This is a genomic window from Streptomyces sp. PSU-S4-23, assembly GCF_055632315.1.
Genome location: NZ_JBVMUU010000002.1, coordinates 7119140 through 7231503 on the forward strand (window position 1 = coordinate 7119140; position 112364 = coordinate 7231503).

Genomic DNA, 112364 nt, shown 5'->3' on the forward strand with positions numbered 1-112364 from the left:
TCCGACAGACGGTTCAGCGGCGGGGCGACCGGGGCGCCGCACGCACAGGGGTAGGACGGCGCGGTGTAGAGGTGCTCCCGGCGGCAGGCCGGACAGCGCACGGGCACGCTCTCGGGCATGGCCCACTCCAAGGTGTCACATCGGGACGGGGGTCCCATGGTGCCCCCGCCGGCCCCCTCATGTCCGTCGCTTGGCCCACCGCGGACCCCGCGGTGGTGCTGTCTTGACGACGTGCGCGCCCCCACCTACATTGCTTCCAGATAGCAGAAAGAGAATTCCATTATACGGAATTCCGTCATACGAAAACTTCAGATTCCTCTGGTGAAACTCCGTGCTCACCGCGGGGCGCGACGGGAGCGCGAATCCGACAGCCGAAGCAGGAGTACCCCATGGCTCGTATGACCGCTGCCCGTGCGGCAGTGGAGATCCTCAAACGCGAGGGCGTCAGCAATGCGTTCGGTGTCCCGGGGGCGGCGATCAACCCCTTCTACGCGGCCCTGAAGGCGTCCGGCGGGATTCACCACACGCTCGCCCGCCATGTCGAGGGCGCCTCCCACATGGCCGAGGGCTACACCCGTACGCGCCACGGCAACATCGGCGTGTGCATCGGCACATCCGGCCCGGCCGGCACCGACATGATCACCGGCCTCTACTCCGCGACCGGTGACTCGATCCCCATCCTCTGCATCACCGGGCAGGCCCCGACCGCGGCGATCCACAAGGAGGACTTCCAGGCGGTCGACATCGCGTCGATCGCGGGGCCGGTCACGAAGATGGCCGTCACCGTCCTTGAGGCCGCGCAGGTCCCGGGCACCTTCCAGCAGGCGTTCCACCTGATGCGCTCCGGGCGCCCCGGCCCCGTCCTCATCGACCTGCCGATCGACGTCCAGCTCACCGAGATCGAGTTCGACCCGGAGACGTACGAGCCCCTCCCCGTCTACAAGCCGGCCGCGACCCGCGCCCAGATCGAGAAGGCGTTCGCGCTCCTCACCTCCAGCACGCGCCCGCTGATCGTCGCCGGCGGCGGCGTCATCAACGCCGACGCCTGCGACCTCCTGGTCGAGTTCGCCGAGCTGACGGGCACTCCGGTGGTGCCCACCCTGATGGGCTGGGGCGCCGTCCCCGACGACCACGAGCTGAACGCCGGCATGGTCGGGCTGCAGACCTCGCACCGCTACGGCAACGCGACCTTCCTGGAGTCCGACTTCGTCCTCGGCATCGGCAACCGCTGGGCCAACCGGCACACCGGCAGGCTGGACGTCTACACGAACGGCCGGACCTTCGTCCACGTCGACATCGAACCCACCCAGATCGGCAGGATCTTCGCCCCCGACTACGGCATCACCTCCGACGCGAAGGCGGCCCTGGAACTGTTCGTCGCGGTGGCACGGGAGGCGAAGACCGCGGGCGTGCTGCCCGACCGCTCCGACTGGGCCGCCGCCGCGCGGGAGAGAAAGGCCCTCCTGCGGCGCCGTACGCACTTCGACGACATCCCGATCAAACCCCAGCGCGTCTACGAGGAGATGAACAAGGCGTTCGGCCCCGACACCCGGTACGTCTCCGCGATCGGCCTCTCCCAGATCGCCGGCGCCCAGCTGCTGCACGTCTTCAGGCCGCGCCACTGGATCAACTGCGGCCAGGCGGGGCCCCTCGGCTGGACCGTCCCGGCCGCCCTCGGCGTGGCCACGGCCGACCCGCAGACACCCGTCGTCGCCCTGTCCGGTGACTACGACTTCCAGTTCATGATCGAGGAACTCGCCGTCGGCGCCCAGCACCGGATCCCGTACGTCCACGTCCTGGTGAACAACTCCTATCTGGGCCTGATCCGCCAGGCGCAACGGGCGTTCGACATGGACTTCCAGGTCAGCCTGGAGTTCGAGAACATCAACTCCCCGGAGCTGGGCGTGTACGGGGTCGACCATGTGAAGGTCGCCGAGGGCCTCGGCTGCAAGGCCGTCAGGGTGACCGACCCCGGCGAACTGGGCGCCGCCTTCGAGCAGGCCGGAAAGCTCGCCGCCGAGTTCCGGGTGCCGGTCGTCGTCGAGGCGATCCTGGAGCGCGTCACCGACATCCCCATGTCGACCACCAACGACATCGGCAATGTCGCCGAGTTCGAGGAGAGCGCCTGACAACGGCCACGGCGGCGGCCGCGGCAGCACACCGCCGGGCGCGGCCGCGTTCCACGACAACGCTCCGGGCGCGCGGCACGGACCGGGCGGTGTGACGGTCAGCCGCCGGGCGGGGGAGCCGCGGCGGCGGCCGGCGGGAGGCTCTGGGCGCGCTTGGCGGCGTACTCGTCCGCGGTGACGGCCAGGGACTCGGCGATCTGGCGCAGATAGGAGATGAGCCGTTCGGTCTCCTCCGGGCCGCCGTCGGCCGCCTGGGTGCTCTTCTCCCAGGTCTGCTGCAGGATCGCCTCCGCCTGCGCCCGTGCCGCCCGCACCATGTTCCGGGCCTGGTCGCGGGCGACGCTGACGGTCTGCTCGGCCGCCTGCTGGGCGCGGGCCTGCTGCAGCACGGCGTCCACGGTGGGCACCCCCGTCGGGCCGGTGCCGTCGCCGATGTTGTTGGCGCGGATCCAGTCCCGGTGGCGCTGCATGTCCGCCCGCAGCCGGTCGTTCTCCTCCGTCATCTCCACCAGGGCCGCGGCGCAGCGGCGCAGGGCGTCGTGCACCGCCTCCTCGCTGTAGCCGCGCCGGGTCAGGGGGGCGCGGGGGAAGGTCATCGACCGCAGTGCCTCGGGGGTCACCCGTTGTTCCCCCGGATGGTGTACTCCTGTCCTGTTCACGTATCTCCGATCACCGAGCGTCTTCGTAGTGCAGCAAGTCGTGGGGGACACCCGCGCCCGCCAGATCGCGTACCGTCGCGGAGACCATGGCCGGCGAGCCGCAGACGTAGAAGGAGCGCCCGTGCCAGGCCGCGGCGCGCAGGACAGGGCCGGCCAGGCTGCGGTTCTCGAAGGTGCCGGCGTCCGCGCCGACCAGCGGCGTGAGCCGGCACCACGGGTGAGCCTCCGTCAACTGCCGTAGCACCGGCATGTCGTACAGGCCCCGCGCGTCGCGTGCTCCGAAGAAGAGGTCCACCCGCCGCTGGGGACCGTGCCGGGCGATCTCCTCGACCAGGGCGCGCAGCGGGGCCAGGCCGGTACCCCCGGCGATCAGCACCAGGTCCCGGCCGCCGGACGCCCGGAGCGTGAGCCGGTCGCCGACCGGCGCTCCCAGCCGCAGCACATCACCTCGTCGCAGTCCGTAGACCAGGGCCGGGCTGACCAGACCGCCGTCGACGGCGCGCACATGCAACTCCACGGTCCCGTCTGCGCGCGTCGCGTTGGCCGGGGTGAACGACCGCCAGGTGCTCGGCAGCGTCGGGGTTTCCACCATGACCGACTGGCCGGCCAGGTACGTCAGCGGATGGTCCGGACGCAGCGTGATGACCGCCAGGTCGAAGCCGCGCTGCTCGTGGTGCACCACCTCGGCGTTCCACCACGGCGGATTCATCCTGCCGTCGGCCTCCGCGGCTTCCACCATGGTGCGGGCCACCAGGGTGTACGCCTCGGTCCAGCCGTGCTGCAGCTCCGGGGTCCACGCCTCGCCCAGGAAGTAGGCCAGCGTGGCCAGCAGCGCCTGCCCCACCGCCTGGTAGTGCTGCGCCACCACCTGGAACTTCCGGTGGTCGCGGCCCAGTTGCTGCAGGTACGGAACGAGCTGGTCCGGGTTGTCCGCGTCCGCGACGATCCGGCCCAGGGCGGCGACGAGACGATCGCGCTGCGCCCCCATGGCGACCGGGAACATCGGCCGGACCTCCGGCGCGATGAGGAACAGATAGGAGTAGAAGTACCGCGGTACCTCGTCCCCGGACTTGCCCACCAGGGCGAAGGAGTCTCTCAGTGCCTGGGAATCGCTCATGTCCGCCCTCCGGTGGCCGATATCAGGGGTGACCTCCAAAACTGATGGGGAGCCGGTCGACGGCTCGTCAGAAGCAGCCTCTGGGGGCCGAGTCAGCGCGGGGCGGCCTCGCCCGCCGCGACCATGGTGTTGCTGATCACGCCGTAGACCGCCGTCCAGGACTCCTCGACGGCCGGCGTCCAGGCATCGCCCGCGTAGTGGCGCAAGGCGGCGATCAGGCTCTCTCCCACGGCCGGGTAGTGCTCCGCCAGCGCGCCGTAGCCGGCGTGGCGGCGCCCCAGGTTCTGCAGCATGCCTACAAGCGTGTCGGTGTTCTCCAGGTTGGCGACCAGCGCACCCAGTGCGGCCCACAGGCGGTCGCGCTGCTCATCGAGGTGAGCCGCGAACAGCGGGCGCACGCTGGGGTGGTGGGCGAAGAGGTGGTCATAGAAGTACGCGGTCAGCTGCGGCCCGTGGGGCTGGACGGCAGCGAAGCTACTCCGGATGAGTGAGGGGTCTGCGGTCATGCGTGCCGACTGTAGCCAGACGCACACGGGTCGAACAAGCTGGGTCCGGAACGCTCGCCGAGCGGCGGCGGAGGGGCCGGGCTGCGGTGGTCCCATGGTTGCGGGCACGTGGAGGGCGGTCCCAACGGCTTTCGGCTGCACGCGTGTTGAGAAAACGAACGCGCTGTGACCTTCGCCATATAGGAGTCGGGTCCGCCTCCTCGGCTACACTGCCGTGCCGGCCGCGTCAGCCGTTCCTGCGCGCCACGCCCCCGTAGAAGCCGATCTCCTCGGAACCCGCAGGCGGCGGGCTGTCCGGGCGCCAGAACGGGACCTGGGCGAGGCCGGGCTCGACCAGCTCGAAGCCGGTGAAGAACCGCTCGATCTCGGCGCGGGACCGCAGGTTCAGGGTGGCGGTGGCCTTGTTGTAGACGGCCTGGGCATCGCTGCGGTCGGCGAAGTCGTCCGTGGCGTGCGACAGCACCAGGAAGCTGCCGGCCGGCAGCGCGTCGCGCAGGGTGGCGACGATCCGCTCGGGGTCCTCCGCGTCGGTGAGGAAGTGGACGACGGCGACGAGGAGCAGGGCGACCGGCTCGTCGAAGTCGATGACCTGGCGGACATCGGGGTGCTCCACGATGGCCCGCGGGTCGCGCAGGTCGGCGAGGACGATGCTGGTCGAGCCGGAGCGGCTGAGCAGCGCGTCGGCGTGCACCTTCACGATCGGGTCGTTGTCGATGTACGCGACACGCACGTCCGGCGCCACCTCGTGGGCGATCTCGTGCACGTTCGGCGAGGTGGGCAGCCCGGTGCCGATGTCGAGGATCTGGCGGACGCCGCCGCCGACGACGTAGCGGACGGCACGCCGCAGGAAATCGCGGTTGGCCCGCAGGCCCATCCGCACCTCGGGCGCCGCGGCGGCGAGTTCGTCGCCGGCCTGCTGGTCCACCTCGTAGTTGTCCTTGCCGCCCAGCAGGTAGTCGTAGATCCGCGCGGGATGCGGTCTGCTGGTGTCGATCTCCTCGGCGCGGAAGCCGCCCTGTCTCACACTGTGCTCCTCTCGACGCCCGCCACGGCTCACCTGCACGTGCACGGCCGGCGTCAGCTTCCCACATCAACTTCTGCACACGTGCCACCAGTTCGCTCAGGGGCGGCTGCCGTCCGCCGCGTCCAGCGGTATGAGGTTGTTGGCGCTCAGCAGGTCGCCGCCGATCGGCGACAGGACGGCCTCCCGCAGTTCTCCCACGCCGGGGTCGCTGACCGACACGGTCAGGGTGTAGGCCGGCTGGCCCGTGATGGTGTTCGAGGAGTCGATCGGGGCCAGAAGGCCGTCCATGACATGCGCCCCACGGTAGCCGGGGCACAGGGCCCGCACCGGCAGGGTGACCTCGGCGGCACCGCCGCCGCTCGCGTCGATGTGCATCGCGCCGTCGCGGCCGGCGCGCGTGGGACTGGTCCAGGTGACGGGCAGCCCGTGCGCGCCGCCGATCAGGCCGTTCGGTCCCTCGATCTCCACGGCGACTCCGTCCGTGCCCAGGGTCCGGGACAGTTTCAGCGGCTGTTTCCCGCCGGGCGCGAAGAGCAGCTGGATGGTGAGGCGGCCGGGGGCGTTCGCCCGCTGCTCGTATCCGTAGGAGCCGAGAACGAGCTGCGGGCCGGCGGGCTGCGGCGGTTCGTCGCTGGGCGCGGGGGAGGAGGCGTCCGCGGGCAGCGGAAAGTGGTGGAAGCCCTTGACCCCGCACTCACCGCCGTCGGTGACCCCGCCTCCGTCCAGGGCCACGGCCCGTGCGGGGCCCGGCGGGGCGGGCTCCCTCCACTCGAAGGGGCTTTGCCGGTAGACGACGGCGATCGCGACGGCGATCACGGCGGCGGCCGCGGCCGCCCACGGAACCGCCGCCCGTGCCTTGTCGTCCATGGGACCTCCTCCGAACGGCAGGATGCCAGCCGGTCCCGCGGAGCCGGGGACCGACCCCGATGACCGGGACCTCCGTGGCCGCGGGACGGCCCATGACATCCTGTGGCGTCACAGGACGTCACAGGATGCCGGACGGCAAGGGCGGGAGTCCGGAGGTTACGGGGAAGATGGATGAAGCTCTGCTTTCTGGTGGAGGAGCAGTACCGCCACGACGGCATGCCGGTCGAGGTGATCCGCCAACTGACCTCCTGGGGACACCAGGTGGACGTGCTGCGGCCCGGCGGTTCGCTGCTGCGCATGACGGAGGCGGTACAGGCGAGCACCCATGACGCATGGGTGCTCAAGACGGTCTCCGGAGGCCCGGGGCTGACCTTGCTCGAAGCCGCGGCCTCGGCCGGGATGACCACGGTCAACGACGCCCGGTCCATACGGGGCGTACGGGACAAGGCGCTGGCCGCCGCCATCGGCCGCAGCCGCGGGCTTCCCCTGCCGCCGACCTACGCGGCGGCGCGGCCCGAACTCCTCGCCGAGATACCGGCGTCGGAGTACCCGCTGGTGGTCAAGCCCGCCGACGGCAGCTCCGGACGGGCCGTGCACCTGGTGTCGTCGCCGGACCGGCTCGCCGCGATGGTCCCCGAACTGGCCGGAGAGGGCATGCTCATCGCCCAGCCGTATGTGGCCAACTCGGGTGTCGACGTGAAGGTGTACTGCGTGGGCGGCGAACTGTACGCGACCGAGCGCCGCTCCCCGCTCCACCCGCACCGCGCGGTGCGGGAGCGCCGCATCCCGCTGTCGGCCGAGGTGGCCGCGATGGCCGCCCAGGTCGGAGCGGTCTACGGCCTCGATCTGTACGGGGTCGACGTGGTGCTGGGTCCCGACGGCCCCGTGGTGGTCGACGTGAACGACTTCCCCAGCTTCCGGCAGGTCCCCGACGCGGCGGCGCGAGTGGCACGAGCCGTGCTCGGGCTGGCCCGTACCGGCCGGCCGTCCGCCGCGGCCGAGGTGGCGGACGTGGTTGCCGCGGCCGAGGTGGCGGACGCGGCCGCCGCGGCCGACGCGGCCTCCGCCCGCCCGCAGCAGCACCCCGCTGCCGCGGGGACGCCGTTGACGCTCCGCGCGCATCCCGCGCAGCTCCCCGTGGCGATGGGCGAGAACGTATGAGGATCGCCCTGATCACGCCGGATCCCGGTCATCCGCTGCTGGCCGCCACCGCCGCCCTGCTCACCCCCCGGCATCACGTGGAGACACTGGACCCGGGAACGGCGGCGGAAGCCGCCGGGCCGCTCGCCGACGTCTACCTGCTGAAGTCCCGTACGCCACGCGCCCTGGCCCTCGCCCACGCCCTGGAGCGGCGCGGCGCCCGCGTGGTGAACTCCGCGGCCGCCACCGCGCTGTGCCAGGACCGCGTGGCGATGGCCGAACACGCCCGCCGGGCCGGCCTCCCGTTCGCGGCCACCCGCACGGTCACCACACCCGCTCGACTGGCGTCCGGCCCGCGGCTGTCCGGCCCCGTGGTGGTCAAGAGCCGCCACAGCCGGCGGCACGACCTGGTGGCCCGCCTCGACGACGGCGCCCGCCTGCGGGAACTGGCCGCCGCCTGGCCGCAGGAGCCGGTCGTGGTCCAGGAGTTCGCGCCGAACAGCGGCTGGGACCACAAACTGTGGGCGATCGGGGACCGGTTGTTCGCAGCCCTGCGCCGTTCCGAACTCTCTCCCGGGGGACGGGGCCCCACCCTGCCGCTCGCCCCCGACGGCCTGCCGCCCGGCTGGCCCGCCCTGGTGCGCCGGGTCGGCGAGGTCTTCGCGCTGGACGTCTACGGCGTGGACGTGATCGACACGGGCGACGGCGCCCCGCTGATCGTGGACATCAACGCCTTCCCCGGAGTCCGGGGCCAGACCGGCGCTCCGGAGGCCCTCGCGGCACTGGCCCTGCGCGAAGCCGGCCGGCCGGCACATGAGGGCCAGGCGGGGTGAGGCGGCGGGGGCGCCGACCTCCGCTCCTGGCCGGCGCCGGACCCGGCACGGCACCAGGCCCGGCACGGCGTCGGGGCCCGTGCGTCCCACCCGTGTTGTCAAGGTTTTCGCCCGCAACGCGGCGGTCTTTCGGCCGGGGCCGAACCATGCTGCGGACGCGGGGCGCCCGGGGCAGGCTGGTCGCGACCACCACGACACCGGCGGCCGTTCACCGCGGCGGCACACCGACACAGGGGGATCCACACGTGAGGACATCTGCCCGCAGGTTCTCGGCTCTCGTCACGGCCGGCATGTCGCTGGCCGCGCTCGGCACCTTCTTCACCGGCACCGCGGAGGCGGCCAACCCGTGCTGGTGGAGCAGCGACGGCATGCACATGTACTGCAACAACGTCGTGGGGGCGAGGGTCTACGCCACCCCCGACACCAGCCACCCGGTCGGCATCATGTACTCGAACCCGAGCTGGTTCGAGTGCCGCACCGACCACGGCGCGTACGTCGGCGGCCCGCACCCGTACCGGTGGGAGTACACGGAGGCCGACAACGGCCAGTGGGGTTACATGAAGGACACCGACATCTACAGCGAGACCGACCCCCTGCCCGACAGCATCGGCAACGGCATCCCCCTGCCCTGCTGACCCGGTACCGCACGTCCGGGGCCGCGGGCCGGAGGGGTCCGCGGCCCCGGATCACACGCCGGCGCAGTTGACGCCGGCCCCGGCCCCGCCCTCGCCGCCTCCGCCCCAGGACTGCCGCAGGTTCCGCTCCGTGGTCCCGCCCCGCCCGACGAGTCCAGCCTCCCGTGTGAAGCGCGGCACGAGCGAGATCAGGGCCCGGTCGCCGTACAGGGCGACGGCGAGCAGGAGTTCGTCCTCCGGCAGGCCCCTCCCGGACGCGGGGAGCGGGTGCCGGTCGCGCAGCGACCTCAGCGAGCGCCGGCCGGCCGTGGTGCGGCCCGGCGGGAAGCCGCGCAGCAGCCCGGCGGCCACCAGGTCCCCGCGCAGCCCGGCCAGGGCGCCGCGTACGCCCCGCCGGTCCACCAACTGCCGCATGCCCGCGGGACGGTAGAGCGCCGAGTGCACCGCCTTCGGCAGGGCGGGCAGGGCCCGTCCCGCCCCGCTGAGTGCCCGCGTCGTCCGCATCGTGCCCGCCCGGCCGGCCTCGACGGCTCCCCGCAGATGCAGTGCGAGCACGGCGACCGTGACGGCGGCGCGGGGACCACCCCGCAAAAACGCGATCCTGTGCGGCTCCAGCCGGTCCGTCGCCGTGTCGTCCATGAGGGCCCCCGAACGAGACGGGGGCCCGCCGCCCCCGTGCCGGCGGGCCCCGTGTGCCGAGGATGTGCCCGCGACGGGGGTGAGTTGAAGCCCCCCGACAGGTGTTCAGAGGTTCATTTGAGGGTTGCGTAGACGGCGTACGCCCGTCGGTGTAGCCGGCTCACCCGCTCTCGTGCCCGGCCTCGTGCTCCGACAGCCCCGGCCAGTCGTCGGGACCGCCGCCCTGCCATTCGATCAGGTCGCTCTCCTCCACCTCGATCCGGTCGAGATCGACCAGGCGCAGGATCTCGACGACGTCGTCCAGGTGGCTGGCGATCCCGAGGGTCACCTCACCCTCGGTGACCCGCCGCGATCCGTCCAGCGCCGGGGCGTGCACCACGATGTGCGCATGTTCCGTTGGCTGCTCCATCTCTTCAGGCTGCTGCCGGGGGGCCGGATTCGCACCCGGGAACACCGAGAGCGCCGGACGCGGGACGGTCCGTGTCCGGTGTCCGGTGTCCGGTGTCCGCGGGTTCCGGGCGGGGCCGCCGCCTGGGCGCGACAGGACAGGTGTCGGCGACGGCGCCGCCCGGAGTTCTGGGGCCCGGGCGGGGTCAGACCCGCGCGCCGGACAGGCGCTCCACGCCCCGCAGCAGCGCCGAGTGGTCCAGGCCGCCGTCGCCCTGCGCGCGCAGTGCGGCGACCAGTTGGGCGACCACGGCGCCGACCGGCAGGGCCGCGCCGACCTCGCGGGCCGCGTCGGTCACGATGCCCATGTCCTTGTGGTGGAGGTCGATGCGGAAGCCCGGAGCGAAGTCACGGCGGAGGAAGTTGTCCCTCTTGCGGGCCAGGACGGTGGAGCCCGCAAGGCCGCCGCCCAGCACGTCGAGGGCGGCCTCCAGGTCCACGCCCGACTTCTCGAGGAACACCACGGCCTCGGCGCACGCCTGGATGTTCACGGCGACGATCAGCTGGTTGGCCGCCTTCACGGTCTGGCCCGAGCCGTGCGGTCCGCATCGCACGATGGTCCTGCCGAGTGCCTCGAAGAGGGGCCTCGCCGCGTCGAAGTCGGCCTGCTCGCCGCCGACCATGATGGACAGCACGGCCTCGACGGCCCCGGCCTCACCGCCGGACACCGGGGCGTCCAGCACCCGGATCCCCTTCTCCCGGGCGTTGTCCGCCAGGTCGACGGAGGTCTGCGGGGTGATGGAGGACATGTCGATGAGCAGGGCGCCGGACCTGGCGTTCTCCAGGATGCCGTCCGGGCCGTAGGCGACCGCCTCGACCTGCGGGGAGGCGGGCACCATGGTGATGATCACGTCGGCGTCCCGTACGGCCTCGGCGATCGAGCCCGCGGGGGTGCCGCCGGCGGCGGCCAGCCGGTCCAGCTTCTCCCGCTCCAGGGTGTGGCCGGTGACGTGGTACCCCGCCTTGATCAGGTTCTCCGACATGGGGGAGCCCATGATGCCGAGGCCGATCCAGGCGATCGCCGGGCGGTCCGGGCGGTCCGGTCGGTCCGGGCGGGAAGCAGCTGCAGGGACGGTCATGAGGGTGCCTCTCTCACTGCGGTGCTACGTCTGGTGGTCGGCGTTCGACGCTCAGCGGGCCGCCCGGGCCTCGGCCGGCAGCCAGTCGAACGCCTGCGCGCCGGGACCGTCGCCCGGCTTGTACTCCAGGCCGACCCAGCCCTCGTAACCGGCCTTCCGGAGACGGTCGAGGAGGTCCTCCAGGGGCAGCGAGCCCGTACCGGGGGCGCCGCGGCCCGGGTTGTCGGCGATCTGGACATGACCGGTCCTGCCGGCGTACCGCTCGATGGCCCGCGGCAGGTCCTCGCCGTTCATGGACAGGTGGTAGAGGTCCATCAGGAAGCGCGCGTTGCCGAGCCCCGTGGCCCGGTCGACCCGGTCGACGACGTCGATCGCGGCCGGGGCCGACACCAGGGGGTACCGCGGCGACTCCGGCTCGTTCAGCTCCTCGATCAGCAGGATCGCGCCGATCCGGTCGGCCGCCCGCGCCGCGAGCACCAGGTTCTCCAGGGCCAGCGCGTCCTGCTCGGCGGGGTCGACGCCCTCGACGCGGTTGCCGTACAGGGCGTTGAGGGCCCCGCATCCGAGTGCTTCCGCGAAGCCCGCCGCCACGTCGATGTTCGCGCGGAACCGCGCCGACTCCTCGCCCGGGACCGACAGGGCGCCGCGGTCCGGGCCCGGTAGCCGTCCGGCGTAGAAGTTCAGGCCCGTGAGCCGAACCCCCGCGTCCTCGATCGCCTGCCTCAGGGCGTCCAGCTCGGACTGCTCGGGGCTCGGGGAGTCGACCCAGGGCCACCACAGCTCGACCGCGGTGAAGCCCGCGGCGGCGGCCGCCGCGGGGCGCTCCAGGAGCGGGAGCTCCGTGAAGAGGATCGACAGGTTGACGGTGAAGCGCTGGTCCGCGAATCCCATCCGGGTCCGCTCCTCTCCCTCTCGACGTCCACCGTTCCGATGCTTTGATCCCACGCTTGGAATTCCGCATCTCGAAATATAGTTTCTGTCTAACGGAAGCCTGCCGGGAGGTGCGGACGACTGTCAAGAGCGCACGCGAAAAGGGACCCCGCAGCGCACACCAAAAGGGCCCCGCGCCGATCGGGCGATCGGCGCGGGGCCCTGTGGACGCGACGTCAGCGGTCGCGCCGGCGTGCCGAACGGCGGGAGCGGGCGTCGACGGCCAGGAGCCCCACCACGAGCGCGACGAGCGCGCCCCCCGCCGCCCACCAGACCCAGTCGGCCAAGCCGCCGGAGCCGCCGGACGCCACCGGTCGCGCGGGCGGGGACGACGTCCGCGCCGCGGGTGCGGACGGCGCCGTCGTCGGCGGGGGCGAGGGCCGGGCGGCGGCGGCCGCCGCCTTGTCCGTGCTGGTGAAGGTGAACCGGCCCTGGAGCGGGGCCCCGTCCGCCGCCACGGTCCGCCAGGTCACCTGGATCGTGCCGGTCGGCAGGGCCCGGACCCTTTGCCGTACGTCGGCGTTCAGCACGCTCGGTGTGCCCTCGCTGTAGTACGACCCGTCCGGTCCGGTGACCGCGACCGTCGTGTACTGCTGGTTCACCGGGCCGTCGAAGCGCAGCGTGACGGTCGTCGGTGCCTTGGCCACCACGGAGTCCGCGGCCGGGCTGGAGCCGAGCAGCTGGGCGTGCGCCGACGCCGGTGACGCCGGCAGGAGGACCGACAGGACGGCCAGCAGCAGGGCCGGTATCACCGGCAGCCGGGCCGGACGGAGCGGGCGGGAGGAGAATCTGCGCTTCACATACCAGTATGTCGGGCCCGGCCCCCGGAAAGTTCCCGCGGATCCACCGCCTTCCCGTGGGAACTTTCCGCCCGTGCGGCCCGACCCCTTGTGCAAGTGCGGGGGTGACGCCGCAACCGAGCCGGAGGACATCAAGTCATGAGCACCACCACCAAGACCACACCGAGACGTTCCACCCGCCGCGGTGTCCTCGCCGCCACCGCGGCGGTCGCCATAGGGATCGCCGCCCTGGCCGGCTGCGGCTCGGGCGGGTCGTCCTCCTCCGGGAAGGCCGACGCCACCGCGACGCCCGCCGGGGCCAAGGCCACCCCTGCCGTGGCGCCGGTGACCGTGAAGGACCCGTGGGTGAAGGCCGCCGACGGCAAGATGACGGGCGTGTTCGGCACCCTGGTCAACAACACCGACGCCGAGATCACGGTTGTGTCCGGCGTCTCCACCGCCTCCAAGATGCTGGAGCTGCACGAAGTCGCCGACGTGAACGGCAAGCCGATGATGCGCCCGAAGAAGGGCGGCTTCGTCATCCCGGCCAAGGGCAGCCACGTACTCCAGCCGGGCTCCGACCACGTGATGCTGATGGGCCTGGCCAAGGCCGTGAAGCCCGGTGACGAGGTCACCGTGACCCTGACGTTCAAGGACGGCCGGACCGTGAAGTTCACCGCCGTCGCGAAGGCGTTCGCGGGGGGCAAGGAGAACTACATGCCCGGCATGAAGAAGAGCTGATGCCCGCCATGGACAAGAGCCCCACACCCCCCGCCGCGTCCACCGACACGGCCGGGGGCGGCGCGGCGCTCGGCCGCCGCCGGCTGCTGTCCGGCGGGGCGCTCACCCTCGGTGGGGCCCTGGCCGGGGCCGGAATCGTCGCCGCGGCCGGCGATGGTTCCGGCACTGCCTCCGGCACCGGTGCGGCGCGGCCGCAGAACGTCGCCTACGGTGTGCAGAAGGTCCCCTTCCACGGCCGGAACCAGGCGGGGATCGCCACCCCGGCGCAGGCCCACGGCGTGTTCCTCGGCTTCGACCTGGCTCCCGGAACGGACCGCGCGGCGCTCGGCCGGATGATGCGGCTGCTCACCGACGACGCCGCGCGCCTCACCCAGGGCGAGCCGGCTCTCGCCGACACCGAGGCGGACCTCGCGGAGCTGCCGGCCCGGCTGACCGTCACCTTCGGGTTTGGCCCGGGTCTCTTCAAGGCCGCCGGTCTGGAGGACCAGCGGCCCGCGTCGCTCACGCCCCTGCCCCGTTTCTCCATCGACCGGCTCCAGGACCGCTGGAGCGGGGGCGACCTGCTGGTGCAGATCTGCGCCGACGACCCGGTCACCGTCGCGCACGCGCAGCGGATGATCGTCAAGGACGCACGCTCGTTCGCCCGGCTGCGGTGGACGCAGCGCGGGTTCCGTCGCGGGCGCGGCATCCAGGACGACGGTCTGACGCAGCGCAACCTCATGGGCCAGCTCGACGGCACCGCCAACCCGGTACCCGGCCAGGACGCCTTCGCCAAGGCGGTGTGGACCGACTCCGGCCCCGACTGGCTGCGCAACGGTGGCACGACCTGCGTGGTGCGGCGGGTCCGCATCGAGCTGGAGACCTGGGACGCCGCCGACACCAAGGCCAAGGAGTTCACCATCGGCCGGCGTCTGCGCACCGGGGCCCCGCTCACCGGCACGCACGAGAAGGACGTTCCCGACTTCGAGGCGAGGGACGCGCTCGGCTTCCCGGTCATCTCGGAGTTCTCGCACGTGCGGCGGGCCCGTGTGAACGAGGACCGGCTGAAGATCTTCCGCCGCCCGTACAACTACGACGACGCGCCGGACTCGGGCGGACGCCCGGACACCGGACTGCTCTTCGTGGCCTACCAGCGCGACATCGGCGAACAGTTCCTGCCCATCCAGCGCAGGCTCGCCGACTCCGACCTCCTCAACACGTGGACCACCCCGATCGGCTCCGCCGTCTTCGCCGTCCCGCCCGGCTGCTCCCCCGGCGGCTGGATCGGCGAGACCCTGCTGGGGTAGACGGCGAGTCGACAGCGCCCCGGCACGAGCGTGGGAACACGCGGCCGGGGCGCTGGTCGTTCTCCCCGCCGGCCGCGGGATCGTCTCCCCGCCGGCCGCTGGGGCGCGGACGGCGAGTCCGTTAAGGTCGTCTCGGAGCGAGCCCTGGATGTGTCCTCTCGGCCGGAGGGCTGAGACACCGCGCAGGCCGAAGCCGATGCCATGGGGGCACAGTGCGACTGAGAGTGGAATTCACGACCGAGCCCTTCGATCTCGACGAGGCGCCCGCGCACGCGCTGGTCGCCCGTGAGGTCATCGAGGCGGCGGACCTCGACGCCGTCGACGTCGGTCCGTTCGGCAACACCGCCGTGGGCGGCGCCGACACGGTGCTGACCGCGGTCGACGCGCTGCTGCGCAAGACCCTTCAGGCCGGTGCCACCCGGATCTCGCTGCAGGTCAACGTGGTGGGGGAGGGCGGCAGATGACCGCAACCGGGGACGAACTTTTCATCACGGCCGTGAAACCGCTGGTCGACGCCATGGGCGGCGAGATGCTGCCCCCGGACCAGGCCGGCCCCGACGACGTGGTGCTCGCCTGGCAGGGCGCCGACGTCGTCGCCGTACGGCTGCCCCAGTTCGCCGACTCTCTCGATCACATCCTGGCCGCCATGGAGCGCAAGCGCGGCAAGCCGCTGGCGGAGCTGGACCGCAAGGCCAAGCAGGAGGTCGTACGGATGCTGGAGGCGCGCGGCGCCTTCTCCGTGCGGCACGGGGTGGAGACCGTGGCGAGCGCCCTCGGCGTCAGCCGCTTCACCGTCTACAACTACCTCAACCGTGAGAAGCAGGTCTGACCGCGGGCCGCCGAGCAGAATTTTCAACAAAGTGTTGACGTCGTCACGCGCAGGGCGTTAGCTGGTCGCAGCCCGTTCCGGACCAAGGCCACGGAGGCCCTCGTGACCTCGACTTCCGCGCCGCCGGGTCTCGCCCGGTTCAACGCCCTGGAGCAGCACGCGGCCCTGGCCGTCCTCCGCGAGGCATGCGCCTCCACGGCGTGGGCCGGCCGACTGGCCGCCGCGCGCCCCTACCCCACCGCCGACGACCTCTACGCCGCGAGCGACGCCGCCCTGGCCGAGCTGACCGCGGCGGACCTCCGGGAGGCGATGGCCGGGCACCCGCCGATCGGCCGCCCCACGCCCGGGGACCCCGCCTCGGCCCGGGAGCAGCGGGGCATGGCGGGCGCCTCCGAAGAGCTCAAGGCGGAGATGCTCGAACTCAACCTGGCCTACCAGCAGAAGTTCGGCCATGTCTTCCTGATCTGCGCCACCGGCAGGACCGGTGGGCAGATGCGCGACGCGCTCAGGGAACGGATCGGCAACCCGCCGGAGCAGGAGCGGGAGATCGTCCGCACCGAACTGGGCGGGATCAACCGCATCCGGCTCGCCCGGCTCCTCGACGAGGACGGCGCATGAGCGGCACCCGGACCACCGCCTCCGTGTCCACACACGTCCTGGACACCAGCGCCGGCCGCCCCGCCCCGGGCATCGCCGTCCGCATCTCCGCCCGCCCGGGGCGGGACGCGGACTGGCGGGCGCTCGGCGGCGCCGTGACCGACGCGGACGGGCGGTGCGCGAGCCTCCCGGCCCCGCCGGAGGGAACCACCCATGTGCGGCTCGACTTCGCGGTCGGGGCGTACGCCGAGAAGAAGCAAGCCGATGCGCAGCAGGACGCCCCCGCGAACCGGGACAGCGGTGCCGTAGGAGCCTTCTTCCCGGAGGTGGCGATCACGTTCGCCGTCGAGCCGGGTGAGCACTACCACGTGCCGCTGCTGCTCAGCCCGTTCGGCTACTCCGTATACCGAGGGAGCTAGCAGACACCATGGCAGTCCACTCCCACCCGGCCCGCCCCGTGATGCTGGGACAGAACCAGTACGGCAAGGCCGAGAACCGGGTCGTCCGGGTCACGCGGGACGGCGCCACCCACCACATCAAGGACCTGAACGTGTCGGTGTCGCTCTCCGGCGACATGGACGAGGTCCACTACTCCGGCTCGAACGCCACCGTCCTGCCCACCGACACCACCAAGAACACGGTGTTCGCGTTCGCCAAGGAGTACGGCATCGACTCCGCCGAGCAGTTCGCCATCCACCTCGCCCGCCACTTCGTGACCTCCCAGGAGTCCATCCACCGCGCCCGCATCCGCGTCGAGGAGTACGCCTGGGACCGGATCGCCGCATCGGAGGCCGCGGCCGCGGCCGCGCCGGCCGGCCCCGACGAGCCCCGGCACTCCTTCGTCCGCAGCGGCCGGGAGACCCGCCTGACGCAGATCACGTACGACGGCTCGTCGTGGGAGGCCGTCTCCGGCCTCAAGGACCTCGTCGTGATGAACACGACCGACTCCGAGTTCTGGGGCTACGTCAAGGACGGGTACACGACCCTGCCGGAGGCCCGCGACCGCATCCTGGCCACCCGGGTCTCCGGCCGCTGGCGGTTCAACTGGACCGGCGGCGAACAGAAGGCGCCCGACTGGGAGGAGTCCTACGAGCAGACCAGGACGCACCTGCTGCGGGCCTTCGCCGAGACCTACTCCCTGTCGCTGCAGCAGACGCTGTACCAGATGGGCGCGCGCATCATCGACCACCGCGCCGAGATCGACGAGGTCCGCTTCTCGCTCCCGAACCAGCACCACTTCCTGGTCGACCTGGCGCCGTTCGGGCTGACGAACGACAACGAGGTCTACTTCGCCGCCGACCGGCCGTACGGCCTGATCGAGGCCACGGTCCTGAGAGACGGCTGCGAGGCGAGGATCCCCGCGGACCTCACCAACCTCTGACCTCCGGCCTCCGACGGACAAGGACGAACGAACCATGGCAGCAGCCCGGCGCATCGTCATCGAGAACGGCGCGATCGCGACCGTGGACGCCGACGACACCGAGTACGCCTCCGGGCACGTCGTCGTGGCGGGCGACCGCATCGAGGCGGTCGGCGCGGGCAAGGCCCCCGAAGGACTGGAGAACGTCGTACGCCGCATCGACGCGTCCGGCCACCTCGTGACCCCCGGCCTGGTCAACACCCACCACCACTTCTACCAGTGGCTCACCCGGGGCCTGGCCACGGACCACAACCTCTTCGACTGGCTCGTCGCGCTCTACCCGACCTGGGCGCGCATCGACGAGACGATGGTCCACGCGGCCGCGCAGGGCTCGCTCGCCATGATGGCCCGCGGCGGGGTGACCTGCGCCATGGACCACCACTACATCTACCCGAAGGGCGCCGGCGACCTGTCCGGCGCCATCGTCCGCGCCGCCCGCGAGACGGGCGTCCGCCTCACCCTGGCCCGCGGCTCCATGGACCGCGGTGAGAAGGACGGCGGCCTGCCGCCGGACTTCGCCGTCGAGACACTTGAGGGCGCGCTCGCCGCGACCGAGGCGACCATCGACGAGCACCACGACGCCTCCTTCGGCGCCATGACCCAGGTGGCGGTCGCCCCCTGCTCGCCGTTCTCCGTCTCCACCGAACTCCTCGCGCAGGGTGCCGAACTGGCCCGTCGCAAGGGCGTGCGCCTGCACACCCACGGCTCGGAGACGGTGGAGGAGGAGAAGTTCTGCCACGAACTGTTCGGCATGGGCCCGACCGACTACCTCGCGTCGACGGGCTGGCTGGGCGAGGACGTGTGGATGGCGCACTGCGTCCACATGAACGACTCCGACATCGCCGCCTTCGCCCGGACGGGGACAGGCGTCGCCCACTGCCCGTCGTCCAACGCCCGTCTCGCGGCGGGCATCGCGCGTGTCCCGGACATGCTCGCCGCCGGCGTCCCCGTCGGCCTCGGTGTCGACGGCACCGCCTCCAACGAGTCCGGCGAACTGCACACCGAACTGCGCAACGCGCTCCTCATCAACCGCCTGGGCCCCCATCGCGAATCGGCCCTCAACGCCCGTCAGGCGCTGCGCCTGGGCACCTACGGAGGCGCCCAAGTCCTGGGCCGGTCCCACGAACTGGGCTCCCTGGAACCGGGCAAGCTCGCCGACCTGGTCCTGTGGAGGCTCGACACGCTGGCCCACTCCTCGATCGCCGACCCGGTGACCGCCCTGCTCCTCGGCGCGGCGGCGCCGGTGACCGCCTCGTTCGTCCACGGCCGGCAGATCGTGGAGAACGGCCGGCTGCTGCACGTCGACGAGGACGCCGTCGCCCGCTCCACCCGGGAGCAGGCCCGCCGCCTGGCCCGGATCGCCGCGGGAGGCTGACAGGTCCGCGGCTCCGGCCGGGAGTGACGGCTCCCGGCCGGCGGCCGTGGACCCGAGCGGGGTCCACGGCGGCCGTCGCCGGGGCGCGCAGGGACGGGGGTGCGCCCCGGAGCGGTCCCGGATGCCGACGCGACGGCCGCCCGCGCGATGCCCGGCTATGCGCCCCGGGCCGGCGCGGGGCCCGGCCACGCCATGAGGTTCGCGAGCAGCTCCGCCTGCTCCACGGCGTCGTCCAGCGCATGGTGGGTGTGGCGGCGGCGGGACAGCAGGTGGCGGGGCATGGTGCCCTTGGCCACCGCCCGCAGCGGCAGGGCCGCCTTCGTCGCGTACAGCGTCTTCATGTCGAGGCAGCCGGAGTGGCCGAACGGGCTCGCGCCGGTGAAGCGGATCAGGTACCAGTACAGGAACGTCCAGTCGTACGAGGCCGGGTAGCCGCACATCACCGGCTGCGCGCCCACGCTGACCTGCCGGACCCAGTCCGCGAACTCGGCGAGGGCGACTGCCGGTTCGGCGCCCTCGGTCTTCAGCCGCTCCCGGTCGAGGCCGCTCACCGCCAGCGCCTCCGGCACGAAGTCTTCGCTGATCGGGCGCAGTTCGCGGTAGAACGTGCGCTCCTCGGGGTCGGCCGGGGTGAACCCGTCGGCGTCCTGCACCCCCGCGACGGCGGCGCCGAGGCTCAGCATGGAGTAGGGCCCCGGGATCGGGCCGTCCGCCTCGACGTCGATGGAGACGTACAGGCTGGGCTTGATCTTTCGTGCTGCCATGGACGTGCAGCATGGCAGCCCGGTACGGCGGCCCGCACCCGGATATCGGGCGCGTCGGAGTGACACCGCGGCGGCGCGACGGCGCAGCGGCCGCCGCCCCCCGCTCACCGCGGGCCGGGCCGCAGCACGGCCGCCGTCAGCGCCAGGGCGGCCGCCGAGAGTGCCGCCGCCACCCCGAAGGCCAGCCGGTAGCCCGCCGCCGTGGCGGGGACCAGTTCCGCACCCCGGGCGAGCAGCCCGTCGGTCCGGCCCGCCGCCAGCGTCGAGAGCATCGCGAGACCCAGCGAACCGCCCACCACCTGCGTGGTGTTGAAGAGCCCGGACGCCAGTCCCGCGTCCTCCTCCCGCACCCCGGACATCGCGAGCCCGGTCAGCGCGGGCATCGCGGCCGCGAACCCGGCGGCCTCCAGCAGCAGCGTCGGCAGCACGTCGGTGACGTAGGAGCCCTCGACCGGGGCCCGGGCGAGCAGCACCATCCCGGCGACGATCAGCACCAGGCCGGCCGACAGCACCCGGTGGGCGCCGAACCGGCCGATGGTGCGTGCGGACAGCCCCAGCATCAGCACGCCGATCGTGACCGGCGTGGGCAGGAACGCCGTACCCGTGAGCAACTCGCCGTAGCCGAGGACGCGTTGCAGGTAGAGCGCGCCGATGAACTGGAAGCCGTACATGGTCCCGATCAGCAGGATCTGGACGGCGTTGGCGCCGGTCAGCAGCCGGGAGCGCAGCAGTCGCAGGCGCAGCAGCGGTCGCGGGGCCCGCGCCTGCCGGACCGTGAACGCCGCGAAGAGGGCGAGCGCGAGGGCGGCCAGGAGCAGGGTGGCGGCAAGTCCGCGGCCGCCGGAGCCGACGATCGCGTACACCGTGAGCGTCAGCGCGCCGGTGACCAGGACAGCCCCAGGCCAGTCGGCCCCCTTTCCGAGCCCGGCGCCGTTCTCCGGCGCCAGGACACGGACGGCGGCGAGCCAGGACGCCACCCCGATCGGCAGGTTGATGAGGAAGATCCAGTGCCAGCCCAGGGCCTGCGTCAGCGCCCCGCCGAGAAAGGTGCCGAGCGCCCCGCCCGCCGCCCCGACCGCGCTGAACACCGCGATGGCGCGGGCCTGTTCACGCGGCTCGGGAAAGAGGGTGATCAGCATGCCGAGCACCACAGCCGACGCCATCGCCCCGCCGGCCCCCTGCACGGCCCGCGCCGCGATCAGCACGCCCCGCCCGGTGGCGACCCCGCACAGCACCGAGGCGGCGGTGAAGACGGCGAGTCCCGCCGCGAACATCCGCTTGCGGCCCACCAGGTCCCCGAGCCGTCCGGCCAGCAGGAGCAGCCCGCCGAACGGGATCAGGTACGCGTTGACGACCCAGGCGAGCCCCGGACCGCTGAAGCCCAGATCGCCCTGGATCGCGGGCATCGCCACGGTGACGATGTTGCCGTCCAGGATCGTCATCAGCGTTCCCGCGCACAGGACGGCCAGGGAGGCCCAGCGGGAGTACGTCCGATGCGGCGACACCGGTGCCGGGGGCGATGACGTGGTCCTGATCGACATGGCCTCGGGGCCTCCGCCTTCTCCATGGGCACCATAGGTGCACGACTTGTAACGGGGGACATCGTCGGTGACCATGGGGACCGGGCGTAAGGAGGCAGTTCGATGTCCCAGAGGAACACCGGTGTTACCGCGCAGGTCGTGAACGCGCACGCGTGCCCGGTGCGCGAAGTTCTTGACAGGGTCGCGGGCAAGTGGAGCGTGCAGATCCTTGTGGCCGCCGCCCATGGGCCGATCCGCTTCACCGAACTGGAGCGCGGCATCGAGGGCATCAGCCGCCGCATGCTCACCCTGACGCTGCGCAACCTGGAGCGCGACGGGCTCGTCACCCGCACCGTCCATCCGACGGTGCCGCCGAGGGTCGAGTACGCGCTGACTCCGGTCGCCCGCGACCTGCACGAGACCCTGCAGCGGCTGACGGACTGGGCCGAGCGCAACCGCGTCCACATCGCCGAGTCGCGTGCGGCCTACGACGCCGAGCACCGGCCGGAGCCGCTCGACGCGTAGGCCGCGGCCGCCCGCCGGGGCGGGGCCCCGGCTCCTACAACCCGAACAGGCTCGGATCCGTCGCCAGCTCCTTGAAGTGGTCCTGCGGATTCGCCACCAGCCTGCGTTCCTTGAGGTCCATCAGCCCGCCCACCCCGGTGAGCTCGGCGGCCACGGTGCCGTCCGTCTTCCGGACGGTCTGCTCGATCCGGAACGTCTTGCCCCCGCCCCAGGCGAAGGCGCACGTCACATCGACCTCGTCACCGGCGAGGAGCTCCCGTTTGTAGCGGATGGTCGTCTCCAGGGCGACGGGACCCACGCCTGTGGCGACGAGCCGCGCCTGGCTGATGCCCGCCGCCTTCAAGAGCGACCAGCGTGCGTGTTCGGCGTAGTTGAGGTACACGCTCTGGTTGAGGTGGCCCTGCACATCGGTCTCGTATCCGCGGACGGTGACCCGGACGGAAAACGGCTCGCTCACTGCTTCCCCTTCTCACGTTCGTTGCCCTGCCCACCGATCTTGGCATGCGCCCCTCAGACTCGGCGCGGGGATGCCAGCACGTAGCGCTGTCTCGTCCGCGGCTCGGTGTGCTCGCTCACCTGCCAGCCGGCCTCCTCCAGCGTCGCCGCGCAGGCGCGCAGCGCCGCGAGGTCGGGCTCCCGCACGGCGACCGCCTCCGGCTGCGGGGTCGCGCGCACCCGGTAGCCCGCGCCGTCGCCGGTCGCGGGCCGGTGCCCCGCCGCCTCCAGCGCCAGCGCCGCGGCCCGCACCAGATGCGCGCGCTCCCAGCCGCACGGGCGGTCCGTGGCGCCGTCCGGGTTGGTCATCCGGCGCAGCTCCAGCAGCCCCTGCCAGGCGCCGCGCACCTCCCGCAGGCGTGCGGGCGAGACGTCCGCGGACTCCTGGCCCTCCTCGCCGCCGACCCGCGCGGCGAACACGCCGGAGTCCGCCGCGGCCGGGGCGGTCGCCACCGCCTCCTCGGCGGGCGTCTCCCGCACACGCTGCCCTGCGGGGGTCAGGAAGTGGTCGTGCGGCGGCCGCGGATGCCGGAAGGCCAGCCCTCGCTTCACCAGCGCCGCGAGCTGGGCCGGCGTCCCCTTGAGCCGCCCGGTCACGGGGTCGGCGGCGTCGATGACCCGCCGCTGCGCGGCGGTCGGCGGCCGGGTCACGACGTGCTCCTCCAGTCGTTCGCGGGTCAGCGGTCCGCGGCGTACGAGACGAAGGCGGCCCACTCCGTGGGGCCGAAGGCGAGCCGGGGGCCTTGCCTGTTCTTCGAGTCCCGGACGTGGACGGTGCCCGGGGCGTTGGCGACCTCGACGCATGAAGGGCCGTCGTTGGTGCTGAAGCTGCTCTTGAACCACTGCAGCTCGGAGCCGCTCCCGGCCGAGGGTTTTATGGACATGTCTCTCCCAGCGCTTTCTCGATGAAGGCCAGTGACTCGTTGGGGGTGAGAGCCTGGGCCCGGATGATCCCATAGCGCATCTCAAGGATCCGGACCTCCCTGGGGTCAGAGATCACTTGGCTGATGAGCTGGACCTCGTTGAGTCCCACCGTGGTGCCTTCCTCGAGCCGCAGTAGTCGGAACGAACCCGCGAGACCAGCATGGTCCTCACAGTCCAGTGGCAGCACCTGGATATCGACGTTCCGCAGACCACCCGCCTCAAACAAGTGTTCGAGTTGTCGACGCATCACCATTTTGCCCCCGACGGGCCGACACAGCGCCGCCTCGTCCAGAACGAAGCTGAAGACGGGCATGGCCTTGGAACCGTCGATGATCTCCTGCCGGGCCAGCCGTGCAGCGATCTGCTGCTCCAGCTCGTCCTCCGGCAACGGCGGACGGCGTACGCCGAACAGCGCTAGGCGCACGTCTCGCCCGCCGGCCGGCCTGCGAGCGACTCGACGCCTGGGGCTGGTCCTACGCCTGCGGGGCGAACCGTACGCTACTGGGACGCGCCACCGTGGGGCGAACGCGTGCGCGCCGAGAAGTCCATCGCGGCTTGCCGGCAGATGGCACAGGAGGGCACCGGGGCGCGGCTGGCCGTGGATCGTGTCTCCGACGGGGCGTTCATCGGCTGGTGCAGCCTGAACGGGTGGAATCCGGACTACCGCAGCGCGTCGCTTGGCTACTGCTTCGACGATGCAGCCTGGGGCCACGGCTACGCGACCGAGGCCGCGCGCGCTCTGCTGCGGTGGGCATTCGACACGCTGGACCTGAACCGCGTCCAAGCTGAGACCGATACGCGCAACGTGGCTTCTGCCCGCGTGCTGGAGAAGCTCGGCTTCGTGCGTGAAGGGACGTTGCGGGAAGACTGCGTCGTCAACGGCGAGGTCTCCGACTCGTGGGTCTACGGGCTGATCAGGCGGGAGTGGCAGCCGCCGTCCGAACCGGTTCCCGTCCACTGAGTTCCGTCGCACGGCACTCGGCATCGGCGCCGGCAGACCGAACTGGTCCGCATGCACGCCACCGGCGAGTACACGATCGCCGGACTGATGGAGCTCTCCGTGGGCGCGCGCACGCCGGCACACGGCAGAGGCGGGCGCCCGCCCGGCCCGTTGACTCCTCGTGCCGTGGCAGCCGAGCATCGGGCGGACCAGCCGCCTCCCCGGTGTCACCACCGAATTACGGCCGCCCGCCGAACTGCCAGTTGTGCACCTCGACGTCGGCGTACCGGTCCGGGGTCAGGATGGCGCGTGCCGTCTCCGGGTCCGGCGCCCGGAGCAGCACCGCTGTGCCCAGCCAGGTGGTGCCGTCGTCGGACAGCAGCGGCCCGTAGACGATCAGCTCGTCCCGGTCGGGCGGCACCGCGAGGTCGGCGGCCTGCCCTGTGCCGAGGCCCAGCACCAGATACCGGTTGCCGCCGGTCCGGCCGCCGGGGAAGTCCCACATGGTGCGCCCCAGCGTGTTGCGCCACCGCCGCAGCAGCACGTCCCGGTAGGCGCCGGCCTGGTAGTTCGGCTCGTCGAAGGCGAAAGCGCGGGCAGCGGCGGGATCGGGCAGGTCGACGATGTGCACGCTTCCGGTGGGTGTGTCGTCGGCGGCGAGGGTCGGGCCCCGGGCGATCATCTCCTTCGCGTACCGGTCCATGTAGGACCAGTGATCTTCCAGCAGCTCGTCGCGCAGCGGCAGGGAGCCGGGCCGGTCGCGGTGGTAGCAGAGGAACTCCATGCCCATAGCCTCTCTTCAAGGAGGCAACCGGAGCGAGTGAGTTGTTCAAGGGAACTCACGGGATGCCGCACGGCTGGGGCGTTCCCAGGAATGCCGGGCCGGTGTCGGCCGGCGAGAATGAGCCGCCCGGCGGCTGACATCCGGTGCGTGGGCGGCCCGGTCTCCGGCGGCTCGCTGCCATGTGACGGCGACGGTGTGAGACCGCCTCGCTCCCGGACGCACCGAGGAGCGCGGCCCGGCGCCCTGGAGGAGCCGCTACCGCACACTTGCCCAGTGCTCCACCCTTCAGGGTGGAGATGTAGGGCATCCTCGCCTCAGCGGCCCGTAAGGCCGCAGCACCACTGCTAAAGTCGCCTTGTCTGACAACGTAGTTGGCGGACCTACCGCCGGACGGGCGGGAAGTCAGGCCTGTGGAGGCCCGGTAAGACCACCTTCGGGTGGCAGAGGCCCGTGAAGCAGGAACCCGAGGGAGCACCGCGTAGCGGTGCTGACCGGAATCACCTGCGTTTACGCAGGTGAGGGCGTCAATGGCGGTACCCGTTCAGGAACCGCCCGATCCGGCCGATCGCCGTCTCCAGGACGTCCGCGTGCGGCAGGGTGAGGATGCGGAAGTGGTCGGGGCGGGGCCAGTTGAAGCCCGTGCCCTGGACCACCTGGATCTTCTCGCGCAGCAGCAGGTCCAGGACGAACTTCTCGTCGTCGTGGATCCTGTGCACGGCCGGGTCGAGGCGGGGGAACGCGTACAGCGCGCCCTTCGGTTTCACGCACGTCACGCCGGGGATCTCGTTGAGCTTCTCCCAGGCGCGGTCGCGCTGTTCGTGCAGCCGGCCGCCCGGCGCGGTCAGTTCGGCGATGGACTGGCGGCCGCCGAGCGCGGCCTGGATGGCGTACTGGGCGGGGGCGTTGGCGCACAGCCGCATGGAGGCCAGCATCGTCAGGCCCTCCAGGTAGTCGCGCGCGTGCTGCCTGGGGCCCGTCACGACCAGCCAGCCGGAGCGGAAGCCCGCCACACGGTACGTCTTCGACAGGCCGCAGAAGGTGAGGACCACCAGGTCGGGGGCGAGGGCGGCGGCCGAGTGGTGCACCGCGCCGTCGTACAGGATCTGGTCGTAGATCTCGTCCGCGAACACCATCAGGCCGTGCCGGCGGGCGAGGTCGAGGATGCCCTCGACGATCTCCTTCGGATAGACGGCGCCCGTGGGGTTGTTGGGGTTGATGATCACGACGGCCCTGGTGCGGTCCGTGATCTTCGACGCCATGTCGTCCAGGTCGGGGTACCAGTCGGACTGCTCGTCGCACAGGTAGTGGACCGCCTTGCCGCCGGCGAGGGTCGTCACGGCCGTCCAGAGGGGGAAGTCCGGTGCGGGGATGAGGATCTCGTCGCCGTCCTCGACGAGCGCCTGGACGGCCATCGACACCAGCTCCGAGACCCCGTTGCCGAGGAAGACGTCGTCGACGCCGACGTCCAGGCCCCGGGCCTGGTAGCGCTGGGCCACGGCGCGGCGGGCGGAGAGTATGCCGCGCGAGTCCGTGTACCCGTGCGCCTGCGGCAGCATCCGGATCATGTCCTGGAGGATCTCCTCCGGCGCCTCGAAGCCGAAGAGCGCGGGGTTGCCGGTGTTCAGGCGCAGCACGCTGTGGCCGGCCTCCTCCAGCGCGTTGGCGTGCTCGATGACCGGGCCGCGGATCTCGTAACAGACCTCGCTGAGCTTGCTCGACTGCCGGAACTCCATGCGCCGCTTCCCCTCCGCTATCCGCTGTTGCTTGGTTTTACCAAGTGGCAGCTTGGAAAGTCCAATGACATGTCTAGACTGCGTCGCATGTCACCTCGTCGAAGCTACGACCAGTACTGCTCCACGGCCCGGGCCCTCGACGCCGTCGGCGACCGCTGGACCCTCCTGATCGTCCGCGAGCTGCTCGCCGGGCCGCGCCGCTACACCGACCTGCACGCGGACCTGCCGGGCGTGAGCACGGACGTCCTGGCCTCCCGGCTGAAGGACATGGAGCGCGACGGGCTGACCACGCGGCGCCGGCTGCCGCCGCCGGGGGCCGCGTACGTATACGAACTGACGGGCCGCGGAAGGGAGTTGCTGCCCGTGCTGCAGGCGCTCGACGCGTGGGGCGCGCCCGAGCTGGCGGAGCGCCGGCCGACGGACGCGGTGCGCGCGCACTGGTTCGCGCTGCCGCTGCTGCGCTCGCTGGAGGGGGAGGGCCTGGTCGACGTCCGGCTCGACGAGGGGGCGTTCCACCTGTGGCTCGGCACCGAGGACGGCCCCGTGTACGGCGACGGACCCGCGCCCGGGGAGCCCGACGCCCGGTTGACCCTCGACGCGGAGACCTGTACCGCCCTGGGCCGGGGCTCCTTGACGTTCCCTCAGGCCGTACGGGACGGACGCGTCGAGGTGACGGGGGACGGCACGCTCGCCAAGGTGCTGCGCGGGGACTGACCGCCGCGCGGGACGTTTCCATCAGGTTCGAAATGATTGCGGTGGACCGCCCGGCGCCGCGAACCTGTGCGCCGGATCCCATGCGCTGTCCTTGTGCCAACCGGCGGTCCGGGGGGAGGGGCCCGCCGCGCCGGAGGGGGCGCGGCGGGCCTTGGCCTTGCCGTCTTCCGGGTCAGACGCCCGGCGGCACCCGCGACGGCCGGCCCGTGCCGCGGGTCAGCGCGTACCCGCCGATGCCCGCCAGCGCGGCGAGGACGCCGCCGATCGCGGTCCACACCCATCGGTCGGACCACCAGCCGGAGGCCCAGCCGTCGCCCGGTGCGAGCGACGACAGCGTGGCCGCCTCCGAGTCGGCGGACTCCTGCGAGACGGCGATCCCCGGCACCAGCGGCTGCGCCAGCGAACCGTCCACCGCCGCCGAGCCGCCGATGTCCTTGGAGTCCACCACGACCTCGGCGTTCACCGGCGTTCCGAGGTCGGCCGCGCCCAGGCCCACGGCGGTCAGCCGGATGTAGTAGGTGCCCGGCAGCGGATCGTTCGCCCATGGCTCCGACCAGGCGCGGACCGTCCGCAGCGTGCAGGACAGGTCCACGGCGGCGGCGTCCTGGGCGGCCGTCCGTGTCTGCGCCCCGTACTGGCACGCCTGGCGGCGGCGCAGCCCGTCGTAGACGTCGAGCTGCCATGTCTGCGTCCCGCTCCGGGACGACGACGGCAGCTTCACGGTCGCCTTGACGGTGGGCCGCTGCCCCGCGTCCGCGGGGAACGACCAGTACAGGTAGTCACCCGTCGAGGCGCTCGCCGTGGCCTGCTGGCCCTGCTGGATCTCCACCGCCGTGCGGAACGACGTACCCGCCGAGGTGGGCGCGGCGCTGTCGCCGGACGGGCTCGCGGAGGGCGAGGAGTCGGCGGCGGCCGGGGACACGGCGGCGGCCGGGGACACGGCGGCGCCCAGCAGCGCGGCCGCGGCGATCAGTACTCGTGCGATACGCATCAGTTGGTCCTCCAGACCGCGACCCGCCAGCGTGACACCCAGCCCCACAGCAGACCCGCGAGGAACCCGGCCACCACGAGGGCGCCGAGCAGCCACCAGCCGCGCCCGAGGCCGAAGGACGCCACGTCGCCCGCCGGGTCGGGGCCGTCGACGACGTCGACCGTCAGCTCCAGGGGCAGCCCCGGCGTGGCCTTCACACCGGCCGCCGGGGAGAAGGAGTTGGCGACCTGCAGGCACACCGTCTCGGCGGGCGCGTTCTCGTCGTCGCTCTGCGCCTTCGGATAGCGCAGGCCCGTCGACAGGACGTCCGTGCGGCCCGAGCCGGTCGCCTCGCCGCGCACGATCTCACGCCCGTGCACGGTGACCGCCCGCAGCGTCACCCCGTAGTCCCGGGCCACCTGCCGGTCGTCGGAGACGCTCACCGAGGCCCGCAGTTCCTGGCCCGGTCGCACGTCGACGCGATAGAAGCGGTGCTGTCCGAACTCCTCGCGGTCCGTGTAGAGACCCGACTTCAGCGCCGGCGCCGTCGCACACCGGTCGGTGCCGTCCACGGCGACCGGCGTGACCGTCTTGTCCGCTGTGCGGTCCACCAACTGGTTGACCTTGTCGGACAGTTGCTCCTTGTGCTGCACCGATGTGTAGGTCCCGCCGGTCGCCTCGGCGATGCAGCTCAGCTGCCTGCTCAGCTTGGCGTTCGGTACGAGGCCCAGCGTGTCGATGGTCAGCCCGATCCCCTTGGCCGCGATCTCCCGGGCCACCTCGCAGGGGTCCAGCGGCGCGCAGGTGTCCTCGCCGTCGCTGATGAGGACGATGCGGCGCGATCCGTTGCCGCCGTCGAGGTCGTCCGCCGCCTTCAGCAGGGCGGGGCCGATCGGCGTCCAGCCGGTGGGCTGGAGCGTCGCCACGGCCGTCTTGGCCTCGGTCCGGTTCAGCGGTCCCACCGGGTAGAGCTGCGCGGTGTCCTTGCAGCCCGTCTTGCGGTCGTTGCCCGGGTAGTTGGCGCCCAGCGTCCGGATGCCGAGCTGGACCTCCTCCGGCGTCGCGTCCAGTACCTCGTTGAACGCCTGCTTCGCCGCGGCCATCCGGGAGCCGCCGTCTATGTCCCGCGCCCGCATCGAACCGCTGACGTCGAGGACGAGATCCACCTTGGGGGCGTCCTGGGCTGTCGTCTCGTCGGCGACGGCGCCGGCCGGGACCGCGATCCCCGCCGTCAGGGCGGCGATCAGGGCGCAGACGCCCGCCGCCAGCCGTTTTCTTGTGATCATCGGCGGATCTTATTGACCGGAGCGGGTGTGCTTCAAAACGATCTCATGGCTCACAGCGGGCGAACGCGCGATCGAGCGGGTTGGGCAGCCCCGCCCACAGATCGCCGGGCCGCCCGGGGGACAGCCGCATCAGCGTCAACGCCTTGGCGGGCAGGGGCTCTTCACACAGCGCCAGGACATCCGGGGTGCGGGGCAGATCCCGTACGGCGGTCTCCAGGGCCGCCCGCAGCGCCGGTCCCGAACCCGCCGCCGAGGCCAGCGCACCCGCCACCAGCGAGCCGAACAGCTTGCGGCGCAGGGTCCTCTCGTCGTCCGTGACCATCCGGCCCGCCACGTCCGGGGCCTTGATGCCGTGCCGGGCCAGCCGGGCCGGGCTCACCCGGATGTCCGCGAGGTCGCGGTAGACCAGCCGCAGCGGCTCCCCCGACGACGAGAGCACCACCAGGAGGTTCTGACCGTGCGCCTCCAGCGCCACACCCAGATCCAGCAGCCGCAGGCCGGTGGCGAGGGCGAGACGCGCGAGGGAGCCGAGCCAGGAGGCGGACGCGGGCAGACCGGTGAGCGGCAGGGCGGCCACCGGGACGACCCGCTCGCCGGCCGCGGCGGACGCGTACACGTCGGGCGGCTCCCGCAGCACCGCGGCGAGATCGGGGGTGCGGGCGCTGACCGCCCCCAGGGTGCGGGTGATGTGCAGCAGACCGCCGGTGCGCGCGGCGATCGAGGTGAGGAAGCCGGACAGCACGGCCGACGTCTGGACCGAGCCGACCGAGATGTCCCGCACGGAGGACGTCAGCCGGGCGCTGACCGCGGTCTTCACATGCGGCCCGCCCTCGGGCAGGGCCAGCGTCCGCAGGGACATCAGCGGACGGGCCACAGGGCCGTCCTGGGACGGCACGGCGAGCACGTGCGCCGTCTGCCAGGGGTGGACCGGGATCAGCGGGCGCGCGCCGTCCCACAGCCACGCCGGCCACTCGCCCCGCACCAGACAGTCGTCCACGGCGACCAGACCGAGACGCACCAGCGGCCGGTGCTCCGGTCCGTACGCGAGCTGCTCGGCCACCGAGAAACCGGGCCGGGAGCGGCAGTTGGGGTGGAACGGGTGCCCGTCCACGACCCGCTGCTCCCACTCCCAGCTCGCCGCCGGTTGCGGCGCGGCCACCGGCCGGCCCGCCCGGGACAGCGCCAACGAGGCGGTGCCGTGGTCGAGTTCCGCGGCGAACGCGTCACCGTGCGGGACCCCGAGGGCGGCCATCAGCGCGGCAGGACGGTGGTGGGCCCGGCCGTCGAGCAGCACCTCGGTGACGTGCGCGGCGGTCGTGTACGGGTCCGCGGGCGGGCCGTGCAGCAGGCGCCCGTCGGCCAGGCGGACGGTGAGCGCGCCGCGCGCCGGCTCCCGGCGCGCGACCCACGGCAGCGGTTCATGGGCCAGCCCCCGCCACAGGCGCGACAGGACGGCGGCCCGGGCGCCGGGCAGCGCGGCCTCGTAGGCCCCCGCCAGATCGGGCCGCACGACGGCCAGTTCACCGGCGACGGCCGCCTCCGCGGAAGGGGGAAGGTGCACGGTCGGACTCCTTGCGACGGGGTGGCGCGGCGTGGTGGGGGAACCACAGTGGACATACTGATCGCGAGTGCACCGTACGGAACGAATGGATCCCATGGAGCCCATGTCCCCGGACGGCGTCTGCGAGCGCGCCGACGCCCATGCGGCGGCACCGCTGCTCAACTGCCTGCTGCGGGAGGCCGCGGAACCGGCCGGCGAGCAGGGCGTGCACCGCCTGCGGGCCGGCGGCCGGCTGCTGCGCGTGCGCGGCGGCCGCCGGCCCCGCGACCCCGAGGTGTTCGCCGGCGGCGCCTGGCACCCGCTCAGCCACGCCGAACTGGTCAAGCTCACCGCCGAGGAACTGCGCCGCGCCACCGGGGTGTCCAACCTCGAACTGCCCGGCGAGATGCTCGACAGCCGGGACGCGGTGGCCGCGATCCTGGCCGCACGCGCCCGCGCGACGGCGCCCGACGACCCCTATCTGCGCTCGGAGCAGTCCCTCGTCACCGGGCACCCCTGCCACCCCGCGCCCAAGGCGCGCGGCGGCGGCCCGGCCGCCGGCTGGCTGCCGTACGCGCCCGAGGCGTACGCCCGCTTCCCGCTGGCCCTGCTGGGAGTGCGCGCGGACGCGGTCCTGGAGGAGGGCGACACCGCGGCGCTGGACGCGCTCGGCACGGCTCCGCCCGGTTACCGGCTGCTGCCCGTACACCCCTGGCAGCTCGCCCTGGTCGGCTCCCGGCCCCCCATCCGCGAGGCGTTCCAGGACGGGCGCCTGGTGCGGCTCGGCGACACCCCGTGGCCCGTCCGGCCCACGGCGGCGATCCGCACGGTGTACGCCCCCGACGGCGACCTGTTCCTCAAGTTCAGCCTCGATGTGCGGATCACCAACGACATCCGCCGGCTGTGGCGTCACGACCTGCTGGCGCTGCGCCGCACGGACACGGCCGCGGTGTCCGCGTTCGCGGCGCTGCCGGGCCCGGCGGCCTGGCTGAGCGACCGCGGCTACCGCACGGCCGGCTTCGCCTTCGAGGAACTGGCCGTCCTGGTACGCGACGGAGTGCGCGGGCACCTTTTGCCCGGCACCACCCCGCTGCTGGCCGCCGCCCTGGTGGAGGGCTTCGAGGGCAGCCCCCTCGACACGCTCACCGACCCGGACCCCTGGTGGACGGCGTATCTGCGCCAGCTCGTCCCGCCGGCCCTTGAGGCGTTCGAGCGGCACGGCGTCGTCCTGGAGGCCCACCTGCAGAACACGCTGGTCGCGGTGGACGCCGCCGGGCTGCCCGTCCAGGCGCTGTTCAGGGACGCGGAGGGCGTGAAGCTGCTGACGGACGTGTCCCGCCCGGCGGGCTGGGAGCGGCTGGTGTACTGCCTGGTCGTCAACAACCTCACGGAAGTGGCCGCCCTGCTGGCGGAGCGCCACCCCGGCTGGAACCCCTGGCCGGCCGCCCGCGCGGAACTGGCCCGCCACCCCGTCCCCGAGATCCCCGCCCTGCTGGCCTCGCCCACCCTGCCCGGCAAGACGAACCTCCTGCTGCGCTGGACGGGCGCGGACGGTGCCGACGCGCGCTATCTGCCGCTGCCCAATCCGCTGGCCCGCCGGTGACTGTTCGCCACCGGGCCGGTGCATCCCGCGATCAGCGCACTCCGGCGGGCGTTCCGGTGCCGTGACCACCGGGACGCGCTCGCGCACGGCGGCTTTGCCAGTGGCCCGAATCACGTCCTCACAGTGCACCGAGCGGCTGGGGTCATATACCCCGGGGGGTATACATTGGCGTCACCCCTCAATACCCCCGGGGGTATGCGTCGCGGACCCGGTGATCCGTCCGCGTCCCGTAACCGAACGAAGGAAATGCCATGCTTCAGGCGATGACACCCATGCTCAAGAGGGTCCTCCTGCCGATCGTTCTGCTCACGAGCCTTCTCGCCGTGACCATCGGCGCCAACGCTCCGCAGGCCGCCGCGGCGACGAGTACGTCCGACGTCGTGGTCTACGTGGGCGACCAGGCCGCTTCCGCCTACGAGCAGTCCCTCAACGGAGTCCTCTACACCGAGGACGCGATCGGCACCATGGCCAACAGGATCCTGTGGACCGAGAGCGAGATCGGGACCATGGCCGACCGCATCGTCTACGTCACCGAGATCTCGCAGGACAACACCATCAAGGTCATCTACTACGCGTACAACATCGTGCTGACCGGCATGGAGAACGGCGGCTATCTCTACCAGCTCTCGGTCGTACCGGTCTTCGCGCTGCCCACCGGCTGGTGACACCCCGGGAGCGGCCCTGCCCCGGCTCCTGGCCGGCCGGCGGCGACCGCCCCTGCGCCGACGGCACCGGGAGTGTTCCCGGTGCCGTCGCACCCGCCCGGCCCGGCAGGGGACGGGCGGTGCGCCGGCGTCGTCTCCGGCCCCGTCTCCGGCCCCGTCTCCCGAGGTGACGCGGCAGCCGGCGAAGGGACCGCCGCGGCGTTCAGGACGACGTGACGCGCGCCTGGAGCCGGACCAGTCCGGCCACACCGAACTGCAGGGCCACCGGCAGCGTGTGCCCGGCGCTGACGCCCCGCACGTGGCGCAGCAGGACGCGCGGACCGCTGCCGCCGAAGGTGACGGTGGTGCCGCTCAGCAGCAGGATGCCGGCGGTGGACAGCGAGCCGTTGCCCTCGGCGGACCTTCCCCCGGCCAGCACCCCCCGTCCGCCGTCGGGGGTCGCGACCATGCCGAGGTGTTCGGGGACGCCGTCCTCGTTGCGCACGCTCATGCTGAGTGAGCCGTCACCCGCACGATCGAGGTGGGCGACGGCATCCGTGATCGTCAGGTCGACGTCGGCGACTTCGACATGGGCCCGCCCCGGAGTGCCCGGACCGCCGGTGGACGCGGGAGCAGCGGCTCGGTGGGAGGCGGGACTGTTCGCGCAGCCCGAGGCCAGGACGGCGAGTGCCACGGACAGCGATGCCGCCAGGAGTGTGCGCAGATGCCGGGTTGTGCCTGCCATCCCAGCAGTATGCCGATGCCGCCCCGGGGAGTTGCCGCCGCCCCCCTCCCGTGCGCGCCTCATCACCGTGCAGACGCCCCGGACCCCGCCACGAGACGTCGGCCGGCCGGGCCCGGCCGCGGAGGAGACAGCCACCGTGCCCCGCGCCGGGCCCATCGGTACGGCAGGGATGCGTCTCGACGAGTCAGCCTGCAAGCCCGCCGGTCCGCACCCCTACCGATCTGCTCACTGCCGGGGAGACGGGGCGGGCGTGGAGGGGAGGCACTCGGCCGTCAGCACGCGGAGCTCCTCGAGGTCGTACTCGGCGCGGTGGGGCGTGCCATGACGTGTCAGCTTCCCGCGGCTGGCCCACTTCCTGATGGTTGCCGGAGAGACGCCCATGGCGAGGGCTGCCAGCTCGGTGGGGACGGTGCGCGGCTTGGACGGTCTACCGGGGGAGACGCCGGCGTTCACGGGCGGGCTCCTTCGGCGGCGAGCGGGAGAGAGCCGTTCTGGGACATCGCGGCGGGGAGGCGATGCATGAAGCGCAGCCACTCACGGGGTGGAAGCGCGTGACCGGACTCGCAGACGATCTGCCGGGGAGGCTGGCCGGAGTCGGTGCGGGTGACGACCTCCAGCGTGCTGGAGCAGCCGGGCTCGGGGCAGCTGCCGATGGGCGTGCGCTGGACGGCTCCGGGCCCGAGCACGGCGTTGCACGATTCGAGCAGCCGACTGATCTCGTCGTTGAAGTCGGCGGCTGCCGGGTGTGCTGCGAGCCAGTCGATGTGACGGCTGAGGAAGTGCACAAGACAGGCCACTTCGCACTGGTCGGGCTTTGGAGACCGCGCTTCGTCGACGACCAGTCGCGCCCAGGAGGCCAGTGTCTCCGCTATCTGCGCGCGCAGGGCCACGATCCTCTCATCGAGGACGATGCCCTTTGCCGGTCTGTTGCCGCTGACGCGCACGCGCGGGCGGGGTGCCGTGGACGCGAGCGCGTGGTCGCTCTCGCGGTAGGCGGCGAGCAGCTTGTGCAGGTCGGCTCGGAGTGTTTCCACACAGCTCGGGCACAGCGGGGTCGTGACGGATCCGGGCCGTGGGTCGGTATGCGGGTGCCGACAGCGCGAGGAGACGCAGGTGCGCGGTGCTGAGCCATACGCGGGCCGACGGAGCCGATCGGCCGGTGGTCCGCCGTATGGCCTGGACTTCTCTAGCGACATGGAGCCCCCGGTCATGATGTGTGGAGAGGTATCCGATGTGCGTCGGTCACGGCGGGCGTCGTGCTGTGGCAAGAGCCGTGGCCGCGCTGACGGTTGATATTGTTGACATTTGGCGTCGCAACCTTCAACAGGGCCAAGAGCAGAGTTGTGTCAGAACTTTGTGCAAACCGTGCACCCGGGTAAGGGTTTCTTCATGGTTTCGCAAAGTGGGTCGCCCGGGTGCCGCTTGGTCCAAGCGCGGAGTGGCCGGTCGGGACGGGCTTGAGAACCGGTCAACCGGCTTGTATCGTCGAAAAACAGTTCAGGGAACGGGTTGGTCGGTATCGAGTGGGAGCCATACACCGTTGACATGCTCTGCGGGGGAAGAGGCGTCTAGACCATGAACGTTCTGATCGTCGACGACGATGACGAGGCGGCTCAGCAGCTCGATCGGGCTCTGACAAGCCATGGATACAAGACGGAGCGGGTCAGCACCGGGGCGGCGGCCCTGCAGCAGCTGCCGGGCATGACTCTGGTGTTGTTGGATCTCAGCCTGCCGGACCTCGCAGGACACGAGGTCTGCCGACGCATCCGAGAGAACTCCTGTGTCCCCGTCATCGCGTTGAGCGATCAGGGTGACGAACTGGACCGGGTCATCACCCTGCATATGGGGGCTGACGACATTGTATACAAGTCGCACGGCCGGTACGAGTTGATGGCCCGCATCCAAGCCGTGCTGCGGCGCAGCGCGCAATGCAGGCTCCACTTCGCCGCGCATTGCGCTTCGAAGCGGTCCACGACCGACCTGGCGTCGGCGTGGGCGTTGTTGCCGGCGCGGGGAGCCGTGGCGGGATCGCTCCGGGTCGGAGAGTTGCGCCTGGATCCGGCCGCGCGCCTGGTCCTCCTGCGGGAAAAGGAGGTACGCGTCACTCCAAGGGAGTTCGAGCTGCTGGCCGTGCTGATGGAAAACCCCGGTGTGGTGATGGAACGCCGGGACATCATGTCACGGGTGTGGGGTGAGAACTGGTTCGGCTCCACCCGCACCCTCGATGTCCATGTGGGGTCCCTGCGCAGCAAGCTGGGCAGTTCGGAGTGGATCCAGACGGTGCGCGGCATCGGTTACAAGCTGATCGCCCCCGCGTTCAGGACCGCGTGAGTTCTGGACCGTGCTCCGGTCCGGTGGGCGCCCCACCTGCTTTCCGGTGCCGGGACGGCGGTTCGGGAAACGGACAGACCGACTCAGGCTTCCAGGAGGCCGGCGAGATGCCGTCTGTACCATCCCGAGCACTCCGCGAACCGGGCTTCGAAACCCGCTCCGCAAGCCACTTCGGTATGGAGCCAGATCCGATGCGTGTCGTACCAGTGGTCCTGGGTGAGCATGTCGTACTGGTGCGCGGAGAGCGTGGGCAGAGCCTGTGCGGTGAGCATGCGATGCTCCGCCGCCGAGAGGGACTCCTCCGGCTGGGGCAGTCCCAGCCACCGGCACATGGTGGATGCCAGCTCCCGCATGGATTCGGGCCGGGGGTGGGCCACATGGTAGACGTGCCCCGCCGCGGGAGGCCGGTTCCCGTCGACCAGCGCCGCGACCACTCGTCCGAGGTCGTTGGCGTGCAGGACTGAGCTGTGCGCGGACAACCCCCGCGGCCACCCGGGCACCCGGTGGAGAAGCCTGGCCACAGTGGGAATGAACCATCGGTCGCCGGGGCCGTAGATCAGGTGTGGACGCAGGACGACCCCCCCGGCCCGGCGAACCGCGTGTTCCGCCTCGAGTCGTGACGCGCTGGCGGCCGACTGCGGCGCCGGCACCGCTTCCGCCTCGGTCAGGCCGCGGTGAGGGCCGAAACCGTAGACCGCGGCCGTACTGATGTAGATGAAGCGGCGGACGTCCGCCCGGCCGGACTCCTTGAGCAGGGCCAGTGTGCCGAGGTGGTTGACCTCGCGGCAGTGGCGCGGTTCACCGCCCACGTAGGAGGCGGCGTGCACCACCGTGGTCAGGCCGGAGCACACTCCTTGCAGCGTACGGGGATCGGAGAGGTCGCCGATCACGTACTGGACTCGGCCGTTCCGCCGTGCGGGTGGCGGCGGGTGACGGCACAGGACCTTGACGACCGGAGGCGCGACGCCGTCGGAGGGACCGTCGAGAAGCGCCTCCACGACGGCGCGGCCGATGAATCCCGTACCGCCCACCACCATCACGCCCGCCCTGGTGGGGTGCCGTGCATGTCTCGAAGGCGCGGTGCCTTTCACTGTGCCCGGCCGTCGAACACGGTCACCCGGCAGGAGCCGACGAGGGACCCGGCCTGGTGGAAGGTGACGGTCAGGACGTGGAGACCGGGCGTGACCTCTTCCGCAACGGCCGGCGACACGACGCACGGGGCGTCGAACTCGATGTATCGCAGGAAGTCGGCCGAGCAGGCCAGGAGCAGGCCGTTGGGGATGCCGATGGTGAGTAACGCGGCCTGGCGCGCGGCCTCCATGACCACCATCCCGGGGACGTGGTCCACGGGATGGTCGAAGAGTATGGGATGCGAGGCGTCGAAGCGCAGGATGCAGGTCCCGTCATCGAGAGGCCGGCTGAGTACGACGTCGGAGGCGCTGTTCCTGCCCACCAGCTCGGGCCGTACCGGTGCAGGCATGTCGAGGGAGGGGACGGCGCCGAGGCGGTGGGCGCGCAGCCGCTTGTAGACCGCCGGGGTCACGCAGTTCGCGACGGAGTCCCCGATGCCGATGCGCTCTCCGTCGCGGTAGGCGTCGATCGAGCAGGCGAAGGAGGAGACGTTCCCTCTGCGCCGTACGACGTTGTGCAAGGACACTTCGAGAATCACATGGGCGGGCTGGTCGGCGATGCGCGCGCCGTCCGCGAGGATCGCGAACGAGTGGGCGAGGGTCAGGAAGCTGTGCCCGATGGGAACGTCCAGCGTCTGGTGGGCGAGAAGCACGCAGGCTTGACGGATCGTCTCCGCGAAGATCATGGGATCGTGCCAGCGGCCCGCGACAGGACCGTAATAGCTGTGCCCGCGCGGCCACTGGGCACCGACCCGGTGGCCCCCGCACTCACCGTATCTGACCCCCGTCACCAGCACCTCGGACACAGCGGCCCGGTGGACGAGAGCGCGGGGAACGGTCTGCTGGAAGAGCTCCGGGCTGCCGCATCTCTCAGTGACGGCCCGCTGATCCGCAGGCTGAAGTGCATTCATTCCCAGTCCCCCTCTAGGAGGCGCACTAACCAATGAAGGCGGAGGAGCAGGGCGCCACATGGCCCGTTTCCGCATGCCTGTGATGCCCGAGGGCCGAGCGTACCAGCTGACTGGTTTTTTTCTGCCGGGGCATCTGCTACGTAGAGTCGCCCGGGAGGGTGTATGACCGATACCGAACGGGTACAGTGCGGCGCTGCCCGGAGCGGGGAGGGAGACCGGTGATGGCGAGGGTGAGACAGGAGCGGGCCGTAGCGACGCGGCAGGCCATTCTCGACGGCGCCGCGGTCGTGTTCGACAGCATGGGATTCGGCAGTACCAGTTTGACCGACATCGTGCGTCAGGCCGGGGTGACCAAGGGGGCGCTGTACTTCCACTTCCCGTCCAAGGAATCCCTCGCGCAGGCCCTTGTCCAGGAGCAGTTCGTGGCCGTGACCGCCCCGTCGGGGTCCGAGGGGTTCGGCGTGCAGAGCGTCATCGACCGCTCTCACTGGCTGGCTGAACAACTGTGCGTGAACGTTCGGGTCAGGGCCGGTATACGGCTGGTTCTCGAGCACGGTCTTGCGGGAGACGGTGACGCCGCTCCTTACGACCAGTGGATCGAGCAGGTGCGGGAGGCCCTGGCGTTCGCCCAGGGGCGGGGGGATGTGAAGCCGGAGGTCGACATCGCCGATCTCGCGGTCCACCTGATCGGGGCGTTCACGGGAATCCAGATCACCTCGCAGGTCCGAACCGGTCGCGCTGACATCCACGACCGGATTGCCGACCTCTGGAGGTTCCTGCTGCCGTCGATCATCCCGGCGCGCCGACTCGGCCGGTTCGAACCGAGGGGTTCGGGTGAGCTGTGGGCGGAATCGGCGGTCGGCGTCGACTGATCCGGCCGAGTGGGCGCCCGGTGATCCGGCCGAGGGGCGGCCCGTACGTCCGTGAGCCGGCGTGATGGCCGCGGCCGGATGCGCAAGCCCTCCACAGCACGGGGATGTGCGTGGGGCTGCCCTCGGACAGGAGGCGCTGCCGGGCGTCTTCCGCGGCCCGGCGGCGGTGCCGCTTACAGACGGTCCGTCCGAGGCCGTACGCCTCATGCAGGTCAGACCACCGGGGGCGCCGGCACGGCACGGCACTCTATGAGTGGGCAGTCGTCCTGATCTGCCCCATGGCGCCCGCGTCGGTCAGCTGCCACAGGTGGCTGAGCCACGTCTCGACCTCCGACTGGGCGGTTCCCGTCCACACGAGCGCCTCGACCCCGGACACCGCAGCCGTGACCACGGTCCGTGTCGGCACCGTCCGTGCGGCGGGGAGTTCGCCGTTCTTGCCTGCCTCGTCCACGAGATGCCACAGGCGGCCGAGCCAGAGCAGGTAGAAGTTCCGGTGGTCAGGGGCCGTGCGCCTGTCGGCGCGCTCCCGGGTGATCCGGACGCTCGCGCGCATGAACAGGTCCTCGCGCAGTAGCCGGTTGAGTGTGTGCGTCACGTCGACGATCACCTGGAGGCAGGACGTCTCGACCGCGCGCCGTTGCGACACGGCCTCTTCCAGCAGTTCGAGGCTCCGCAGCTGGACGGCATCGGCCAACTCGTCCTTTGTCGGGAAGTGGAAGAACAATGCGCCCTTGGTCACGCCTGCCGCCTGACTGACATTGGCCAGGGTCGCCTTGGTGAAGCCATGAGTCGCGAACTGTGCGGCAGCAGATGCCAGTAGGCGCTCCAGCGTGTGACCGGAGCGCTCGTGCTTGCCCATAGTCCCCCTTCGCCTGGTAGGGGTGCTTTGTCTAGGGGTGTCCGTTCAGGTTGATCCGACTTGTTGCCCAAACTAAAAACCGGTCGATCGGTTTGTCAACACTCGAAACGCGAAGTGGCGAAAAGGCGCCCGGCTCCGGATGGTGATCGCCGTCGGTCCGGTCGGGTGGATGTCGCCGACGAGGCCGCCGCAAGGTGTGTGCGGACATCGCGATGCCGGTATGCCGATTCGCTCAGGGGGGATGCCACTGCCGGGCGGCGGGCCGAGAGGGCCTTGACCTGCGAGGTGCGGGGCGTCGGCGCGCCTGCCTGCTGTCGGATGGTGCCCGGATGCTGTTCCCCAGCCGGTGCGGGGCCGCGCTGCCGGGAGAACGCCCCGGCCGGACCGTACGTCGGGTGCCGGACGGGGCGGCACCGGGATCAGCGCACACGTGCGGGCGGCATGTGTTCGCCCAAGGGGCATCCGGGCTGCACCGCATCACCCGGCCCGGCGTGTCTCACTCCTCCGCGGACAGCAACTTGCAGAGCAAGGCGCGGAGTTCCTCCTCTCCGCCTGCGCCGAGGGCCGCGCGGGTGTCCGCCTGCATGCGCTCCCCCATGTCGTACACGGCGGGCAGCAACTCGCGTCCGGAGCCGGTGAGTTCCAGGGCGTAACGGCGGCGGTCGCGTGGGTCCTTCCCGCGGGCCACCAGATCGGCCTGGACCAGATCGTCGACCACCTCGGCCGCGGCCGGCTCCGTGATCGCCAGGTGCCGTGCCAGCCGTTGCTGTGGGCACGGCCCCAGCATGTGGATCGCGATCAGAGGACCGAAGTGCCGTGCCCGCAGGCCGAGTTCGCCGAGCAGGGCGTCGAAGCTGCGGCGCTGGTGGAGGTGGGCCTGCGCGAGGAGATACTCAATGCTCTGGGTGGCGGGTTGCTCCGTCTCCGGCAGCAGCCTGGCGAGCAGCGTGTACAGCCGCCGCCGTTCGTGTGCCGACAGCGTGGCGGCCATCCGCGCGTTCCGCTCGGACATCGCTTCGCGCATGTCGTCGAGTGCGGCCCGCCCGGTGTCGGTCAGCCTCAGGACGTACGACCGGCGGTTGGCCGGGTTGCGGGTCCGGGACACATATCCGAGGTCCTCAAGCCGGTCGATGAGCCGGACCATGACCGTGCGGTTGATGCCGAGGCGCTCCGCGAGGTTCTTCTGCGACCGCGCGTCCTGATCCGCCAGGGCATCCAGCAGGACGTAATCGCGGGACTGCGGGGCCCCCTCGACCGCGTCCGCGGTGAACTGCGCGAACACGCGGCGCAGCAGATCACCGAAGTATCCGCCTGCCGGAGCGGGCGTGGGTGCGGCCCGGCCCTGGACCTCCGTCGGTCTTATGGCGCTCACCCTGCTGCCTCGTCTCTCCTGCGGTGCGACTCAACATAGAGCATATCAAGGGTGATTATTGGCCCAATGATTAGTTGGGACGTTGATCAGTGAGGAGTGGCTCCCGCCGATCGACGGCCTCACCGCGAGCGGGCCCGCGCCGAGGGGGCGGGCGCCTGCGGGTCGTTGTGCGGAGATCGCCACCTGCTCCCGCTCCCCGCGCTGTCCCAGCAGTCGGCGCCCGGCGTCCCGGCCGGGCCCGCCATGGCGGGCCGTCGCGTCGAACCGGCATAGAACTGGCATCGAACTTGCTTACGCCGAACTGGTGTTGACGCGAGAAACGCGTGTGTGTCACGCTGCTCGCGGCGCCCCCATGCCCTGAAAGTGCCCGAGTGCAACACGCATCGGCGCTTTCTGCGGCCCCTTTGCCGCGCATCGGCGGACGCACCGGTCGCGATCGGACAGCGGCGGCATCACTGAAACAGCTGTCATCAAAGGGCCCCGCTCTTCTTTTGGTTCGAGACGCTCGACCGTAATGACCCCAGAGTGCAGCCGAGTTCCCCTCGGCTGCACTCAGTGCTGTGCGGACCCGGCAGCAGTCCGCCCCGTGATCGAAGGAAGTGGTGCCCAGTGCTTCATTCTGTCGACGCGACCATCAGGACAGGGAGGCGGATTGCCCTCTGACAGCCCACTCGACCCGATCGCCGAGCAGGTGCGCACGCTGTCCGATCGCGCCAGTCTGAGCGAGCTCGTCGACCGTTACATGGTCACCCTCGACGAGGGTCCGTTCGACGATGGCTGGGCCAAGTCCCTGTTCACCGAGGACATCTCGCTGGTCTTCCCTGTGGGAAGTCATCGGGGAATCGCAGGCGCAGCCGATTTCACGCAGAAGATCATGGACCGCTGGGACCGGACCCATCACCACGGTTCCGGGACGGTCATCGAACTGGACGGTGACCGGGCTTCGATCAGCTGGAGTCTGATCGCCTCCCATGTTCACTTCGGTTCGCCCCGGCCCCCGGCGCCGACGAGCTACTTCCAGTTGGGCGGCAGGTTCGACGGAGTGGCACACCGCACCCCGCGCGGCTGGCGCATCGGAAGCCTGAAGCTCCGGATCGTGTGGTCCACCGGGGCGGTTCCTTCAGGCGTGACATCGGTCGATGCCACGACGGTCGAAAGACCGACGGAACACATGACGGTACCTCAGAAGAAAGGAATGGCAGGCATGGCCAGCGCTGAGCGGCAGAAGGAAATCGTTGAGGAGATCTTCCGCGAGGGGCTCACCAACGGTGATCTCTCTGTGGCGGACAAACACCTGACCGCGGATTTCAAGAACAACGGCAGCCACGACGACTCCATGCGGGGTCCGGAGGCGTTCAAGCACACCATCCGTATCCAGCAGAGCGCCTTCAGCGACATCAAGTACGAGATTCTGGACTTCGTCTCCCAGGGCGACCGGGCCGCCGCCCGCTGGGTCATGTACGGCAGGCACACCGGCCCGTTCCTCGGTGTCCCGCCGACCGGTCTGGAGGTCGAGCACAACGCGATCATCTGGTTCCGGTTCGAGGGCGAGAAGATCGCGGAGCGCTGGGGGATCGTCGACAACTTCACGACGTACCGCTTCCTGACGTCCGGCGGAAAGCCCGGTGGGCCCCTCACTCCGGGCGGCCCTGGTGCCGGGAAGCCCAGGTCCGCCTGACCGACCCGTCATGCGCCGTAGGGCGCCGGGGCCGTGCGGTCCCGGCGCCCTACGGCACTACCGCTTCCAGATCATGGACAAGGAGGGAATCAGTGCCGATCGACAGGCGGGTGGCGCGCTTCAACCGTGCGGTGGCGAACCACTTCGTGGGCCCGGTCCTGAGCCGTATGCCGGGCTTCGGCAAAGTCCACCACCGCGGACGCAAGTCCGGGCGCGAATACAGCACTCCGGTCAAGCTGTTCCGGCGCGGCGAGGACATCGTGATAACCCTGCCGTACGGGCCCGGTTCCGACTGGGTCAAGAACGTGCTGGCGGCGGGGGGCTGTGACATCACGACCCGCGGACGCCGTATGCACCTGACCAACCCGGTCGTCTTCTCCGACGACGGGCAGACGCGGATGCCCGCGCTCACCCGGCGGATCCTGTCCCGGGTCGGCGCCACCGAGTTCCTCTCTCTGACCTTGTCCGCCGCGCCGACCACGGCGAAGCGGTAGGCGGGCCATGTCCTACCAGCGGATCAGGGTGGTCGTTGTCGTCGGATCCGCCCGTGACGGGCGGCTGGCCCCCGATGTGGCGCGATGGTTCGCGGGGCAGACGGACAAGCGCGACGACCTGGTCACGGACGTCGTCGACCTGGCCGGCACACCTCTGCCGGACAGCCTCGACCCGGATGTGCCCGAGGCCGTCGCGCTGCGCCCGCGCCTGGCCGCGGCCGACGCTTTCGTGTTCATCGTGCCGGAGTACAACCGCAGCGTCCCGGGTCCCTTGAAGACCCTCATCGACAGCTTCAACTCCGAGTGGGAGGCAAAGCCGGTCGGGTTCGTCGGCTACGGCCTGAGCATGGCAGGCGGGGTGCGCGCCGTGGAACATCTGCGGCAGATCTTCGCCGAGTTCCACTCCATCGGGATGAAGGACACCGTCACCTTCCCGCGGATCCTGGACCACTACGGCGCCGAGGGGCGCTTCCCGGTCGATCCCGAGGGTGCCAACGCCGCCGCCAAGCTCATGCTCGACCAGCTCGTGTGGTGGGCGCGCGCGCTGCGCGACGCGAAGGAGCGGCGGCCCTACGGCGGCTGAAACCCCACCATGCCTGATGTGCGTCCCTACAAGGAGCTGTGATGTCGTCTTCCGCTGCCCCGCTACATGACCTGCTGATCGCCATCCCGACCGTGATCCTGGCCTGCCGAGCGGGAGCGGGGCTCTTCCGCAGGGCCGGTCAGCCACCGGTCGTCGGGGAGATCGCCATCGGGATCGTGCTGGGCCCCTCCCTGCTCGGCTGGATCTGGCCGAGCGCGGAGCACTGGCTGTTCCCGGAGGCGGTGCTGCCGTACATCGAGACGCTGGGCAACATAGGCCTGCTGGCGTTCCTTCTTCTGGCGGGCCTGGAACTCAACCTCTCCGCGATGCGCGGCCACGGCCGTACCGCGGTCGCGGTCGGCCAGATGAGCATCGCACTGCCGCTCGCCCTGGGTGCGCTGCTTGCGCTTGGCATGTACAAGACGTTAGCCCCCAAGGGTGTGGGCATGCTGCCCTTTGTGCTGTTCATCGCGCTGGCGATGAGCATCACCGCGTTCCCCGTGCTCGCCCGGATCCTCACCGACCACGGCCTGTACCGGACGTCCGTGGGAACCCTCACGATGACGTGCGCCGCGGTGGGCGACGTGACGGCGTGGTGTCTGCTCGCCGCGGTCGTGGCGGTGGCCTCCGGCGGCTCGCCGGCCGGGGCCCTCATGACGGCCGCACTGACCGCCGCGTTCCTGGTCGTGATGGTGTACGTGGTGCGCCCGCTGCTCGCCAGGTGGGCGGCGCGCGCGGAGCGGGGCTCTGACAGCGTTGTACTGGTCGTACTCTTCAGTGGGCTGTGCCTGTCGGCGCTGGCCACCGAAGCCATCGGGGTGCATGCGCTGTTCGGCGCCTTCATCTTCGGTGCCGTCTGCCCGCGCGGTTCCCGCACGATCGAGCGCTCCGCCGCCCGGACGCGGGCCTTCAGCATGCCGGTGCTGCTCCCGCTCTTCTTCGTGAGCACCGGTCTGCGTACCGATCTGGCGCTGCTCGTGGGCAATCCCGTCCTCTGGCTGTGGTTCCTGGCGGTGCTCGCCGTGGCGGTGCTCGGCAAATGGGGCGGCAGCGCGGGCGCTGCCCGAATGGCGGGCTGGCCATGGCGCGGCGCGATGTCGATCGGTGTGCTGATGAACTGCCGCGGACTGACCGAACTCGTGGTGCTCGACATCGGCCTCCAACTGGGTGTCATCGGGCCCGATCTGTTCACGATGCTCGTGCTGATGGCTCTGCTCACCACGGCGGTGACCACCCCTGCCCTCACCTGGTTCCGCCGGTCGGCGGGGGATTCGGGCCTCGAACCGGCGGAACCGGCACGCGGGCCTCATCAGGTCACTGGTGCCTCTTGATGGTTCGTAGGTTGTTAGTTGGGTAGTTGATGATTACCCCTGTGAGCGGTACTGTCAGCGGCAGACGACGGATCCGGGGGTCCCGGGGCCATGCGGACCGGCCCTGACGAATGCTCACCCAGCCCGATGGAGAAGGTGGAAGACCATGAGCGGCAAGCCCTTCAATCTGGACATGACGATGATGTATGCCGTCCACAACGCCTTTCGACGGGATCTGGAGCAACTCGCACGGATAACCGCCCGCACCGACGACGATCCCCGTCACATCCTGCAAACCGCCCTCGGCTGGGAGCTGTTCAAGGCCCATCTGCGTGTGCACCACACCTCCGAGGACGACACCGTGTGGGGCGTCATGGAGCAGGTGCTGGCCGAACGCCCGGACGACCTCGCCCTGATGGGGGAGATGGAGGCGGAGCACGCCCTCATCGATCCCCTGCTGAATGCGGTCGACGAGGCGCTGGCCGATCGCGAGTCCGGACCCGAGCGGCTCGGGGGTCTCATCGACACTCTCGCCACCAAGGTGGCCTTCCACCTCAAGCACGAGGAGGAGGAGGGCCTGGCACTGATCGACTCGGCTCTGACGGAAGAGCAGTGGCAGCGCTTCGCCGAGGTCCATCGCGACCGGATCGGTCCTGACGTGTCCCGGTACCTGCCGTGGTTGCTGGACAGCCAGCACGAGGAGATGGTCGCCTCCGTCCTCTCGCGCATCCCGGAGAAGGCGCGCCTCGCCTACGAGGACGAATGGCGCGAGACCTTCGCCCGGCTGGATCCCTGGGGCGTCACGGAAGCACCGGCCAACAACTGAGCGCGCCATCTGAGGAGGACTTTTCATGTCCGCGCACGAACGAATCGAGCCCACGGCGGTGGCCGAAGCGCCGTCGGCCGCCGGCGGCAGGCACGGCCTCGCATTGCTGATCATCGCCACCGCGCAGTGCATGCTCACGCTGGACGGCACGATCATGAACGTCGCCCTGCCCAGCGTGCAGAGGGCACTGCACTTAGCGGTGGCGGATCTGAACTGGGTGATCACCATCTACGCGCTGACCTTCGGGGGACTGCTGCTCGTCGGCGGGCGCGCCGGTGACGTGTTCGGCCGCAGGAAGGTGTTCCGCATAGGGCTGGTCGTCTTCGCCGTCGCCTCGCTCATCGGCGGCCTCGCCACCAGCGGATCCGCACTCATCGCCGCCCGGGCGCTGCAGGGCATCGGTGCCGCGATCATCGCGCCCACCGCCTTGTCGCTGCTGGCCACGACATTCCCGCCCGGGCCGGCGCGCAACAAGGCGTTCGGCGTGTACGGGGCGATGGGGGCGCTCGGCTCGGTGCTCGGTCTGCTGCTCGGCGGCTCGCTGACCGAGTACCTCAGCTGGCGCTGGGTTCTGTTCGTCAACGTTCCGATCGCGATCGCCGTGCTGATGGGCACCTCTTCGCTGGTCGAGGGCGAGCGGCAGCGCGTCAAGGTCGACCTGCCCGGCGCGGTCGCCGCGACGGCCGCTCTCGGGTCGCTGGTCTACGCGATCAACCGGGCGGCCTCAGAGGGCTGGGGTGACCGTGTCACCGTCGGCTTCCTGGCTGTCGCGGCCGTCCTGACGATCGCCTTCGTGCTCATCCAGCGGGCCAGCGCGGCACCGATGATCCCTTCCAGGGTGCTCAAGGAACGCGGGAGGGTCGGCTCGAACCTCATCATGTTCCTTGCCGGCGCCTGCATGTTCGCGACCTTCTACTTCCTCACCCTGTACATGCAGGACGTGAAGGGATACTCCCCGATGCAGACCGGACTGGCGTACCTGCCGTTCGCGCTGGGCATCGGCATCGCCGCCGGCGGTATCGGCCCTCAGCTGCTGAGCCGCGTCTCGGAGCGGACGGTCATCGTGCTGGGCCTGCTGCTGGCCACCGTCGGCATGGGCTGGTTCAGCGTGCTCACCCCGCAGTCGAACCTCTTCGCCGCGCTGCTGCCGGCACAGCTGGTCGTAAGCGTGGGTCTCGGTCTCACCTTCGTCACCACCACGATGATCGGGGTACGCGGGGTCGCTCCGGAGGACACGGGCATCGCCTCCGGTCTCCTCAACACCAGCCAGCAGGTCGGCGGCGCGGTCGGTCTGGCCGTCCTGGCCACGATCGCCTCCACGGTGACCTCCGACGCGGCGAAGGGCGGCGCCCCGACCGCCGCTGACCTGACCGACGGCTACACGGTCGGCTTCATCGTGGGGGGCGGCTTCTATCTGGCCGCCCTGGTCGTCGGTTCGCTGACCATCAGGGCCGTGGTGCAGCGGCAGCACTGACCTGCCGCCCCCGAAACCGTGACCGGCGCCCGGCGCCCGGCGCGCATCCGCAGCCCGCGGACGCACGCCGGGCGCCAGGCCCGTGAAAGCGCTGCTCGGGTACGCTTGTGCGGGAGGTATCTCATCTTGCTCAGCGAACACGATCACACCGCCCAGGAACCAATGGGGGAAGTGCCGGGTGTCGCGCTCCCGTCCGAGCTGACGAGCTATATCGGGTATACGCTGCGGCGTGTCTTCGTGCTGCTCGGCACGAGCGCGGGCAGCGATGAGGCCACCACCCGGAACTTCGTCGTGCTGGACGCGCTGGCCGACCGGGACTCCTTGTCCCAGCACCACTTGGCCGAACGGCTGGGCATCAATCGGACGATCATGGTGCAGGTCATCGACCGCCTGGAGGGCGACGGCCATGTCACCCGCACCCGGAACCCGGACAACCGGCGGTCGTACGTCCTCTCGCTCACCGCCTCGGGCCGCGACGCCCTGGACGGCATGCGCCAGTCCGTGGCGGACCGCGACACGAGGTTCACGGCACCGTTGTCCACGCGCGAGCGCACGCGCCTCGATGTGCTCCTGAGCAGACTGCTGCCCACACCGACACAGCCCATCCCGCGCAGTACCGCATATCTCGTCGCACAGGCCCACTACCGGCTGCGCAGAATCGGCGATGACAAGCTCGCCGGCACCGGCCTGCGCGTACGCCATTTCGCTCCGCTTTCGGCGATCAACACCTTCGCCCCCTGCGCCCAGCGGCAATTGGCGGAACATCTGGCAATCACCGAGCCGGCCGCCGCGGTGGTCGTCGACGAACTCGTGCGGGCGGGCCTTGTCCGGCGCGGGCGTGATCCACACGACCGTCGCCGCTACGCCCTGGAACTCACCGGCCGTGGCAGGGAAAGCCTTGCGACGGTGGGGAAAGCGGTTGAGGAGCTCCAGTCCGACGTAGCCGGGATGCTCGGCGCCGGTGGAGATGCGGAGCTGCGGACTTTGCTGTTCAAGCTGCTGGAACACCAACACACGGCGGCAAACGCATAGTTGTGCGTCCTCTCGAATTCATTGGAATGGTTGACTCGTCGGCGGAAGCCTGTCACGCTTGATCCGTGGCCGAGTCGTGCCCGGAATCAGGAAAAGGCACGCGGCGCTGATCCCCGGCCCTGATTTCCGCGTCTCTCATCTTCGCTTCCCGGCCAGTTTTCCATACCTCTGTGCCGTGTCGGTCCCATGACCGACACGGCACTTTTCTTTCCATCCCAGGGTGGCACCAGGTCGAGTGAAGCCAACGCAATCTGACCGACAGGAGACTGTTCATGGCGATGAAGATGACCGCTGCAGCGAAGGAAACCTCTGACGCGAAACCGTGCGACGTCCTCATCCTGGGATCGGGACTCGCCGGCTCGGTGGTCGCCTCGATCCTGGCCCGGAACGGCGCCGACGTAGTGCTCATCGACGCCGGCCAGCACCCCCGCTTCGCCATCGGCGAATCCACGACCCCGCAACTGGTCGAGTGGCTGCACATCCTCAGCGAGCGCTACCACGTTCCCGAGATCAAGAGCCTGACAAGCGTCGACGCCAGCACACGCGACATCGGCCCGGTCTTCGGCACCAAGATCCACTTCGGTTTCATGCGCCACCAGCCGGGCAAGGAGCCCAACCCCCGGGAAGCCACGCAGTTCGCCATCCCGCGGCTCCTCGCACAGACCAGCCACCTGTTCCGGCAGGACAGCGACTCCTACATGTTCCATGTCGCCATCCGGTACGGGGCGACCGTCCGGCAGAACTGGCGCGCGACCGATCTGGCCTTCGACGACGACGGCGTCACCGTGACCGGCCACACCGGCGAGGTGTTCCGGGCCAAGTACCTCATCGACGCGAGCGGGTTCCGTTCGCCGCTCGCCGAGAAGTTCGATCTGCGCGAGAAACCCGCGCGGTTCAAGCACCACTCGCGCTCGATGTTCACGCACTTCATCGGGGTCAAGCCGTTCGACGAGGTCTGCGGCCACCCGAAGCATCTGCGTCCGCCGGTCGACTGGCACAAGGGCACCATGCACCACCTGATCGAGCGCGGCTGGTTCTGGATCATCCCCTTCGACAGCCACCCGAAGTCGAAGAACCCCCTCTGCAGCGTCGGCCTGCAGCTGGACGAACGCCTCTATCCGAAGCCGACCGACATCACCCCCGAGGAGGAGTTCCAGCGCTACCTGGACATGTACCCCGCGGTGAAGCGGCAGTTCGAAGGCGCGCACCGGGTCCGGGACTGGGTGTCGACGGACCGGCTGCAGTACTCCTCCAAACAGACCATCGGCGATCGCTGGTGCCTCATGTCCCACGCGGCCGGGTTCATCGACCCGCTCTACTCCAGGGGCCTGTCCAACACCTTCGAGGTGGTCGACGCGCTCAGCGGCCGTCTGATCGACGCGCTCAAGGACGGCGACTTCTCGGCGGAGCGTTTCCGGTACGTCGAGGAGGTGGAGCGGGGCCTGCTGCACTTCAACGACGAACTGGTCAACAGCTCCTTCATCGCCTTCAACCACTTCAGGCTGTGGAACGCGGTGTTCAGGGTGTGGGGCGCCTTCATCACCCCGGGCGTCATGCGTCTCGCCCGCGCCAGGCTCCGCTACATGGCGGACGGCAACGACTGGCACTTCCGCGACCTTGAGAACGTCCCCTATCCCGGGCTGTGGTGGCCCGAGGGCGAGGCGTTCAAGCACATCCTCGACGTCACCGCGGAGACCTGCGAGAAGTACGAGGTCGGTGAACTCACCGGCGACGAGGCGGCAGACATCATCTTCAAGGTCCTCCAGGAGTCCGAGGAGGTCAACCCGGAATTCGGCTGGAAGGACCCGGAGCACCGCTTCGTGGCGCCCCAGAGCGCGACCCTGGCGAAGTTCATGTACTGGGCGTCGGTCCAGAGCGGGCCGGAGATGAGGCGCCTTGGCCGTGATCTCGCACGGGAACTCCTGAAGGCCGGCCCCCGCGTCAGGAAGCTGCTGTGAAGCGGCCGTTCGGCCGAGTCCCGCTGCCGAAGGGACGAGAATGACCACCGAGTGGCATTCTGTGCACGAGGGCCGGCAGATCGACGCGCGGACCCTGCGACAGGTGTGTGGGCTCTTTGTGACAGGCGTCACCGTGATCACGACCGGAGTCGACGGTCGTGCCGACGGTGCGACCGTCAACTCGTTCACCTCGGTGTCCTTGGACCCCCCGCTGGTCCTCTTCTGTCTGCACCGGCAGTCCCGACTCCACGAGGTGCTCGAAGAGTCGGGCGGCTTCGCGGTCAACTTCCTCTCCGGACAACAGGAGGCCCTGGCACGGGCGTTCGCCGGCCGGAAGACCGCGGGCTTCTCCAAGGTGGCCCATCACCGGGGCGCGGAAGGTGTTCCCATTCTCAGCGAAGCCCTCGCCTTTCTGGCGTGCAGGATCGTCGACCGATTCCCTGGTGGTGATCACACCATCATCCTGGGCGAGGTAATGGAGCTGGGCATTCCGCGCAGGCATCAGGAACCGCTCATTTTCTTCAGGGGAGCGCTGGGTGCTCTCGAGGAAGAGCAGCTCGGAGTCCATCCGATCCTGGACGGGTGACGGTCCGGGTCCGCAGGCCCGTATCTCCGAGAGATCGTTCATCACCATCACAGAAAGGAGCTGCCGTTGTCCGCATTTCCGGACGGCCCCGTGGGGACGTGGACGGGTTCCGTCTTCTATGACGGACTGGTCGACGACTACACGGCCATCTTCGTCGAGGACGGATCGCTGTCACTCGACACGAAGAAGAGCATCGGGACCGGAAGCTGGTCGACGACCGGTCCGGACGCCTTCCACATGACGGTCAAGGAGGTCTTCAAGGGCGAGCAGATCAGCCCGACCGGAAAGGCCGTCGCGTACATACAGATCGAGTTCGACGCGCGACTGTCGGAGTCCGGGTACTCCGGCACGGGCAAGGCGACTGTCCACGGAACGGACGGGTCGGTCGTCTATTCCACCGCTGCGGAGACCAGCGCTCGCCGGAGCAAGTAATCCACTCGCGGGTTCCGGCCCGCACCCGACACCATTGAAGGAGCAGGACATGCCCGTGCTCGGCGGAATCCACCACGTGAAGCTTCCCGTCAGCGATGTCGCCCGGTCGCTCGAGTGGTACCAGAAGGTCCTCGGCATCGAGACGACGATGGAATTCAAGGACGACGACGGGGTCCTCCGGGGGCTGGTGAGCAAGGTGCCCGGCGTCGAGACCACGCTCTTCGCGCTCCGTGAGAACCCCGAGGCCGCGGCCGGACTCAAGGACTTCGACCCGATCAGCTTCGGCGTGCAGACCCGTGCCGACGTCGAGGAATGGGCCACTTACATGGACAAGATCGGCATCGAGCATCCGCCCATCGTCGAAGCCGCCATCGGCTACATCCTCAGGCTCCAGGACCCGGACGGACGCTGGGTGCACATCTACTCCTGGGAAACCCCGGACGGCAGCGACTCCTGAGCGGAAGCACACGCGCTCTTCGCGGTGGCGCCGAGAGGCTCCCGCCGCGAGGAGCCCCCACTCGCTTCCAGGCCCAGTCATGAAAAGGATGCGTCCTGACATGCGCAAGGTGTTGATCGCCAACCGTGGCGAAATCGCTGTCCGTGTCGCCCGGGCCTGCCGTGACGCCGGGATCGCGAGCGTGGCCGTGTACGCCGACCCGGACCGGGACGCCCTGCACGTCCGCGTGGCCGACGAGGCGTTCGCCCTGGGCGGCGACACCCCCGCCACCAGCTACCTGGACATCGACAAGGTGCTGCAGGCCGCCAAGGACTCCGGCGCCGACGCCATCCACCCCGGCTACGGCTTCCTCTCCGAAAACGCCGACTTCGCCCAGGCCGTCCTCGACGCCGGCCTCGTCTGGATCGGCCCGCCGCCCCACGCCATCCGCGACCTCGGCGACAAGGTCGCCGCCCGCCACATCGCCCAACGCGCCGGCGCACCCCTGGTCGCCGGCACCCCCGACCCCGTCTCCGGAGCCGAGGAAGTCGTCGCCTTCGCCAAGGAACACGGCCTGCCCATCGCCATCAAAGCCGCCTTCGGCGGCGGCGGACGCGGCCTGAAAGTCGCCCGCACCCTCGACGAAGTACCCGAACTCTACGACTCCGCCGTCCGCGAAGCCGTCGCCGCCTTCGGCCGCGGCGAATGCTTCGTCGAGCGCTACCTCGACAAACCCCGCCACGTCGAGACCCAGTGCCTGGCCGACACCCACGGCAACGTCGCCGTCGTCTCCACCCGCGACTGCTCCCTGCAACGCCGCCACCAAAAACTCGTCGAGGAAGCCCCCGCCCCCTTCCTGACCAAGGAGCAGAACGCGGAGCTCTACCGCGCCTCCAAGGCCATCCTCAAGGAAGCCGGCTACGTCGGCGCCGGCACCGTCGAATTCCTCGTCGGCCAGGACGGCACCATCTCCTTCCTCGAGGTCAACACCCGCCTGCAGGTCGAGCACCCCGTCACCGAAGAGGTCACCGGCATCGACCTGGTCCGCGAGATGTTCCGCATCGCCGACGGCCAGGAACTCGGCTACACCGACCCCGAACTGCGCGGCCACTCCTTCGAGTTCCGCATCAACGGCGAAGACCCCGGCCGGGGCTTCCTGCCCGCCCCCGGCACCGTCACCACCTTCACCCCGCCCACCGGCCCCGGCGTCCGCCTCGACACGGGCGTCGAACCCGGCAGCGTCATCGGCCCCGCCTGGGACTCCCTGCTCGCCAAACTCATCGTCACCGGCGCCACCCGCGAGCAGGCCCTGCAACGCGCCGCCCGCGCCCTGGCCGAGTTCCACATCGAGGGCATGGCCACCGCCCTCCCCTTCCACCGCGCCGTCGTCACCGACCCCGCCTTCGCCCCCGAACTCACCGGCTCCCAGGACCCCTTCACCGTCCACACCCGCTGGATCGAAACCGAGTTCGTCAACGACATCCCGGCCTTCACCGCCTCCTGGACCGAAGAAGCCGAGGCCGAGGCCCGCGAGACGGTCGTGGTCGAGGTCGGCGGCAAACGCCTGGAGATCTCCCTGCCCACATCGCCGGGTCTGGCCCTGGCCCGGGCCACGGTCGCCGGCGGCTCCAGGCCCAAGCGGCGCGCGACGAGGAAGTCCGCCTCCGGCGCCTTGGGCGACGCCCTTACCTCCCCGATGCAGGGGACCATCGTGAAGGTCGCCGTCGAGGACGGCCAGCAGGTCAACGAGGGCGACCTGGTCGTCGTCCTGGAGGCCATGAAGATGGAACAGCCGGTCAGCGCACAGCGTTCCGGCACGATCAAGGGCCTGACGGCTGAGGTCGGTCACTCTGTCACCTCCGGCGCCGTCATCTGCGAGATCAAGGACTGAGGCAGTTTGACAACTCCGACCTACACCGACGCGATGAATGAGGCGCTCCTGCGGCTGCGGGACATGGGCTTCGAGCACGGACCGTCCTTTGTGAACCACGCACCCATGGCCGCGGAGGCTCTGGCCCGCATGGGGTACACCGCTGAGGTCCCGGCCTGGGTCGACCGCAACCTGCGGTACCGCAGCTACCACGACCGTCCGGAGACCCGGTGGCCGCTGTCCCCGCAGGACAGGACCGACTGGGAAGGGGCGTTGGGGGACTTCGGCAGGGTCGCCGACTGGGCGGCCATGTTCCGGCGGGAGCTGGACGAGGCACCGTGGACCGATGTGCTGGCCCGGTGGTGGCCGCGGCTGCTGCCCGGGCTGTCCGGCGCGCTGACGCACGGCGCGATACGCACCGCCCACGCGGTACGGGCCCTCGCCATGGCGACCGGGGACAGCGGACTGCTCCTGGCCGAACTCGCCGAAGGACTCGGATACTGGGCGGCCCGCTACTCGGCCCGCCCGAACGGGACCGGTGCCGCGGCCGGTCCCTCCGGTGCACCGGACGACGGTGGCAGTGTCGCCCACGCGCTCGACCAACTGGTCGCCTCCGCCTGCGGGTTCTACGCCACCGCGCGGACGTCGAATCCGATCGGGTTGATCCACTCGATCACCGCTCCCGCCGCCGTGCGCCTGGTGTGCCAGTACCTGCCGCCGGAACAGCACCTGCCGTCGTACCGGGCCGTGCTGGAATGCAGCCGCTGGATCCAGTCGTGGGGCGGAACCCCCGCTGTCCCCGCCGCGGAGGCGCCCGAGCCGCCGTCCGGCGCGGAGCTCTTCGCGACCGCCGCCGAGATCGGTGACGAGCACGCCATCAAGCTCGCCGAGGTCGCCTCGCGGCACAACGCGCTGGTGCCGGATCCCCGGTATGCGGCAGCGGCCGACACGGCGAACCGGGCGCTGCGCCGGTTCGCCCTGTGAAGCATCCGTAGAACGTCCATGACGACCGAGGAGAGGCAGATGGACGCGGCAGTGATAGTCGTGGGAGCCGGGCCTGCAGGCATGATGCTCGCTGGTGAGCTGCGGCTTGCGGGCGTCGACGTCATCGTCCTTGAGCGGCTGGCCGCGAGGACCGGTGAATCACGTGGCCTTGGCTTCACGGCACGCACGATGGAGGTCTTCGACCAGCGGGGACTGCTGTCCCGGTTCGGTGACATCGAGACCAGCAACGTCGGCCACTTCGGCGGTCTGCCGGTCGACTTCGGTGTGCTCGAAGGAGCGCACCAGGCGGCCAAGACCGTGCCGCAGTCGGCCACCGAGACGGTCCTGGAGGAGTGGGCCACCAGGCTCGGCGCGGACATCCGCCGCCGCCACGAGGTGCTGTCCGTCACCGGCAAGGAGGACAGCGTCGAGGTGGAGGTCCGCGGCCCCGGAGGGGTCCAGACCCTGCGCTCGGAGTACCTGGTGGGCTGCGACGGCGGCCGCAGCACGGTACGCAAGGCCGCGGGATTCGCCTTCCCCGGCACCCCCGCGACCATGGAGATGTTCCTCGCCGACGTGAAGGGGATCACCCTCGAACCCCGGATGATCGGCGAGACCCTGCCCGGCGGCATGGTGATGGTCGGACCGCTGCCCGGCGGCATCACCCGTCTGATCGTGTGCGAGCGCGGTACCCCGCCTCAGCGCCGTGAGAAGCCGCCCACGTGGGAGGAGGTGGCCGCGGCCTGGCAGCGCTTGACCGGCGACGACATCTCGCACGCCGAGCCGGTGTGGATCAGTGCGTTCGGCGACGCCACGCGCCAGGCCACCGAGTACCGCCGCGGTCGGGTGTTCCTCGCCGGCGACGCGGCGCACATCCACCTCCCGGCCGGCGGCCAGGGCATGAACACCAGCATCCAGGACGCCGTCAACCTCGGGTGGAAGCTGGGCGCGGTCGTCCAGGGTCGCGCCCCCGAGCGGCTGCTGGACACGTACCATGCCGAGCGGCACCCCGTGGGCAAGCGGCTGCTGATGAACACGCAGGCCCAGGGGCTGCTGTTCCTCAGCGGCGCGGAGATGCAGCCGCTGCGCGACGTCGTGTCCGAACTGATCGCGTACCCGGAGGTCAGCCGGCACTTCGCCGCCATGGTCAGCGGTCTGGAGATCCGCTACGACATCGACGGCGGCAGCCACCCGTTGCTGGGCCGGCGCATGCCCGACGTACCGCTGGCCGGGCACAAGCTGATCGGCCGGACCACCGAGGCGCTGCGCGCGGCCCGAGGTGTCCTCTTCGACCTCGCCGACAACGCCGAGCTGCGCCGCAGGGCCGCGCCCTGGCGGGACCGGATGGACCTGATCACCGCTCGGCCGGGCGGACCGGCCGCGGACGACCGGCTCGCGGGCGCGGCGGCCGTGCTGGTCCGCCCCGACGGATACGTGGCCTGGGCGGCACCCGGAAGCCATGGCGATCTGCCCATGGCTCTCGAACGCTGGTTCGGGCCCGTCATCTGATGCCCGCTCGCAGAGTCGGGCACCTTCACAGGGAGAGAGCTCATGCACAGCACACTGATCGTTGCCCGGATGAACGCGGCGTCGCAGCACGAGGTGGCCCGCCTGTTCGCCGAGTTCGACAGGACCGAGATGCCGCACCTCATGGGGACGCGACGGCGCCAGCTGTTCGCGTACAGGGGTCTGTACTTCCACCTCCAGGACTTCGACACCGACAACGGCGGCGAGCTGATCGAACGGGCCAAGAACGACCCGCGGTTCATGCGGATCAGCGATGACCTGAAGCCCTTCATCGAGGCATACGACCCCGCCACGTGGCGCTCGCCCGCCGATGCCCTGGCCCAGCGCTTCTACGCATGGGAGGACGGAACGTGACCGGCCGTCGTGTCGCCGTCACGGGCATCGGCGTGCTGGCGCCCGGCGGTGTGGGGACCAGGGCCTTCTGGAACCTGCTGAGCGAGGGCCGCACCGCCACCCGAGGCATCACCTTCTTCGACCCCTCGTCCTTCCGGTCCCGGGTGGCGGCGGAGATCGACTTCGACGCCGACGCGCACGGGCTCACGCCGCAGGAGGTCCGGCGCATGGACCGGGCCGCGCAGTTCGCCGTCGTGGCCGCCCGCGAGGCGATCGCGGACAGCGGCATCGAGCTGGGCGTCCACGAACCGCACCGCGTCGGTGTCACCGTCGGCAGCGCGGTGGGCGCCACCATGGGACTCGACCAGGAGTACCGGGTCGTCAGCGACGGCGGACGGCTGGACTGCGTGGACCACGAGTACGCGGTGCCGCATCTGTACAACTACCTGGTACCCAGCTCGTTCGCGGCCGAGGTGGCGTGGGCCTCCGGCGCCGAGGGCCCCAGCACGGTCGTGTCCACCGGGTGCACCTCCGGCATCGACTCGGTCGGTTACGCCACCGAACTGATCCGGGAGGGCAGCGCCGACGTGATGATCGCCGGCTCCTCGGACGCCCCCATCTCGCCCATCACCATGGCGTGCTTCGACGCCATCAAAGCGACCACCCCGCGCCACGACGAGCCGGGGCGGGCCTCGCGGCCCTTCGACGGCACCCGCAACGGGTTCGTCCTGGGCGAGGGCGCCGCGGTGTTCGTGCTGGAGGAGCTGGACGCGGCGCGGCGGCGCGGCGCGCACATCTACGCGGAGATCGCCGGATACGCCACGCGAAGCAACGCGTACCACATGACCGGCCTGCGCCCTGACGGCGCGGAGATGGCCGAGGCGATCCGGGCCGCACTCGACGAGGCCCGGCTCGGTCCCGAGGACATCGACTACATCAACGCGCACGGCTCGGGCACCAAGCAGAACGACCGGCACGAGACCGCGGCGTTCAAGAGGAGCCTGAAGGACCACGCCTACCGGACCCCGGTGAGCTCGATCAAGTCGATGATCGGCCACTCACTGGGAGCCATCGGTTCGATCGAGATCGCCGCGTCCGCCCTCGCCATGGAGCACAACGTGGTGCCCCCCACGGCCAATCTCCACACCCCGGACCCGGAGTGCGACCTGGACTACGTACCGCTGACAGCGCGTGAATGGACCACGGACACGGTACTGACGGTCGGGAGCGGCTTCGGCGGATTCCAGAGCGCCATGGTGCTGGCCCGTCCCGAAAGGAGCCTGACATGACCGCCTCGGTGGTGGTGACGGGCATGGGCGTGGTGGCGCCCAACGGGCTCGGCACACAGGACTTCTGGTCCGCGACACGCGATGGCAAGAGCGGCATCGGCCGCGTCACCCGGTTCGATCCGACACGGTATCCGGCCCAACTGGCCGGCGAGGTACCGGGTTTCCGGGCCGATGAGCTGCTGCCGAGCAGGCTGATCCCGCAGACCGACCATATGACGCGGCTCGCGCTGGTCGCCGCGGACTGGGCCCTGGCGGACGCCGGGGTGGATCCGCGGGAGCTGCCCGACTTCGACATGGGAGTGGTCACCGCCAGCTCCGCGGGCGGCTTCGAGTTCGGCCAGGGCGAACTGCAGAAGCTGTGGAGCAAGGGCAGCCAGTACGTGAGCGCCTACCAGTCCTTCGCCTGGTTCTACGCCGTCAACAGCGGCCAGATCTCCATCCGCAACGGCATGAAGGGGCCGTCCGGCGTCGTGGTGAGCGACCAGGCCGGCGGCCTCGACGCGCTGGCGCAGGCCCGTCGGCAGATCCGCAAGGGCACGCCGCTGATCGTCTCGGGCGGTGTCGACGGTTCCATCTGCCCCTGGGGATGGGTGGCGCAGCTGGCCGGCGGCCGGATGAGCACCAGCAGCGAACCGGCCCGCGCCTACCTGCCGTTCGACGCCGACGCACGCGGCCATGTGCCCGGTGAGGGCGGTGCGATCCTCATCCTGGAGGATGCCGGCGCCGCTCGCCGGCGCGGGGCCAGGGTCTACGGAGAGCTCGCGGGGTACGCCGCGACCTTCGACCCCAAGCCGGGCAGCGGCCGGGCCCCCGGGCTGCGCCGCACCGTCGAACTGGCCCTGGCCGACGCGGGCCTGGCGCCCGGCGACGTGGACGTGGTGTTCGCGGACGCCGCCGGCCTGCCCGAGCTCGACCGCATCGAGGCGGAGGCGATCAGCGCGGTGTTCGGTCCGCGCGGCGTTCCCGTCACCGCACCGAAGACCATGACCGGCCGCCTGTACTCGGGTGCCGGCCCCCTGGATGTGGCTGCCGCGCTGCTCTCCCTCGGCGACGGGTTGATCCCTCCCACCGTGAACACCGTGCCCGCACCCGACTACGAGCTGGACCTGGTCGTCGCCCAGCCCCGGCCCGCCCGGCTGAGCACGGCGCTGGTACTCGCCCGCGGTCAGGGCGGCTTCAACTCCGCCGTGGTCCTACGGGCCTTCGGCCGCTGACCCGGGCCCTCGGACATCCGGCCGCCGAGCCGGAGACCGCGCCCTTCGCCGCCTCCGCAGTGGCGGTGAAGGGCGTCCTTCACGCGCACAAAGCCGACCGAGGCCCCGGCCTCCCGAGAAAGGCACCGACGTGAGTACTCCTGCATTCACCATCGAAGACCTCAAGCGCATCCTGCTGGAAGGGGCCGGCGCCGAGGAGGGGGTCGACCTCGACGGGGACATCCTCGACACGGAGTTCGAAGCGCTGGGTTATGAATCCCTGGCCCTGCTGGAGACCGGCGGCCGTATAGAGCGTGAGTACGGCATCACGCTCGACGACTCGGCGCTCACCGACGCCACCACACCGAGCCGGCTCATCGCCGTGGTCAACGAGCACCTCGCGGCGGCCGCGAAGACCGCGGCCTGACCTGTCCGTTCCGGGGCTGCCGCGGTGAGTGGCGCGGCCGCCCCGGAACCCCACACGGCACCCAAGGGAGAACACAGATGTCGCAGCAGAGTCAACGAGTCGCCGTCGTCACCGGAGCCACAAGCGGCATAGGCCTGGCCACCGCCCGTCTCCTGGCCGGGCAGAACCACCGTGTGTTCATCGGCGCCCGCAGCGCCGAGAACGTGGCGTCGACGGTCAAGCAGCTGAGGGAGGAGGGCCTCGACGCCGACGGTGCCCCCCTCGACGTGCGCTCCCCGCAGAGCGTCGAGCAGTTCGTCACCGCGGCGGTCGACCGCTTCGGAACCATCGACGTCCTGGTCAACAACGCGGGCCGCAGCGGCGGCGGCGTCACCGCGGACATCGAGGACGAGCTGTGGAACGACGTCATCGACACCAACCTCAACAGCGTCTTCCGGATGACCCGGGCCGTGCTCGGCATCGGCGGGATGCGCGGCAAGGACCGCGGCCGGATCATCAACATCGCCTCCACAGCGGGCAAGCAGGGCGTGGTGCTCGGCGCTCCTTACTCCGCCTCGAAGCACGGCGTCGTCGGCTTCACCAAGGCGCTCGGCAACGAGCTCGCGCCGACCGGCATCACGGTCAACGCGGTCTGCCCGGGCTATGTGGAGACGCCGATGGCGCAGCGCGTCCGGCAGGGTTACGCGGCGGCGTACGACACCACCGAGGAGGCGATCCTCGAGAAGTTCACCGCGAAGATCCCGCTGGGTCGCTACTCGACGCCCGAGGAGGTGGCGGGCCTGGTCGGCTACCTCGCCTCCGACACCGCCGCCTCCATCACCGCGCAGGCGCTCAACGTCTGCGGCGGCCTCGGCAACTTCTGAGCCGGATCGCGCCCGAACCCACACCCAAGGAGCCATGGAATGCCCCAGCCCGGACTGCGCGAGGTCGAGCACGAGATCACCGTCTCGGCCCCGGCGGCCGACGTGTACCGGCTCATCGCCGAGGTCGAGAACTGGCCGCGCCTCTTCCCCCCGTCCATCTACGTCGACACCCTGGAGCGCGACGGCAGCGAGGAGCTGATCCGGATCTGGGCCACCGCCAACGGCGAGGCCAAGAACTGGACCTCGCGCCGCGTGTTGTACCCCGACGAGATGCGCATCGAGTTCCGTCAGGAGGTGACCACCCCGCCCGTGGCGGACATGGGCGGCACCTGGATCATCGAGTCGCTCTCCCCGGCCGAGTCACGGCTCCGGCTGCTGCACGACTACCGGGCGATCGACGACGACCCCGAGAAGCTGCGGTGGATCGAGGAGGCCGTCGACCGCAACTCCCGCTCAGAACTCGCCGCCCTGAAGGAGAACCTCGAATTCGTCGCCTCCTCGCAGGAGCTGACGCTCTCCTTCGAGGACACCGTGGAGATCGCGGGCTCCGCGAAGGACGTCTACGACTTCATCAACGAGGCCGGCCTGTGGTCCGAGCGGCTGCCGCACGTGGCGACCGTGCGGCTGACCGAGGACGTGCCGGGACTGCAGACCCTGGAGATGGACACCCGGGCCAAGGACGGCTCCGTCCACACCACCAAGTCCTACCGGGTCTGCCTGCCCCACGAGAAGATCGCGTACAAGCAGACCACCCTCCCGGCGCTGATGAGCTTGCACACCGGCTACTGGACGTTCCGGGAGACGGAGCACGGTGTCGCCGCCTCCTCGCAGCACACCGTCGTCATCCGCCCCGAGAACATCGCCGCCGTCCTGGGTCCGGATGCCGGAGTGGCGGAGGCCAAGGAGTACGTCAAGGCGGCGCTCAGCACCAACAGCTTTGCGACGCTGGGCCACGCCAAGGACTACGCCGAAGCGCGGCGCTGATCCCGTGGCCGCCGTCGACACGCACGTCATCGTCGTCGGCGCGGGTCCGGTCGGGCTGATGCTCGCCGGTGAGCTCAGGCTCGGGGGTGCCGACGTGATCGTCCTGGAGCAGCGGGACGCTCCCACCACGGAGTCGCGCGCCTCGACCCTGCACGCGCGGACCATGGAGCTGTTCGACCAACGCGGGCTCCTGGACACCCTGGGGACACCGCCGCACGTGCCCATGGGCCACTTCGGGGGGCTCCCCCTCGACCTGCGCCTCGACAGCCCGTACCCGGGGCAGTGGAAGGTCCCGCAGACGCGGACCGAGGAACTGCTCGGTGCCTGGGCCCAGGACCTGGGCGCCCTGCTGCGCCGGCGCCACAGGGTACGGGCCCTCACGCAACACGCCGACCGGGTCGAGGTCGAGGCCCTCGGCCCACAGGGCCCGGTCCGGGTGTCCGCGCGTTACGTCGTCGGCTGTGACGGGGAACAGAGCGCGGTGCGGGAGCTGGCCGGATTCGGCTTTCCCGGAACCTCCGCCGAGCGCGAGCTGATCCGCGCCGACGTCGCCGGCATCGACATCCCGGACCGGCGTTTCCAGCGTCTGGAGAAGGGCCTGGCCATCGCGGCGCGCGGCGACGGCATCACCCGGGTGATGGTTCACGTGTTCGGCCGTGCCGCGCTGCGGCGCACGGTGGAGCCGGAGTTCGCGGAACTCGCCGAGGCATGGCGTACCGTCACCGGAGAAGACATCACCGCCGGCGTCCCGGTGTGGGTCAACTCCTTCGGGGACGTGTCGCGCCAGACCGCCCGCTACCGCGACCGCCGCGTGCTGCTGGCCGGTGACGCCGCCCATCAGCAGATGCCGATCGGCGGCCAGGCCCTCAACCTCGGTCTGCAGGACGCCGCGAACCTCGGCTGGAAACTGGCCGCCGTCGTCCTCGGCCGCGCACCCGAAGCGCTCCTGGACGGCTACCACGAGGAACGGCACGCCGTGGGCCGCGCGGTGCTGTCCAACATCCGGGCCCAGGCACGGCTGTTGCTCGGAGGACCCGAGGTCGAGCCGCTGCGCTCCGTCCTGGGCGAACTCATCGCCTACGAGGACGTACGCCGCCACCTCGCCGGAATGATCAGCGGACTCGGCATCCGCTACGGCTTCGGCCACTCCCATCCGGTGTCCGGCACGCGACTGCCGTACGCCGAGCTGACCGTCGGCAGCGAGACCACCACGACCTTCGCGCTGCTACGCGGCGCGCGCGCCGTACTGCTCGTCCTGACGCCCGAGCGCGGAGTCGGCGAGGCCCTGCGCCGGACGGTCGCCCCGTGGACGGGCGAGGTCGACATGGTCACCGCCACCGCGCCGGACACCGGTCCGCTCGCGGATCCGGCCGCCGTCCTGGTGCGCCCCGACGGCTACGTGGCCTGGGCCGGCGCCGACGAGCAAGGCCTGCGCGCCGCCCTCGGCCGATGGTTCGGGAACGGGGGACCGGACGCCCGGCACGGCACGCGGCACACCACCACACACGACCTTCATCACAGCAGGAGAGGGACCATGGGTGACCTGATCGGCAAGACGGCGCTCGTCACCGGCGCGAGCCGGGGCATGGGCCGGGCGACCGCCGAGCGACTTGCCCGCGAGGGCGCGCTAGTCGCCGTGCACTACTCGACCGGCAAGGACGCGGCCGAGGAGGTCGTCGCCGGCATCGAGAAGGACGGCGGCCGGGCCTTCGCCGTGCAGGCCGAGCTGGGCGTGCCGGGAGACGTCCACGAGCTGTTCCTGGGGCTCGAACAGGGACTCAAGGAACGCACCGGCTCGCCCGAGTTGAACATCGTCGTCAACAACGCCGGTGTGATGGGCGGCCTGAAGCCGGAGGACACCACCCCGGAGCAGTTCGACCGGCTCGTCGCGGTCAACGCCAAGGCGCCGTTCTTCATCATCCAGCGGGCGCTGCCGAACATGCCCGACGGAGGCCGCATCATCAACATCTCCTCGGGACTCACCCGCTTCGCCAATCCGGACGAGATCGCGTACGCCATGACCAAGGGCGCCGTCGAGATGCTCGCGCTGCACTTCGCCAAGCACCTCGGACCGCGCAACATCACCGTCAACAGCGTGGCGCCGGGCATCACGCGCAACGGCAACCCGCTCTTCAACATCCCCGAGGCCGTCGAGCAGATGGCCGCCCTGTCGGCCTTCAACAGGGTCGGCGAACCGCAGGACGTCGCCGACGTGGTGGCCTTCCTGGCTTCGGACGACGCCCGCTGGATCACCGGCGCCTTCATCGACGCCAGCGGCGGCACGCTCCTCGGCTGACGGCCCGCGGCGCTTCGGCCCGACCGGCGCAGCCCGCCTCGAATCCAAGGAGGATCATGCAGGGTTCGTCTTCCACAGCGCAGTCGGCGGCACCCGCGCCGACCGGCCCGTGGACGATCCGGCTGTGGGGGCTGCTCTTCGTCCTCGCCGGAAACATGCTCATCGACGCCCTGGAAGTCTCCGTCGTGGTTGTCGCCCTGCCGTCCATCAGCGCGGACCTCGGCCTGTCGCTCGCCTCGGCGCAGTGGACGATGACCGGGTTCGCCGTCGGCTTCGGCGGGCTGATGCTGTTCGGCGGCCGGGTCGTGGCGCTGCTGGGCCGACGCAGGGTCTACCTCGCCGCCCTGGCCGGCTTCGCGGCGGCCTCGGTGGCCGGCGCCCTGGCCGACGGCCCCGGGCCGCTGGTGGCGACCCGGGTCGTGAAGGGGTTCTGCGCCGCGCTGACCGCCCCGACCGGGCTCGCCATCATCACCACCGAGTTCCCGGCGGGCCCGCCCCGGGACCGGGCACTGTCCGTGTACACGCTCTTCGGCGCCGCCGGGTTCACGACCGGGCTGCTCCTGTCCGGCGTGCTTACGGCGGTGGACTGGCGGCTGACGTTCGCCTTCCCGGCCCCGGTCGTGCTCGTGCTCTTCTTCTTCGGGCTGCGGCTGATCCCCGGCTCCGGCCCGGACGCGGCCGGGGAGCGGCCACGCGGCGGGCCCCGGCGGTACGACGCGGCAGGGGCGGCCACCTGTGTGGCAGGACTGCTCACGCTGGTCGGCGGCATCGTCTCCGTGCCGTCGCACGGCTGGGGCGACCCGCACTCCGGTGGGCTGCTTGTGGTGTCGGCACTGCTGTTCGCGGCCTTCGTACGGATCGAGCTGCGCGTACCGGAGCCCCTGGTGCGCTTCTCCGCCTTCAGGAGCGGGGCACTGACCCGCTCGGCCCTCGGCGCGGCGGCCCTCAACGGTTCGTACCTGGGCCTGCTGCTCACCCTCACGTACGAGATGCAGACACTGCACGGCTGGTCCCCGCTGCGGACGGCGCTGGCCTTCCTGCCCGCGGCGGCCCCGCTCGCGGTGACCGCGCTGCTGTCCGGGCGGATCGTCTCCGCCTTCGGCGCCCCCCGGCTCATCGCCGGCGGTGCGCTCTTCGCCCTGGCCGGCTACCTGCTCCAGCTGCGCCAGTCGTGGCCGCTCCACTACGCCTCAGCCGTGCTGCCGACGATGCTGCTGGTCGGAGCCGGTTTCGTGCTGTCCTTCGCCGCGTTGAACATGCAGGCGACCTCCCAGCTGCCCCCGGCGGAACGCGGCGTGGCCAGCGGCCTCTACCAGACCGCCGTCCAGGCCGCGGCCGCCCTCGTGCCGGCCGTGGCCGCCGCGTTGCTCACGGCCTGCCGCCCTGCCGCGGGGGCGCCGCCGGCGGAGCTCCTGGCCGCCTGCCGTCCCGCCCTCGTGCTGGTGGCCGCCATAGGGGCGCTGGGTCTGCTCATCGGCGTGGCGGGAGCAGTCCCGCGGCGCGACAGGCTCCACGACATATGACGACTGCCTTCACCGCGGACGCCGACCACCGCACCTACACAACGCCGGCCCGCCTCGACATGCCGCCAGGGTGCCTGGACCTGTGGGTGATGCGCGGGCCCCGTCCCGGAGCACTGCACGGGCTGCTGGCGGCGCCGGAACTGAGCGAAGCGGAGCGAAGGCGCGCGGCCGCGTTCCGACGGCCGTGCGACGGGGCCCTGTACGCCTGCACGCACCTCGTGCTGCGCCGGCTGCTCGGCGCCTACCTCGGCGTGGCGCCGCGCGACCTGACCTTCGTGCGTGATCCCTGCCCGGGCTGTGGGGGGCCGCACGGCCGGCCCGCCGTCGTGCACCGCGGTCCACCGCTGCACTTCTCCCTCGGGCACAGCCATGGCATGGCCCTCATCGGGGTGGCCGCCACCGTGCTGGGCGTCGACGTGCAGCGGCTGCCGCGTGAGGAGACGGTCGCGACGGTCTCGGCAGCGCTGCATCCGGACGAGCGCGCCGAGCTCGCCGCCTGCCGACCGGCTCGGCGCCCCAGTGCCTTCGGACAGCTCTGGACCAGGAAGGAGGCATATCTGAAGGCGTTGGGGACGGGGTTGTCGCGGGGGACGGCTGCCGACTACGTCGGCACCGACCCGTCGCGCAGGCCCCCAGGCTGGACCCTCGTCGACATCCGGTGCGGGCCGGAGCACCGGGGCGCCGCCGCCCTCCGCGGTGCGTGGCCCACCCGTATCAGGACGCGGTGGCTGGGGCGGCACCGACCGGCCACGAATCCAAGTCAGGAGAGTGATCCTCATGTCGGCACAGGAGAGGACCCTGGTCGGCCGCCCCGATGGGAGCCGGTCCGGCTGGACCACGGACGAGCGGTTGGAGGAGCTGCGCCTGATCAAGAAGGAGGTCCTGCAGGGGCCTGATCCGGCGGCCACCGACCGCCAGCATGCCCGCGGGAAGCTGACCGCGCGGGAACGTATAGAACTCCTTCTGGACGCGGGCTCCTTCACGGAGGTGGAGCCCCTGCGCAGGCACCGCGCGACGGGGTTCGGCCTGGAAGCCAACCGTCCCTACACCGACGGTGTGGTCACCGGCTGGGGCACGGTCCACGGCCGTACCGTTTTCGTCTACGCGCACGACTTCCGGATCTTCGGCGGCGCCCTGGGTGAAGCCCACGCCACCAAGATCCACAAGTTGATGGACATGGCGCTCGCCGCGGGCGCGCCTTTGGTGTCCCTCAACGACGGTGCCGGGGCCCGCATTCAGGAAGGCGTCAGCGCACTGGCGGGCTACGGCGGCATCTTCCAGCGCAACACCAAGGCGTCCGGCATCATCCCGCAGATATCGGTGATGCTCGGTCCGTGCGCCGGCGGCGCCTCCTACAGCCCGGCGCTCACCGACTTCGTCTTCATGGTGCGCGGGATCGCGCAGATGTTCATCACCGGCCCCGACGTGGTCCGGGCCGTGACGGGCGAGGAGATCACACAGGACGGTCTGGGCGGCGCGGACGTACACGCCGCCACCTCGGGCGTGGCCCACTTCGTCTACGACGACGTGCGCAGCTGCATGGAGGACGTCCGCTACCTCGTGTCGCTGCTGCCGGCCAACAACCGTGAGCTGCCCCCCACCGTGCCGAGCGGCGACCCGTCCGACCGCGCCTGCGACGCTCTGCTCGACCTCGTACCGGACGACCCGAGCGCCGTCTACGACATGCGCAACGTCATCGAGGAGATCGTCGACGACGGCGAGTACTTCGAGGTGCACCAGGCATGGGCGGCCAACATGGTGTGCGCGCTCGCCCGGATGGGAGGCGGCCTGGTCGGCATCGTGGCCAACCAACCCTCCTCCCACGCCGGAGTGCTCGACATCGACGCGAGTGAGAAGGCCGCCCGCTTCGTGCAGTTCTGCGACGCCTTCAACATCCCCCTCGTGACCCTGATCGACGTCCCCGGCTTCCTGCCGGGCGTGGGCCAGGAGCACAACGGCATCATCCGCCGCGGGGCCAAGCTGCTGTATGCGTACTGCAACGCGACCGTGCCGCGCATCTCCCTGGTACTGCGCAAGGCGTACGGTGGCGCGTACATCGTCATGGACTCCCGCTCCATCGGCACGGACCTCGCCCTTGCCTGGCCGAGCAACGAGATCGCGGTGATGGGCGCCGAGGGCGCGGCCAACGTCATATTCCGCCGCGAGATCGGCGCCGCCGAGAACCCCGAGGAAGTACGGCAGGAGAAGATCAAGCAGTATCGGGCGGAGCTGATGCACCCGTACTACGCGGCAGAGCGCGGCCTGGTGGACGACGTGATCGACCCGCGCGACACACGGCAGATCATCATCAAGTCCCTGGCCATGCTGCGTGCCAAGCACACCGACCTGCCGTCCCGCAAGCACGGCAACCCGCCGCAGTGAGCGCGGACGCAGGACAGGGCGGCATCCGGCCCGGCCGGCGGTCCGAGGAGCCGCCCCTGGTCATCAAGGTCGTCAAGGGGCGGGCGGAACAGGCGGAACTCGCCGCCGTCACCACCGTTCTTCTGCTCGCCCGCGCCGCCGCCCTCGCAGGGACCGGTCCGGAGCATGCCCCGGCCGTCGCGGGCTGGAGCCGCCCGGAACGCATTCCCCACTACCGGGACCCGCGCGCGAGGTGGGCCCCTCGGGGACGCTGACGCGGACCCGGAGAGAAGGGAGCAAGAAGTGGACACCGAACCTGCCGCTCCCCCCACCGTCCCATCGGCCGAAGCGGGCACCGCCCCGCCCCTGCTGCTGGCCGGCGAGGAGAGCGACGACGACCCGCACATCGTGCGCGGTATCGACTGACACGACGAGGGGACAGGGCGATGACAGCGCCGGCACACCCACCCATCACGTCCGACCGAGTACGCGGCATCACGCTGGCCGGCGGGGGGATTCCCCTGTCCGGCCTGCTGATCGAGCCCCGGCACGTTCCGCCGCGCGCGGTGGTGGTGTGTCTGCACGGAGGGGGGATGAGCGCCGCCTACTTCGACGGCCAGGCCCGCCCCGACATCTCCCTGCTCGCGCTGGGGGCGCGCCTCGGCTACACGGTGCTGGCGGTGGACCGCCCCGGCTACGGCGAGTCGGGCGCCGCGCTGCCACAAGGACAGGCCCTGGCCGAGCAGGCCGTGACCCTGCGCGCGGCACTGCGGGACTTCGCCGCGGGCCACGACGTCGGAGCGGGACTGTTCCTGGTGGCGCACTCCTTCGGCGGCAAGGTGGCGCTCACCATGGGCGCCGACATGGCCGCGGGCGAGTTGATCGGGCTCGACATCTCCGGATGCGGGAGCCGCTACGTCGCGCAGGCGACGCGGCACATCGGCTCCCCGGGCCGCATGAGCCACATGCTGAACTGGGGGCCGCTGCGCCTGTATCCGCCGGGCACCTTCCGCTCCAGCGCGGCCGTCGTGGCCCCCATGCCGGCGCGGGAAAGGCTCGAGTGGAAGAGCTGGCCGGAGCGCTACCGCCGCATCGCTCCCCGCCTCACGCTGCCCACGAGGCTCACGTTCGCCGAGCACGAGGCGTGGTGGCAGCACGATGACGCGGCGATCGACGATCTGACGCGCCCGCTCGCCGCGCCGTGGACCGTCGAGCGACTGCCGGACACGGGCCACAACATCAGCCTCGGCTGGTCGGCGCGTTCCTACCACTTGAGGGTTCTGGCCTTCCTGGAGCAATGCCTGGCCGCGCGGGGCCTCCGCAATGCGTTCGGGCAGGCGCGGTCGGTCCCCTCACCCCAGGCCACGCCGGGCTGACGCTCGCCGACTGGTGGACCGAGGGGGCCGGGCGGTTCGCGGCGTCGCTCTCCAGGACCGGCTGAGTGACGGCCCACCGGGTTCCCGGTGCCGGCGCGGCCGTCGTGGCGGGCTCGCAGTCCCACCGCGGTGGCTGCGCGGGTCTGCGCCGATCCCGCGGACGCGGCGACGGCGAAGGCTGCCAAGGCCGTGGCCGGGCCGACCGCCCGCGCACCACCGACAGTGCCTTCCTGCCGGCCGGCGAGCGCGCCGATGCCGTTGCCGGGTTCACATGCTCGGCCACTCCGGAGGGCATGATAGCGGCGATGAAGATCGCGTGGCCCGCTCGGGAAGTGCTGACGGGCCTCGCGAAACCCGCGTGTCACCCGTTCCATGGGAGCGGGTCTTCCTCGTCGAAAGGTGGGCACATGCCTGTTCGCCCGGTGGAGAGGCCAGTGCGCCCGACACGCCGGCGATTGCTGGACGCGGCGGAGAAGCTGGTCCGGACCGCTGGTCTGTCCGGTGCGACGACCAAGGCCCTCGCCAGGGAGGCCAACTGCTCCGAGGCGATGCTCTACAAGCACTTCGAGAGCAAGGACGCGCTGCTCGTGTGCCTGCTGCGCGAGCGGCTGCCCGCGCTGCTGTCTGCCGCGTACGGCGACCCCGCCCACGACGTCGCGGATGTCCAGGGCACCGAGCAGTCGTGCCGCCACCTGGTTCACCGGACGATGCGGTTCTACGAGACCGCCTTGCCGCTGCTGTGCCCCTTGCTTGCGGATCCCGCTCTCCTCGCCGCGTACGGCGCGGATCCGCTGCGGCCCAACGGCACACCGGACGAGCCGCTGACGGCGGTGATCAGCGCTCTGGAGCGGTGGCGCGCGGCCGGGCGCATACGGTCCGACGCCGATCTGGAGACGGCGGCGACCTCGCTGGTCGGGGCCTGCTTCCAGCGGTTCTTCCTACGACACTGCGGGTTCGGCGAAGAAATCCGGGATCAAGAGGAGTTCGCCGCGGCCCTGGCACGCGCTCTGGCACGCTCCCTGGCGTGAGGCGTCGGCCTCCCTGACGCGAGGCGTCGATTGCACGGCGTCGCCGCCGGCATCGCCTTCGGCCTCGGCCTGCCCTGCCTCGACCTGGTCCTGGCCGGTGCGGCGGGTATTGACCTCGTCGAGTAAGCGGTTCGCGGCGATCGACATCTTCTGCGGGTAACTGCGAGTGAGGCAATGGAAGGACGGCCATGAAACGGTGGTGGCGGGGTGGTCGTGGCCGACGGGCGCTGGAGAGCTGCCTGCGGGCGCTCTTGCGGTCCCTGACGGCCTTGGGGGCTCTCTACGTCGGCCCCGTAGTGCACCGTCACGCGCTGTCTGCGGCAGTGTCGCCCCCGCGTCAGCACGGCCCCTTCCCGCCGTACGCCCCGGGGGGTCCGCCGCCCGCCCATCCCGAGCGATTGTGCGAGGACACTCCGCTTTCCGAGGAGGAACGGCTGCGCGCCCGTGAACTGTGGCCGGCGTACTACCGCGAAGGGCGCGCTCCCGACGGCGGCTGACCACCCCCAGTCTGCGACCAGCACGTCCGGGGTGAAGGCGTCCGGGGCATGGCTGCCCACCGGCTTCCCCACCCGGGAGGAACTCGCCGTCGAGCAGGCCCTCCGCACGGTGAGGACCCGGCGGGGCAGGCCGGCCGGGCCCTGGGAGCGGGTTCCCCGCCCCCGGTCACCGCAGGCACGGCAGGTTCACAACAGCAGAGCGAGCCACACGCAGACTCCGACGACGGTGACGAGCGCGGAGGCCAGCCGGTGGTGGTTGTGGTACCACGGCCAGTCGACTCCGGGGAACCGCTCGCGCAGGGCCGGCCCTTCCAGCGAACCCCCGTACCCGGGCCGAAGAGGCAGCCGGTGCCACAGCTCCTCCAGCCCCTGCTCGTCCCAGGCCCGAAGATTGACGAGGAAGGGCCGGCCGGCCCTCCTCGTGATGACGACCCGGTCGTTGAACGGAGTGGCCCGCTGCAATGGGCTGCCGACGTGGTACAGCCCGGTGAGCGCGGGGACGGGGACCTCCAGGACCTTGAAGCTCCACCGGTTGCGCACGGTCAGGACCCCGTCCGCCAGCAGGATGCCGGCGTTGGCCCAGCGCAGGGTGCACAGCATGACCGCCCAGACGTACGGAAGGACCACCCCCAGGATCCCGATCATCCGACCAGGGCCCTCGTCCATCTTCTCACCGACGCGCACGGCCACGATGGCGACGAGGGGCGAGCACCCCAACAGCCGGCTCATGACGATCCTGATGTCCGGCTTGACGAAGACCCGGGTCTCCTCCGCGTCCACCGGTTCCCCGGTGTGCTCCGGCACGTCGGAAAGCGGGTCGTTGCCCGTCTGCTGCGCCGTCATGGCGATCTCCTCGTTCCGCACCGAATCGGCAGCCTCGGTCGCCTCCGGTTCCGTCAGGACCGTTGCCTGCGACGCGATGCCGTCAGCCCGATCACACCGATGATGACCAGCGGGGCCGCCACCACGGTGATGGCGGGCACTCCATCGATGAGCCCTACGGCGTTGCCGACGGCCCCGATGAGAACCAGTACGCTCCACACGGTGGCGGTGCTTCCCGTTCCTGCCTGCGTGATGCCAGAACCCCCCTGCCCGACCCGACAGGGCCGGAAACCTTCGTGTGACGGAGTGGAGGAGCCGGAGCCCCCAGCGCCCCGCGCCGCCGAGAGCGGCGTTCCTCGCCGCGTCGAGGCGACTGCGGCGTCAACTGTTACGCTCGGTCACCATGCTCCCTTCATGCCCGAGGCCGGGAGCACGGTTCGCACTGCCGGAGCGGGCCGCTCCGAGGGCACGGGGGCCGGCGGGCGATCGCACGGCACAAGAGTTGCGGAGCCTGGAAAAATGCTGAGGAAGGTCACTGCGACCCGCTACCTCGAACCTCTGCGGTCGGGCGGCTCCGTCCCCGGAGTCGTCGAGGCCGACGACCTGGGCACGTACGTGGTGAAGTTCACCGGCTCGGCGCAGGGCCTGAAGGCGCTGGTCGCCGAGGTGATCGTGGGCGAGCTGGCGCGCAGGCTCGGGCTGCGCGTGCCCGAATTGGTCCTCGCCCACTTCGACCCGGCGATCGGGGCGGACGAGCCGCACCAGGAGGTGCGCGACCTCCTGGCCGCGAGCCCCGGCCTCAACCTCGGCATGGACTGCCTCCCGGGCGCGCGGGACTTCACCCCCGAGGTCGCCGGGGGCTTCCCCGTCGACCCGCTGGAGGCGGGCAGGGTCGTCTGGCTCGACGCGCTGACCGTGAACGTCGACCGCACGGTCCACAGCTCGAACCTCATGGTCTGGCCCACCTTCGGCATCGCACCCCCGCGGCTGTGGCTGATCGACCACGGTGCCGCCCTGGTCTTCCACCACCGCTGGGACGCCTCCGCGCCGGAGAAGGCGTACGACTTCCGCCACCACGCCCTCGGCCACTTTGCTCCCGACACACGGGCGGCCGATGCCGAGCTCGCGCCGAGGGTGACCGAGGAACTGCTGCGCGAGGTGACCGGGCTGGTACCGGACGCCTGGCTGACCGGGATGCCGGGTTTCGCGGCGCCGGGCCAGGTGCGGGAGGCCTACGTGGGCTACCTCCTGGCCCGGGTGAAGGCGTCCGGGGTATGGCTGCCCACCGGCTTCCCCACCCGGGAGGAACTCGCCGCCGAGCAGGCCCTCCGTGCGGTGAGGACCCGGCGGGGCAGGCCGGACTGGCTCAAACGGGTCCCGGACCTGCACGGCAGACCGGCGGCGGAACAGGACTGGTCGGCGCACCTGGGATGACGTGGGACGGCGGCGGACACCGGCACCGGTGGCCCCGGGAAGGCCCGGGGCACACGGCAGAGGGCGGCGCGCTGAACGCGGTGAACGCGGCGGGTCAGCCGGTGAGCTGCTCGTAGGCGGGCAGGGTCAGGAAGTCGGCGTAGTCCTCGTCCAGGGCGACCTTCAGCAGCAGGTCGTGGGCCTGCTGCCAGTGGCCGGCCGCGAAGGCGTCCTCACCGGTCTCGGCCCGGATGTTCCGCAGCTCCTCGGCGGCGATCCTGCGGGCCAGCCCGGGGGTGGCCTTCTCGCCGTTCTCGAACTCGACGCCCGCGTTGATCCACTGCCAGATCTGGGAGCGGGAGATCTCCGCGGTGGCGGCGTCCTCCATGAGGTTGAAGATGGCGACGGCGCCGAGGCCGCGCAGCCATGCCTCGATGTAACGGATGCCGACCTGGACGGCGTTGACCAGGCCCGCGTACGTCGGCCGGGCGTCGAGGGAGTCGACGGCGATCAGGTCGGCCGCCTTGACGGAGACGTCCTCGCGCAGCCGGTCCTTCTGGTGCGGCCGGTCGCCGAGGACCCGGTCGAACGACTCCATCGCGATCGGCACCAGGTCGGGGTGGGCGACCCAGGAGCCGTCGAAACCGTCGTTCGCCTCCCGGTCCTTGTCGGCGCGGACCTTCTCGAACGCGACCCGGTTGACCTCCGGGTCCCTGCGGGACGGGATGAACGCCGCCATGCCGCCGATCGCGTGCGCGCCGCGCTTGTGACAGGTGCGGACCAGGAGTTCGGTGTACGCCCGCATGAACGGGGCCGTCATCGTGACCGCGTTGCGGTCGGGCAGCACGAACCGGGGCCCGCCGTCACGGAAGTTCTTCACGATGGAGAACAGGTAGTCCCAGCGGCCCGCGTTCAGCCCCGAGGCGTGGTCGCGGAGTTCGTAGAGGATCTCCTCCATCTCGTAGGCGGCGGTGATCGTCTCGATGAGGACGGTGGCCCGGACGGTGCCCTGCGGGATGCCGGCGTAGTCCTGGGCGAAGACGAAGACGTCGTTCCAGAGCCGGGCCTCCAGGTGCGACTCCGTCTTCGGGAGGTAGAAGTACGGGCCCCTGCCGAGGTCGAGCAGGCGCTGGGCGTTGTGGAGGAAGTACAGGCCGAAGTCCACCAGGGCGCCCGGCACCTGCCGTCCGTCGACCTGGAGATGACGCTCGTTCAGGTGCCAGCCGCGCGGGCGCACGACGACCGTCGCCAGTTCCCCGTCCGGGCGCAGGGCGTACGTCTTGCCGCTCCCGGGGTCGGTGAAGTCGATGTTCCGGGTGTAGGCGTCGATCAGATTGAGCTGGCCGAGGACCACGTTCTCCCAGGTGGGCGACGAGGCGTCCTCGAAGTCCGCGAGCCACACCCTGGCGCCCGAGTTGAGGGCGTTGACGGTCATCTTGCGGTCGGTGGGGCCGGTGATCTCGACGCGCCGGTCGTCCAGGGCCCGAGGTGCCGGGGCCACGCGCCAGGAGTCGTCCGCGCGGATCGCGGCGGTCTCGGGAAGGAAGTCGAGCGTGGAGGTACGGGCGATCTCGGCGCGGCGCTCCGCCCGCCGGGCGAGGAGCTCGTCACGCCGGGGGGTGAACCTGCGGTGCAGCTCGGCCACGAAGGCGAGGGCGGCGTCGGTGAGGACCTCGTCCTGCCGGGGCAGGGGCTCGGCGTCGACGACGACCGCCGGGGACGGCGCTGGTGCGGACATGAACGGTCACTTCCTTCGACGGACCTTTTGATCAGTGGATACTAGTTTCCTCATGGTGGAAGCTCAATGTTCTGTTGATATCGAGATGCTTCCCGTCGAGCCCCGTGCCGCCCCGTGCCGCCCCGTGCCGCCCCGTGCCGCCCCGTGCCGTCCCGCTCACTCGTCGAGGTGGATCAGGTCCGCCACCGTGTCGATGTCGTACGCCCGCGCCACGTCCCCGCACTCGACGAGCGCGATGGCGTCCTCGTGCGCCGCCAGATAGGCACGCGCCCCGCGGTCACCCGTGGCGGTCGCCGTGATGCCGGACCAGTGGGCGGCGCCGAACAGGACGGGATGCCCGCGCACACCCTCGTACGCGGCCGACACCAGCGACGCCTCGTCCCGGTACGCGGCCAGGACCCGGGCCACCGCCCCGGGGCCGATGCCGGGCTGGTCGACGAGCGAGACCAGGGCCGCCCGCGCGCCCGTCCCGGCGAGTGAGCCGAGCCCGGCCCGCAGCGAGGAGCCCATGCCCCGCTCCCAGTCCGGGTTGTCCACGACGACGCACCCGGACAGGTCCGCCCGCTCCCTGACATCTGCGGCCGCCGCCCCCAGCACCACATGGACGCGGCCGCACCCGCCCGCACGCAGCACCGCCACGGCGTGCTCCACGAGGGGGCGTCCCCGATGCCGCAGCAGCGCCTTGGGCCGTCCGCCGAGCCGTCGCCCCGCGCCGGCGGCGAGGAGCAGCCCGGCGACCTCGTCTCCGTTGCCTCCATTGCCAGTCATACGTTCTGCATACCTGACCCCGAGCCGCCCGCACGGTACCCATGGACTGAATTTCGGTCCCCGTGCTGGCGCGCGGCGCTCCGGGTGGCGTTTACTGGCCCGCGTCCCCGGCGCCCGACCAGTGCCGGCGGACACGGCGACATGCCGACGCCGTGCGCGCGGAGGGGCGCGAGGGGGGAGAGCTGTGTTGCGAAGCTTGGGGCAGAGGGCAGTGACCGGCAGCGACGAGGATCCGAGGGTGACGGGACTGCGGACCGCGGTGTCCCGCCTGCGCCGCGAGCTCGCCGCGCATCCCGTGGAGTTCCCGGACCGGGCGGTCGCGGAGGACGAACTCGCCACGCTCGCCGCGATGGCCGCGGGCGGTGCTCCCGAGATCCCGCGCCTGCGCCGTTCCCTGCTGCTGATCGCCGGTGCGATCGGCTCGGTCAGCGCCCTGGCCGGCAGCCTCGCGGACGTCCGCAGCGCGGTGGAGCTGTTCGGAGAGCCGCGGCGGGGCTGAGGGTCCGGGTCACCGGTCCCGACCCGCTCACCCGCCTCACCGGCGAGCGCGGCACGGACGACCGTCCTGATGGTGCCCCGACCGGGAGAGTGGGGGAGGGGGCGACGGCGCCGGTGGCCGGGTGCTGCCCCGTGGTCTGCGATCCGCGATCCGCGATCCGCGGCCCGCGGCCCGCGGGCCGCCAGGACGGCCTCGGTGGCCGGCCTGCGGCCGGCCGCCCCGCGGATCAGGCAGCCGGTCCCGTGGTGGCCAGTGCCTGCGAGAGCTGCGCCGCCACCTCCTGGAGCACCGGCACGATCCGTTCCGTGGCCGCGTCCGTGACCCGGCCCGCCGGGCCCGAGATGGAGATCGCCGCGGCCGTCGGGGAGTCCGGTACGGACACCGCGAGGCAGCGGACGCCGATCTCCTGCTCGTTGTCGTCGACCGCGTACCCGAGCCGGCGCACCTCCTCCAGAGCGGTCAGGAACACCTCGGGCGTGGTGATCGTCTTCTCGGTCGCGGCGGGCATGCCCGTACGGGCGAGCAGGGCACGGACCTGCTCCGGCGCCTCGTTGGCGAGCAGTGCCTTGCCCACGCCCGTCGAGTGCGGCAGCACCCGTCGGCCCACCTCGGTGAACATCCGCATCGAGTGCTTGGACGGCACCTGCGCCACGTACACGACCTCGTCGCCGTCGAGCAGCGCCATGTTCGCGGTCTCGCCGGTCTCCTCGACCAGCCGGGCGAGATAGGGGCGGGCCCAGGTGCCGAGCAGCCGGGAGGCGGACTCGCCGAGCCGGATCAGCCGGGGGCCGAGGGCGTAGCGGCGGTTGGGCTGCTGGCGGACGTAGCCGCAGCCGACGAGCGTGCGCATCAGACGGTGGATCGTGGGCAGCGGCAGCCCGCTGCTCGCGGACAGCTCGCTGAGCCCGACCTCCCCGCCCGCGTCCGCCATCCGCTCCAGCAGGTCGAAGGCGCGCTCCAGGGACTGCACGCCACCGCCGCCGGCGGACTTGGCGGGGGCCTCGCTGGCGCTGGACGTCGAGGTCGGCACGGCGTGTTCCTTTCGGGGAATGACGGCATAGCGTGACTGCGGCACCACTTTGCGGAATCTTAATTCCGCGTGGCGGAAAAATCCAGGCGTGCGGCATGGGGCCCGCTGAGAAGTGTGCCCTTGACGGCGCCGGGGCGGGAGTGAAGACTCCTTCAACAGAACGTTGAATTCCGTTGCCCGGCGGTAGAGAGGGGTCCGGGTGTCCGACGCTGAACTGGTGCTGCGCTCGACGCGCGTCATCACACCCGGAGGGATGCGCGCCGCGTCGGTCGCCGTCGCCGGAGGGACCATCACGGCCGTCCTCCCGTACGACGCGGGCCCACCGGCCGGAGCCCGCCTGGAGGACCTCGGCGACGACGTCCTGCTGCCCGGGCTGGTCGACACCCACGTCCACGTCAACGACCCGGGCCGCACCGAGTGGGAGGGCTTCTCGACCGCCACCCGCGCGGCGGCGGCCGGCGGCATCACCACCCTGATCGACATGCCGCTCAACTCCCTCCCGCCGACCACGACGGTGGGCCACCTCCGCACGAAGAGGCAGACGGCGGCCGGCCGGGCACACATCGACGTCGGCTTCTGGGGCGGCGCGCTGCCGGACAACCTGGCGGACCTGCGGCCCCTGTACGACGCGGGCGTCTTCGGCTTCAAGGCGTTCCTGTCGCCCTCGGGCGTCGACGAGTTCCCCCACCTCGGCCGGGAGCACCTCGCCCGCTCCATGGCGGAGATCACCGGGTTCGGCGGGCTGCTGGTCGTGCACGCCGAGGACCCCCACCGCCTCGCCGCCGCCCCCCAGCGGGGCGGTCCGAAGTACGCCGACTTCCTCGCCTCCCGGCCCCACGACGCCGAGGGCGCCGCCGTGGCGCACCTGGTCGAGCAGGCGGAACGGCTGCACGCGCGCGTGCACATACTGCACCTGTCCTCCGGCGAAGCGCTGCCCCTGATCGCCGCCGCCAAGGCGCGGGGCGTGCCGGTCACGGTCGAGACCTGCCCGCACTATCTGACCCTGACGGCCGAGGAAGTCCCCGACGGCGCAAGCGAGTTCAAGTGCTGTCCGCCGATCCGCGAGGCCGCCAACCAAGATCTGCTGTGGCAGGCGCTGGCCGACGGCACGATCGACTGCGTGGTCACCGACCACTCCCCGTCGACGGCGGACCTGAAGACGGACGACTTCGCGACGGCGTGGGGCGGTGTCTCGGGTCTGCAGCTGAGTCTGCCGGCGGTCTGGACCGAGGCCCGCACACGCGGCCACGACCTGGTCGACGTGGTCCGCTGGATGTCCGCGCACACGGCACGGCTCGTGGGCCTGGACGCCCGCAAGGGCGCCATCGAGGCCGGCCGCGACGCCGACTTCGCGGTGTTCGCCCCGGACGACACCTTCACCGTCGACCCGGCGGCCCTCCAGCACCGCAACCGGGTCACGGCGTACGCGGGCAGGACCCTTCACGGCGTCGTCAGGTCCACCTGGCTGCGCGGCGAGCGCGTTCTGGCCGACGGCGAGTTCGCCGACCCGAGGGGGCGCCTGCTCGGCCGCACCGACGGACCCGCCCCGCCCCCTGAGCGGCCGGCCCGGGAAAGGCAGACCTGATCACGTGACGGCGATTCCCCGCTTCACCGGCGCCGCGAACCCGTACGCGGGCGGCGACCCCTACGCGGACTACCGCACCGCCGACTTCCCCTTCGTCCGGTACGCCGACCTCGCCGACCGCGGGCTCGGCGCCGGGGTCGTCGCCGCCAACGACGAGTTCTTCGCCGAGCGCGAGAACCTCCTCGTGCCCGGGCGCGCCGAGTTCGACCCCGAGCGCTTCGGGCACAAGGGCAAGATCATGGACGGGTGGGAGACCCGGCGCCGCCGCGGCGCCTCGGCCGAGCACCCCTGGCCCGCGGCGGACGACCACGACTGGGCGCTGGTACGCCTCGGCGCACCGGGTGTGATCCGCGGCATCGTCGTCGACACGGCGCACTTCCGGGGCAACCACCCGCAGGCGGTGTCCGTCGAGGGCACCTCGCTGCCCGGCTTCCCGTCACCGCGGGAACTGCTGGCGGACGGCGTGAGGTGGACGACCCTGGTCCCGCGCACACCGGTGGGCGGTCACGCGGCGAACGGCTTCGCCGTGTCCGTGGAGCGGCGCTTCACCCACCTGCGCGTCAACCAGCACCCCGACGGCGGTATCGCGCGGCTGCGTGTGCACGGCGAGGTGGCCGCGGACCCGGCGTGGCTGGAGGCGCTGGGCACCTTCGACGTCGTCGCCCTGGAGAACGGCGGCCGTGTGGAGGACGCCTCGGACCTCTTCTACTCACCCGCCGCCAACACCATCCGGCCGGGCCGCTCCCGCACGATGGACGAAGGCTGGGAGACGCGCCGCCGCCGCGACCGGGGCAACGACTGGATCCGCTACCGGCTGGTGGCCCAGGCGCGGATCAGGGCCGTCGAGATCGACACGGCGTGCCTGAAGGGGAACGCGGCGGGCTGGGCGTCGGTCTCGGTCAAGGACGACGCGGACGGCGTGGAGGGAGCGGGCGGCGTGGAGGGAGCGGGCGGCGCGGAGGGAATGGGCGGCGCGGACGGCGCGGGCGGTGGGTGGCGCGAGATCCTGCCGCGCACCCGTCTGCAGCCAGACACCAACCACCGTTTCGTCCTCTCGTCCCCGGCCGTCGGTACGCACGCGCGCGTGGACATCCACCCGGACGGCGGCATCTCACGGCTGCGCCTGTACGGCTCCCTCACGGATGAGGGCGCCTCGCGCCTGACGGCACGCCATCGGGCGCTCGGCGGCTGAACCCGCCCGGAAGCGGGGCGCATGCCGTCCGGCCGGGCGGCGTACCCGCCGGCCGCCCGCGAGGACGGTGGCGGACGGCAGGTTAACTCTCCGAAAACACGTCGGACGACACGGGAGAATCTCCGTTGTTGTCATTGACATGCCATGCTCTACGCGCGTCATCATGGCGCCATGAGATTCCCCCCACGCGCTACCCGAATCGGCGCCGCGGCCGCACTCCTGTCCGCCCTCCTCGTGGGCGGCACCGTCTCGGCCTCCACCGCGGACGCCGCCGCCTCGGTCGGCGACATCTGCTACAGCGACCTGCCGTCCCAGGCGTACGACACCCTCGACCTGATCGCCTCGGACGGGCCCTTCCCGTACTCGCAGGACGGGAGCGTCTTCCAGAACCGCGAAGGCGTCCTGCCCGGCCAGGCGACCGGCTACTACCACGAGTACACCGTCATCACGCCCGGATCCCCCACGCGCGGCGCCCGCCGCATCGTCACCGGTGAGCAGTACCAGGAGGACTACTACACCTCGGACCACTACGCGACGTTCGACCTGATCGACTTCGGCTGCTGAGCCGGCTCGCACCGGCCGGGGGCCGGACCGGGTTCAACCGGACCCCCGGCCCTTCAGGGCCGCCATGAGCGTGATCGCCAGCAGGAGCAGGCCGAGGCTCACGCTCAGCTCGTTGTTGCCCCGCAAACCGGTCCCCTGCACGATGCCGAACCCGTCCGCCCACCCGGCCAGCGCGTGCAGCAGACCGACGGCGCCCTGTGCCAGCGCGATCACACCGGCCCACCCCAGGATCCTCCTCATGCCGGACACCATCGCAACCGCGCACCCCCGCGGCCATCGGCCGTGAGGCGGGCCCTGCGCGACGGAAGTCCCCCTCCGCCCGGCGCGCTCGCGCCGAAAGTCGGCGGTGCCGTGACTTTGGTCGTGAATCGCGGTCACGGGGTGGGTGCCGGAGCCGTTCCCGCATAGATTGCCGACCGTGAGCGGAGACGAGTCGGTGCGTACGGCGACGCGCCCGGGGACGGCCACCGAGAGCGTCCGTCGTGGCCTGCGCACGGTCCGGGCGGGATGGTCGCGGAGCCCGGGACGACCGGCCGCGCCCGTGGTCGCCGCGAGCGCGACGGCGCACCCGCCCCTGACCCCCGTGCAGCCGGCCGCGGTGGCCCACGGGCTGCCCCGGCGGCGCTGGTTCCTGCCCTCCGCCGTGATCGCCGAGCTGGATCCCGAGGCCGGGCGGCGGCCCCGCCGTACCGTGCGGGACTGGGCCGTCGACCTCGGGTGCTTCCTGCTGGCCGTGCTCACCGCCTTCGGCGGCGGGGCCGCGGTGACGAGCGACCCCCACACCTCCCACACCCCCCACGCCCTCGTCGTCGCCGACCTGTGCCTCGGCGCGCTGGCCTGCGCGGCGGTGTGGCTGCGCCGCCGGTGGCCCCTCGGACTCGCTCTGGCGATGATCCCGGTCGGCCTGGTCTCGAACACCGCGGGCGGCGCGTGCATGATCGCCCTGTTCAGCGTCGCCGTGCACCGGCCGTTCCGGTACGCGGCCTGGATCGGCGGCGCCCAGCTCGCGCTCCAGCCGTTGGTCTACTGGCTGCGCCCGGACCCGGACATGCCGTATCCCGTCGCCGTCGTCGTCAGCGCGCTGATCACGGCCACGGCCGTCGGCTGGGGCCTGTTCGTACGGTCCAAGCGGCAGCTCATGCTGAGCCTGCGGGACCGGGCGCGCCGGGCCGAGACCGAGGCGGCCCTGCGGGCCGAGCAGGCCCAGCGGCTCGCCCGGGAGGCCATCGCGCGCGAGATGCACGACGTCCTGGCGCACCGGCTGACCCTGCTGAGCGTGCACGCGGGCGCCCTGGAGTTCCGCCCGGACGCGCCCCGGGAGGAGATAGCGCGGGCGGCCGGGGTGATCAGGGAGAGTGCCCACGAGGCACTGCAGGACCTCCGGGAGATCATCGGCGTGCTGCGTGCCGGCGACTCCGACGACACGGGCCGCCCCCAGCCGACGCTGGCCGCGCTCGACTCCCTGGTCGCCGAGTCCCGGGAGGCCGGCATGAAGGTCCTCCTCGACCACCGGGTCGCCGACACCGCTTCCGTGCCCGCCTCGGTGGGCCGTACCGCCTACCGCATCGCCCAGGAGGGCCTGACCAACGCGCGCAAGCACGCGCCCGGGGCCGAGGTCACGGTGACGGTCGAGGGCGCGCCCGGCGACGGTCTCACCGTGATCGTGCGCAACCCGGCACCGCCCGGGGAGGTCCCGCACGTCCCCGGCTCGGGACAGGGCCTGATCGGCCTCACCGAACGTGCCAGCCTCACCGGCGGCAGCCTCGACCACGCCGCCGAGGCCGACGGCGGCTTCCGGGTGCGGGCATGGCTGCCGTGGCCGGAGTGAGCGCCTCAGAACCTCCGGCCGCCACCGCGTGCCGCGTGCCGCGTGCCGCGTGCCGCGTACTGCGTGCCGCGTGCCGCGTGCCGCGTGCCGCGTGCCGCGTGCCGCGTGCCGCGTGCTGCGTGCTGCGTGCCGCGTGCCGCGTGCTGCGTGCCGCGTGCTGCGTGCCGCGTGCTGCGTGCCGCGGGCCCCGGGCACCTTGGCGTCCGTCCGCGTCCCACCGTCCGCCCGCTGCGGCCTCGGCGTCCGTCCGCGTCCCACCCGTCCGCCCGCCGCGGCCCCGGCGCCCGCTGCCGCACGGAAGGCCCCGCCCCGGCGTTCCTCCGCGCCGAGCGCCGCCGCGGGGTGGTCCGTTCAGCCCGGCCGCGGGGTGTGCCACGTCTCGTCCACGGACGCCACAAGGCGTTCGGCCTCGGCGAAACCGCGCCTGCGCGAGAACTCCAGCCTCCCCGGGTCGGTGCCGGCACGATCGTCCCGTCGTCCCGTCGCCCAGCGCGCGCCGTCCGCAGGCCCCGCTCGTGGAGCCGCCGCCGAATCCCCGCCGAATCCCCGCCGGTGGGCGGGCAGGACGCGCGCGATGAGGGGGCCGTCGTCGTGGGGGCGCGCCGCGAAGCGGAGCGTCGGCATCGCGGCAGGAAACCGGGGCGCCCCATCCGCCGTCAACCGGAAAGACCGGGCCGCGGAGGGCACTTGGCGGCCTCGCTCAGACCGTGCGCGGCACCACGCGCTGCCCGGCCGTCCCGTACACCCACGCGGAGGTGTCGTCGATGAACTCCGTGGGGAAGCCGGGCCTGAAGTCCGTCGCCGCCTCCAGCCGGGCCACCAGGCCGTCGGGCAGCGTCAGTCCGGCCGCGCCGAGGTTGTCGGTGAGCTGGTCCAGGCGGCGGGCGCCGAGGACGGGGTGCACGGCGGGGGAGCGGGCCATGGTCCAGGCGATGGCCACCTGTGCGCAGGTCGCGCCGAGTTCGTCGGCGACCGACTGCACCGCCTCGGCCACGGCCCGCTCGCGCTCGCCGATCGCCTCCGCCGGCAGCCGGGTCGCCGTGCCGGGTTCCACCCCGCCCGGCCGGGTGTACTTGCCGGAGAGGACGCCGTTCTGCAACGGGCTCCAGGCCGCCACGCTCATCCCGAACGCCTCGGCCATCGGCAGCAGTTCGCGCTCGATGTCCCGGTTGAGCAGGCTGTACGGCACCTGTAGCGCCGAGAACGGCGTCCAGCCCCGCCACTCCGCGAGGGTGTTGGCCCGCGACACCACCCACGCCGGGGCGTCCGAGATACCGGTGTACAGCACCTTCCCGGACCGTACGGCGTCGTCGAGCGCGCGCAGGGTCTCCTCCACCGGGGTGTTGCGGTCCCAGATGTGCACCCAGTAGACATCGACGTAGTCGGTCCCGATCCGGCGCAGGCTCGTCTCCAGCGACAGCGTCAGGTTCTTGCGGTGGTTGCCCGCGGCGTTCGGGTCGCCGCCGTCACGCGAGACGGTGTACTTCGTGGAGAGGACGAATCGGTCTCGCCGCCCCTTGAGCAGTTCCCCGACGATCGTCTCGCTCTCCCCGCCCCGGTAGTTGATGGCGGTGTCGATCACATTGCCGCCGGCCTCCTCGTACGCGTCGAGGATCCGCGCGCACTCGTCCCTGGGCGCCCCGACCCCGTCCTGCTCCCCGAAGGTCATGGCCCCGAGGAACAGTTCGGAGACGCGCAGTCCGGTCCGTCCTAACAGTTTGTAGCGCACGGCATCCTCCAGGTCGGCGTGGTCGCGTGGAGCCCGCCCGGCGCCGACCACCGGCGCCCGCCGGTGTCCCGTCCGCGGTCCGGCCCGGCGGGCAGATCATTACCGTAGGGCCCATGACCGCGATCCGACTGCTCCTCGTCGACGACGACCCCCTGGTGCGGGCCGGCCTGTCCTTCATGATGGGCGGTGCCGACGACATCGAGATCGTCGGCGAGGCCGCCGACGGCAGCGAGGTGGAGCGGCTCGTCGACCGCACCCGCCCGGACGTCGTCCTCATGGACATCCGGATGCCCACCGTCGACGGGCTCGCCGCCACCGAGCTGCTCCGCCGCCGCGCGGACGCACCCCAGGTCGTGCTGCTGACCACCTTCCACGCCGACGAGCAGGTGCTGCGGGCGCTGCGCGCGGGCGCCGCCGGATTCGTGCTCAAGGACACCCCGCCCGCGGAGATCCTGGACGCGGTGCGGCGCGTCGCGGCCGGGGACCCGGTCCTGTCGCCCGCCGTCACCCGCCAGTTGATGGCGCACGCGGCGGGGGCGGCCGGTCCCGACACCCGGCGCGGCACCGCCCGCGGCAGGGTCTCCGCCCTCAACGACCGCGAACGCGAGGTCGCCGTCGCCGTCGGCCGGGGCGCCTCGAACGCGGAGATCGCCGCCGAGTTGTTCATGAGCGTCCCGACGGTCAAGACCCACGTCTCCCGTATCCTCGCCAAACTGCGCCTCAACAACCGCGTGCAGATCGCCCTGTTGGTGTACGACGCGGGTCTGGTGGACGGGGACGGGTCCTGACCGGCGAGCCGGTCGGTGCTCCCGTCGCGGTCAAGTGCGTGCGCCCGCGATCTCCCCGAGGCCGACCGGGCGGCGCTCCCGGCGGGACCGTTCGGCGGCCTCCGCGATGCGCAGGGCCTGCAGGGCCTCGCGGCCGTCGCACGGGTTGGGGCGCTCCCCGCACACCACCTCGACGAAGGCCACCACCTCGGCCTCGTACGCAGGCGCGAAGCGCTCCAGGAAGCCGGTCCAGGGCTTGGTCGCGGGCGGGGGACCGGCGGGCTCCGTGGACGTGATCGGGGTGCGGTCGTCCAGGCCGACCGCCACCGTGTCCAGCTCGCCGGCCAGCTCCATGCGGACGTCGTAGCCCGCGCCGTTGGCGCGGGTCGCGGTCGCCGTGGCGAGGGTGCCGTCCTCCAGTGTGAGCACGGCCGCCGCCGTGTCCACGTCGTCCGCCTCGCGGTACATCGGCCCGCCGGCGTCGGACCCGGTCGCGTACACCTCGACGACCTCACGGCCGGTCACCCAGCGCAGGGCGTCGAAGTCGTGGATGAGGCAGTCGCGGTAGATCCCCCCGGACACCGGCAGGTACGCGGCCGGCGGCGGCGCCTGGTCGGCCGTCATCGCCCGGACGGTGTGCAGCCGCCCCAGCCGGCCGGAGCGCACGGCCTCCCGCGCGGCCGTGTAGCCCCTGTCGAAGCGGCGCTGGAACCCCATCTGCAGCACGGTCCCGGCAGTGTCGACCTCGGCCAGCGCGGCCAGCGTGCCCGGCAGGTCGACCGCGACGGGCTTCTCGCAGAACACCGGGAGCCCGGAGCGTGCCGCCCGGCCGATCAGTTCGCCGTGGGCCGAGGTGGCCGCCGTGATCACCACGGCGTCCACGCCCCAGGTGAAGACCTCGTCCACGCCGGGTGCCGCGGTCGCGCCCAGCCGGTCCGCGAGGGCATGGGCCCGGGCCGTGTCGACGTCCGTGATGATGAGCGAGCCGACCTCGCGGTGGCGGCTGAGCGTGGTCGCGTGGAATGTCCCGATACGACCCGCTCCGATGAGTCCGATGCGCATGGGAACAACCTGGAGGCCCACCCCCCGCCGTGTCAACGCTTTGTCCGGACAACCGGACTACACGACTTCCCGTCATCAGGTACCGGAGCTACGCTCGGGCCGTGCCGAAACCTGATGTGGATCCGACCGTCTCCCTCCGGCTGAGCGTCGACCGGAGCAGCCCGGTGCCGCTGTACTTCCAGCTGTCGCAGCAGCTGGAGGCCGCGATCGAGCACGGGGAACTGACTCCGGGCAGCCTGCTGGGCAACGAGATCGAGCTGGCCGCGCGGCTCGGCCTGTCCCGGCCCACCGTCCGCCAGGCCATCCAGTCCCTCGTCGACAAGGGGCTGCTGGTTCGCCGCCGTGGCGTCGGCACCCAGGTCGTGCACAGCCAGGTCAAGCGCCCGCTGGAGCTGAGCAGCCTCTACGACGACCTGGAGGCGGCCGGGCAGCGCCCCGCGACCCGCGTGCTCGTCAACACCGTCGAGCCCGCCTCCGCCGAGGTCGCCGCCGCGCTCGGCGTGCCCGAGGGAGCGGAGGTGCACCGCGTCGAGCGGCTGCGCCTCGCGCACGGCGAGCCGATGGCGCACCTGTGCAACTACCTGCCGACGGGCCTGCTCGACCTGGCGAGCGAGCACCTTGAGGCGACCGGCCTCTACCGTCTGATGCGCGCCGCCGGCATCACGCTGCACAGCGCCCGGCAGTCCGTCGGGGCCCGCGCCGCCACCCGCGCCGAGGGCGAACGCCTCGGCGAGCCCGAGGGCGCCCCGCTGCTCACCATGCAGCGCACCACGTTCGACGACACGGGGCGGGCCGTGGAGTTCGGCACCCACACCTATCGCGCCTCCCGCTACTCGTTCGAGTTCCAGCTGCTCGTGCGTTCCTGAGCCGCCGGGGCCCGGACGAGCACGCACCGCGCCGCCGGCCGGGGCCTCACACCCGGTGCCCGCAGCGGGCGCGAGTGACGTACGCCACGCCCCGCGCACCCGCGGCCCGCGCCGTCCTGCGTCCTTCCCCGCTCCCCTGCGGCCCACCAGGCGGCCGCGTGAGGCAGAATCGGCCCCGATGAGCACCTACCGCGACCTGACCCACCGCGGCTCCGCCCGGGCCACCGTCCTGCGGACCGTCGGCACGCGCGAGCGCCGTTCCCATCTGACCGCGCCGCGCGTTCCCACGGTCGGCATCGACATCGGCGGCACGAAGGTGATGGCGGGTGTCGTCGACGCCGACGGCACCATCCTGGAGAAGCTCCGCGCCGAGACGCCCGACAAGTCCAAGAGCCCCAAGGTCGTCGAGGACACCATCGTCGAGCTGGTCCTGGACCTCTCCGACCGGCACGACGTGCACGCCGTGGGCATCGGCGCGGCCGGCTGGGTGGACGCGGACCGCAACCGGGTCCTGTTCGCCCCCCATCTGTCCTGGCGCAACGAGCCGCTCCGCGACCGTCTCGCCGGGCGGCTCGCCGTCCCGGTCCTGGTCGACAACGACGCCAACGCCGCCGCCTGGGCCGAGTGGCGCTTCGGCGCCGGCCGCGGTGAGGACCACCTCGTCATGATCACGCTCGGTACGGGCATCGGCGGCGCCATCCTGGAGGACGGCCAGGTCAAGCGCGGGAAGTTCGGGGTCGCGGGAGAGTTCGGCCATATGCAGGTCGTGCCCGGCGGCCACCGCTGCCCGTGCGGCAACCGCGGCTGCTGGGAGCAGTACAGCTCCGGCAACGCCCTGGTCCGCGAGGCCAGGGAGCTGGCCGCCGCCGACTCCCCGGTCGCCTACGGGATCATCGAGCACGTCAAGGGGAACATCTCCGACATCACCGGCCCGATGATCACGGAGCTGGCCCGCGAGGGCGACGCGATGTGCATCGAGCTGCTCCAGGACATCGGCCAGTGGCTCGGTGTCGGCATCGCCAACCTGGCGGCCGCCCTGGACCCCTCCTGCTTCGTGATCGGCGGCGGGGTCAGCGCGGCCGACGACCTGCTGATCGGCCCCGCCCGGGACGCCTTCCGGCGCCACCTCACCGGCCGCGGCTACCGCCCCGAGGCCCGTATCGCGCGCGCCCAGCTGGGTCCGGAGGCCGGTATGGTCGGCGCGGCGGACCTGGCCCGGCTCGTCGCCCGCCGTTTCCGGCGCGCCAACCGGCGCCGCGTGGAGCGCCACGAGCGCTACGAGCGGTACGCGCAGGCCCGCCGCACCCTGAAGGGGTCACTGTGACCGCCACCTCGATACCGCGTCCGACGTCTGCGGCCGACGGCTCCCCGCAGCCCCCCGAGGACCGCGGGCACATGATCCGCCGCAGGGCGCTGACCCTGCTGATCATCGTGCTGCTCATCGGCGTGCCGGCCGGTTACCTGATGATCTCCGCCAATCAGAGCCGCAACAGCGGCAAGGACAAGGAGGCGAAGTACTCGGCGACCGGTCTGAGCTGGGGCTGGCCCTCACGCGTGCAGCGGCGCCTCTACCAGGTGACCATTCCGATGGACGCCCGGAAGGTCGCGTACTACGAGACGAACAACTGGAAGACCAGCCGCCTGTACGTGCAGTTCAGGACCAGCGAGGGCGGCCTGGCCCAGTTCCTCGGCGACCTGGACACCACCCCGGACGCGTTGAAGAAGGGCGACATCGCCATCAGCACGCGCGACCGGCACATCGCCGGCTGGACCTTCACGGGCCCCGGCGCCTGGTCCGGCCTGACGCACGCGCAGAAGAACCCGGCGCCCACCCTGGACGTCGTGGTGAACCGGTCCGATCCCGGGCGGCCGATGGTGTACGTCGTCTCGCGCACCATCCCCTGACCACCGGAACCCGGCTACGAGTATCAATGTCAGACCCCGCCCGTACAGTCGAAGACGTCTGGTGCGACGAAGCGGCGGGAGGTGACCGGACGTATGGGAGACCCGGCGGTGGACGAGGCCGTGGCGGTGCGTCTGGCCGCCGTGTTCCTGCCCGCTCCGCTGCCGCGCCGGGGACGGGTCGCCTTCTGGGACCCGGAGGGCGGGCCGCTGCCGTCGGAGGGCGCCGAGGAGCTGACGGTCGTGCGACGGCACGGGGCCGGCGTGCGCAGGAGCACGGTGCCCGCGGTGTCGCTGCCGGTGGGGGAGGCCCTGCCGCTGCTCGCCAGGGCCCGGCGCGATCCGGCCGCGCATCCCGCCACCGCCTGCTGGGGCGCGGCCGCGCTGCACGCCCTGCGGCTCGTGGCACGGGGGCGGCTGCTGCCCGGGCTCACCCCCGAGGGGTTCGACGCCTGGCGGGCCGGGCCGCTGGAGCCCGAGGACACCGCCCACCTGCGGGCGGTCGCCGCCGCCCTGCCGTACGAGGGCCATGCCGTCCCGCTCCCGGGCAGGGGCCCCCTCACGCTGCCGGAGCCGGAGGCCCTCGTACGGTCCTTCCTGGACGCCGTCGCGGACACCTTGCCGCGCACCCCGGCCGCCGCGCACACCGTCGGCGGGCCGTTCGCCGCGCAGGAGCCGCAGCACCTGCCCCAGGCGTACGCATGGGCCGCCGAGGTCGCGGCGGGCATGGACGCGGGCGTCCGGATCTCGCTGCGCCTGGACCTGACGGCCCGGCAGCTGTTCGACGACGTCGGCGAGGGCGGCCGCCGCGCCGGAGCGGCGGTCGTGCAGGTGCACAGCCTCGCCGACCCGACCCTCGTCGTCGACGCGGCGGCGCTGTGGGACGGTGAGGCGGAGACGTCGTTCGGCCCCGGCGCCCGGGTGGACGCGGCCCTCGCGGTGCGCCGCGCGGCCCGGGTCTGGCCGCCGCTCGCCCGGCTCTGCGAGCAGCCCGTGCCGGATGTACTGGCCCTGTCCGACGAGGAGTTGGGCGAGCTGCTGGGCCTGGCGGCCACCCGGCTGGGCGGGGCCGGGGTCGCGGTGCACTGGCCCCGTGACCTGGCGCACGACCTGACCGCGGCCGCGGTCGTACGGCCCGCGCCGGGCTCGGCGACCGACGGCACCGGCTTCTTCGACAGCGAGGAACTGCTGCAGTTCCGCTGGCAGCTGGCGCTCGGCGGTGATCCGCTCACCGAGGCGGAGATGGACGCCCTGGCGGAGGCCCACCGCCCGGTCGTCCGGCTGCGCGACCGGTGGGTGCTGGTCGACCCGGCGCTCGTGCGCAAGGCCCGCAAGCGCGAGCTGGGACTGCTCGACCCGGTCGACGCGCTGTCCCTCGCCCTCACCGGCAGCGCGGAGGTCGACGGCGAGACGGTGCCGGCGGTGCCGGTGGGCGCGCTGGCCGCGCTGCGGGACCGGCTGACGGAGGGCGTCGGCCCGGTGGAGCCGCCCCCGGGGCTGGCCGCCCGGCTGCGGGACTACCAACTGCGCGGCCTGGGCTGGCTGGACCTGATGACCTCGCTCGGCCTCGGCGGCTGTCTCGCCGACGACATGGGGCTCGGCAAGACGGTCACCGTCATCGCGCTCCATCTGCGCCGGGCACGCCGGGAGCCGACCCTGGTGGTCTGCCCGGCCTCGCTGCTGGGCAACTGGCAGCGGGAGATCACCCGGTTCGCCCCCGGCGTCCCCGTCCGCCGCTTCCACGGTCCGGACCGCGCCCTGGACGGCCTGGACGGCGGCTTCGTGCTCACCACCTACGGGACGATGCGGACGGCGGCCCCGCTCCTGGCCGGACAGCCATGGGGCATGGTCGTCGCGGACGAGGCGCAGCACGTCAAGAACCCGTACTCGGCGACGGCGAAGGCCCTGCGCACCGTCCCGTCCCCCGCGAGGGTGGCGCTCACCGGCACCCCCGTGGAGAACAACCTCTCCGAACTGTGGGCGCTGCTGGACTGGACGACCCCGGGCCTGCTCGGCCCCCTGAAGTCCTTCCGCGCCCGGCACGCGCGCGCCGTGGAGAACGGCGAGGACGCGGAGGCGGTGGAGCGGCTCGCCCGCCTGGTCCGGCCCTTCCTGCTGCGCCGCAAGAAGTCCGACCCGGGCATCGTGCCCGAGCTTCCGCCGAAGACGGAGACGGACCACCCGGTGCCGCTCACCCGCGAACAGGCCGCGCTCTACGAGGCCGTCGTGCGGGAATCGATGCTGGCGATCGAGACGGCGGAGGGCATCGCCCGCCGGGGCCTGGTCCTCAAACTCCTCGGCTCGCTCAAGCAGATCTGCGACCACCCCGCGCTCTATTTGAAGGAGGACCCGCCGGCGGCCGCGGGCCTGACCGCCCGCTCCGGCAAACTCGCGCTGCTGGACGAGCTGGTGGACACGCTGCTGTCCGAGGACGGCTCGGCGCTCGTCTTCACGCAGTACGTCGGCATGGCCCGGCTGATCACCGCCCACCTGGCCTCCCGCGCGGTGCCGGTGGAACTGCTGCACGGGGGCACACCGGTGCCCGACCGGGAGCGGATGGTGGACCGCTTCCAGAGCGGGGCGACCCCGGTGCTGGTCCTCTCCCTGAAGGCCGCGGGCACGGGCCTGAACCTCACGCGCGCGGGCCATGTCATCCACTTCGACCGCTGGTGGAACCCGGCGGTGGAGGAACAGGCCACGGACCGCGCGTACCGCATCGGCCAGACCCAGCCGGTCCAGGTCCACCGTCTGATCACCGAGGGCACGGTGGAGGACCGCATCGCCGAGATGCTGGAGTCGAAGCGTGCCCTGGCCGACGCGATCCTCGGCTCCGGCGAGGCGTCCCTGACCGAACTGACCGACCGGGAGCTGTCGGACCTGGTGTCCCTGAGGAGGCCGGGGTGAACGGCACGGGTGAGGAACGGCCCGGGGCAGAGGCACGCCCGGAGGCCGAGAGGGGACCCGGCGGCGGGCCGCGCTCCGGCGGCGACATGCGTCGGGAGGACGACGGGCGTCCTGCCGACGCGGTGCGCCGCGCGCTGAGGGCCGCGCGGGAGCGGGCCGGCGACCAGGTCAGGGCCGCCCGCGCAGAGCAGCCCGCCGCGGACGTGGACACCGCCTCGCCCGGTGGGGACGTGGAGCCGGCGACCCGGCCGGGGGACGCCGCGCGCGCGGCACTGCGACGGGCGAACACGGAACACCGCAGCGGCCGGGGCACCGAAGCGGACACCGCCCCCGCAGCGGAGTCCGGAGAGGGGCCTTCGGGAAGCACGCGGGAGACCCGCGCGGCCTCGGGGACCGCCCGCCGTGGGACCGCGGCGGCCGGCCGCCCCGGCGACGGCGCCCGCGAGGCCCTGCGGGCCGCGCGGAAGGAAGCCGAACGCGAGCGAACGGAGGCCGGAACGGCGGGAGGCGGGGCACGGCACCCGTCCGGCGCCCCGGAGGCGTCCGGCGCCCCAAGGAGCGCCCGCGGCCGCCGGGACACCGGTGCGCGTGCGGGCGGCGCCCCGCCGGGGGAGGTGCGGGAGCTCCTCGTCGGTGCCTTCAGGAGGCCGACCGGTCCCGGCGGCCGGGGCGACCACCGCGACGAGCGGCGGAAGGAGGCGCCCGAGCGCCCGTCGCACGGGGCCCCGAGCGGGTCCCCGGGTGCCCGGCACGGCACAGCGCATCCGGCCCAGGACACGGCCCGGGATCCGGCCATGGGACCCCGGTCCGCACCGCCCGGCCCGCCGGTGGCCGCCCGCCACCCGCGGTCCATGGCGGCGCCCGGCCGTGACGGCGAGCTGCGGCGCACCTTCGAGGCCCTTCCGGCACGGCCGGCGAAGGGCGCCGAGCGGTTCGCCGGGACGTGGTGGGGCGACGCCTGGGTCGCCGCGCTGGAGGAAGGGGCGCTGGACGCGGCGCGGCTGGCACGGGGGAGGGCCTACGCGGGACGCGGGAACGTGGACGCCATCACCGTCACGCCGGGGCTCGTACTGGCGTACGTACAGGGAAGCCGTCCGCGCCCCTACCGCGTACAGGTGCGGCTGCGGACGTTCTCCGACGACGAGTGGGACCGTTTCCTGGACGCGGCCGCCGAGCGGCCGGGGCACATCGCCGCGCTGCTGGACCGACAGCTGCCGCGGTCCCTCGCCGAGGGCGGGGTGCGGCTGCTCCCCGGCCCCGGCGACCTCGAACCGCACTGCGGCTGCCCCGACTCCGGCCACCCCTGCAAGCACGCGGCCGCCGTCTGCTACCAGACCGCGCGCCTGCTCGACCAGGACCCCTTCGTGCTGCTCCTGCTGCGCGGCCGGGGCGAGCGAGAGCTGCTCGACGCGCTGTCCCGGCGCACCGCGGTGCGCGCGGCGCGGGCCGCACAGGAGCGGAAGCCCGTCCCCGTCCCCGGTGTGCGCGCCCGTGATGTCGTGTCCCCGCGCCCGCTGCCCACGCTCCCCGCCCCGCTGCCGCCGCCCGCCCACCCCGAGCAGCCGCCGGTCTGCCCCGGGGTGCCGGGCGGTCCGGACCCGTTCGCCCTGGACCAGCTGGCCACGGACGCCGCGGCCCGTGCGCACGCGCTGCTGACCACCGGGCACGATCCGGTCGCGGAGCTGACTCTCCGGCAGGACGCGGTACGGCTCGCCGCCGCCCGCCCCGGCTCGGGCCTCACCGCGGCAACCCGGGAGCTCTACTCCTCGCTGGCCGCCGCCACCGGGCGCACCCCGGCCGAGCTGGCCCGGGCGGTCGCCGCCTGGCGGCAGGGCGGGCGGGAGGCACTCACCGTGCTTGAGGAGCCCTGGGACCCGCCGGCGGGTCGCTTCGACCGCGCCCGCCCCCTGCTGCTCGCCGCCGGCCTCCCCGCGTTCCGCCCATGGCGCAACCGCCTCACCCACCCGGGCGGCCACACCCAGCTCCGTCTCGGCCGGGACGGCCTCTGGTACGCGTACGAGTCGGAGCCGGGCCGCGAGGACTGGTGGCCCCGGGGCACTCCGGACCCGGATCCGGTCGGCGCACTGACCGGCCTGGGGGCGCCTGCAGCGGGATGAGCGGGAAAACACGCCCACACCGACCACTTGGTGGACCGGGCGGCCTGCGCCCGCCCGTGAGACGGCGGGAGGCCTCAGGCGCGAGTGGCGGCACTCTGGAGTGGCCTGAGCGGCTTGCAGGGCCTGCGGTTCGCTCATTGAAGCAGGCGGACCACCGGCTCATGTCAAGGATGACGGAAGCCGTCTCCGCAGGCCGGTGGAGACGGCTTCCGCTCGTTCAACGCCCTCCAACGGAAAGCAAGTCGAGTGCTGAGGGAAGAGCGGTTCGACGCAGCTGATCCTCATGGCCGTGAGCTTCGATGCTCCTTCCGCGGCGGCCACACGGTGACGTGGGCCGCCCCCCGCAGATCGCCGTAGGCCCTGGGTGCGAACTGCGCGCTGGTCAGGGCGAGTTCACGGGCGACGAGCTGGTTGCGCTCGTCGTTCACCTCATCGATCTCCTGCTCCAGCTCCGTGACCCGCAGCTTCAGTCTCCTGTTCTCGTCCCGCGTATCGTCCAGCGACCGGGCCATGCTCGCGAGACGCAGAGCCGTGACGACGGTGCGGCGGCGCTGTGCCTCCTCGCGCTGGTGGATGTCGTTCTCGCGCTCCTGCATGTCCCGTTCGAGGCGGCATCGCTCCTCCGCCAGCGCGTCGAGGTCACTCCGGGTGCGCGCTTCGAACCTGCGGAGCAGGTAGTACATCGTGGATGTGAGCATGCCGACGGCCCCTGCCGCCAGAAAGCCCACGCCGACGGCAGCTGTCTCCCAGGTGTGGCTCCAGACGGCCGCGCCTGTCAAGATCCCGCCGGCCGCGCAGCTCGCGGTGCTAGCGATTGCCACTCTGTACACCACGTTCGGCTACCCCCTTGCAACGGTCCCCCGGTCGTCGGCGGCGTCGATCTCCTCTTGGAGCTTGATCGCCTGGACGATGTTCGCGCTGAGCATCTTGCGAATTTTGGGGTCGGCGATGCCCCACGCGTCCATGGCCTCGTCCGGGGTGAGCGTTGCTGAGGTTACCTGCCGGACTTGGGGTTCACGTCCGTGTTCGGCAGGAATAAGGCCGCTGTCAACCAGTACTCTCCGGTGGTCTAGACCGAGAATCGTCGCCCACGTCGTCAGCTGTGAGGGCAGGGGCAGCGTCTTGCCCTCCAGGGTCCGGCTGATGGTGGTCAGGCTCAGTCCGGTCGCGGCCGCCAGTTGCGCGCGGCCGCCCTGCCGGGGGCGGACGTCGTACCCGGCCGCGGTGGCGGCTTCGGTCAGGTATATGCCGACCCGCCGGGCTTGAGCCTGTCGCTCGGCCCGGGACTCGTGGGCGGGATCTTCCATGCTCCGCATCCTCGGAGAGTAGCGCGCACGCGTGCAAGTTACACGCTAGTTGCATGCATGCATTTTCGCAGGTCAGGTGGAGAGTATTCATTTCTACAGGCTGTGTGCTGGATCTCGCATCTGCGTACGGATCAAATTACTTCTCTCGGTACTCGAGAGGTGCAACTTGCGCGCAGGTAAGCAAGTTGCCTAAGTTGCATGCATGCGAGTTAGTCACACGAGTGCAAGTCCTTTCGGAGGGCTTTCCCTGACCATGCTCCGTTTGAACACGGGCAGGCCCTTGTCAAGGGTCGAGACGCTCGGTGACGACGTCGTCACCGATGCGGCTCGGCACACCGGTGTCGGCACGCCGATGCTCCACCGGCTCCCGGCCCGCGTGAAGGAGGCGGGCCCGACCACGCCCTGGACTCCGCACGGCGCCCACCGCGGTCGGCTCGACGACCGCGTCCACGACGACCCGCAGGCCCGGCGGCGTGCCAATGTCCCGCGCCGACGGCGGAGGCCCGCCCCAGGCCTGGTGTCCCCGCGGGGCCAGGCCAGAGCTCAAGGGGGCCGCCCCCGGGCCGGGAACGGGCCCTTCGTCCATCGCCGGCCCACCACAGCCCACCCACTCATGAACGGGAGTACGCCTTGACCGCTAAGGCTGACGCCGTACCGGGAGACCTCAGTAGGAGCGAACCGAACCTCATCACCCGTGCACAGCAAGGTGACCGCGAGGCGTTCGGCAAGCTGTATGAATTCCACCACGAGCCCGTCGCCAGCTACATCCGCTGCCACGTCAGGTTCGATCCGACGCTGGCCGAGGACCTCACTGCGGACGTCTTCCTGCGGGCCTGGTCCAAGATTGGCACATTCCGGTGGAAGGGTGTCTCGATCCGAGCGTGGCTCTGCAGGATCGCCCGCAATGCGGTGATCGACTACCACAGGAACCAGGCCACCCGGCGCCTGATCTTCGTCGGCGACATCGCCGCCGTGTCCGACTTCTGGAACGCACCCGACTGTACGGCGGAGGAATGCGCCCTGTCGGCCCTGGACGAGGCCGAACTGCGCCTTGCGCTGGGTCAGCTGACTCCGCGGCAGCAGGAGGTCCTCCGGCTGCGGTTCTTCCAAGAGCTGTCCGTCACCGAGACCGCCAGCATGTTCGGATCCACCACAGGCGCGGTGAAGACCCTCCAGTACCGCGCGCTGGACTCCCTGCGCAAGGCATACGCGGAGGTGGCCGCATGACGACCGCACCCGAGACCCCTGCCGACGTCGAGCGGGAACTGGCCGAGCGCCTGGGCCGGTTCGCCAAGGGCTTCGTGGCCGATCTGGAGGCCCGGGGCCGCCTGGTGGAGGCCGGCGGCGCCGCTGCCCTCAAATGGCTGCGCGAGCAGGCGGAAGCGCACTGGAACCCGCCTGAGGCGTACCAGGTGGCCGTCGACGCCATCGTCGAGGACTGCGGCTACCCGAGCGAAGCGGCGATGCGCGTGGCCAACGCCCTGCGCCGTCGAGGCATCCTCGGCGGTGACGGCGGGGAGCAGGAGCCGCAGCACCGACCGGCCCCGGGCCCCACGCCTGTCAGCCTCATGGTCCGCGGCGCGATCGCCCTGCCCCGCGTCCGGCAGCACCCCGAGCCCGGGGCGAGGCGGCTCGCGCTGAGCGTCGTGCGCGACGCGGACCGGGCACTGCCGATCCGGCCGGCCGCCGCCCAGCCGGCGGACACCACGAACCAGCGGCCGGCCGACTGGGGCCAGGCGCACGTCCGGGCCGTCACCGTTGCGGCACGCCTGCAGGACGAGCACGCCGGCCGGTTCGAGGTCCTGCAGATCGCCCCCGACCACGAGCGCGTCACCGTCGCCATCCGGGCTCTGTCGCTCAGCGACTGGGAGTACTGGCTGAACGCGATCGGCGCGCCCCGCAACGTTCCGACGAGGACGGCCGGATACGCGCAGATCGCCGCCGGACGGATCGACGGTGTCGACGTCCACCTGACGGCCCACGAGGTTCCCGAGCTGTTCCAGCGGGCGCAGGAGGCGGGAGGCGAGCCGTTCTGCCTGTGGGGCCGGATCTACGACCTCACTCGCGGCCAGGTCGACGAGCACGGTCAGACCTGGCTCTACCTCGGCCAGCGCCAGGAAGACGGCATGCCGCTGCTGGCCCTGCGCGGCAGCGACAGCCCGCTGTACCCGCTGGCGTCGATCGTCACGAGCAACGGCCCGCTCACCGCCGACGACACGACCGCCCCGGTGGCTCCGGTTCCGGACGCCGAGGACGAGCCGTGACCATGGCCCATCCTGCGCGGGGCGGGGAAGGGGCGGCGGCGAAGCAAGGTTGTCGTGCCCGTCGGCCGTAGACGAGGTCCACACCTTCGGCGTCGGCATCGAGGAAGAGCGACCGTACGCGCCGTGGTTCCGGTCCTTCCTGGCCTCCGGCCGGCCGATGCCTGCGGGTGAGGCAGAGACCGTCCGTGAGCGTCCATGCCCGTCCAAGATGAGTGCGTAATGCCGGGTCAGGGCGTTCTGGTCCCGGGGAGTCGACGCAGTCGGTGATAGGCGCGTGAGAGCGGTGTGCGACGAGAAGCCCCGCGGGTGCGGCCTCGCGGGGCTTCCGAACAGGTGGGTTACAACGCCGGCGCGGGCGCCGTTGCACTCGGTTGTCCTCTTGGGAGCCACCCGAAGCAAGGACACAGCGACGGCACGCGTGACGGCCGATGCGCCACACACGCCCCAGGGACTTGGTGCGATCAACCAGGACACATCCGTTTGCTGGTGCAAAGTACGACGTCTCCTGGTGCGGCTCACGAGGCCAGCCTGAAGTCGTCCTGCACAGGCTGGCCCTCGCTGCGGCAGACCCAGGGGAAGCAGCGGTTGACCACCCCGTTATCCAGCTCCTCCGCAGCGGTTCGGGCGTCCCAGTTGCTGTCGGCGGCGGTCGATGCGGCGGCAGTGACATGGTCGATCGGGCCTGAGCAGACGGTTCCCGGGAGCGGTGCAGGAATCCTGCCCGAGCAGCCGACCCGCCGCACGGCGGCACGCTCCGGTGCGAAATACTCTCCCGATGAGTTCACGCACTTCCCCGATCGGCCAGCCGGTCACGATACGGAGGGCCGTTGCGCGGGATGCCAAACGGCTCACGCGGCTCGTGCGTGGCTCAGGCGCCTACGAGGGTAGGTACGCAGCCGCAGTCGCGGGCTACCGGGTCGGTCCTGATTACATTGAGGCCCACCGCGCCTTTGTGGCCGTCGGCGCCGACGAGCAGGGAGGCCGGGTCCTCGGGTTCTACTCGCTCGTCCTTGCTCCAGCGGAGCTCGACCTGCTGTTCGTTGCCGACGACGTGCAAGGACGGGGTATTGGACGGCTGCTCGTGGCGCACATGCAGTCCGAGGCTCGTGCCGCCGGGCTCGACCGTGTCATGGTCGTGTCGCATCTTCCCGCCGAGGACTTCTACCACCGTGTTGGTGCGGTGCGGACCGGGACCGCGTTTGCGAACCCGCCCGCCGTGCCGTGGGACCGTCCCGAATTCGAGTTTCGCATTCCTTCGGGATGACGCGGTGTGCCGGTCGGCGAGGCACCGGCTTCGCTGCGTGGTGGCCGGCTTGCAGGAGCCGCTGGACGCCGCGCGCTCCGTGTGTGTGGTCTCCTCTGCCCTGGCGCCGTGATCGCCTGCGTCAGCGGTCTGCCGCGATGCCCTCGCCGGGGTGTTCTTCCAGGGCTCGCAGGAGTAGTTCCTAGACCGTCACACGGGTGGTGACCTCGCCCAGTGACGCGAGCATCAGCCGATAGTCGGGGAACTCCTCGGGCAGCAAACGGCAGTGCCGGTCCTCCCGGTCGGCCACGGGAGTCAGATCCCGTGCTCGATGCGTGGCTCGACAGCTCGCCCGTGGGGTGGGGCCGTTCTCCAAGGGGAACGGTTGTTCCAGGCTGACCCGCTGCCAGCCCCGTACACAGGGGCGATCGGTATCAGCGGCGCGAGGTTATGCCGTGTGTTAGTCTCACGCGCTTGCGTGGTCGTCGCGGTGGGCGATTCTGTCTGTTCCGTTCGGCTTGTGCGTGGGCTGTTCAAACCTGCCGGGCCTTCCTCGGTACGTTCCCTTGCGGAAGGCTGTTTATGAAGCATCCCAATGACTCCGGCATCGCTCACGGCAGTCCCGCCCAGCCTGGGACAACGACCCCGGCGCTGCTTCCGGCCGTCACCTTCGCCGGTCTGGAACTGCCGACGGAGGTGCTGCGGACACTGAGCGAACTCGGGGTGCGCGAACCCTTTCCGATCCAGGCCGCCACACTGCCCGATGCCCTGGAGGGGCGCGACATCCTGGGACGCGGGCGCACCGGATCAGGCAAGACGCTCGCCTTCGGCCTGCCGCTACTCGCACGGACGGCCGGGCGGCGCGCGGAACCGAAGCAGCCCCGTGCTCTGATCCTGGTGCCTACCCGGGAGCTGGCCCAACAGGTCACCCAGGCGCTGGCGCCGTACGCCGAGGCACTGCGGCTGCGGATCGCCACGGTCGTCGGCGGAACGTCGATCGGCCGGCAGGTCGCCGCGCTGCGCCAGGGAGCCGAGGTGGTCGTCGCCACCCCCGGACGCCTGCACGACCTGATCGAGCGCAACGCCTGCCGCCTGGGACGGGTGAGAATCACCGTGCTGGACGAGGCCGACCAGATGTGCGACTTGGGATTCCTGCCGCAGGTTGCCGACGTGCTCGACCAGGTGCACCCCGACGGTCAGCGGATGCTTTTCTCGGCCACTCTCGATCGCGACGTCGATCAACTGGTCCGCCGCTACCTCCACGACCCCATCGTCCACTCGGTCGACCCGGCTGCGGGCACAGTCACGACGATGGAGCACCACGTTCTGGTCGTCCACGGCCCTGACCGCTACGCCGTCATCACGGAAATCGCCGCCCGCGACGGCCGCGTACTGCTGTTCCTCGACACCAAGCACGCCGTCGACCAGCTCACCCGGCATCTGCGGGCCAGCGGGGTGCACGCCGGGGCCCTGCACAGCGGCAAGTCCCAGCCACAGCGCACACGGACCCTGGCGCAGTTCAAGAACAGCCAGATCACCGTTCTGGTGGCGACCAATGTCGCGGCCCGTGGCCTGCACGTCGACGACCTCGATCTCGTGGTCAACGTCGACCCGCCCACCGATGCCAAGGACTATGTGCACCGGGCGGGCCGCACCGCCCGCGCCGGTGAGTCCGGCAGCGTGGTCACGCTCGTGCTGGCGGGCCAGCGCCGTGAGACGAGCCGCATGATGGCCGGGGCCGGCATCGAGCCGACCGTCACCAAGGTGCGCTCGGGCGAGGCGGAGCTGAGCCGGATCACCGGCGCCAAGACTCCCTCCGGGATCCCGCTCGACGGCGAGCCCGCCGTCCCGGGACCCAAGAACACCAACGCTCCCTTCCGCGGCCTCGGCACCAGCAAGGGCACCTCCCGTGGCGCCGACGGCAAGTCCCGAAAGGCGGGCGAGGCCCGCAAGCTCGCCGAGGCCCGCAGGGCCGCCCTCGTGCGTCGCAACGGCTGAGAGCCGTTGCCCTGGCAGCCTGGCCACGGGATCGAAAACCCTCGGCCCGGCCCGAAGCCGTCCTGTGTGCCTCACCTACGAAGTCAACGCCTTTGGCCGCGAGCGGGATGCCCGCCGAAACGGAGCAGGATGATGTTGCCGGCGCCTTGCACTGCGCCCAGCATGACAAGCTGTGCTTGCTCACCCCCCGAACCCAGGAGGTCACCATGACCGCAGAGCCCGTATCTACGGAAGGTTCGGAGCCGGCTGCCCCCGAGACGTCCCCTCTGGAGCCGGACAGCGACGGCAACTACGACCTCAAGCGCAAGTTCCGCGAAGCCCTGGCGCGCAAGCGCGGTGCGCAGGCGGATGCCGCTGATGTTGCCGCCAAGTCCGATGCATCGAAGGTGCGTTCGGCGCACGGCCCGGCTGCGAGCCAGCGGTCGTTCAGGCGCAAGAGCGGCGGCTGAGTCGATGAGTCCCGCGATCTAACCGCTTCACCGGCACTCGCGCTATCGACTCGCGCGTCCCGTGCTGTGGCCCGCGACGTGCGCATGCCCGTGCGCGCGTTGCGGGTGGGGCGTAGCCGGGGACTCGCCTGGGGGAATGGCCCAGATGCGGTTGGCTCGGGTCGGTGGCGCCGCCGAACTGGAATTCCGGGATGAGGGCACTGCCTTGTCCGAGGTACGCGGCCGATTTTGCGCGCCTTGCGTGCCCCTGTATCGCTGTGAAAAGCGACTGCGGCCGTCCGGGGTGACGGTAGGCATCCGCGTGGCAAGGACATTCGTTCCCCGTCCTGCTGCGGCTGAACGACGCACAGACGGTCGCGTTCCGGGCAGCGGTCGCCTCCGTGCCCAGCCACGACGTGCAGGTGCCGACCTGCCCCGAGTGGACGCTGTCCGATCTGGTGCAACATCTGAGCGGGGTGCATGGCCGCCATGTCACCGGTTCCTCCCGCGGCTTCGGCCGCGAGTTTGCGCAGGCGGCCCTGGAACGCGGCGACAGGGCCGTCGCCCGCAACACCGACTCCCTCGCGGACCTGCCGGCCGCCCACGGCGAGGTGATCCGCCTCGTCGAGCCCGGCGGCTTCGCCACCGTCCGGTCCGGGCGTGCCCGACCTCGATGCTCGCGGGGCCGCCACCGGAACCGCGGACCGTGCTGCCGGGCCGCGGCTCAGGCGTCGATGATGACGGGGATGATGAGGGGCTTGCGGCGGTGGGTGCGGAACGCCCAGTTCGCCACGGCGCGGGCGACGAGTTGTTCGAGTTGGCGGGCGTCCCCGACGCCTTCCTCGGCCGCGGTGGCCAGGGTCTTCTCGATGACCGGGATGACCGGTTCGAAGGTGGTGTCGTCGTGGACGAAGCCCCGGGCCAGGAAGTCGGGGGCCTCGGCGAGGGCGCCGGTGTCCGCGTCGACGATCGCCACCACCGTGACCACGCCTTCGGCGGCGAGGGTGAGGCGGTCCTTGAGGGACGCTTCGGTCGCGCCGCCGACCTCCATGCCGTCCACGTAGACGTTGCCTGCGGGGACCTTGCCGGTGATGGATGCGCGCCCGTCGACGAGGTCGACGACGACGCCGTCCTCGGCGATGACGACCCGGTCGGGGTCGACACCGGTACGGATGGCGAGGTCGCCGTTGGCCCGCAGGTGGCGCCATTCGCCGTGCACGGGCATCACGTTGCGGGGCTTGACGATGTTGTAGCAGTAGACGAGTTCGCCGGCGCTGGCGTGCCCGGAGACGTGCACCTTGGCGTTGCCCTTGTGGACCACGTGGGCGCCCCATCGGGTGAGTCCGTTGATCACCCGGTAGATGGCGTTCTCGTTGCCGGGGATGAGGGAGCTGGCGAGCAGGACGGTGTCGTCCTTGCCGATGCGGATCATGTGGTCGCGGTTGGCCATCCGCGACAGCGCGGCCATCGGTTCGCCCTGGGAGCCGGTGCACACCAGAGTGATCTTGTGGTCCGGGAGCTTCTCCAGCTCCTTCGTGCTCACGACCAGACCGGAGGGGACCTTCAGATAGCCCAGGTCACGGGCGATGCCCATGTTGCGGACCATCGACCGGCCGACGAAGGCGACCTTGCGGCCGTGCTGGTGGGCGGCGTCCAGGACCTGCTGGATGCGGTGCACGTGGCTGGCGAAGCTGGAGACGATGACCCGGCGCGGCGCGGTGCGCATCACCTGCTCGATCGCCGGGTTCAGCTCTCGCTCGGAGGTTGTGAAGCCGGGTACTTCGGCGTTGGTGGAGTCGGTGAGGAACAGGTCCACGCCCTCCTCGCCGAGGCGGGCGAAGGCGCGCAGATCGGTGATGCGGTCGTCGAGCGGGAACTGGTCCATCTTGAAGTCGCCGGTGTGCAGCACCATCCCGGCGCCTGTGCGGATCGCGACCGCGAGGCTGTCTGGGATGGAGTGGTTGACCGCCACGAACTCGCAGTCGAAGGGCCCGAAGCCGCGCCGGTCGCCCTCCCGCACCCGCACCGTGCGCGGACGGATGCCGTGTTCCTTGAGCTTGGCCTCCAGGAACGCCAGCGTCAGCTTGGAGCCGACGACGGGAATGTCGGAGCGCTCGCGCAGCAGGTACGGCATGCCGCCGATGTGGTCCTCGTGGCCGTGGGTCAGCACCACGGCCACGATGTCGTCCAGCCGGTCCCGGATCGAGGTGAAGTCCGGCAGGATCACGTCCACGCCGGGCTGGGTCTCCTCGGGGAACAGCACGCCGCAGTCGACGATGAGCAGCTTGCCCGCGTGCTCGAAGACGGTCATGTTGCGGCCGATCTCACCCAGGCCGCCCAGGGCGATGACCCGCAGCCCTCCTTCAGGAAGGGGTGGGGCGGCTTTCAGCTCGGGGTGCGGATGACTCATACCCTGACGGTACCCGGAGAGTGGGACAGGGTGATCCATCGCCTGTGCGATCTCCTTTTCCCGACGGAGCGGGGCACCCGCAGCGGGTGCCTCGGCACGATCGGATCACGCCGGCGACCGGGGACAGGGAGCGGTGAAAGCGGTACGACCTTCCGTGGCCGAACCGTTCGCCCGGTGCTGGAGAAGATCTCGTGCACCCGGTCGTGTTTTCCGCCGTTCGCTGCCTCCCGGCGGGCCCCGGCACTGGTCCACTCGCAGTAGTCGAGACTCGGGTGCCCTCGGCGCTCAGGAGCAAGTGGGCTGAGACGTCCCCGAGGCAGCTTCCTTCGCCGGGCAGACAGAGCCCGGCCCGTCCGGCCGCCTCCAGGCAGTGCGGTGATGGCGGTTGTCCCCGAAGCGCTCGCCGCCCCCGCCCGCCATGCAGGAAGCCGATGCGGTGCCCCATGGAACTCGGCCCGGATGCTGGCGCGTTTTCGCTAGCGGCTTCCGTCATGCCGTTATAGCGTTGTGATCAGCAGTCGTGGTTCCGAAGTTCCGTTCGCCCGTGATCGCCTCACGGGCGTCCTTGCTGTTCAGCGCCTCTCCGGACCAGGGCGATCACCTCCCGGTCGCGCAGAGTGCGTGCCCGGTTTCCCGCAAGGAGACAGCCATGGCCAAGGGCACAGTGAAGTGGTTCAACAGCGAGAAGGGCTTCGGCTTCATCGAGCAGGAGGGCGGCGGCCCCGACGTCTTCGCCCACTACTCCAACATCGCCAGCCAGGGCTACCGCGAGCTGCAGGAGGGCCAGAAGGTCGAGTTCGACGTCACGCAGGGCCAGAAGGGCCCGCAGGCTGAGAACATCCGCCCCGCCTGATCGCGCGCCCCGGTAAGGGCCCGGCATCCCGGCTTCGGGACGCCGGGCCCTTACCGTCTGCCGCAGTGGTCAGCGGGCCAGAGCCGATCGGTGTCCCGCGTGTTTCAACGAGCCATTGGCAGGAAAAGTGCGCGGCACTGCCGGTACGACGGCGCCAGGCAGGTGACGGGGCAGTGTCGGACGGAGGCGGACTGCGGCGGTATCCGCTGCAGCTTCCGGCCCTCTTCCATGGTCACCGGCCGGACGAACACACTCGGTCGACGCCCCACGGCCACCTCCAAGATCCGCTCTTGGGAGCAGCCTGTCGGCCCACAGCCACCAGATCAATTAGCGGCTCGGCCTACCGGGCTGGGACCGCCTAGCGGGTGGGGACGCTCGCACGGGCGAGGACGGACAACTCGAACGGGCGGAGCGCGTCGGTACGTTCCCACTCTGCAGGGTCGATCGTCTCGCGTTGCCGGGCGTACTCGATCGGCTGGAGCCGGTGCTCGAGCAGGAGGGCGTCCATCTGCTCGATGCTGAGGAAAGTTTGCCAGGGCTCGCCCTGCTCGGCCGCCGCTGCCATGACCAGCTCCGCATACGACTGACCTGCCTCGTCGCGGAGTCCGGCAGGGAGGAGGTGCTCCACGATGAGCTCTGTGCCTGGTGCGAAGCCGCTGATGACGGCCAGGGTCTGCCTGATCGCCTCAGAGGTCAGGTACATCGTGACCCCGAGCCAGCTGACAAGCGAGGGGCGACCCGGGTCAAAGCCGGCCCGCACGAGGTGATCGGTAAGTGACCGGGCGGACTCCTTCTCGAAGTCGACCGGGACGAAGAAGGCGGACGGTGGCACCGTCGTCCCCGTCTCAACCAGCAGCGCCCGCTTCCAGTGCTGGGTCGTCGGCTCGTCCACCTCGAACACCCGTACGGCGTCGGCAAGTTCCGACCGGTAAGCGAAGGAGTCCAGCCCCGCACCGAGGACCACGTACTGGTCGACGCCCCGGCCGGCCAGCTCGGCCAGTCGGTCCTCGGTGTAGCGGCTGCGGGTAACGGCCGTCGTCCGCGCGCCGGACAGGACAGGGTGCCCACCATAGGACCGGTGGTAGCCAAGGAGTTCTTCAGCACGCTCACCCAGGAAGGTCTGCGCCAGGGTGTCGGTGAAGATCGAGGGAGTCTCGTCGACGAGGAGGTGTGCCGCGCGTGCTGCGGCCGACATGAGAGCTGTCTGGCTGGGTTGTCCCTTGTTCATCATGATGCCGGACATTAACCCAACAATTTGACAGAGTATCACAAAATCAAAACTTTCGGAAGGGCTTCCGAGTCCTGTTTTGGTAACGAATGCGATCCTCGCGAGAAGGCCCAACGGCCAAACGCCGCCGGATCAATTACGGGTCGACCTATGGAGCAGAGCCACTAGATGCCGGTACCCGCGATCTACGCGGGCGTGTGCTGGCCGAAGGGGTGCCTTACGAGCGGATTCGGCAGGAACATCCCTTGGCAGTGCAGGAGTTCGTGGTCGGGCGTATCCCCGGTATTGGCCTCCACCTTGGCCTGTCGCGTGGCTTGTACGCGGCCTGCGCCCATCTGCACCAGATGCAGACGGAGATCCCAGCGGAGGAGCCCCTGTTCCCTGCGGCCCCGTTCCTCGTGCGGCGCGGGGCGGACGAGGAACGTGAGGAGATGAGCCGTGAAGCGCGGCGCACCTTCTACGAGCGCGAGGACGAGCGACTGGTGACGGTCAGGCGGGAGATGGCCAACGCGTACAGAACCCAGGAGGTGCCGGCCGGACTCCTGCGCGGTGCTCCCCTCGTGGTGGAAGGGCCCGAAGCCAGAGGCGGGGTGCTGGAGGCGAGAACGGCCGAGACATACATGGCCGTCGAACCCACCGATCCGATCATTTCGGGTCACCGGTGACTCTCCTCCCGAACTCGGCCGGCAGAGGCAGCGTTTGTGCGGGAGATAACTCCTCGGCGAGGTCTGAGCGGCCGCCCCGAACCCCGACCGGAGATCTACCTGCGGTACTCCTCTCACAGACGGGCCTCGCCATCACGGTTCAGACCGTCCGAGCAGGCCGGTGCCGTTCACCCAGCCAGCACGTCACACGTGGGAGGCGAACCATCATGACGACCCGACAGCGCAGCACCTCCTCGAGCACGGATCCTCCCGTTCGGCGCGAGGTTGTCCTGGGTGTGGACACGCACGGCGAAGTTCACGTCGCCGCCGTGGTCTCCCCGCTGGGGAAGGCCCTGGGCACAGAGTCCTTTCCGGCGACGGCCGTTGGCTACCGCCGGCTGCTCGTGTGGGCCCGCAAGCAGGGGACGGTGCGCCGGGCCGGCGTGGAGGGCACCGGCACCTTCGGCGCGGGCCTGTCCCGCTACCTGCTGACCCAGCAGATCCAGGTGTTCGAAGTGAACCGGCCCGACCGCACGGCCCGCCGTCTGCTCGGCAAGTCGGACCCGCTCGATGCGCAGGCCGCAGCGCGAGCCGTGCTCAGCGGTCGCGCCCGGGCCCGGGCCAAGTCCGGCGACGGTCCGGTGCACAGCGCCCGGATCTTCAAGCTCGCCAAGGACTCCGCGGTCAAGGCCCGTACCCAGGCGATCAACCAGCTCAAAGCCGTCCTGGTCATCGCCGATCCCGCACTGCGGGAACGACTGTCGAGCCTGGGCAACCGCGAGCTGTTCCGCACCTGCGCACGCCTCGGGCCAGGCGACGGCGAGAACGCGGTGGCCCAGGCCACCCACATGACCCTGAGAATGCTCGCGGAGCGTATCGAACAGCTCACCGGGCAGATCAATGAGCTGAACCAACGCCTGACCCAGCTCGTCGAACACCACGCCCCACAGCTACTCGTACCGGTGGGCATCGGCCCGGACAGCGCAGTCACCTTGCTGATCACCATGGGAGACAACCCCGAGCGGCTGAACACTGAGGCATCCTTTGCTGCGCTTTGCGGAGTCAGCCCCGTCGAGTATTCGTCGGGCCGTCGGAGCACGCGCCGGCTCAACTACGGCGGCGACCGTCAGGCGAACGCCGCCCTGCACCGCATCGTGTTCACCCGCCTGCGCCACGACCCGCGCACCCAGGCGTACTACGAACGCCGCACCCAGGAGGGCAAGACCCGCCGTGAGATCATCCGATGCCTCAAGCGGTATGCCGCCCGCGAGGTCTTTAACCTGGTCAGACCGGTTTCCCGCGCCCCCGCGTTATAGGGGCGTCCGTGATACGTGAGAGGGTCTGAGGCGTGAGTGAGACACCGTCGAACACCCTGCAATACCGCTTTGACGGGCCAGAAGAGGCTCCCGTCCTGATCCTGGGCCCCTCCCTGGGCACCACCTGGCACATGTGGGACCGTCAGGTCCCCGAACTCGCCCAGCAGTGGCGGGTCTTCCGGTTCGACCTGCCCGGTCACGGCGGCGCCCCCGCGCATCCGGCCGGTTCCGTCACCGACCTCACCGCCCGGCTGCTGGCGACCCTCGACGCACTCGGCGTGCAGCGCTTCGGCTACGCGGGCTGCGCGCTCGGCGGCGCCGTCGGGGCCGAGTTGGCGCTGCGTCACCCCGAACGCCTCACGTCACTCGTCCTGATCGCCGCGTCGCCCCGTTTCGGCACGGCCGACGAGTTCCGCCAGCGCGGCGTGATCGTCCGGACGAACGGGCTCGACCCGATCGCCCGGTCCGCCCCGGAGCGCTGGTTCACCGGCGGGTTCGCGGCCGCGCAGCCCGCGATCACCGAGTGGGCGGTGCAGATGGTGCGCACCACCGACCCCGGCTGCTACATCGCGGCCTGCGAGGCGCTCGCGGCCTTCGACGTGCGGGCCGAACTGGGGCGTATCGGCGTGCCGACGCTGGTGCTCGTGGGGTCCGAGGACCAGGTCACCGGGCCCGCCGAGGCGCGCACCCTGGTCGCCGGGATACCGGACGCCCGGCTCGCGGTCGTCCCGGGCGCCTCCCACCTGGTGCCGGTCGAGCAGCCCGCCGCGGTCACCGACCTGCTGGTCCGCCATTTCTCCACCGCCTGGCAGCCCGCGTTCGACGCGGCGACCGGCCAGATGGCGGCGATCATGGCGCCTCCGGTGAAGCCGGTGCTGGCCGCGCCGCCGCCGGTGGCACCCGTGGCCGAGATCGCCCCGCCCCCGGCCCCGCCCGAGCCCGCCGGCAGGCCCGACCCGTACGACACGGGGATCAAGATCCGCCGTGAGGTGCTCGGCGACGCGCACGTCGACCAGGCGCTGTCCTCGGCGGACGACTTCTCCGGGGACTTCCAGGAGTTCGTCACCCGGTACGCGTGGGGCGAGATCTGGGACCGGCCCGGTCTGGACCGCCGCACCCGCAGCTGTGTCACGCTCACCGCGCTGGTCGCGGGCGGCCATCTGGAGGAACTCGCGGCCCATACGCGGGCGGCCCTGCGCAACGGACTCACCCCGGGCGAGATCGGGGAGGTGCTGCTGCAGGCGGCGGTCTACTGCGGTGTCCCGGCGGCGAACAGCGCGTTCAAGGTGGCGCAGCAGGTCGTCCGCGAGGAGACCACGCCCCAGGAGTGAGCGCCATCCGGGCAGTGGGAGCACCAGCCTGAGCGCGCCCCGGCCACTGCGGCGGGAGGCAGGATGGACCCATGAAGCTCACGAAGAAGTCGCACGCCTGCATCCGGCTGGAGAAGGACGGGCGCACCCTCGTCATCGACCCGGGCACCTTCAGCGAGGAGGACGCCGCGGTCGGCGCGGACGCCATCCTGGTCACGCACGAGCACCTCGACCACTTCAACGAGGAGCGACTGCGGACCGGGATGGAGGCCAACCCGGGCGCCGAGATCTGGACCCTCGCCTCCGTCGCGGGGAAGATCTCGGCGGCGTTCCCCGGGCGGGTGCACACCGTCGGCCACGGCGACACCTTCACCGCCGCGGGCTTCGACGTCCAGGTGCACGGCGAGCTGCACGCCGTGATCCACCCGGACATCCCCCGCATCACGAACGTCGGCTACCTCATCGACGGCGGCAAGGTCTTCCACCCGGGCGACGCGCTCACCGTCCCCGACCGGCCGGTGGAGACGCTGATGCTGCCGGTGATGGCCCCCTGGAACAAGATCGCGGAGGTCATCGACTACGTCCGCGAGGTCCGCCCGCGGCGCGCCTACGACATCCACGACGCCCTCCTGACGGACCTCGCCCGCCCGATCTACGACAACCAGATCGGCGCGCTGGGCGGCGCCGAGCACCTGAGGCTGACGCCGGGGGCGTCGGCGGAGGTCTGAGGGCGGGTGCGGCGGGCGGCCCCCCCGCCGCCCCGCCAGCGGGCCCGCCGCGTTGTCGTACCCGCCCGGTAGGTTGTGAGGCATGCGCATCGCGACCTGGAACGTGAACTCGATCACCGCCCGTCTCCCGAGGCTCCTGTCCTGGCTGGAGAGCAGCGGCACGGATGTGCTGTGCCTGCAGGAGGCCAAGATCGCGGAGGAGCAGTTCCCGTACGACGAGCTGCGCGACCTGGGGTACGAGGCGGCGGTCCACGCCACCGGCCGGTGGAACGGCGTCGCGGTGCTCTCCCGCGTCGGCCTCAAGGACGTGGTCAAGGGCCTGCCCGGCGGCCCCGGCTACGAGGGCGTCGAGGAGCCCCGTGCCGTCTCCGCGACCTGCGGCCCGGTCCGCGTCTGGTCGGTGTACGTGCCGAACGGCCGGGAGGTGGACCACCCGCACTACGCCTACAAGCTCCAGTGGTTCGAGGCACTCAGGGCGGCGGTCGCCGGTGACGCGGCGGGCAGCAGACCGTTCGCGGTGCTGGGGGACTACAACGTGGCGCCGACGGACGACGACGTGTACGACGTGACGGTCTTCGAGGGCCTCACCCACGTCACCCCCGCCGAGCGCGCCGCCCTCGCCGCGCTGCGGGAGACGGGCCTGACGGACGTCGTCCCCCGCCCGCTCAAGTACGACCACCCGTACACGTACTGGGACTACCGCCAGCTGTGCTTCCCCAAGAACCGCGGCATGCGCATCGACCTGGTCTACGGCAACCAGCCGTTCGCGAAGGCGGTCAAGGACGCGTACGTGGACCGGGAGGAGCGCAAGGGCAAGGGAGCGTCCGACCACGCGCCGGTGGTGGTGGACCTGGAGGTGTAGCGCACATCGACCGCGGTGTCACTGTGGTGCCACCCGCCGTGGCGGTGTCAGGCTGGGCGTATGAACATCTCCTTCCTGGGCAAGTGGCGCAAGAAGCACGGTCCCGCCTTCGGCGTCGCGGTGTTCTCCGAAGGTGACGGCGACACCAGCGGCGTCACCGAACTCCTCTCCGAGTGCGAGCTGCTGCGCTCCCACGCCGGCCGGGCGGGCGTCGAACTCGACGACTCCGCCGCCTCCTTGGAGGCCCTCGACCAGCTCCTGCCGCGCTGGCGCGACGACGAGGAGACCCTGCCCTGGCTCGGGAACGACGCGGGGCTGTACCTGGGCACGGTGATCGTGCGCACCGTCCCGGGCGCCGCCTGGGAGATCTGGCCGAGCGGCCACCCCGTGGTGCGGCTGCGCTCCGGCCGTGAGATCGACGTGGTCGTCGACGGCCACACCTGGGCGGCCACCGGCGCCCCCGAACTCTCGCAGGTGTACGCCGAGGTCGCGGAGAACTGAAACCCCGGCCCGCCCCGCACGCGCATCCGCCCGGCACCCGCGCGCCCGGCACCCGCGCGTCATAAATACGGCTAATGCCGGACAGTGCGTGTCGCGCATCACGTCCGTGTCCGTCTGGATAGTTTGCGGCACCTGCGACACGGCTGAGAGCGACTAGGGCGGGCTGGGCATGGCGGTCGATCCGCTGATCGAACTGGACGGCGTGAACAAGTGGTACCACGACCTGCACGTTCTCCGGGACATCGATCTCACGGTCGGCCGGGGGGAGGTGGTCGTGGTCATCGGCCCGTCGGGATCGGGCAAGTCCACGCTGTGCAGAACGATCAACCGGCTGGAGACCATCCAGTCCGGCACCATCAAGCTCGACGGGCGGCCGCTCCCCGAGGAGGGCAGGGCGCTCGCACGCCTGCGTGCCGATGTCGGCATGGTCTTCCAGTCCTTCAACCTGTTCGCCCACAAGACCGTCCTGGAGAACGTCTCGCTCGCCCCGGTCAAGGTCCGCCGCCGCAGGAAGGAGGACGCCGAGCGGCGCGCCCTCGCGCTCCTCGACCGCGTCGGCCTCGCCTCCCAGGCCCCGAAGTACCCGGCGCAGCTCTCCGGAGGCCAGCAGCAGCGCGTCGCCATCGCCCGCGCCCTCGCCATGGACCCCAAGGCGCTCCTGTTCGACGAACCCACCTCCGCCCTAGACCCGGAGATGATCAACGAGGTGCTGGAGGTCATGCGGCAACTCGCCCGGGACGGCATGACCATGGTCGTCGTCACACACGAGATGGGCTTCGCCCGTGCCTCCGCCAACCGTGTCGTCTTCATGGCCGACGGCCGCATCGTCGAGGACCGCACCCCCGAGGAGTTCTTCACCAACCCGCGCAGCGACCGTGCCAAGGACTTCCTCTCCAAGATCCTCAAGCACTGACCGGGGGAGTGATCCATGACCCGTCCGGCACGCGCGTGCCTCGCCCTGGCGGCGCTCGCGGCGCTCCTCGCCGCCTGCGGCAAGGAGGGCAGCCCGCCCACCAAGGGACCCGCCACCGACAGGCTCCCCCACTACCGGGTGGCGCGGGACGTCCGGCTGCCGGACTCGCCCACCTGGCGGCGGGCCAGGAAGCGCGGCCACCTGGTCGTCGGCGCCAAGGAGGACCAGCCGTACCTCGGGGAGCGGGACCCCGCGACCGGCAGGTACGCGGGATTCGACATCGAGATCGCGAAGATGATGTCGGCCTCCCTCGGATTCGCCCCGGGGACCGTCCGTTTCAAGACCATCGCCTCCGCCAACCGGGAAACGGCCCTGCAGAACGGGCAGGTCGACTACTACGTCGGCACCTACACCATCAACGCCCTGCGCAAGAAGCTCGTCGGCTTCGCCGGCCCCTACTACATGGCCGGCCAGTCCCTCCTGGTCCGCCGCGGCGAGCACGGCATCGACGGCCCGCGG

General features: G+C 71.4%; 113 protein-coding genes and 3 pseudogenes (2 of these 116 running past the window's edge). 74 read left to right on the plus strand and 42 right to left on the minus strand.

Annotated elements, in window-relative coordinates:
* Positions 1 to 119 carry the beginning of a hypothetical protein gene (locus ACZ79I_RS32230; RefSeq protein ID WP_471502065.1) on the minus strand. The gene continues 583 nt to the left of window position 1, outside the view, so the window shows 119 of its 702 coding nt (coding positions 1-119); the start codon lies at positions 117 to 119; its stop codon lies off the left edge, out of view.
* A gap of 270 nt (positions 120 to 389) precedes the next feature.
* On the opposite strand from ACZ79I_RS32230, the gene gcl reads away from it, so the two are divergent.
* Positions 390 to 2129 (plus strand): glyoxylate carboligase, encoded by a 1740-nt coding sequence (gcl, locus tag ACZ79I_RS32235; RefSeq protein ID WP_471502067.1) that lies wholly within the window; start codon positions 390 to 392, stop codon positions 2127 to 2129.
* A gap of 98 nt (positions 2130 to 2227) precedes the next feature.
* Here gcl and ACZ79I_RS32240 read toward each other — a convergent pair whose 3' ends face one another.
* The 5 genes from ACZ79I_RS32240 to ACZ79I_RS32260 all read right to left on the minus strand — a co-directional run bounded on the left by ACZ79I_RS32240 (position 2228) and on the right by ACZ79I_RS32260 (position 6302).
* Positions 2228 to 2749, minus strand: coding sequence for a DivIVA domain-containing protein (locus tag ACZ79I_RS32240; protein ID WP_471502069.1), 522 nt, complete (start codon positions 2747 to 2749; stop codon positions 2228 to 2230).
* Positions 2750 to 2798: 49 nt separating this feature from the next.
* A complete protein-coding gene (locus ACZ79I_RS32245; protein ID WP_471502071.1) occupies positions 2799 to 3905 on the minus strand; it encodes a globin domain-containing protein in 1107 nt (368 codons plus the stop codon).
* 92 nt (positions 3906 to 3997) lie between these two features.
* Entirely contained in the window at positions 3998 to 4411 is a 414-nt protein-coding gene (locus tag ACZ79I_RS32250; RefSeq protein ID WP_471502073.1) for a globin family protein, read from the minus strand.
* Positions 4412 to 4637: 226 nt separating this feature from the next.
* The gene (locus ACZ79I_RS32255; protein WP_471502075.1) at positions 4638 to 5435 is read right to left on the minus strand and encodes an SAM-dependent methyltransferase; all 798 of its coding nucleotides are present in this window, start codon (positions 5433 to 5435) and stop codon (positions 4638 to 4640) included.
* A gap of 96 nt (positions 5436 to 5531) precedes the next feature.
* Positions 5532 to 6302 (minus strand): hypothetical protein, encoded by a 771-nt coding sequence (locus ACZ79I_RS32260; RefSeq protein ID WP_471502077.1) that lies wholly within the window; start codon positions 6300 to 6302, stop codon positions 5532 to 5534.
* 171 nt (positions 6303 to 6473) lie between these two features.
* Here ACZ79I_RS32260 and ACZ79I_RS32265 point away from each other — a divergent pair, with 171 nt between their 5' ends.
* From ACZ79I_RS32265 to ACZ79I_RS32275, 3 genes are all read left to right on the plus strand, one after another.
* Entirely contained in the window at positions 6474 to 7463 is a 990-nt protein-coding gene (locus ACZ79I_RS32265; protein WP_471502079.1) for an ATP-grasp domain-containing protein, read from the plus strand.
* Positions 7460 to 8275, plus strand: coding sequence for an ATP-grasp domain-containing protein (locus tag ACZ79I_RS32270; RefSeq protein ID WP_471502081.1), 816 nt, complete (start codon positions 7460 to 7462; stop codon positions 8273 to 8275). The genes ACZ79I_RS32265 and ACZ79I_RS32270 overlap by 4 nt, the downstream gene beginning before the upstream one ends.
* 245 nt (positions 8276 to 8520) lie before the next feature.
* Positions 8521 to 8910 carry a hypothetical protein gene (locus ACZ79I_RS32275; protein ID WP_471502083.1) on the plus strand — a complete coding sequence of 130 codons (390 nt, stop codon included), beginning with the start codon at positions 8521 to 8523 and terminating at the stop codon, positions 8908 to 8910.
* A 51-nt stretch (positions 8911 to 8961) separates the two neighbouring features.
* Here ACZ79I_RS32275 and ACZ79I_RS32280 read toward each other — a convergent pair.
* The 5 genes and pseudogenes from ACZ79I_RS32280 to ACZ79I_RS32300 all read right to left on the minus strand — a co-directional run.
* A pseudogene (locus ACZ79I_RS32280) lies at positions 8962 to 9552 on the minus strand (TIGR04222 domain-containing membrane protein); the annotation flags it as partial.
* 157 nt (positions 9553 to 9709) lie between these two features.
* Entirely contained in the window at positions 9710 to 9958 is a 249-nt protein-coding gene (locus ACZ79I_RS32285) for a hypothetical protein (protein ID WP_381082749.1), read from the minus strand.
* Positions 9959 to 10142: 184 nt separating this feature from the next.
* A complete protein-coding gene (locus ACZ79I_RS32290; protein ID WP_471502085.1) occupies positions 10143 to 11075 on the minus strand; it encodes a 2-hydroxy-3-oxopropionate reductase in 933 nt (310 codons plus the stop codon).
* A 51-nt stretch (positions 11076 to 11126) separates the two neighbouring features.
* Entirely contained in the window at positions 11127 to 11966 is an 840-nt protein-coding gene (locus ACZ79I_RS32295; RefSeq protein WP_471502087.1) for a TIM barrel protein, read from the minus strand.
* 215 nt (positions 11967 to 12181) lie between these two features.
* On the minus strand, positions 12182 to 12805 hold the full coding sequence (locus ACZ79I_RS32300) for a copper resistance CopC family protein (protein ID WP_471502089.1): 624 nt from the start codon (positions 12803 to 12805) through the stop codon (positions 12182 to 12184).
* Between the two features lie 138 nt (positions 12806 to 12943).
* Between ACZ79I_RS32300 and ACZ79I_RS32305 the strand changes: the two genes are divergently transcribed.
* From ACZ79I_RS32305 to ACZ79I_RS32340, 8 genes are all read left to right on the plus strand, one after another.
* Entirely contained in the window at positions 12944 to 13525 is a 582-nt protein-coding gene (locus ACZ79I_RS32305; protein WP_471502091.1) for a copper chaperone PCu(A)C, read from the plus strand.
* Positions 13525 to 14811 (plus strand): Dyp-type peroxidase, encoded by a 1287-nt coding sequence (locus tag ACZ79I_RS32310; RefSeq protein WP_471502093.1) that lies wholly within the window; start codon positions 13525 to 13527, stop codon positions 14809 to 14811. Before ACZ79I_RS32305 ends, ACZ79I_RS32310 begins: the two co-directional genes overlap by 1 nt.
* 212 nt (positions 14812 to 15023) lie before the next feature.
* Positions 15024 to 15275 (plus strand): YkoF family thiamine-binding protein, encoded by a 252-nt coding sequence (locus ACZ79I_RS32315; RefSeq protein ID WP_471502095.1) that lies wholly within the window; start codon positions 15024 to 15026, stop codon positions 15273 to 15275.
* A complete protein-coding gene (locus ACZ79I_RS32320) occupies positions 15272 to 15640 on the plus strand; it encodes a helix-turn-helix domain-containing protein (RefSeq protein ID WP_471502097.1) in 369 nt (122 codons plus the stop codon). Before ACZ79I_RS32315 ends, ACZ79I_RS32320 begins: the two co-directional genes overlap by 4 nt.
* 102 nt (positions 15641 to 15742) lie before the next feature.
* Positions 15743 to 16258, plus strand: a complete 516-nt coding sequence (gene uraD, locus ACZ79I_RS32325) for a 2-oxo-4-hydroxy-4-carboxy-5-ureidoimidazoline decarboxylase (protein ID WP_471502099.1) — start codon at positions 15743 to 15745, stop codon at positions 16256 to 16258.
* Complete coding sequence (gene uraH / locus ACZ79I_RS32330) at positions 16255 to 16656, plus strand: hydroxyisourate hydrolase (protein WP_471502101.1); 402 nt, start codon at positions 16255 to 16257, stop codon at positions 16654 to 16656. The genes uraD and uraH overlap by 4 nt, the downstream gene beginning before the upstream one ends.
* 8 nt (positions 16657 to 16664) lie before the next feature.
* Entirely contained in the window at positions 16665 to 17618 is a 954-nt protein-coding gene (gene pucL, locus ACZ79I_RS32335) for a factor-independent urate hydroxylase (protein ID WP_471502103.1), read from the plus strand.
* Between the two features lie 34 nt (positions 17619 to 17652).
* A complete protein-coding gene (locus tag ACZ79I_RS32340) occupies positions 17653 to 19032 on the plus strand; it encodes an 8-oxoguanine deaminase (RefSeq protein WP_471502105.1) in 1380 nt (459 codons plus the stop codon).
* A gap of 155 nt (positions 19033 to 19187) precedes the next feature.
* Here the strand turns inward: ACZ79I_RS32340 and ACZ79I_RS32345 are convergent, their stop codons facing one another.
* Both ACZ79I_RS32345 and ACZ79I_RS32350 read right to left on the minus strand, forming a co-directional pair.
* On the minus strand, positions 19188 to 19796 hold the full coding sequence (locus ACZ79I_RS32345) for a 3'-5' exonuclease (RefSeq protein ID WP_471502107.1): 609 nt from the start codon (positions 19794 to 19796) through the stop codon (positions 19188 to 19190).
* 104 nt (positions 19797 to 19900) lie between these two features.
* Positions 19901 to 21337: an MFS transporter gene (locus ACZ79I_RS32350; RefSeq protein ID WP_471502109.1), complete on the minus strand. Its 1437-nt coding sequence runs from the start codon at positions 21335 to 21337 to the stop codon at positions 19901 to 19903.
* 102 nt (positions 21338 to 21439) lie between these two features.
* Between ACZ79I_RS32350 and ACZ79I_RS32355 the strand changes: the two genes are divergently transcribed.
* A complete protein-coding gene (locus ACZ79I_RS32355; RefSeq protein ID WP_471502111.1) occupies positions 21440 to 21841 on the plus strand; it encodes a winged helix-turn-helix transcriptional regulator in 402 nt (133 codons plus the stop codon).
* 34 nt (positions 21842 to 21875) lie between these two features.
* Here ACZ79I_RS32355 and ACZ79I_RS32360 read toward each other — a convergent pair whose 3' ends face one another.
* From ACZ79I_RS32360 to ACZ79I_RS32375, 4 genes are read right to left on the minus strand one after another with little or no spacing between them, the layout of a single operon-like run.
* Positions 21876 to 22298 carry an acyl-CoA thioesterase gene (locus ACZ79I_RS32360; protein ID WP_471502113.1) on the minus strand — a complete coding sequence of 141 codons (423 nt, stop codon included), beginning with the start codon at positions 22296 to 22298 and terminating at the stop codon, positions 21876 to 21878.
* A 53-nt stretch (positions 22299 to 22351) separates the two neighbouring features.
* The gene (locus ACZ79I_RS32365; protein ID WP_471502115.1) at positions 22352 to 22987 is read right to left on the minus strand and encodes a hypothetical protein; all 636 of its coding nucleotides are present in this window, start codon (positions 22985 to 22987) and stop codon (positions 22352 to 22354) included.
* A 26-nt stretch (positions 22988 to 23013) separates the two neighbouring features.
* Positions 23014 to 23220 carry a DUF397 domain-containing protein gene (locus tag ACZ79I_RS32370; protein WP_471502117.1) on the minus strand — a complete coding sequence of 69 codons (207 nt, stop codon included), beginning with the start codon at positions 23218 to 23220 and terminating at the stop codon, positions 23014 to 23016.
* Entirely contained in the window at positions 23211 to 23684 is a 474-nt protein-coding gene (locus ACZ79I_RS32375; RefSeq protein ID WP_471502119.1) for a DUF5753 domain-containing protein, read from the minus strand. Before ACZ79I_RS32375 ends, ACZ79I_RS32370 begins: the two co-directional genes overlap by 10 nt.
* Before the next feature lie 69 nt (positions 23685 to 23753).
* Between ACZ79I_RS32375 and ACZ79I_RS32380 the strand changes: the two are divergent.
* Positions 23754 to 24221 (plus strand): annotated as a pseudogene (locus ACZ79I_RS32380) (GNAT family N-acetyltransferase); the annotation flags it as partial.
* Between the two features lie 217 nt (positions 24222 to 24438).
* On the opposite strand, the gene ACZ79I_RS32385 reads toward ACZ79I_RS32380, so the two are convergent.
* Together ACZ79I_RS32385 and ACZ79I_RS32390 are read right to left on the minus strand one after the other, a co-directional pair.
* Entirely contained in the window at positions 24439 to 24984 is a 546-nt protein-coding gene (locus ACZ79I_RS32385; RefSeq protein ID WP_471502121.1) for a YciI family protein, read from the minus strand.
* A gap of 524 nt (positions 24985 to 25508) precedes the next feature.
* Complete coding sequence (locus ACZ79I_RS32390; protein WP_471502123.1) at positions 25509 to 26717, minus strand: pyridoxal phosphate-dependent aminotransferase; 1209 nt, start codon at positions 26715 to 26717, stop codon at positions 25509 to 25511.
* A gap of 87 nt (positions 26718 to 26804) precedes the next feature.
* Between ACZ79I_RS32390 and ACZ79I_RS32395 the strand changes: the two genes are divergently transcribed.
* Positions 26805 to 27431 carry a winged helix-turn-helix transcriptional regulator gene (locus ACZ79I_RS32395; RefSeq protein WP_471502125.1) on the plus strand — a complete coding sequence of 209 codons (627 nt, stop codon included), beginning with the start codon at positions 26805 to 26807 and terminating at the stop codon, positions 27429 to 27431.
* 172 nt (positions 27432 to 27603) lie between these two features.
* Here ACZ79I_RS32395 and ACZ79I_RS32400 read toward each other — a convergent pair whose 3' ends face one another.
* The 3 genes from ACZ79I_RS32400 to ACZ79I_RS32410 are packed head-to-tail and all read right to left on the minus strand — an operon-like array spanning position 27604 to position 31248.
* Positions 27604 to 28422 carry a hypothetical protein gene (locus ACZ79I_RS32400; protein ID WP_471502127.1) on the minus strand — a complete coding sequence of 273 codons (819 nt, stop codon included), beginning with the start codon at positions 28420 to 28422 and terminating at the stop codon, positions 27604 to 27606.
* The gene (locus tag ACZ79I_RS32405; RefSeq protein ID WP_471502129.1) at positions 28422 to 29687 is read right to left on the minus strand and encodes a VWA domain-containing protein; all 1266 of its coding nucleotides are present in this window, start codon (positions 29685 to 29687) and stop codon (positions 28422 to 28424) included. Before ACZ79I_RS32405 ends, ACZ79I_RS32400 begins: the two co-directional genes overlap by 1 nt.
* 43 nt (positions 29688 to 29730) lie before the next feature.
* Positions 29731 to 31248, minus strand: coding sequence for an IucA/IucC family protein (locus ACZ79I_RS32410; RefSeq protein WP_471502131.1), 1518 nt, complete (start codon positions 31246 to 31248; stop codon positions 29731 to 29733).
* A gap of 94 nt (positions 31249 to 31342) precedes the next feature.
* Here ACZ79I_RS32410 and ACZ79I_RS32415 point away from each other — a divergent pair, with 94 nt between their 5' ends.
* The gene (locus ACZ79I_RS32415) at positions 31343 to 32830 is read left to right on the plus strand and encodes an IucA/IucC family protein (protein ID WP_471502133.1); all 1488 of its coding nucleotides are present in this window, start codon (positions 31343 to 31345) and stop codon (positions 32828 to 32830) included.
* Positions 32831 to 33081: 251 nt separating this feature from the next.
* The gene (locus tag ACZ79I_RS32420) at positions 33082 to 33495 is read left to right on the plus strand and encodes a hypothetical protein (protein WP_471502135.1); all 414 of its coding nucleotides are present in this window, start codon (positions 33082 to 33084) and stop codon (positions 33493 to 33495) included.
* A gap of 202 nt (positions 33496 to 33697) precedes the next feature.
* Here ACZ79I_RS32420 and ACZ79I_RS32425 read toward each other — a convergent pair whose 3' ends face one another.
* Positions 33698 to 34219, minus strand: coding sequence for a hypothetical protein (locus ACZ79I_RS32425; protein ID WP_471502137.1), 522 nt, complete (start codon positions 34217 to 34219; stop codon positions 33698 to 33700).
* Positions 34220 to 34668: 449 nt separating this feature from the next.
* Complete coding sequence (locus tag ACZ79I_RS32430; protein WP_471502139.1) at positions 34669 to 35253, minus strand: hypothetical protein; 585 nt, start codon at positions 35251 to 35253, stop codon at positions 34669 to 34671.
* Between the two features lie 541 nt (positions 35254 to 35794).
* Here ACZ79I_RS32430 and ACZ79I_RS32435 point away from each other — a divergent pair.
* Positions 35795 to 36550 carry a response regulator transcription factor gene (locus tag ACZ79I_RS32435; protein WP_471502140.1) on the plus strand — a complete coding sequence of 252 codons (756 nt, stop codon included), beginning with the start codon at positions 35795 to 35797 and terminating at the stop codon, positions 36548 to 36550.
* A gap of 83 nt (positions 36551 to 36633) precedes the next feature.
* Here the strand turns inward: ACZ79I_RS32435 and ACZ79I_RS32440 are convergent, their stop codons facing one another.
* Both ACZ79I_RS32440 and ACZ79I_RS32445 read right to left on the minus strand, forming a co-directional pair.
* Positions 36634 to 37587 (minus strand): NAD-dependent epimerase/dehydratase family protein, encoded by a 954-nt coding sequence (locus ACZ79I_RS32440; protein ID WP_471502142.1) that lies wholly within the window; start codon positions 37585 to 37587, stop codon positions 36634 to 36636.
* 50 nt (positions 37588 to 37637) lie between these two features.
* A complete protein-coding gene (locus ACZ79I_RS32445) occupies positions 37638 to 38651 on the minus strand; it encodes a ScbA/BarX family gamma-butyrolactone biosynthesis protein (RefSeq protein WP_471502144.1) in 1014 nt (337 codons plus the stop codon).
* Positions 38652 to 38812: 161 nt separating this feature from the next.
* Between ACZ79I_RS32445 and ACZ79I_RS32450 the strand changes: the two genes are divergently transcribed.
* Positions 38813 to 39463 (plus strand): ScbR family autoregulator-binding transcription factor, encoded by a 651-nt coding sequence (locus ACZ79I_RS32450; RefSeq protein ID WP_471505338.1) that lies wholly within the window; start codon positions 38813 to 38815, stop codon positions 39461 to 39463.
* 247 nt (positions 39464 to 39710) lie between these two features.
* Here the strand turns inward: ACZ79I_RS32450 and ACZ79I_RS32455 are convergent, their stop codons facing one another.
* Positions 39711 to 40322, minus strand: a complete 612-nt coding sequence (locus ACZ79I_RS32455; RefSeq protein ID WP_471502146.1) for a ScbR family autoregulator-binding transcription factor — start codon at positions 40320 to 40322, stop codon at positions 39711 to 39713.
* Between the two features lie 496 nt (positions 40323 to 40818).
* The gene (locus ACZ79I_RS32460; RefSeq protein WP_471502148.1) at positions 40819 to 41694 is read right to left on the minus strand and encodes a MarR family winged helix-turn-helix transcriptional regulator; all 876 of its coding nucleotides are present in this window, start codon (positions 41692 to 41694) and stop codon (positions 40819 to 40821) included.
* Between the two features lie 652 nt (positions 41695 to 42346).
* Here ACZ79I_RS32460 and ACZ79I_RS32465 point away from each other — a divergent pair.
* The 29 genes from ACZ79I_RS32465 to ACZ79I_RS32605 all read left to right on the plus strand — a co-directional run bounded on the left by ACZ79I_RS32465 (position 42347) and on the right by ACZ79I_RS32605 (position 71054).
* Positions 42347 to 43372, plus strand: coding sequence for an ester cyclase (locus tag ACZ79I_RS32465; protein ID WP_471502150.1), 1026 nt, complete (start codon positions 42347 to 42349; stop codon positions 43370 to 43372).
* 92 nt (positions 43373 to 43464) lie between these two features.
* Entirely contained in the window at positions 43465 to 43866 is a 402-nt protein-coding gene (locus ACZ79I_RS32470) for a nitroreductase family deazaflavin-dependent oxidoreductase (protein WP_471502152.1), read from the plus strand.
* Between the two features lie 7 nt (positions 43867 to 43873).
* A complete protein-coding gene (locus tag ACZ79I_RS32475; protein ID WP_471502154.1) occupies positions 43874 to 44449 on the plus strand; it encodes an NADPH-dependent FMN reductase in 576 nt (191 codons plus the stop codon).
* Positions 44450 to 44490: 41 nt separating this feature from the next.
* Positions 44491 to 45780, plus strand: a complete 1290-nt coding sequence (locus ACZ79I_RS32480) for a cation:proton antiporter (protein WP_471502156.1) — start codon at positions 44491 to 44493, stop codon at positions 45778 to 45780.
* Between the two features lie 145 nt (positions 45781 to 45925).
* Complete coding sequence (locus tag ACZ79I_RS32485; RefSeq protein ID WP_471502158.1) at positions 45926 to 46585, plus strand: hemerythrin domain-containing protein; 660 nt, start codon at positions 45926 to 45928, stop codon at positions 46583 to 46585.
* Positions 46586 to 46610: 25 nt separating this feature from the next.
* Positions 46611 to 48059, plus strand: a complete 1449-nt coding sequence (locus ACZ79I_RS32490) for an MFS transporter (RefSeq protein WP_471502160.1) — start codon at positions 46611 to 46613, stop codon at positions 48057 to 48059.
* 126 nt (positions 48060 to 48185) lie between these two features.
* Positions 48186 to 49091, plus strand: coding sequence for a MarR family winged helix-turn-helix transcriptional regulator (locus tag ACZ79I_RS32495; protein WP_471502162.1), 906 nt, complete (start codon positions 48186 to 48188; stop codon positions 49089 to 49091).
* A gap of 272 nt (positions 49092 to 49363) precedes the next feature.
* Entirely contained in the window at positions 49364 to 51049 is a 1686-nt protein-coding gene (locus tag ACZ79I_RS32500) for an NAD(P)/FAD-dependent oxidoreductase (protein WP_471502164.1), read from the plus strand.
* Between the two features lie 40 nt (positions 51050 to 51089).
* A complete protein-coding gene (locus ACZ79I_RS32505) occupies positions 51090 to 51635 on the plus strand; it encodes a flavin reductase family protein (RefSeq protein ID WP_471502166.1) in 546 nt (181 codons plus the stop codon).
* Between the two features lie 66 nt (positions 51636 to 51701).
* Positions 51702 to 52067, plus strand: coding sequence for a dehydrogenase (locus tag ACZ79I_RS32510; RefSeq protein ID WP_471502168.1), 366 nt, complete (start codon positions 51702 to 51704; stop codon positions 52065 to 52067).
* A 49-nt stretch (positions 52068 to 52116) separates the two neighbouring features.
* A complete protein-coding gene (locus tag ACZ79I_RS32515) occupies positions 52117 to 52524 on the plus strand; it encodes a VOC family protein (RefSeq protein WP_471502170.1) in 408 nt (135 codons plus the stop codon).
* A gap of 100 nt (positions 52525 to 52624) precedes the next feature.
* Complete coding sequence (locus ACZ79I_RS32520; RefSeq protein ID WP_471502172.1) at positions 52625 to 54394, plus strand: acetyl/propionyl/methylcrotonyl-CoA carboxylase subunit alpha; 1770 nt, start codon at positions 52625 to 52627, stop codon at positions 54392 to 54394.
* Positions 54395 to 54427: 33 nt separating this feature from the next.
* Complete coding sequence (locus ACZ79I_RS32525; RefSeq protein ID WP_471502174.1) at positions 54428 to 55357, plus strand: hypothetical protein; 930 nt, start codon at positions 54428 to 54430, stop codon at positions 55355 to 55357.
* Between the two features lie 39 nt (positions 55358 to 55396).
* Complete coding sequence (locus ACZ79I_RS32530) at positions 55397 to 56866, plus strand: FAD-dependent monooxygenase (protein WP_471502176.1); 1470 nt, start codon at positions 55397 to 55399, stop codon at positions 56864 to 56866.
* A gap of 42 nt (positions 56867 to 56908) precedes the next feature.
* Positions 56909 to 57238 (plus strand): TcmI family type II polyketide cyclase, encoded by a 330-nt coding sequence (locus ACZ79I_RS32535; RefSeq protein ID WP_471502178.1) that lies wholly within the window; start codon positions 56909 to 56911, stop codon positions 57236 to 57238.
* On the plus strand, positions 57235 to 58506 hold the full coding sequence (locus ACZ79I_RS32540) for a beta-ketoacyl-[acyl-carrier-protein] synthase family protein (RefSeq protein ID WP_471502179.1): 1272 nt from the start codon (positions 57235 to 57237) through the stop codon (positions 58504 to 58506). The genes ACZ79I_RS32535 and ACZ79I_RS32540 overlap by 4 nt, the downstream gene beginning before the upstream one ends.
* Positions 58503 to 59720 (plus strand): ketosynthase chain-length factor, encoded by a 1218-nt coding sequence (locus ACZ79I_RS32545; RefSeq protein WP_471502181.1) that lies wholly within the window; start codon positions 58503 to 58505, stop codon positions 59718 to 59720. Before ACZ79I_RS32540 ends, ACZ79I_RS32545 begins: the two co-directional genes overlap by 4 nt.
* 130 nt (positions 59721 to 59850) lie before the next feature.
* On the plus strand, positions 59851 to 60126 hold the full coding sequence (locus ACZ79I_RS32550) for an acyl carrier protein (protein WP_381084271.1): 276 nt from the start codon (positions 59851 to 59853) through the stop codon (positions 60124 to 60126).
* A gap of 77 nt (positions 60127 to 60203) precedes the next feature.
* On the plus strand, positions 60204 to 60989 hold the full coding sequence (fabG, locus tag ACZ79I_RS32555) for a 3-oxoacyl-ACP reductase FabG (RefSeq protein WP_471502183.1): 786 nt from the start codon (positions 60204 to 60206) through the stop codon (positions 60987 to 60989).
* Between the two features lie 39 nt (positions 60990 to 61028).
* Positions 61029 to 61973, plus strand: a complete 945-nt coding sequence (locus ACZ79I_RS32560; RefSeq protein ID WP_471502185.1) for an aromatase/cyclase — start codon at positions 61029 to 61031, stop codon at positions 61971 to 61973.
* A gap of 4 nt (positions 61974 to 61977) precedes the next feature.
* A complete protein-coding gene (locus tag ACZ79I_RS32565) occupies positions 61978 to 64269 on the plus strand; it encodes an SDR family oxidoreductase (RefSeq protein WP_471502187.1) in 2292 nt (763 codons plus the stop codon).
* 56 nt (positions 64270 to 64325) lie between these two features.
* Positions 64326 to 65792 carry an MFS transporter gene (locus tag ACZ79I_RS32570; protein ID WP_471502189.1) on the plus strand — a complete coding sequence of 489 codons (1467 nt, stop codon included), beginning with the start codon at positions 64326 to 64328 and terminating at the stop codon, positions 65790 to 65792.
* Positions 65789 to 66688 (plus strand): 4'-phosphopantetheinyl transferase family protein, encoded by a 900-nt coding sequence (locus tag ACZ79I_RS32575; RefSeq protein ID WP_471502191.1) that lies wholly within the window; start codon positions 65789 to 65791, stop codon positions 66686 to 66688. Before ACZ79I_RS32570 ends, ACZ79I_RS32575 begins: the two co-directional genes overlap by 4 nt.
* On the plus strand, positions 66570 to 68174 hold the full coding sequence (locus tag ACZ79I_RS32580) for an acyl-CoA carboxylase subunit beta (RefSeq protein WP_471502193.1): 1605 nt from the start codon (positions 66570 to 66572) through the stop codon (positions 68172 to 68174). The genes ACZ79I_RS32575 and ACZ79I_RS32580 overlap by 119 nt, the downstream gene beginning before the upstream one ends.
* On the plus strand, positions 68171 to 68428 hold the full coding sequence (locus ACZ79I_RS32585) for an acyl-CoA carboxylase epsilon subunit (protein WP_471502195.1): 258 nt from the start codon (positions 68171 to 68173) through the stop codon (positions 68426 to 68428). The genes ACZ79I_RS32580 and ACZ79I_RS32585 overlap by 4 nt, the downstream gene beginning before the upstream one ends.
* Before the next feature lie 28 nt (positions 68429 to 68456).
* Positions 68457 to 68579: a surface protein gene (locus ACZ79I_RS32590; RefSeq protein ID WP_471502197.1), complete on the plus strand. Its 123-nt coding sequence runs from the start codon at positions 68457 to 68459 to the stop codon at positions 68577 to 68579.
* 20 nt (positions 68580 to 68599) lie between these two features.
* The gene (locus ACZ79I_RS32595) at positions 68600 to 69529 is read left to right on the plus strand and encodes an alpha/beta hydrolase (RefSeq protein ID WP_471502199.1); all 930 of its coding nucleotides are present in this window, start codon (positions 68600 to 68602) and stop codon (positions 69527 to 69529) included.
* A gap of 434 nt (positions 69530 to 69963) precedes the next feature.
* Complete coding sequence (locus ACZ79I_RS32600) at positions 69964 to 70557, plus strand: TetR/AcrR family transcriptional regulator (protein ID WP_471502201.1); 594 nt, start codon at positions 69964 to 69966, stop codon at positions 70555 to 70557.
* 188 nt (positions 70558 to 70745) lie between these two features.
* Positions 70746 to 71054 (plus strand): DUF6059 family protein, encoded by a 309-nt coding sequence (locus tag ACZ79I_RS32605; protein WP_471502203.1) that lies wholly within the window; start codon positions 70746 to 70748, stop codon positions 71052 to 71054.
* A gap of 186 nt (positions 71055 to 71240) precedes the next feature.
* On the opposite strand, the gene ACZ79I_RS32610 is transcribed toward ACZ79I_RS32605, so the two are convergent.
* Both ACZ79I_RS32610 and ACZ79I_RS32615 read right to left on the minus strand, forming a co-directional pair.
* Entirely contained in the window at positions 71241 to 71897 is a 657-nt protein-coding gene (locus tag ACZ79I_RS32610; protein ID WP_471502205.1) for a hypothetical protein, read from the minus strand.
* A 53-nt stretch (positions 71898 to 71950) separates the two neighbouring features.
* Positions 71951 to 72097: a hypothetical protein gene (locus tag ACZ79I_RS32615; RefSeq protein WP_471502207.1), complete on the minus strand. Its 147-nt coding sequence runs from the start codon at positions 72095 to 72097 to the stop codon at positions 71951 to 71953.
* 298 nt (positions 72098 to 72395) lie between these two features.
* Here ACZ79I_RS32615 and ACZ79I_RS32620 point away from each other — a divergent pair, with 298 nt between their 5' ends.
* Complete coding sequence (locus ACZ79I_RS32620) at positions 72396 to 73310, plus strand: HipA family kinase (RefSeq protein WP_471502209.1); 915 nt, start codon at positions 72396 to 72398, stop codon at positions 73308 to 73310.
* Between the two features lie 94 nt (positions 73311 to 73404).
* On the opposite strand, the gene aceB is transcribed toward ACZ79I_RS32620, so the two are convergent.
* Complete coding sequence (aceB, locus tag ACZ79I_RS32625) at positions 73405 to 75027, minus strand: malate synthase A (protein ID WP_471502211.1); 1623 nt, start codon at positions 75025 to 75027, stop codon at positions 73405 to 73407.
* Between the two features lie 156 nt (positions 75028 to 75183).
* A complete protein-coding gene (locus ACZ79I_RS32630) occupies positions 75184 to 75795 on the minus strand; it encodes a nucleotidyltransferase family protein (RefSeq protein WP_471502213.1) in 612 nt (203 codons plus the stop codon).
* A 184-nt stretch (positions 75796 to 75979) separates the two neighbouring features.
* Between ACZ79I_RS32630 and ACZ79I_RS32635 the strand changes: the two genes are divergently transcribed.
* On the plus strand, positions 75980 to 76294 hold the full coding sequence (locus ACZ79I_RS32635) for a DUF5955 family protein (RefSeq protein WP_471502215.1): 315 nt from the start codon (positions 75980 to 75982) through the stop codon (positions 76292 to 76294).
* A gap of 226 nt (positions 76295 to 76520) precedes the next feature.
* Here ACZ79I_RS32635 and ACZ79I_RS32640 read toward each other — a convergent pair whose 3' ends face one another.
* A complete protein-coding gene (locus ACZ79I_RS32640; RefSeq protein WP_471502217.1) occupies positions 76521 to 77324 on the minus strand; it encodes an IclR family transcriptional regulator in 804 nt (267 codons plus the stop codon).
* A gap of 199 nt (positions 77325 to 77523) precedes the next feature.
* Between ACZ79I_RS32640 and allB the strand changes: the two genes are divergently transcribed.
* The 3 genes from allB to ACZ79I_RS32655 all read left to right on the plus strand — a co-directional run bounded on the left by allB (position 77524) and on the right by ACZ79I_RS32655 (position 80665).
* Complete coding sequence (allB, locus tag ACZ79I_RS32645) at positions 77524 to 78909, plus strand: allantoinase AllB (RefSeq protein ID WP_471502219.1); 1386 nt, start codon at positions 77524 to 77526, stop codon at positions 78907 to 78909.
* A gap of 4 nt (positions 78910 to 78913) precedes the next feature.
* Positions 78914 to 80101, plus strand: a complete 1188-nt coding sequence (gene alc / locus ACZ79I_RS32650) for an allantoicase (RefSeq protein ID WP_471502221.1) — start codon at positions 78914 to 78916, stop codon at positions 80099 to 80101.
* Positions 80102 to 80272: 171 nt separating this feature from the next.
* Positions 80273 to 80665 carry a ribonuclease domain-containing protein gene (locus tag ACZ79I_RS32655; RefSeq protein WP_471502223.1) on the plus strand — a complete coding sequence of 131 codons (393 nt, stop codon included), beginning with the start codon at positions 80273 to 80275 and terminating at the stop codon, positions 80663 to 80665.
* Between the two features lie 33 nt (positions 80666 to 80698).
* On the opposite strand, the gene ACZ79I_RS32660 is transcribed toward ACZ79I_RS32655, so the two are convergent.
* Positions 80699 to 80905 carry a hypothetical protein gene (locus ACZ79I_RS32660; protein ID WP_471502225.1) on the minus strand — a complete coding sequence of 69 codons (207 nt, stop codon included), beginning with the start codon at positions 80903 to 80905 and terminating at the stop codon, positions 80699 to 80701.
* A 334-nt stretch (positions 80906 to 81239) separates the two neighbouring features.
* Between ACZ79I_RS32660 and ACZ79I_RS32665 the strand changes: the two genes are divergently transcribed.
* Positions 81240 to 82493, plus strand: a complete 1254-nt coding sequence (locus ACZ79I_RS32665) for a sensor histidine kinase (RefSeq protein WP_471505341.1) — start codon at positions 81240 to 81242, stop codon at positions 82491 to 82493.
* Between the two features lie 351 nt (positions 82494 to 82844).
* Here the strand turns inward: ACZ79I_RS32665 and ACZ79I_RS32670 are convergent, their stop codons facing one another.
* Together ACZ79I_RS32670 and ACZ79I_RS32675 are read right to left on the minus strand one after the other, a co-directional pair.
* A complete protein-coding gene (locus ACZ79I_RS32670; RefSeq protein WP_471502227.1) occupies positions 82845 to 83117 on the minus strand; it encodes a hypothetical protein in 273 nt (90 codons plus the stop codon).
* A 76-nt stretch (positions 83118 to 83193) separates the two neighbouring features.
* The gene (locus ACZ79I_RS32675) at positions 83194 to 84222 is read right to left on the minus strand and encodes an aldo/keto reductase (RefSeq protein WP_471502229.1); all 1029 of its coding nucleotides are present in this window, start codon (positions 84220 to 84222) and stop codon (positions 83194 to 83196) included.
* 113 nt (positions 84223 to 84335) lie between these two features.
* Between ACZ79I_RS32675 and ACZ79I_RS32680 the strand changes: the two genes are divergently transcribed.
* Complete coding sequence (locus ACZ79I_RS32680; protein WP_471502231.1) at positions 84336 to 85010, plus strand: response regulator; 675 nt, start codon at positions 84336 to 84338, stop codon at positions 85008 to 85010.
* 30 nt (positions 85011 to 85040) lie between these two features.
* On the opposite strand, the gene ACZ79I_RS32685 is transcribed toward ACZ79I_RS32680, so the two are convergent.
* Positions 85041 to 86051 carry a Gfo/Idh/MocA family protein gene (locus tag ACZ79I_RS32685; protein ID WP_471502233.1) on the minus strand — a complete coding sequence of 337 codons (1011 nt, stop codon included), beginning with the start codon at positions 86049 to 86051 and terminating at the stop codon, positions 85041 to 85043.
* A 116-nt stretch (positions 86052 to 86167) separates the two neighbouring features.
* Here ACZ79I_RS32685 and ACZ79I_RS32690 point away from each other — a divergent pair, with 116 nt between their 5' ends.
* The 5 genes from ACZ79I_RS32690 to ACZ79I_RS32710 all read left to right on the plus strand — a co-directional run bounded on the left by ACZ79I_RS32690 (position 86168) and on the right by ACZ79I_RS32710 (position 93840).
* A complete protein-coding gene (locus ACZ79I_RS32690) occupies positions 86168 to 86917 on the plus strand; it encodes a GntR family transcriptional regulator (protein WP_471505344.1) in 750 nt (249 codons plus the stop codon).
* Between the two features lie 178 nt (positions 86918 to 87095).
* Positions 87096 to 88241: an ROK family glucokinase gene (locus ACZ79I_RS32695; RefSeq protein ID WP_471502235.1), complete on the plus strand. Its 1146-nt coding sequence runs from the start codon at positions 87096 to 87098 to the stop codon at positions 88239 to 88241.
* Positions 88238 to 88822: a sugar kinase gene (locus ACZ79I_RS32700; protein ID WP_471502237.1), complete on the plus strand. Its 585-nt coding sequence runs from the start codon at positions 88238 to 88240 to the stop codon at positions 88820 to 88822. The genes ACZ79I_RS32695 and ACZ79I_RS32700 overlap by 4 nt, the downstream gene beginning before the upstream one ends.
* Positions 88823 to 88915: 93 nt before the next feature.
* Positions 88916 to 91723 carry a DEAD/DEAH box helicase gene (locus ACZ79I_RS32705; protein ID WP_471502239.1) on the plus strand — a complete coding sequence of 936 codons (2808 nt, stop codon included), beginning with the start codon at positions 88916 to 88918 and terminating at the stop codon, positions 91721 to 91723.
* An 86-nt stretch (positions 91724 to 91809) separates the two neighbouring features.
* Positions 91810 to 93840 (plus strand): SWIM zinc finger family protein, encoded by a 2031-nt coding sequence (locus ACZ79I_RS32710; RefSeq protein WP_471505347.1) that lies wholly within the window; start codon positions 91810 to 91812, stop codon positions 93838 to 93840.
* 281 nt (positions 93841 to 94121) lie between these two features.
* On the opposite strand, the gene ACZ79I_RS32715 is transcribed toward ACZ79I_RS32710, so the two are convergent.
* Together ACZ79I_RS32715 and ACZ79I_RS32720 are read right to left on the minus strand one after the other, a co-directional pair.
* The gene (locus ACZ79I_RS32715; RefSeq protein WP_471502241.1) at positions 94122 to 94538 is read right to left on the minus strand and encodes a hypothetical protein; all 417 of its coding nucleotides are present in this window, start codon (positions 94536 to 94538) and stop codon (positions 94122 to 94124) included.
* A gap of 141 nt (positions 94539 to 94679) precedes the next feature.
* Complete coding sequence (locus tag ACZ79I_RS32720) at positions 94680 to 95147, minus strand: transcriptional regulator (RefSeq protein WP_471502243.1); 468 nt, start codon at positions 95145 to 95147, stop codon at positions 94680 to 94682.
* A gap of 630 nt (positions 95148 to 95777) precedes the next feature.
* Here ACZ79I_RS32720 and ACZ79I_RS32725 point away from each other — a divergent pair.
* From ACZ79I_RS32725 to ACZ79I_RS32735, 3 genes are all read left to right on the plus strand, one after another.
* Positions 95778 to 96374, plus strand: a complete 597-nt coding sequence (locus tag ACZ79I_RS32725) for an RNA polymerase sigma factor (RefSeq protein WP_471502245.1) — start codon at positions 95778 to 95780, stop codon at positions 96372 to 96374.
* A complete protein-coding gene (locus ACZ79I_RS32730) occupies positions 96371 to 97411 on the plus strand; it encodes a BN159_2729 family protein (protein WP_471502247.1) in 1041 nt (346 codons plus the stop codon). The genes ACZ79I_RS32725 and ACZ79I_RS32730 overlap by 4 nt, the downstream gene beginning before the upstream one ends.
* Before the next feature lie 775 nt (positions 97412 to 98186).
* Positions 98187 to 98675, plus strand: coding sequence for a GNAT family N-acetyltransferase (locus tag ACZ79I_RS32735; protein WP_471502249.1), 489 nt, complete (start codon positions 98187 to 98189; stop codon positions 98673 to 98675).
* Between the two features lie 184 nt (positions 98676 to 98859).
* On the opposite strand, the pseudogene ACZ79I_RS32740 reads toward ACZ79I_RS32735, so the two are convergent.
* A pseudogene (locus tag ACZ79I_RS32740) lies at positions 98860 to 98955 on the minus strand (MerR family transcriptional regulator); the annotation flags it as partial.
* 281 nt (positions 98956 to 99236) lie between these two features.
* Here ACZ79I_RS32740 and ACZ79I_RS32745 point away from each other — a divergent pair.
* Entirely contained in the window at positions 99237 to 100652 is a 1416-nt protein-coding gene (locus tag ACZ79I_RS32745; protein ID WP_471502251.1) for a DEAD/DEAH box helicase, read from the plus strand.
* 206 nt (positions 100653 to 100858) lie between these two features.
* Positions 100859 to 101101 (plus strand): DUF5302 domain-containing protein, encoded by a 243-nt coding sequence (locus ACZ79I_RS32750; protein WP_053663526.1) that lies wholly within the window; start codon positions 100859 to 100861, stop codon positions 101099 to 101101.
* 703 nt (positions 101102 to 101804) lie between these two features.
* On the opposite strand, the gene ACZ79I_RS32755 is transcribed toward ACZ79I_RS32750, so the two are convergent.
* Positions 101805 to 103490: a ribonuclease J gene (locus ACZ79I_RS32755; RefSeq protein ID WP_471502253.1), complete on the minus strand. Its 1686-nt coding sequence runs from the start codon at positions 103488 to 103490 to the stop codon at positions 101805 to 101807.
* Positions 103491 to 104139: 649 nt separating this feature from the next.
* Here ACZ79I_RS32755 and ACZ79I_RS32760 point away from each other — a divergent pair.
* On the plus strand, positions 104140 to 104343 hold the full coding sequence (locus ACZ79I_RS32760; protein WP_014670069.1) for a cold-shock protein: 204 nt from the start codon (positions 104140 to 104142) through the stop codon (positions 104341 to 104343).
* 358 nt (positions 104344 to 104701) lie between these two features.
* Here ACZ79I_RS32760 and ACZ79I_RS32765 read toward each other — a convergent pair whose 3' ends face one another.
* Positions 104702 to 105586 (minus strand): class I SAM-dependent methyltransferase, encoded by an 885-nt coding sequence (locus ACZ79I_RS32765; protein ID WP_471502255.1) that lies wholly within the window; start codon positions 105584 to 105586, stop codon positions 104702 to 104704.
* Positions 105587 to 105816: 230 nt separating this feature from the next.
* Here ACZ79I_RS32765 and ACZ79I_RS32770 point away from each other — a divergent pair, with 230 nt between their 5' ends.
* From ACZ79I_RS32770 to ACZ79I_RS32805, 8 genes are all read left to right on the plus strand, one after another.
* Complete coding sequence (locus tag ACZ79I_RS32770; protein WP_471502257.1) at positions 105817 to 106236, plus strand: hypothetical protein; 420 nt, start codon at positions 105817 to 105819, stop codon at positions 106234 to 106236.
* A 206-nt stretch (positions 106237 to 106442) separates the two neighbouring features.
* Positions 106443 to 107531: an IS110 family RNA-guided transposase gene (locus ACZ79I_RS32775; RefSeq protein ID WP_471502259.1), complete on the plus strand. Its 1089-nt coding sequence runs from the start codon at positions 106443 to 106445 to the stop codon at positions 107529 to 107531.
* 32 nt (positions 107532 to 107563) lie between these two features.
* The gene (pcaDC, locus tag ACZ79I_RS32780) at positions 107564 to 108862 is read left to right on the plus strand and encodes a bifunctional 3-oxoadipate enol-lactonase/4-carboxymuconolactone decarboxylase PcaDC (protein ID WP_471502261.1); all 1299 of its coding nucleotides are present in this window, start codon (positions 107564 to 107566) and stop codon (positions 108860 to 108862) included.
* A gap of 71 nt (positions 108863 to 108933) precedes the next feature.
* A complete protein-coding gene (locus ACZ79I_RS32785) occupies positions 108934 to 109569 on the plus strand; it encodes an MBL fold metallo-hydrolase (RefSeq protein ID WP_471502263.1) in 636 nt (211 codons plus the stop codon).
* A gap of 82 nt (positions 109570 to 109651) precedes the next feature.
* Complete coding sequence (locus ACZ79I_RS32790; RefSeq protein WP_471502265.1) at positions 109652 to 110431, plus strand: exodeoxyribonuclease III; 780 nt, start codon at positions 109652 to 109654, stop codon at positions 110429 to 110431.
* Positions 110432 to 110491: 60 nt separating this feature from the next.
* A complete protein-coding gene (locus ACZ79I_RS32795; RefSeq protein WP_471502267.1) occupies positions 110492 to 110932 on the plus strand; it encodes a DUF6278 family protein in 441 nt (146 codons plus the stop codon).
* Positions 110933 to 111101: 169 nt separating this feature from the next.
* Positions 111102 to 111845, plus strand: a complete 744-nt coding sequence (locus ACZ79I_RS32800) for an amino acid ABC transporter ATP-binding protein (protein WP_471502269.1) — start codon at positions 111102 to 111104, stop codon at positions 111843 to 111845.
* A 15-nt stretch (positions 111846 to 111860) separates the two neighbouring features.
* On the plus strand, positions 111861 to 112364 hold the 5' portion of the coding sequence (locus tag ACZ79I_RS32805) for a glutamate ABC transporter substrate-binding protein (protein ID WP_471502271.1). It continues 405 nt past the right edge of the window; the window shows 504 of its 909 coding nt (coding positions 1-504); it begins with the start codon at positions 111861 to 111863; the stop codon falls past the right edge of the window.

Coding starts and splice junctions, on each gene's coding strand:
- gcl (WP_471502067.1), top strand. CDS start 390: ATGGCTCGTATGACCGCTGCCCGTGCGGCAGTGGAGATCCTCAAACGC.
- ACZ79I_RS32245 (WP_471502071.1), bottom strand. CDS start 3,905: ATGAGCGATTCCCAGGCACTGAGAGACTCCTTCGCCCTGGTGGGCAAG.
- ACZ79I_RS32250 (WP_471502073.1), bottom strand. CDS start 4,411: ATGACCGCAGACCCCTCACTCATCCGGAGTAGCTTCGCTGCCGTCCAG.
- ACZ79I_RS32260 (WP_471502077.1), bottom strand. CDS start 6,302: ATGGACGACAAGGCACGGGCGGCGGTTCCGTGGGCGGCCGCGGCCGCC.
- ACZ79I_RS32265 (WP_471502079.1), top strand. CDS start 6,474: ATGAAGCTCTGCTTTCTGGTGGAGGAGCAGTACCGCCACGACGGCATG.
- ACZ79I_RS32270 (WP_471502081.1), top strand. CDS start 7,460: ATGAGGATCGCCCTGATCACGCCGGATCCCGGTCATCCGCTGCTGGCC.
- ACZ79I_RS32285 (WP_381082749.1), bottom strand. CDS start 9,958: ATGGAGCAGCCAACGGAACATGCGCACATCGTGGTGCACGCCCCGGCG.
- ACZ79I_RS32290 (WP_471502085.1), bottom strand. CDS start 11,075: ATGACCGTCCCTGCAGCTGCTTCCCGCCCGGACCGACCGGACCGCCCG.
- ACZ79I_RS32295 (WP_471502087.1), bottom strand. CDS start 11,966: ATGGGATTCGCGGACCAGCGCTTCACCGTCAACCTGTCGATCCTCTTC.
- ACZ79I_RS32305 (WP_471502091.1), top strand. CDS start 12,944: ATGAGCACCACCACCAAGACCACACCGAGACGTTCCACCCGCCGCGGT.
- ACZ79I_RS32310 (WP_471502093.1), top strand. CDS start 13,525: ATGCCCGCCATGGACAAGAGCCCCACACCCCCCGCCGCGTCCACCGAC.
- ACZ79I_RS32320 (WP_471502097.1), top strand. CDS start 15,272: ATGACCGCAACCGGGGACGAACTTTTCATCACGGCCGTGAAACCGCTG.
- uraH (WP_471502101.1), top strand. CDS start 16,255: ATGAGCGGCACCCGGACCACCGCCTCCGTGTCCACACACGTCCTGGAC.
- pucL (WP_471502103.1), top strand. CDS start 16,665: ATGGCAGTCCACTCCCACCCGGCCCGCCCCGTGATGCTGGGACAGAAC.
- ACZ79I_RS32340 (WP_471502105.1), top strand. CDS start 17,653: ATGGCAGCAGCCCGGCGCATCGTCATCGAGAACGGCGCGATCGCGACC.
- ACZ79I_RS32345 (WP_471502107.1), bottom strand. CDS start 19,796: ATGGCAGCACGAAAGATCAAGCCCAGCCTGTACGTCTCCATCGACGTC.
- ACZ79I_RS32350 (WP_471502109.1), bottom strand. CDS start 21,337: ATGTCGATCAGGACCACGTCATCGCCCCCGGCACCGGTGTCGCCGCAT.
- ACZ79I_RS32355 (WP_471502111.1), top strand. CDS start 21,440: ATGTCCCAGAGGAACACCGGTGTTACCGCGCAGGTCGTGAACGCGCAC.
- ACZ79I_RS32370 (WP_471502117.1), bottom strand. CDS start 23,220: ATGTCCATAAAACCCTCGGCCGGGAGCGGCTCCGAGCTGCAGTGGTTC.
- ACZ79I_RS32385 (WP_471502121.1), bottom strand. CDS start 24,984: ATGGAGTTCCTCTGCTACCACCGCGACCGGCCCGGCTCCCTGCCGCTG.
- ACZ79I_RS32390 (WP_471502123.1), bottom strand. CDS start 26,717: ATGGAGTTCCGGCAGTCGAGCAAGCTCAGCGAGGTCTGTTACGAGATC.
- ACZ79I_RS32395 (WP_471502125.1), top strand. CDS start 26,805: ATGTCACCTCGTCGAAGCTACGACCAGTACTGCTCCACGGCCCGGGCC.
- ACZ79I_RS32400 (WP_471502127.1), bottom strand. CDS start 28,422: ATGCGTATCGCACGAGTACTGATCGCCGCGGCCGCGCTGCTGGGCGCC.
- ACZ79I_RS32405 (WP_471502129.1), bottom strand. CDS start 29,687: ATGATCACAAGAAAACGGCTGGCGGCGGGCGTCTGCGCCCTGATCGCC.
- ACZ79I_RS32415 (WP_471502133.1), top strand. CDS start 31,343: ATGGAGCCCATGTCCCCGGACGGCGTCTGCGAGCGCGCCGACGCCCAT.
- ACZ79I_RS32420 (WP_471502135.1), top strand. CDS start 33,082: ATGCTTCAGGCGATGACACCCATGCTCAAGAGGGTCCTCCTGCCGATC.
- ACZ79I_RS32425 (WP_471502137.1), bottom strand. CDS start 34,219: ATGGCAGGCACAACCCGGCATCTGCGCACACTCCTGGCGGCATCGCTG.
- ACZ79I_RS32435 (WP_471502140.1), top strand. CDS start 35,795: ATGAACGTTCTGATCGTCGACGACGATGACGAGGCGGCTCAGCAGCTC.
- ACZ79I_RS32440 (WP_471502142.1), bottom strand. CDS start 37,587: ATGGTGGTGGGCGGTACGGGATTCATCGGCCGCGCCGTCGTGGAGGCG.
- ACZ79I_RS32445 (WP_471502144.1), bottom strand. CDS start 38,651: ATGTGGCGCCCTGCTCCTCCGCCTTCATTGGTTAGTGCGCCTCCTAGA.
- ACZ79I_RS32450 (WP_471505338.1), top strand. CDS start 38,813: ATGGCGAGGGTGAGACAGGAGCGGGCCGTAGCGACGCGGCAGGCCATT.
- ACZ79I_RS32455 (WP_471502146.1), bottom strand. CDS start 40,322: ATGGGCAAGCACGAGCGCTCCGGTCACACGCTGGAGCGCCTACTGGCA.
- ACZ79I_RS32475 (WP_471502154.1), top strand. CDS start 43,874: ATGTCCTACCAGCGGATCAGGGTGGTCGTTGTCGTCGGATCCGCCCGT.
- ACZ79I_RS32480 (WP_471502156.1), top strand. CDS start 44,491: ATGTCGTCTTCCGCTGCCCCGCTACATGACCTGCTGATCGCCATCCCG.
- ACZ79I_RS32485 (WP_471502158.1), top strand. CDS start 45,926: ATGAGCGGCAAGCCCTTCAATCTGGACATGACGATGATGTATGCCGTC.
- ACZ79I_RS32490 (WP_471502160.1), top strand. CDS start 46,611: ATGTCCGCGCACGAACGAATCGAGCCCACGGCGGTGGCCGAAGCGCCG.
- ACZ79I_RS32500 (WP_471502164.1), top strand. CDS start 49,364: ATGGCGATGAAGATGACCGCTGCAGCGAAGGAAACCTCTGACGCGAAA.
- ACZ79I_RS32505 (WP_471502166.1), top strand. CDS start 51,090: ATGACCACCGAGTGGCATTCTGTGCACGAGGGCCGGCAGATCGACGCG.
- ACZ79I_RS32515 (WP_471502170.1), top strand. CDS start 52,117: ATGCCCGTGCTCGGCGGAATCCACCACGTGAAGCTTCCCGTCAGCGAT.
- ACZ79I_RS32520 (WP_471502172.1), top strand. CDS start 52,625: ATGCGCAAGGTGTTGATCGCCAACCGTGGCGAAATCGCTGTCCGTGTC.
- ACZ79I_RS32525 (WP_471502174.1), top strand. CDS start 54,428: ATGAATGAGGCGCTCCTGCGGCTGCGGGACATGGGCTTCGAGCACGGA.
- ACZ79I_RS32530 (WP_471502176.1), top strand. CDS start 55,397: ATGGACGCGGCAGTGATAGTCGTGGGAGCCGGGCCTGCAGGCATGATG.
- ACZ79I_RS32535 (WP_471502178.1), top strand. CDS start 56,909: ATGCACAGCACACTGATCGTTGCCCGGATGAACGCGGCGTCGCAGCAC.
- ACZ79I_RS32545 (WP_471502181.1), top strand. CDS start 58,503: ATGACCGCCTCGGTGGTGGTGACGGGCATGGGCGTGGTGGCGCCCAAC.
- fabG (WP_471502183.1), top strand. CDS start 60,204: ATGTCGCAGCAGAGTCAACGAGTCGCCGTCGTCACCGGAGCCACAAGC.
- ACZ79I_RS32560 (WP_471502185.1), top strand. CDS start 61,029: ATGCCCCAGCCCGGACTGCGCGAGGTCGAGCACGAGATCACCGTCTCG.
- ACZ79I_RS32570 (WP_471502189.1), top strand. CDS start 64,326: ATGCAGGGTTCGTCTTCCACAGCGCAGTCGGCGGCACCCGCGCCGACC.
- ACZ79I_RS32575 (WP_471502191.1), top strand. CDS start 65,789: ATGACGACTGCCTTCACCGCGGACGCCGACCACCGCACCTACACAACG.
- ACZ79I_RS32580 (WP_471502193.1), top strand. CDS start 66,570: ATGTCGGCACAGGAGAGGACCCTGGTCGGCCGCCCCGATGGGAGCCGG.
- ACZ79I_RS32595 (WP_471502199.1), top strand. CDS start 68,600: ATGACAGCGCCGGCACACCCACCCATCACGTCCGACCGAGTACGCGGC.
- ACZ79I_RS32605 (WP_471502203.1), top strand. CDS start 70,746: ATGAAACGGTGGTGGCGGGGTGGTCGTGGCCGACGGGCGCTGGAGAGC.
- ACZ79I_RS32610 (WP_471502205.1), bottom strand. CDS start 71,897: ATGACGGCGCAGCAGACGGGCAACGACCCGCTTTCCGACGTGCCGGAG.
- ACZ79I_RS32620 (WP_471502209.1), top strand. CDS start 72,396: ATGCTGAGGAAGGTCACTGCGACCCGCTACCTCGAACCTCTGCGGTCG.
- aceB (WP_471502211.1), bottom strand. CDS start 75,027: ATGTCCGCACCAGCGCCGTCCCCGGCGGTCGTCGTCGACGCCGAGCCC.
- ACZ79I_RS32630 (WP_471502213.1), bottom strand. CDS start 75,795: ATGACTGGCAATGGAGGCAACGGAGACGAGGTCGCCGGGCTGCTCCTC.
- ACZ79I_RS32655 (WP_471502223.1), top strand. CDS start 80,273: ATGAGATTCCCCCCACGCGCTACCCGAATCGGCGCCGCGGCCGCACTC.
- ACZ79I_RS32660 (WP_471502225.1), bottom strand. CDS start 80,905: ATGAGGAGGATCCTGGGGTGGGCCGGTGTGATCGCGCTGGCACAGGGC.
- ACZ79I_RS32670 (WP_471502227.1), bottom strand. CDS start 83,117: ATGCCGACGCTCCGCTTCGCGGCGCGCCCCCACGACGACGGCCCCCTC.
- ACZ79I_RS32680 (WP_471502231.1), top strand. CDS start 84,336: ATGACCGCGATCCGACTGCTCCTCGTCGACGACGACCCCCTGGTGCGG.
- ACZ79I_RS32685 (WP_471502233.1), bottom strand. CDS start 86,051: ATGCGCATCGGACTCATCGGAGCGGGTCGTATCGGGACATTCCACGCG.
- ACZ79I_RS32695 (WP_471502235.1), top strand. CDS start 87,096: ATGAGCACCTACCGCGACCTGACCCACCGCGGCTCCGCCCGGGCCACC.
- ACZ79I_RS32705 (WP_471502239.1), top strand. CDS start 88,916: ATGGGAGACCCGGCGGTGGACGAGGCCGTGGCGGTGCGTCTGGCCGCC.
- ACZ79I_RS32710 (WP_471505347.1), top strand. CDS start 91,810: ATGCGTCGGGAGGACGACGGGCGTCCTGCCGACGCGGTGCGCCGCGCG.
- ACZ79I_RS32715 (WP_471502241.1), bottom strand. CDS start 94,538: ATGCTCACATCCACGATGTACTACCTGCTCCGCAGGTTCGAAGCGCGC.
- ACZ79I_RS32720 (WP_471502243.1), bottom strand. CDS start 95,147: ATGGAAGATCCCGCCCACGAGTCCCGGGCCGAGCGACAGGCTCAAGCC.
- ACZ79I_RS32730 (WP_471502247.1), top strand. CDS start 96,371: ATGACGACCGCACCCGAGACCCCTGCCGACGTCGAGCGGGAACTGGCC.
- ACZ79I_RS32735 (WP_471502249.1), top strand. CDS start 98,187: ATGAGTTCACGCACTTCCCCGATCGGCCAGCCGGTCACGATACGGAGG.
- ACZ79I_RS32745 (WP_471502251.1), top strand. CDS start 99,237: ATGAAGCATCCCAATGACTCCGGCATCGCTCACGGCAGTCCCGCCCAG.
- ACZ79I_RS32750 (WP_053663526.1), top strand. CDS start 100,859: ATGACCGCAGAGCCCGTATCTACGGAAGGTTCGGAGCCGGCTGCCCCC.
- ACZ79I_RS32755 (WP_471502253.1), bottom strand. CDS start 103,490: ATGAGTCATCCGCACCCCGAGCTGAAAGCCGCCCCACCCCTTCCTGAA.
- ACZ79I_RS32760 (WP_014670069.1), top strand. CDS start 104,140: ATGGCCAAGGGCACAGTGAAGTGGTTCAACAGCGAGAAGGGCTTCGGC.
- ACZ79I_RS32765 (WP_471502255.1), bottom strand. CDS start 105,586: ATGTCCGGCATCATGATGAACAAGGGACAACCCAGCCAGACAGCTCTC.
- ACZ79I_RS32775 (WP_471502259.1), top strand. CDS start 106,443: ATGACGACCCGACAGCGCAGCACCTCCTCGAGCACGGATCCTCCCGTT.
- ACZ79I_RS32785 (WP_471502263.1), top strand. CDS start 108,934: ATGAAGCTCACGAAGAAGTCGCACGCCTGCATCCGGCTGGAGAAGGAC.
- ACZ79I_RS32790 (WP_471502265.1), top strand. CDS start 109,652: ATGCGCATCGCGACCTGGAACGTGAACTCGATCACCGCCCGTCTCCCG.
- ACZ79I_RS32795 (WP_471502267.1), top strand. CDS start 110,492: ATGAACATCTCCTTCCTGGGCAAGTGGCGCAAGAAGCACGGTCCCGCC.
- ACZ79I_RS32800 (WP_471502269.1), top strand. CDS start 111,102: ATGGCGGTCGATCCGCTGATCGAACTGGACGGCGTGAACAAGTGGTAC.